Below are 109963 nucleotides of genomic sequence, written 5' to 3' on the forward strand. Positions count from 1 at the left end.
GTGGCTATTTCATGATCGTATCGAAATTTGTCATGTGCAAACGTGCGTTGGTGTCTTCAATAGTCTGAGCCAACATCGGCCGTGCTCCGCTTCGGGGGCCACCGGCGGGCTTGAATAAAGAGATCCCATGACGCTCCGGCAAACCAAGACCCATCGCTTCGTATGGCCAATGATGGCGACGGCGCTGGTCGTAAGCTGGAGTTCTGGTTTCGTCGGCATCCGCTATGCCAGCGAGAATGCCGATGTCATGCTGGTGCTGTTCTGGCGGACCTTGATGTCCGGATTGATCCTCTTGCCATTTGCTCTCTTGATCGGATCGCGCATAAACGCGCGTGCCTTGATCCAGCAGATGGTCTTCGGCGTGGCGACGATGTTCCTCTATTTGGGCGGCTTCGCGCTTGCCATCGGTCAGCGCGTGCCGACTGGCCTTGTCGCGCTGATTTCCGATCTTGTGCCTCTCGCCATTGCAGCCTTGTCGCAGCCGGTTCTGGGACACCGATTGACCGGGAGACAATGGATCGGAACGGCTCTCGGAGTGACGGGCGTTCTCATCGTCTCGCTGGACAACCTGACCCTCGGGACGGCCCCGGTCTGGGCATATGTGCTGACAGTTGCGTCCATGACGGTTTTGGCGCTGGCAACGGTGGTGCAGAAGCGGATGGGGACGATCAATATGCCCATCCATCAGAGCCTGTGCATTCAATGCTTGACGGCGGCGATCCTTTTCGCCGCTTGCGCCCAATGGAATGGCGGGCTGACGCCGCCCCTCGATGCCCGTTTCGGGTTCGGCATCGCTTGGCTGGTGCTGTTTTCGACCTTCTTCTGCTACGGCACGTATTATGCAAGCCTGCGCCTCTACACGGCCTCACAGGTCGGCAGTGTGATCTATCTCAGCCCGCCGGTAACGATGCTTTGGGGCTGGTCGATGTTCGGCGAGCCGCTTTCGACGGCGATGTTCCTTGGCCTTGCGGTGACACTGTTTGGTGTTTGGTACACGTCGTCGCGCTCACCGGCGAAGGACGAGGCAGGCTTGAGCCCAGTCAGCAGCATATCGGGCCGTTAGTCGATGACCGCTCGTGAAGGCGAATTCGACCTCATGGTTGACCGCCATCTACGCCAGCATTGGTTCAACCATGGACATCAAGGAGGTAACCCCATGAAGCTCACAGATTTCAAAGCCCTGACCTTCGACTGCTACGGCACCCTTATAGATTGGGAATCCGGCATGATCGACGGCCTGAAGCCGCTGACAGAAAGGGCTGCCCGCAGCTTGAGCCGCAACGAGATTCTCGAGGCGCACGCCCGGCACGAATCCAGTCAGCAGAAATGGACTCCGCAGAAACGCTACTGCGACCTTCTGCCGATCGTTTACAAGCGACTTGCGGAGGAGTGGGGTGTCGTCGTCACTCCTGAGGAATGCATGGCGTATGGCGAAAGCGTGAAGGATTGGCCGGCTTTTGCCGACTCCGCGCAAGCCTTGCAGTACCTCAAAAAGCACTACAAGCTGGTCATCCTCTCCAACGTCGACAACAAAAGCTTCTCGTTCAGCAACAAGAAGCTCGGCGTGGATTTCGACGCGATCTATACGGCGGAAGATATCGGCTCCTACAAGCCTTCCAACCGGAACTTCGACTATATGCTCGAAAAGCTCGGTACGATCGGGATCGAGAAGCGAAAGATCCTGCACACCGCGGAAAGCATGTTCCACGATCACGCTCCCGCCAACCGCTTCGGCCTGACATCGTGCTGGATCTATCGTCGGCATGCGGATCAGGGCTTCGGCGCCACGATGAACCCCGGCGACGTACCGACGGTGGATTTCCGCTTCGACAGCATGGCCGACCTGGTGAAGGCGCACGCTGACGAAATGCGAGTGGCTGACATCTGAGCCTATTGCGTGGCAGCACGCGCCGGCGGAACCACCAGCTGCGCCCGCGCGTCCTTGATCGAGGCGGCGTAGGTCACCAGCGGGCGTTTGACGCCGTGATTGATCAGAGTACGCCGTATCTGCGGAGAGGCGCCCGCTATGATGAAGCGGACCCCGGCGCGGCTCGCCTTGCGGGCCGCGCTTTCGATGACATTGGCCGCCGTCGAATCGAAAAGCGGCACGGCGGAACAGTCGAGGATGAAGTTGCGGCGCTGGTCGGCGATGCGGTCGAGCACGGTGCCGACGGTGGAGGCGGCGCCGAAGAAGAAGGCGCCCGAGATGCGGTAGACGACGGTGTCTGTGTCGCTCGCCTCGCTGGCATCATAGGCGCGGCCGCTGCTGTCGGCGACATCGTCCTGCACCAGCGGCACGTCCGCCTCGACCGCGATCGACTTGGCCATCCGGTCGATGAACAGGATCGAGCCCAGTGCGAAACCGACGACGATGCCTTCGGTCAGATCGCGGAAGACGACGATCAGGAAGGTCGCCAACAGCACCAGCGCGTCGCCGCGCGAAGCACGCAGCAGCGTGGCGAAGGCCTGTTTCTCGAACATGTTCCAGCAGACCACCGCCAGCACGCCGGCGAGGGCGGCGAGCGGGATGTAGCTGGCCAGCGGTGCCGCCACCAGCATGAAGACCAGCAGGAACAGCGAATGCAGCATGCCCGAGACCGGCCCATGCGCGCCGGCCCGCACATTGGTGGCGGTGCGGGCGATGGTGCCGGTGGCGCAGATGCCGCCGAACAGGGCCGAGGCGATGTTGGCGAAACCTTGCGCCACCAGTTCGCAATTGGAGCGGTGCCGCCGTCCGGTCATGCCGTCGGCGACGACGGCCGACAGCAGCGATTCGATAGCGCCGAGCAGGGCGAAGGCAATGGCGTCCGGCAGCACCGCGACCACCTTGCCCAGGCTGAGCGCCGGCAGTACCGGAAATGGCAGGCTGCGCGGAATGCCGCCATAGCGCGTGCCGATGGTTTCCGCCGGCAGTGCCAGCAGCGCCACCACCAGCGAGGCGAGCCCAACGGCGATCAGCATGCCCGGCCAGCCCGGCCGCCAGCGCTTCACCGCGACAATGGTGACGATGGTCAGCACCGCCACCAGCGTGGCCGAGATGTTCACCGTGCCGGCTGCCTGCCCGATCGCCATCAGTTTCGGCAGCAGCGGCCCGGGCTCCGGCCCCGCAAGCTTCAGCCCGAACAATTCGACGATCTGGCCGGAGAAGATGATGATCGCAATGCCGGCGGTGAAGCCGACCGTCACCGGATAGGGGATGAATTTGATGTAGGTGCCGAGCCTGAGATAGCCGATGGCGAGCAGGAAGAGGCCGGACATCATCGTTGCCAAGAGCAGCCCGTCGACACCTTCGCGCTGCACCGTTGCCGCCACCAGCACGATGAAGGCGCCGGCCGGCCCGCCGATCTGGAAGCGGCTGCCGCCGAGCGCCGATATGATGAAGCCGCCGACGATGGCGGTGAACAGGCCGCGCTCCGGCGTCACGCCCGAGGCAATCGCAATCGCCATCGACAGCGGCAACGCGACGATGGCGACGGTCAGGCCGGCCATGAAGTCGGCCTTGAACTGCGGCAGGTGGTAACCCTCGCGCCAGACCGTCACCAGCTTGGGCGTGAACAATTCGGCAAATGTCGGTTTTACCGACTTATGGGCCGATCTGTGGGCCGACTTATGAGCCGGTTGATGCACTGCCTGCCGGGCCTGATCCATGGACTGCCTTCCGAACCTGAAAGGCGGCGGGATCGTCGGCAGGACTGTCGGCGGTCGCCGTCGCGACTTATGCCGGCTCAGCCTTGGGATCTGGCGGCACGGCGGGCTTGAGGCGCACGCCCCTGCCGCCGCGCTCGCTGGCCTGGTTCTCGCCGATCAACTCCACCCCGGCCTCGTCGAGCGCCTGGATGACCTTCATCAGCGTATCGACCACGCCCCGGACCACGCCGTCGCTCGCTTCCATGCGCTGGATGGTTGGAAGCGAAACACCGGCACGCTCGGCAAGCGTCTTCTGATCGATGCCGGCCAGCGCCCTTGCGGCGCGCATCTGCGCGGCAGTGATCATCGGTCGGAACCCATGTCTGAGTCTGCTGAAATAACGTATAATACCATTATCATGATGTTTCAAGCATCAATATGAATGTTTGATACGTAAGCACCGTCGCCTGATTGTCCATTTTTCGATACTCAAGCTAGGGTGTTGTCCATCTGAGGCAGGGGTAACGCGGTTGAATATTTTCAAGGCTTTAATGACATCGGCATGCTTGCTGTCGATGGTTCTGTCTCTGGCAGGCTGTGGTGGACACCTCATCAACAGATTGATCTGAGCGCAAGCCCGAGGGGCGCGGTCAGGCGCCATCAGGCATCGTCGCTCACCACCTTGCGCCGCTGCAACACCCGCGCCACCAACCAGCATAGCATCGCCCAGGCGAAGCCCGCGCACCAGCCTGCCAGCACATCCGACGGCCAGTGGACGCCGAGATAGATGCGGCTGACGCCGACCAGCACCGTCGTCAGCACGGCGAGCGACAAAACGTAAATCTTGGTCGCCCGGCCATGCAGGAAGCGCGCCGCGAGCGAACCGAGCGTCAGATAGGTCACCGCCGACAGCATGGCGTGGCCGCTCGGGAAGGAAAGCGACGTCTCGCTGACCAGATGCGAGACGAGTTCGGGCCGCGGCCGCTCGACGCCGACCTTCAGCAGGCTCGACAGCACCTGGCCGCCGGCCACGGCGACGAAGATGAGCAGCGCGGTCCCGGGCCTGCGGATCAACATGAGATAGATGATCGTCGCCGTCGTGATCAGCACCAGCACGCTGGCACTGCCAAGGCTGGTGATGTCGCGCATCGCCCCTTCCAGCCATGGCGGCCCGATCGGAACGCCGGGCTGGCCCGCCTGGCGGAAAGCGAGCAGGATTTCGGTGTCGAAGGCGTGCGGCGTGGTGGCGCGCGCCACCTCCATCAGCTCCTCGAAACCCCACAGCCCGCCGGCGATGACCAGGCCGGCCAGCAGGACGGGGAATTCGATGCGGCTGAGCAGGGTGCTTGCAGTGTCTTTCATCGGGCCGGTGTCGCAGTCTTCATCTCGATCAACGCCCCTGCAGATAGGGCCCGAGCGTGATCAGCGCCACGGCGGCGATCGCCAGCACGATGCCGCTGGCCTGCAGCGCATTGACGCGCTCGCCGAAGAACACCAGCGCCACGACGTTGACCGAGACCAGCTGGATGACCGCCGAGAGGCTGAACGACACCGACATGCCGAATTCGCGGATCAGCCGCAGCATGATCAAATTGCCAAGCGAATAGAGCGCGAGCGTCAAGAGGATCTTGCCCAGGCTCGGTGCCAGTCCCCATTGCTTGGCGGCTGTCGCCGCCAAAAGGAAGATCACCGTCGAAAAGCCAAGCTGCAGCAGTCCCGAAAAACTCAACGTCCCGTTCCCCTCGAAGCGGCTCTCGCCGCGTGTGCCGCCGACCTTGTTTCCGAAGCGCGCCGAGACGTCAAGCGACCTCGTTCTAACGAGGGTCTTGGCAACGGCAAGACTGAGGCTCAATGTGCCGATGTCGCCCAGCTGTCGATGGAAGGGCGGTCAGGGGCTCATGTTTCGTATTCTGCAGAACTTGGCGCGGCGCTGGAGCGAACTGTCTCTTGCCCTGCAATTCGTCGTTGCCGGCGGCTTTGGCCTTCTGGCCGTCATGCTGGTGGTGGGCGCCTGGGTGACGACGCAGATCCGGGAAGGCATCATCCGCAATTCGGCCGCCACGACGGCGCTTTATGTCGACAGCGTGATTGCGCCGCTGCTGCCCGACCTGCGCAAGAGCGAGGAGCTCAGTGACTCCGTCAAGCAGGCGCTCGACGAGACGCTCGGCCAGGGCGCGCTCGGCAAGCGCCTGGTCTCGTTCAGGCTCTGGCGCCGCGACGGTACCGTGCTCTACGCGAAGGACGCGACCTTGATCGGCCACCGCTTCGATCTCACCGACAATCTGCGGTCCGCCTTCCAGGGCAACGTCACCGCCCAATTCGACACGTTCGACGGAGACGAAGTCAAGGAGCAGGCCGTCGGCATGCCGTTGCTGGAGATCTACAACCCCGTGCGCGAGCCCTGGTCCGGCGAGGTGGTGGCCGTCACCGAATTCTTCGAGATCGCCACCGATTTCAAAGCCACGCTGGCTTCCGCCCTGCTGTCGAGCTGGCTGATCGTGGCCGGCACCACCTTGACGGCTTTTCTGCTCTTGTCGGGCATCGTGCTGCGCGCCAGCCGCACCATCGACGACCAGCGCGGGGCGCTGCGCCGCCAGGTGTCGGAGCTGCAGGGCCTGGTGACGCAAAACAGCGCCTTGCGGCAGCGTGTGCAGCGGGCGTCCCGCCGCGCCACCGCGCTCAACGAAAGATATTTGCGCCGGATCGGCGCCGACCTTCATGACGGACCGGCGCAACTCGTCGCCCTGGCGGCGCTGCGCATGGACAGCCCGGTATTTTCCGGCGACGGCGATTGGGGCGAAAGCCGCTCGACCGAGGTCGCGATGATCCGCAAGACGCTGGAGGACGCGATGCGCGAAATACGCGGCATCTGCACCGGCCTCGTGCTGCCGCAGATCGAGACGGCCGCCGCAACGGAGATATTGCGGCTGGCCGTCGACGAACACCAGCGCCGGACGGGAACGTCGGTGACGCTCACGCTGCCCAGGCATTTGCCCGAACCCGGCGCCTCCGAGAAGATCAGCATCTATCGTTTCGTGCAGGAAGGACTGAACAATGCCTATCGCCACGGACTGGCCAAGGATCAGGCGGTGCGGGCCGGGATGAAGAATGGCAGGCTTTTTGTCGAAGTGTCGGATGGCGGGCCGGGCTTCGATCCGGCACGGGTCGAGGGGCTGGGGCTCGCCGGCCTCAGGGAGCGGGTCGAAAGCATTGGCGGCCAGTTCCAGACCTTGACCGGAGCGCAAGGCACGCGACTGGTGATCAGTCTTTCGGTCGAGGAGCAAGCATGATCGGTACCATTCGCATCGCTGTTGTCGACGACCATCCGCTCTTTCGCGAAGGCGTGACGCGCAGCCTGTCGGAGATCGGAGGCTTCGAGATCGTCGGCGAAGGTGCGACAGCGCAGGACGCCGAACGCATCGCCTCGACGGTGCAGCCCGACATTCTGCTGCTCGACATCTCCATGCCGGGCGGCGGCCTGGCCGCGGTTACAGGCATCCTTGCCGACCATCCCGCCCAGAAGATCGTCATGCTGACCGTTTCGGAGACCAATGCCGATGTAACCAGGGCCCTGAACGCAGGGGTGCACGGCTATATCCTCAAGGGTGTCGGATCGCGCGCGCTCGCCGACATCCTGCGCAACGTGGCGGCCGGCGAGAGCTATCTTTCGCCGACCCTGTCGGCGCGGCTGCTTTCCGATCTCCAGTCCCCGCACCCTGCCAACGGCGTGGCGGACCGGCTACGGCAACTGACCGAACGACAGACGGAAATCCTGCGGCTGGTGGCGGAAGGGCTCAGCAACAAGGAGGTTGCCTTGCGCCTGGAGCTGCAGGAAAAGACCGTCAAGCACCACATGACCGGGGTGCTGTCGAAACTCAATGTGCGAAACCGCACTGAAGCGGCTCTCGTGATGCGTGAGTTTCACGACCGAGACGGGAACCGCTCTTAGATTAGATCAGGATGACGCTTGGTTGATCGTCATCCTTATCTAGCTTCTTGTTGGAGCATGATCTTCGGACAAACGGAAACCGTTTGTCCGACAAAACCGGTTCCCACTTTTCGGGATCATGCTCTGGGCCATCGCGGAACCGCGAAGGCCGGACAAAGAGATCACCTCCGCCGGGGCGGCGGAGGCGACGTGTGAAGCTGGCCCGTTGCCTGTTGACCAGCCTCACATGGCCTTGAGACGGCTGACATCGGCCGGCGTGGCCCGGCGGTCGATGATCGTGCGACCCAGCGCATCCTGCATCCTGAAGCGGCCGTTCTCGATCTTTTCGGTGATGCCGTCGGGATGCGTGACCGTGATCTTGTTGCCGCTCACGTCGACCTTGTCGCCGGTCGTGACGTTGACATGGTTGGCGCCTTTGTCGCTCTGGCCCTTGCCGGATCCCGAGTCGCCGCCACCGCTATCTGTTCCGGAATTGCCGCCGTTTCCATTCCCGTTGCTGCTATTGCCGCCGCTGCTGTTACCGCCATTTCCGTTGTCGTTGTCGTTGCCGCTGTTACCGCCGTTTCCGCTGCTGCCACCGTTGCCGTTTCCATTCCCGCTGTTGCCGCCGCCATTGCCACCCTTGGCGGCCTGCGCGGTAACAGCGTCGATTCCGGGGGCGGAGCCGTGCAGGGAAATTCGATAGGGGACGATGGTCAGCGCCAGAACAGCCGCCGAAACGAGCGTCAGCCGGCGACAACCGGCCGTGATCGATCCGTGCATCCTGATCTCCGTCGATTGAGCCGGCGCGCCCACCCCAACGTTGCAACCAACAACTTCGCCGAAAGACGTAGTGACCGGAAGCGACCTCCGACCGTTGCGTTTGTCCTCCAGGACCTTTGCAAGCGCAAGGTTGGACCAAGGTCCGAGGTTGCGCGTGAACAAGCGGCCTCCCCTGGGCATTGGATCTTGTACCATGTCACGAAAATGTGATCGGCCTGGCGTAAGGGGTCGACAGGCAACAAGCTCCAGCCACTCCAAAGCCAGAGGCCCTTTATGACCGAACATCGTTTCCCCGACGCCCGATTCCGCACCAGCCTGCTCGAGGAAAACGAAGGACCGGCCATCAACCCCACCGACAACCGCACCATGGGCGAAATCATCGCCGCGCGGTTCTCGCGCCGGGGTTTCCTGAAGGGATCGCTCGCCGTCTCGGTGATCGCCGCCACCGTCAGCCCACTGGCTCTGATCGCAGCGGACGAGGCACGCGCCGCGGAAGGCTCCGCCTTCAAATTCCACGAGCTCCAGGCCGGCATCGACGACAGGCACCATGTCGCGCCGGGCTATGACGCCGACGTGCTGTTGCGCTGGGGCGATCCGCTGTTTGCCGATTCGCCGGAGTTCGACCCGACGAAGCAGTCGGCGCAGGCGCAAGCCAGGCAGTTCGGCTACAACAACGACTATGTCGGCTATATCCCGATCGACGGCTCTGCCGAGCACGGCCTGCTGGTGGTCAATCACGAATATACCAACCCGCATCTGATGTTCCCGGGCATTGTTTCGATCGTCGAGAAGGACGGGAAGAAGAAGGCCGAGGTCGCGCCGCTCTCGGAGGAGCAGATCGATATCGAAATGGCGGCGCATGGCGGCACCATCGTCGAGATGCGCAAGGCGGGCGGCAAGTGGCAAGTGGTGCGCGACGGCAAGCTCAACCGCCGCATCACCGCCACCACCGAAATGGCGCTGTCCGGTCCGGTTGCCGGCCATGACCGCGTCAAGACCAATGCCGATCCGTCCGGCACGAAGGTGTTCGGCACCATGAACAACTGCGCCGGCGGCGTCACGCCCTGGGGCACCTATGTCATGGCCGAGGAGAACATCCACGGCTATTTCTCCGGCGAACTGCCGGAAGGCCACAAGGAAGCCGCCAATTACAAGCGGCTCGGCATTCCCGAAGGCGCCTATGAATGGGGCGCGCATTACGACCGCTTCAATCTCGCCAGGGAGCCGAACGAGCCCAATCGCTTCGGCTGGATCGTCGAGGTCGACGTCAACGATCCGACCTCGACGCCGAGGAAGCGCACCGCCATGGGCCGCTTCAAGCATGAGGGCGCCGAATCGATCGTCGCCAGGGACGGCCGCGTCGTCTTCTATCTCGGCGACGACGAGCGCTTCGACTATGTTTACAAATTCGTCACCAAGGGCACTTTCAACGCCAACGACCATGCCGCCAACAAGGACCTGCTCGACGACGGCACGCTGCATGTCGCCAAATTCGCCGAGGACGGCACGGTCGACTGGCTGCCGATCGTCTTCGGCCAGGGGCCGCTGACGACGGAAAACGGCTTTGCTGGCCAGGCCGACGTCCTGATCGAGACGCGGCGCGCTGCCGATCTGCTCGGCGCCACCAAGATGGACCGGCCCGAGGACATCCAGCCCAATGGTGTCAACGGCAAGGTCTATGTCATGCTGACCAACAATTCAAAGCGCAAGGCCGACCAGGTCGATGCCGCCAACCCGCGCGCCGAAAATGCCTTCGGCCACATTGTCGAGATCACCGAGACCGACGGCGATTTCACGTCCACCAAGGGCAAATGGGAAGTGCTCCTGAAATGCGGTGATCCCTCGGTTGCCGATGTCGGCGCCACCTTCTCGACGGCGACGACGAGCAATGGCTGGTTCGGCATGCCCGACAATTGCGCGGTCGATTCGGCCGGGCGGCTCTGGGTCGCCACCGACGGCCAGGGACCGAAGGCCACCGGCCGCACCGACGGCCTATGGGCGGTCGATACGGAAGGGGCTGCACGGGCGACCTCAAAGCTGTTCTTCCGCGTGCCGATCGGCGCCGAAATGTGCGGCCCGTTGTTTGCACCCGACGACCAGACCGCTTTCGTCGCCGTCCAGCATCCGGGCGACGGCGGCGAGGATTGGGAAGGTTTTGGCCGCCCGTCCTACTATGAGTATCCGTCGACGCGCTGGCCGGATTTCAAGCCGGACATGCCGGTGCGGCCGTCGGTCGTCGCCATCACCAGGCAAGGCGGCGGCAAGATCGCGGTCTGATCTCGGGCGCCGGTTTGCAGCCTTTGGGAGGGGTTCGATTCCCGAACGCCCCTCATTCCGCATGAAACCTGTTCAAGCTCCGGGAAAGATTGGCAATTTACAGGTGGCGCCCTAACTCCTCCTTCAGGAGACCGCCATGTCGAAGTCCGTCTATGATCGTGGCCTGCTCAAGCCTGGCGACATCGCCAGGCTGCAGCGCGTCTTTGACGAAGCCTGCCTCAAGCGCGAAGCACACCCCGATTCGCCGGAAGCGCGCGAGATCGCCCTGACCCTGCTTGCGCTCCACAATGCCGGCATGGTCGACGAGGACATGCTGACGGACGCCGTCGGTTTTCGCCGGCTGGAGTCGAAATCGGCCTGAAGGTCAGGGCCTCCCAGCCGCTTATCCGGGACGTTGAACGACGGCCACGTTGATTGTGCTTCTCAGTCTGAAGCCGATGGTCTCGTAGAGCCTTATCGCTGCGGCATTGCTGGCATAAGCGTGGAGGTATGGCAGCTCGCCGCGTGCGAAAATCTGATTGGCCACAAACACGGACAACAGCCGGCCGAGGCCGCCGCCGCGGACATCCGGATGCGAGCAGACGCCGCTGAGCTCGCTGTAGCCAGGCTGTTTCATGCGCTCGCCGGCCATCGCCACCAGCCGGCCGCCGGCCTTCACGCCCCAGAAGTCGCCAAGGCTCAATGCTCCAGACGTGAATGGGCCGGGCTTGGTGAGCGACGCCAGGGCCACCATTTCCGCCACGTCGTCTTGTGTCAGGCGTTGCACCCGATCATCCGACACCACCTGTAACGGCGCCTCGGCAACCATCTGCACGGCGGCGGCGGTCGAGATTGCCGAGAGGCCGGCCGGAAGGGCAATGGGGTCGGCCTGAGCCATGATGACGCTGTCACCGGGGCCGACAAGCTCCGCGAAAGCCTGCAGGCTTTGGGCATCGTCCGCGGCGGTGGCGGCGAAGAGGGCAAATGACGGCGAATAGCGCCTGGCGAGCTCGCCACCTTGCGCGAGGGCTTGATGGCGCGTCGCCAGCGCGCTCCAGACGGGCCGGTCGAGGACATGTTTCATTGCGCGACACCCTTTTTCACACGGCGATCGAGTGGAGCGGCGGCGAGGCCGTCCTCGATAGTGGCGAGTTGATCGAGAAGCGGCCCCGAGAGGTCCCGGCACAGATCCGCGACGGCGCTCTCGATGCGCGGCCAGACGTCCCGCTTCGCCACGTCGACCAGGCGCTGGCCCTTGCCCGTCAGCGAGACCATCTTGCGGCGCTGGTCACCATCCGACTGGATGGCTTCGACCAGCCCCAACTCGGCCAGCAGCGACACGCTTCGCGTCACGCCTGGCTGGGTCAGCCCGAGCGATTGCGCCAGTTCGCCGACGGCCAAGGGCCCCAGCCTGTCGAGCGCGGCAAGCAGCGGGTATTGGCTCGATTGAAGCGGGACCTCCAGGCCGTCGAGCAGATGCTGCGCGTCGGCCTGCAATTGTTCGCCGATGCGCTTCAGCCTGCTGCCCAAGCAGAGATAGCCAAGAGACCGAATAACGTCTTCCATGATCAATCTGTCCCGCAATCCATAACATGTTATATAATACGGCAAGGAACGGGTCAAAGCCGTCTCCGATCAAATCAACGTGAGCCACCCGAGGGCCGAGAGGAGCCGGCGATCCGCCTGGCGATCGCCTTGCCCAATATGCCGGCATTGGCGAAGCAGCCGCGAATGCTCGGCCGCATGCCGGTGAACCACAGGCCGGGCAGTTTCGGATCGGCGTCGCCGCCGTTGAAGAGCGGGACGCCCTTGCTGTCGAGCACACCGAGACTGCCGACCATGCGCTCCAGCCCGGTGCGGTAGCCGGTTGCGGCAATGACGATATCGGGGTCGATCAGGCTGCCATTGGCCAGGATCACGCCGTCGCGGCTGAACTCGCGTATCGCCGGCACCACGGTGATCTTGCCCGATTTGATGGCGTCGACGGCGCCGTCGTCCGCGGCAATCGCGGTGTAGTCGGAGATCAGGCGGCTGGCGCCGCCCGACGGCGCGGGCGGCATGCCGAATTTGGTCAGATCGCCGAAAACCAGGCGCTGCGTCGCGGCGATCGCCGCATCGGCGACGCGCAGCGGCAAACGCGCCATGAGCGGCGAGAGCCGATGCACGGCGATCTTGCCGATCCGCTTGGGCAGAAGGGCGGGGCCATTGCGGGCCGACAGCCAGAGAGAAGCCGTATCCACGCCGGCCAGGTGATTGAGCGCGTCGAAGCCCGAATTGCCGGCGCCGACGACCAGCACCTTCTTGCCGGCATAGGACTTGGCGTCGCCGAAATCCGCCGAATGGATGATCCGGCCCGCGAAGGCCCCTACGCCCTTCCATTGCGGCGTGAACGGCTCCTTGTCGCGGCCTGTGGCGACGACGACATGACTCGCCAGGCGTGAGCCGGCACTGGTGCGCACGGCCCAGTGGTCGCCCCTGAACACGATGGTCTCGACGGCGACGCCAAACTCCACCGGCAGCCGGTTCGCCTCGCGGAAATCGTTCATATGGCGGATAACGACGCTCTTGGGCGGAAAGGCTGGCGTATCCCCGGGATAGGAAAGGCCGGGCAGTGCCGAGAGATCGCGATGGGTGTTGAGATGCAGTTGCTGGTGGCGCCGATGCCAGGGCTCGGCCAGCCGGCTCTCCTTTTCCAGGATCGCCGCCGGCACGCCGGCCTTGACCAAAGCCTGCGCGACGGCCAGTCCGGCAGCACCGGCGCCAATGACGATCACCGGCTCGATCGCCGCCACCTGCTCCACCATCGGTCTGGTCGTCGTATCAGCCATTCACTCTCAAAACCCATTCAACCGCCGCAGCATCCCCACAGGCTCGCAGGACGCTGTAACCGTTTGATCGCGCGCAAACCCATACAGCAGATCGGTGCCGATTGCCGAGGCCCTGCACCGGCCGCGGTTATGCTCCAGAGCATTGCGCCGCCAAGCGGAAACAACTCGCATCACGGAAATGCGGCCAAAACAACGACATGGAGCGGGATGCCCGCTTCTGTCTCAAACCTTGCAGCCCTATATGGCATATCGGCGGCATCGGCGATAATCAGGTCGCGGCAATGTGATTGATTCGAGCTCCGGGGGCTGGCGGATCTCGTTACCGATGCAGGAATTCGAAACCGCAACGATTTCGGCTTCCCGCGAAAAATCAGGACGCCGTGGCGCGTCTTGCGTGTCGAAAGGCACGTCGCGCCACAGACGGCACGCGGAATCTCGACCATGCCCTCCTTGCGGATCTATTTCGACAAAATCCTGGAGGGCGCCTCGCCCAAGGTCGAGCGCCAGGCACTGACGCATGTCGAACGGCTGGCGATTGTACGCCGCCATGGCGACTTCTCGCTCGCCTATTCCACCGCCGTACAGCACAAGCTTTCCTATTTTGGCGACGCCGACGGCTACATCGCCTTCGGCACCAAGATGAAGCATCATTTCGCGCTTGGCGACCCGGTGGCGGCGCCGGCCCGGCGGGCCGACTATATCAGGCGCTTCGTCAAGACCGCCGGCGACCCGTGGTTCGTGCAGATCGGCGAGGAGACCGCGCGCGTGCTGGCCGGGATCGGCTACAAGGTCAACCGGCTGGGCATCGACACCCGGCTCGTCCTGCCCGAGCATGATTTTTCCGGCAAGCGCAACGAGACCGTGCGCTATTCCGAGCGCTGGCTGCTGAAGAAAGGCTTTTCGTTCGAAGAAGACAGGCGGACGGTGTTCCTCGACGAAATCGCCCGGCTGTCCGAAAACTGGCGCGGCGACCGCATCGTCAAGCGCTGGGAGATGGGCTTCCTCAACCGCCCGTTCTACGATCAGCTCGGTACCAACATGCGCCGCTTCGTCCTGCATGGTCCTGATGGCGAGCTGATCGCCCTGCTCGATTTCGATCCGCTGTTTCGCGACGGCAAGGTCATCGGCTACACCACCGCCTTCAAGCGCAAGCATATCGATGCCTCGCCGCACGCCGAGATCGGGCTGACCAAATTCGCCGTCGACCGGTTTCGCGAAGAGGGCATAGAGGTGGTCACGCTTGGCCTGTCGCCGCTTGTCGACGTCGCCCCCAGCGGATTTGCCGAAAGCGACTTCTGGCGCAACGCTTTTCAGCGCGCCTACGATTCGCCCTGGATCAACCGCCGCCGGTTCAACCTGCAGGGCCAGGCGGCATTCAAGCGCCGTTTCCACGGTATGGAGGAGCCGGTCTATATCGCTTTCCGCGAGGGGACCTATATCGAGATGCTGGGCCTGCTGCGGTTGGTCAAGGCGATCTGAGGTTCTGGTTCCTCGCCCCCGCAAGGCGGGGGAGAGGTGGCCCGGCGAAGCCGGGACGGAGAGGGGGACGACCTTTGCGAAGCCAGAATCGGTGACAGACGAGGCGCAAGCAAGATAAAAAGCCATCAGCAGCCCCGGGCAGCTCCCGGTCGCTCCGAAGGCCCCTCTCCGTCCCGGCTTCGCCGGGCCACCTCTCCCCACTTCGTGGGGCGAGGAACCCAGGTTTGTGAAGCCGCGTCAGTTCCGCAGCCGGTAGCCGGTCTTGAAGATCCAGGCGACGATGGCGATGCAGACGGCCAGGAAGACCACGGTCATGCCGAGGCTGATGCCGACCGAGACGTCGGACTTGCCATAGAAGCTCCAGCGGAAACCGCTGATCAGGTAGACGACCGGGTTGAACAGCGTCACCGTGCGCCAGATGCCGGGCAGCATGTTGATCGAATAGAAGCTGCCGCCGAGGAAAGTCAGCGGCGTGATGATCAAGAGCGGCACCAGTTGCAGCTGTTCGAAGCTTTTCGCCCAGATGCCGATGATGAAGCCGAACAGGCTGAACGTCACCGCCGTCAGCACCAGGAAAGCGACCATCCAGAACGGATGCAGGATGGTGAGCGGCACGAACAGCGAGGCGGTGGCCAGAATGATCAGGCCGAGGATGATCGACTTGGTGGCGGCACCGCCGACATAGGCGATGACGATCTCCAGGTAGGAGACCGGCGCCGACAGCAATTCATAGATCGAGCCGACGAATTTCGGGAAGTAGATGGCGAAGGAAGCGTTGGAGATCGACTGCGTCAACAGCGACAGCATGATCAGCCCCGGCACGATGAAGGCGCCGTAGCTGATGCCGTCGATCTCGGTGATGCGCGAGCCGATGGCCGAGCCGAAGACGACGAAGTAGAGCGATGTCGAGATGACCGGCGAGACGATGCTCTGCAGCACGGTACGAAAGGCACGTGCCATTTCCATCCGGTAGATGGCCCATACTGCACGCAGGTTCATGCGTCTTTCCTCACCAGGTTGACGAAGATCTCCTCGAGCGAGCTGTTTTGCGTGTCGATGTCGCGGAACTGGATGCCTGATGCCTCGAGGTCGCGGATCAGCGAGGCGACGCCCGGCCGCTCGGCCTGGTTGTCATAGGTGTAGGTCAGCTGCCCGCCATCGGGCGACAGCTCCAGCGCATAGCGCGAAAAGGCTTCCGGAATGGCGGTCAACGGATTGCGCAGTTCCAGCACCAGCCGCTTGCGGCCGAGCTTGCGCATCAGTTCGGCCTTGTTCTCGACCAGGATGATTTCGCCGCGGTTGATGACGCCGACGCGATCGGCCATCGCCTCGGCCTCCTCGATATAGTGGGTGGTGAGGATGATGGTGACGCCATCCTCACGCAGCCGGCGCACCATCTCCCACATGTCCTGGCGCAGCTCGACGTCGACGCCGGCCGTCGGCTCGTCGAGGAACAAGATGCGCGGCTCATGCGACAGCGCCTTGGCGATCATCAGCCGTCGCTTCATGCCACCCGAAAGCGTGATCGCCTTGGCGTCCTTCTTGTCCCATAGCGAGAGATCGCGCAGCACCTTCTCGACAAAGCCATGATTAGCCGGCTTGCCGAACAGGCCGCGGCTGTAATTGACCGTCGCCCAGACGGTCTCGAAGGCGTCGATGGTCAGTTCCTGCGGCACCAGGCCGATCAGGCTGCGCGCGGCGCGGTAGTCCTTGTTGATGTCGTGGCCGTCGACGGTGACGGTGCCGGTCGAGCGGTTGACGATGCCGCAGACGATCGAAATCAGCGTCGTCTTGCCGGCGCCGTTGGGCCCAAGCAGCGCGAAGATCTCGCCGCGCTGGATGTCGAGGTTGACTTCCTTGAGCGCGGTGAAACCGGTGGCGTAGGTCTTGGAGACCCCGGAAATGGACAGAATGGAGGGCATGGCGGAAAACGGCTGCCTGAAAGAGGTCCCCTGATATAGGCCGAATGTCGGTGCGCGCAACCGGAAGTCAATGGTGCTGCTGACAGTTCTGGACAGCCAGTGCGGGGAGCGGCTCGAGATGTGCCGCATGAACCGGTAAAATTGTCCTGTGGCGTTCAGCCTCGCGGCAGGACGCCGCTTTGACCTGAACCGGCTTCGGGCCTATCCTTCGCGAGTATTGGAGCAATTCCAGGAAAAGTGTGAAGCGGTTTTCCCGGGAAAAGCGCATAGCGCTTTCCCTAGGAATTGCGTCAAAAGAAATAGTTAGCAGCCGGAGCCCGCCATGGACCCGCTCATATTGTCGCGCATCCAGTTCGGCGCGAATATTTCGTTTCATATTCTGTTTCCGACGATCACCATTGCACTTGGCTGGGTGCTGCTGTTCTTCAAGCTGCGCTACAACGCGACCAACGATTCCGCCTGGATGCGCGCCTATTTCACCTGGGTGAAGGTGTTCGCGCTGTCCTTCGCCATGGGCGTGGTGTCCGGCGTCACCATGAGCTTCCAGTTCGGCACCAACTGGCCGGGCTATATGGAAAAGGTTGGCAACATTGCCGGCCCACTGCTGGCCTACGAGATCCTCACCGCCTTCTTCCTCGAGGCGGCTTTCCTCGGCATCATGCTGTTCGGCTTCCGCCGTGTGTCCAACCGCGTCCATACGCTGGCGACGGTGCTGGTGGCCGGCGGCACCACGCTGTCCGCCTTCTGGATCATCGCGCTCAATTCCTGGATGCAGACGCCGGCCGGCTTCGAGATGATTGACGGCAAGGCGCATGCCGTCGACTGGTGGGCGATCGTTTTCAACCCGTCCATGCCCTACCGCCTCGTCCACATGCTGCTTGCCTCGGGGCTCACGGTGTCGTTCCTCATCGCCGGCCTGTCGGCGCTGCGTTATCTCAACGGCGACCGCTCGGAATCGATGTGGAAGGCGCTGCGCACCGGCGTCTTCACTGCCGCGATCCTGATCCCGATCCAGATTTTTGCCGGCGACCAGCACGGGCTGAACACGCTGGAGCACCAGCCGCAGAAGATCGCCGCCATGGAGGCCAACTGGAACACCGGCCCCAACGTGCCGCTGGTGCTGTTCGCGCTGCCCGACGAGGCGGCGAAGGAGAACAGGTTCGAGATCGCCATTCCCGACGGCGCCAGCCTGGTGCTGCGGCACTCGACCAGCGGCGTGGTGCCGGGGCTCAACGACTACCCCGGCAACCATCCGCCGGTCTTTCCGCTGTTCTGGAGTTTCCGCATCATGGTCGGCACCGGGCTTTTGATGCTCGCCGTCTCCTGGTCGGCAGCCTTCTTCCTCAAGCGCCGCCACAGCCTGCCGAAGCCGCTCGCCATGCTGATGGTGCCGATGGCGCTGTCGGGCTGGCTGGCGACGTTGGCCGGCTGGTACACGACCGAGATCGGCCGCCAGCCCTGGCTGGTGACAGGCGTGCTGAAAACCGCCGACGCCGTCGGGCCGGTGGCCGGCAGCCATGTCGCGCTGACACTCGCCATCTACCTCATTCTCTACGTGCTGCTGCTGATCGCCTATCTCGGCGTGCTGGTGCATCTGGCGCTGAAGGCGGCCAAGGATGGCGACACCTCACCACTGCCGGGGGTGATGAAGGCAGCCATGTCGCAGCCGGCGGCGGGGGAGTGAGGAATGGTCCGCGTAGCGGACGAAAAGCCAACGATTTGGCTTTTCGAATGACGAACGCCCGGAGCCATAGCGAAGGGCAGAGGGCCCAATGATAGGGATGATGTCTCAATGAGCTTCGACTGGCCAACTGCGCTCCCGCTCATCTTCGCCGGCCTGATGGGGCTCGCCATCTTGATCTATGTCATCCTCGACGGTTTCGACCTCGGCATCGGCATCCTGTTCGCCGCGGCCGAAGACGCCGAGCAAGATACGATGATCGCGGCGATCGGTCCGTTCTGGGATGCCAACGAGACCTGGCTGGTGCTGGCCGTCGGCCTGCTGCTGGTCGCCTTCCCGATGGCGCATGGCGTCATCCTGACCGCGCTCTACATTCCGGTGTTCGTGCTGCTGGTCGGGCTGATCCTGCGCGGCGTCGCCTTCGATTTCCGCGCCAAGGTGCCGAGCGGCAAGAAGCACCGCTGGAACCGCATTTTCTTCCTCGGTTCCGTCATCGCCTCGCTGGCGCAAGGCTATATGCTCGGCGTCTATGTGCTCGGCCTCGATGTCGGTTTCGGCGGCATGGCGTTCGGCGCGCTGGTGGCGTTCTGCCTGGCCGCGGCCTACGCCGCGATGGGCGCCGCCTGGGTGATCTACAAGACCGAAGGCGAATTGCAGAAGAAGGCGGTGCGCTGGCTGCGCACCGCACTGGTGCTGACCGCGCTCGGCATGGCGGCGGTGTCGCTGGCGACACCTTTCGCCAGCCCGCGCATTTTCGACAAATGGTTCGTCTGGCCGGAAATGCTCTATCTCTCGCCGCTGCCGATCCTGTCGGCGCTGCTGTTCCTGTGGCTGTGGCGGCAAACCTTCCATCTGCCGAAGCCCGACGACCGCCATTCGCTGATGCCGTTCCTGACGCTGGCCGGTATCTTCGTGCTCGGCTTTGCCGGTCTCGCCTGGTCGTTCTACCCGTTCGTGGTGCCCGATAAATTGACCATCTGGCAGGCAGCGTCCGCGACCGAAAGCCTGGCCATCATCCTGGCCGGAACCGTGGTCGTGCTGCCGGTCATCATCTTCTATTCCTTCTATGCCTATCGGGTGTTCGGCGGGAAGGCGACGGACCTGACCTATGACTGAGGGGTAGGTGGGAAGGGGCGTTGGGCGAAGAGGGTGGCGTATCCTACCGCTTCAGCTAATCGCCCAGGCATGCGGCGTCAACGCACGCGACGCGTAAAAACGTCGGGCGCTAAACACCCGCACCACAGAAGCGGTTGGGATTTATCCTTTGAGGAATCGGAATTTTGCCGTCAGTTTTCCTGTTTCGATCAACCCGTTTATGTCGCTCTGATTGATCTTTCCTGATGCAACCGCGTTGGCCATCCGATCGCAAAATACCTGCGGCAGTCGCTCTCTGGTAATGCCCATGTAAGCGGAGGCTTCAGCCTTAAATTTCTGGTTTGAGATCTCAACTTTCTTGATGCAGCCGGCTATTGCCGACGAACGGTCATTTTTGACGTCGTCCTGTATTGTGGAGCATCCGATTAACCCGAAGCAAATCCCGATCACCGGCAACAAACGGATACTCATCTATGTCTCCAATTCCAGGCTCGCGGCAAAATAAATCTAACGCCTGGGTACCATAAGTTCCAACATCGTCAAACGCCTCGCCGCCATCTTCGCGCTCAGCTTTGCCGGTCTTGCCTGGTCGTTCTACCCGTTCGTGGTCCCCGATAAATCGACCATCTGGCAAGCGGCGTCGGCGACCGAAAGCCTGGCCATCATCCTAGTCGGCACCGTGGTGGTGCTGCCGGTCATCATCTTCTATTCCTTCTATGCCTACCGGGTGTTCGGCGGGAAGGCGACGTATCTGACCTACGACTGAGTCGCCGCGGTTTCAGATCAACCCTGAATCGCGCGCGGCGGCGGCGGCCTCTCCACGCGAGACCGCATCCAGCTTGCCCAAAACCGCCGAGACGTGGTGGTCGACCGTCTTCGGCGAAATGGCGAGGTGATCTGCAATGCGCTTGTTGGACAGGCCGCGCTCGATCAGCTGCAGCACTTCCATCTGGCGCTGGGTGAGGCCGGCGCTGTTGGCGCGGGTGGTGCGGCGCGGCCCGCGGGCGATGTGAACGACGCCGTTCTGCCGCATGAGTTCACGCACATGGCTTGCAACCGGCCGGGCGCCGAGCGCCTCGAAAATCTCCAGCGCCTCCCGCTGCGCCGCCTCGTCGCCCTGGGCGAGCGCCAGGGCGCGTTCGTAAGGGGCGTCGAGGCCGGCCCAAAACGTGGCCGCCTCCCGCCAGTCACCGGCCAGCAGCATCCGGTAGGGCGCGGCCATGCCTGATGTGTCGCCCGGATCGATATCGGGTGCCAGCAGCTGCCGCCAGCCGGCCAGTTCGGCGAAGACCGCCCGCGTCGGCGACAGGCTTTCGGCAAGGCCGATCAGCCGCAGCGCCTCGTCCTTGTCTGCCTCGCCCAGCCAAGCCTGTTCGGCAATCACCGCGGCATAAGGCAACAGCCGCTGCAGCTCGGTTCCCTTTTGCAGAAACTGCTTCATCTCCGCCAGCAGCGGCTCGGCCGAGGGGTCGCCACGGCGGATCCTTAGCCGCGACAGCGCCACCAGGGCGGGATAGCGCACCAGGGCGGTCGCCCGATCGTTGGCAATCACATCCAGTGCCTCGGCAGCCGCCTCATCCCAGCATCCACGGCGCAGCAGCAACTGTGCCCTTACACCACGCATGTAATCGCGCCACGTCGCCAGATCGTTCTCGACGCAATAGTCGATACCGCGATCAAGGAAGGCTTGGGCCTGGCTGTAGCCCAGCTGGTTCATTTCACCGCAAGCACAATTGGTGAAGGCACGCGCGGCATGCTCCTGAAAATTCTGCTCAAGCGCGATTTCGAGGCTGCGGGCAAGATGCAGCCGGCTTGAGTCCAGGTCCAGCCACTGCTCGGCGGCGCCGACATTGTTGAGCGCATGGCAAACGACTTCCGGCCTGTTTAACCGTTCGGCGAGCTCGATCGCCTTGGCGCCCAGCGCCAAGGTCTCGTCCAGCCTTTCGGCCAGCATCGCCAGTTGAGAAAGGTTGGAATAGGCCATGGCAAGCTCGGCACTGGCCGGAACGGTCTCCAGCAACGCGACCGCCCTGGCGCCGAAGATGTCGGCGGCCTGTCGATCGCCCAGAAGATAGGCGAAACGTGACAGCCATCTGAGGCTGTCGCCTTCCTTCAGCGTATTGCCAAGCGCCTGTTGCAACACACGCGCCTGTTCTTGCGCCTTGATGGCCTCGTCGATGCGCGCAATCAAATGGCACTCGAAGGCATAGTGCTCGTAGAGGCCGGCGCGCTCTTCCTCAGGCAAGGTATCGGCCTGGCGCAAGGCCACCTCATAGTAGCCGGCGGCGTCGCGATGGGCGCCGACGCGGGAGGCCTCGCGGGCGGCGATGGGCGCGAGTTCGCGCACCGTCTCCAGATTGTGCGCCTCCACCGCGTGATGGACCAGCCGCGCGGTGGCGATGTCGCCCCTTTCGAGCAGCGCCGACAGCGCGCGCTGGTTGAATTCCCGCCGGTGGCTGGTGGTCAGCATCGTCTCGATGGCCCGGCGGGCAATCTCGTGGCGGAAGGCGTAGGCATCGCCGAGATCGTCGAGCAGGCCATTGGCGACGCATTCGGTCAGCTGGCCGGCGCTGGCCACGCCGCACAGGCCGGTCAAGGCCCAGGCGTCGGCGCGCCTGGGAAACACCGAGACGGCATCGAGCATCGCGCGGGCGCCGGCCGACAGGCGTTCGGCGCGCGCCAGCACCGCATCGCGCACGCTGGCCGGCAGCGCCGCTTCATTTTCGGCGCTCAACAGTTCGGTGACGAAAAAGGCGTTGCCGGCAGTCGCCCGGTAGATAGCATCGCCGTCACGGCCGGCGCCTGCGGCGAGTGACAGCACCGCCGCTTCGCTGAGCAGCGGCACGTCGATGCGCGCGACGCTGCCGGCCGGGATTTCACCCAGCGCCCGGCGCACGCGCATCTGGCCCTCGCTGCGGTCGGTGCGCGCCGTCAAAAGCAAAAGGATGTGGGTGTTGGCGATGCGCCGGCCGAGAAAGCGGACGAAGTCGAGCGTCGCGTCATCGGCCCAGTGCAGGTCCTCGATCACCAGCAGCGTCGCGCCCGTTCTCGCCTCGAAGACATCGAGCGCGTCGGAAAACAGCGGCAGCCGTTCTCCCCGGCGCGCGGCGACCGCCTGCGGCATTGCCCATTGCGCCTCGCGGGCGAGATCGTAGAGCGGCCCGAGCGGATCGGGAATCGACAGATCCTCGCAAGCGCTGCGGAAGATGCGCGCGCTCTGGCCGAACTCGCCGATGAAGGCCTCGACAAGCGCCGACTTGCCGGCCCCGGCCTCGCCCACCAACGCCGCGACGCGTCCGCGTCCGCGTCCGGCTTCCGCCAAAAGTTCGTCCAGTTGCGCCAGTTGCGCCTGCCGTTCCAGAAGCATCGTCATCGCTCAAATGGGGTCGGTTTCGCCGCTGCGCTGGACATCCGCCACGACTGTCCAAGGCGCTTGCCCTTAAGTGTGACCCTCCACACATTTCGGTGCCATTCTCCACATAACGACCCCAATATAGGGAATCTTCCCACAAAATATAGGGAAAGGTTCCGATGTGCGCCCTTTGCGAGCGTGATCAATGTCCAGCCGCGCTCAAATCGAGCGTGAACAACACAAAAGGGAAACCCGATATGCCTCGCTATGTGGTTGAACGCACATTTCCAAATGGCCTCAGCGTACCGATGAACGATGCCGGCGCCGATGGGCTGGGCGGCGTCATCATGCGCAACGCCGAAAAAGGCGTGACCTGGGTGCAGTCCTTCGTCTCGCCCGACAAGAAGCAGAGCTTCTGCATCTACGATGCGCCCTCGCCGGAAGCGATCCGCAGCACTGCCCAGAAAAACGCCCTGCCGGTCGACAAGATCACGGAGGTGCGGGTCCTTGACCCTTACTTTTATCGTTGATCCCGACAATGACCATCCAACTGCCCTTCGCGGCGATGGCAGCTTGCCTGATGAACCGTTCAACGAGGTGTTGGCGGCTTCGAGACCAGTCCGACGAGGCCCGTTACTGGGCCGGTTTTTCCGGGGGCTTGCCACGTTGCTGTTCGCACCATTGCGCAAGAGTCGGCGCCGGTTGCCTCCGCAGGACGATTATCTGAGACGCGACATCGGCCTGCCGGAGCTCGTGGAGCTGCCGCAATACTGGGACTTCACCCGGTCAAACCACTGATACGCGTAGCCATCCGACGCCGCGGCGGGAGCGGCTGCTCCCGCGCGCACCTTCAACAACGAGGAGAGAAAATGAACATCCATCTGTGGACCAAACACCTCATCAACCTGTCGATCCTGTCGATCGCGGCCACCGCGGCGAATGCCCATGATACGGGCACGCTGGATGAGAAAGTGCGGGCAGCCAACAGCCGTTTCGAGAACGTGGCGATGGCGACCGCCGAAGGCTATGCGCCGATCCCTTGCGCCAGCGGCATCACCGGCGGCGCCATGGGCATCCACTACGTCAACGCGGCCTACCTGAAAGACGATGCCGTCGATCTCGCGAAGCCGGAAGCGGTGATGTACGAGCCGATGGCCGACGGCACGCAGAAGCTGGTGGCGGTGGAGTACATCACATCGAAAGGCCCGGCTTCGCTCGAGGGGCAGCTGTTCAACTTCAACAGCGCGCCCAACCGTTATGGCCTCGGCCCGTTCTACGAGCTGCATGTCTGGGCCTGGAAGAAGAACCCTACCGGCACCTTCGCCGACATGAACCCTGACGTGTCGTGCGATGCAATGAAGGCCGGTGGCATGTAGCCGGCCTTCGCCCCGGGACCAACGGCATCCAGTGCCCATCCAGGCGGGGGCGGGCAGGATACGACTGGTCCCGGGGGTCACTCACCCCCGGGTGCCGCGAGAAAGATCAGTTCGAAGCGGAAAGCACCAGCACCGGCTTCTCGCTGTACAGCGCCGGGAACAGCAGCTTCAGGTTCGCCACCTTGGGCAGGTCGTTGTAGACGATGTAGGGATAGGTCGGGTTCAGCGTCAGAAAGTCCTGGTGGTAGTTCTCGGCCGGATAAAAGGTCTTGCCGGTCTCGATCGTGGTGACGATCGGCGCGGCATACAGCTTGGCCTTGTCGAGCTGGTCGATGTAGCTCTGCGCGATCTTCTTCTGCGCGTCGTTTTCGGCGAAGATCGTCGAGCGGTACTGGGTGCCGGAATCCGGTCCCTGGTAGTTGAGCTGCGTCGGATTGTGGGCGACCGAGAAATAGACGTGCAACAGCTGGCCATAGGTCACCTTCGACGGATCATAGGTGATCTCGACGGATTCGGCATGGCCGGTGCGGCCGGTGCCGACGGTCTCGTAGACGGCGTCATCCTTGGCGCCGCCGGTGTAGCCGGAGACGGCCTGGCTGACGCCCTTGACGTGCTGGAACACGCCCTGCACCCCCCAGAAGCAGCCGCCCGCGAAGATTGCCGTCTCGCTGCCCGGGGACGCCTTTTCGTCGAGCGCCGGCGGCGGGATCACCACCGCGTCTTCGGCTGAGCGCGCCGGGGTCTGCCAGAAGGCGGCCGCCGCCACCGCTGCAAAACCGAGCACGGCCAGCGCGCCGCGGGTAAAGAACGGCCGTGTCTTTTCGATACGGGTCATGTTCTGATCTCCTGTTGTTGTTCCAATATACACGATCCAAGCCGCCGAGAGGGTCTCACTTTGCCGTGCGGCGGCGGCTGTCGGCGGCGCTCCCCCTCATCCGGCCCTTCGGGCCACCTTCTCCCCGAGGGGAGAAGAGATTGACGCCGGCGCTGACAGTCTCCTCTCCCCCTCGGGGAGAGGTCAGCCGAGCGAAGCGGAGGCTGGGTGAGGGGCCGTGTAGCCTGGTTTACTGCGCCGGCTTCATCGCATCCGCCGGCTTCATGGCGTCCGTCGCAGGCTTCATCGCATTGGTCGTCATCGCGTCGGCGGGTTTCATCGCATCGGTCGCGGGCTTCATGGCATCCGCCGGCTTCATGGCATCTGTCGCCGGCTTCATGGCGTCGGTGGTCATCGCATTGGCGGGCTTCATCGCGTTGGTCGTGTCGTCGGCGCGGGCGCCGGCGACGAAAACGGCGGCCGAAAGCGCGAAGGCGAGCGCCGGCAGGGTCAGGTACTTGGTCATGAGAGTCTCCTTGGGTTTTGGCGCGCGGAAGCGGGCCGGGTGATGCGTTGCCGCGTTCCACGGCCCCGCGCGATAAAAGGATGATCAGTTGGTGGCGGCGGCCAGGATCGGTCCGCCGCCCGGCGATTGCACGAGCACGGCGGTGCTCAAGCCCCCGGACGCGGCGGGCAGCGCATAGGCGGTGGCGCCGCCGGTCCAGCTGCCGAGTTTTGTCAGCGCATGCACGACATTGGCGTGCGGCAGCGTGCGGCCGGTGTTTTCGCCGCGCGCCACCGGCACCTGCACGACGCCCTTGGCATAGCGCACCAGCCAGACATCGGCCTTGCCGCCCGGTGCGGCGCCGGCGCCGATCGCGACCTTGCCGTCGCCAAGCGACAGCGAGGGGCCGCCGGTCTTGGCCGTCGCCGCGATCAGATGCTCGATCTCGCCGGGGGCGGCGCCGACGACATCGGCATGGCCGTTGACCACCACTTGTGGCGTGAACGGCCCGTCATGGCCAAGCGGCGGCTCGTAGGAAACCTGGCGCTGGGTGAATTCCTGTTTTCCGAACGTGTCCTTCCAGCCGAGGTAATCCCAGTAGGTGACGTTGAAGGACAGTGCCAGCACGCCGGGCTGATCCTTGACCTTGATGAGGTTGGCGTTGGCCGGCGGGCAGGACGAGCAGCCCTGGCTGGTGAACAGCTCGACCACGCTGAGCGGCTGCGCGCCAGCGGCACCGAGCGAGGCGGCGAGCGCAAGGGTGCCCAGGCTGGACAATGCGATGAAGCTTCTGGCTGGTGATCTCGGCATCGGCTGGCTCCGTGTGGGACGGCGCTGAGATGCGCCGGTCATTCCCCCACTTCGCTGCCCATTGCCGCTTCGTTACAGCGCTCACCGGTTTGTGATCAGGCGCCATTACCACCAGGCTTATGCGAGCTGCCCAAAACGCCACAGTGAGGTGTAGTGCATGATCGGCCGCTCGAACGTTGCGCCTGCCGCGACAAATCGCTTGCCTGCATCCAGCATGGGCTGGAAGGTATCGAGTTGCCTGGCGTGCTCCAGCGTGTCCCAGACACTGGTGTTGATCAGCGACAGAGTCGCCTCGTCCGCGCCGGCGTAGAAGACGAGCAGCCCTGGCATGGCCTCGATGCCGGGCCGAAGATCTGCCTCGGCCTCCAGCATCATACTTCGCAACAACGCGAACTTCGTGGCATCGCAGCGCAAGATGGACACACGCAGCACGGGGTCCGGCATCGCGTTCTTCTCCAAGAGTTGACGTGCCGCACGCTAGGCCATGCCGACCCAGGCCGCCAACACCTTGCCCAATCAAGATTGAGTGCGCATTGAGGGTGCCTTTCCCTTCTCCCCTTGCGGGAGAAGGTGGATCGCCGCGTAGCGGCGAGACGGATGAGGGGTGCGTGACGGATCGCCGTCCTTGCCAAGCTGGAGCACCCCTCATCCGTCTCGCCGCTACGCGGCGATCCACCGCCCGGGGCGAGTCACTGGCCTCGCCCGCCCTTCAGGCCCCACAAGAGGAGAAGGTAAAGAGCAGGCCCCCTACTGTGTCAGCGCCGTCAGCGAGGGGCGCTGGTTGAAGTCGCATTTGCCGGTAACATTGTAGAAGAAGTCGGCGTTGCTGACATCGGCCGGCACCGCGTTGCCGCCGTCTTCCCAGGCCTGGTAACCCGTCGCGCCGCAAGGCACAGCGGAGAAGATGTCGACGATCTGGCCGGCCGCGACCTCGGGCATGACCGTTGCGCTCGTGCCGATGTAGAGCCGGTCCGAGGTGGTCGGGTCGTTCGACTTCAGCACGGTCGGATTGCCCGAGGGCACATCCATCTCCAGATAGAGCTGGCCCATCTGGCTGACATCGATGACCGCGCCGGGGCTGTTGGCCGGATACATGGTGTTGACACAGGTGGTGACATATTTCCTGTTGCCACTGGTTTGCGTGATCGCCCCGGTGGGCAGGTTGTTGAAGTTGCTCACCGTCGTGGTCGTGCAGACCTGCGACTGGACGAGGGTGTTGACGTTTGCGCCACCATTGTTGGTGATCGTATACACGTTGCTCGTGCCGTAGCCCTTGGGATCGCCAAAGCCGTTGTAGGCATAGTCGATCTCCATTAGCGGCTTGGCTGTGGTCGCGCCGAACTGCGTGCCATAAAGCTTCATGGTCTTGTTCCAGTAGCCGGAGACCTTGGTGACCTGGAAGGTGGCCTGCACCAGGGCCGGCGCCTTGTTGACGCCGGAGGTGACGGCGACCGGCACGGTGGCGATCCTGGCAATGGTCATGAAATCGGTCGGCATGGCATAGCTCGCCGAAGTCTGCGCGGTAACGGTGCCGTTGGCGGAGACGTTGAAGCTCACCAGCGTCGCCGTGCCCTCGCCATTGTTGGCGACAAAATTGTCCTGCAGCGCCTGCTGGCGGGCCGGCAGCGTTGTGGTCGTCGGCAGCGTGGTGATGGCCAGCGTCGCGGCATCCAGCGCTTCCTGCATGTTGGAGCGGGTCTGGACGGCATCGGTGTAGTCGACCGAGAAGCCGACGACGGTGATCAATGGCACCAGGCTCAGGAAGAACAGCGGCATCATGGAGCCGCTGCGCGAACGGGCAAACCCGCCTGCAAGTTTCAGCATTTTTCTACCCCCAAGAGATATTAGTGACAGCGCAGATACCACGCAGTCGGCAAATCAAGGTCTAATAGGATCGATCAAAGTTTATGCATCTGAGGTCACAAGGCCGGTATTCTCGATTTTTTGGCGCCGCTCACCGCTTTGTGATCGAAGGCGCCGCCCTTGCGCCGCAAGCCTTGCCGGGGCAGGCTGCCCCTGCTAAAGCGCGCGGATGAGCACGCCCCTCGACCATATCCGCAACTTCTCCATCGTCGCCCATATCGACCATGGCAAATCCACGCTTGCCGACCGGCTGATCCAGTCCACCGGCGGGCTGGAGCTGCGCGACATGAAGGAGCAGGTGCTGGACTCGATGGACATCGAGCGCGAACGCGGCATCACCATCAAGGCGCAGACGGTGCGGCTGAAATACCGCGCCAACAATGGCGAGGACTATATTCTCAACCTCATCGACACGCCCGGACATGTCGACTTCGCCTATGAAGTGTCGCGCTCGCTCGCTGCCTGCGAGGGTTCGCTGCTGGTGGTCGACGCCAGCCAGGGCGTCGAGGCGCAGACGCTGGCCAATGTCTACCAGGCGATCGACAACAACCACGAGATCGTCGTGGTGCTGAACAAGGTCGACCTGCCAGCCGCCGAGCCCGAGCGCATCCGCGAGCAGGTCGAGGAGGTGATCGGCATCGACGCCTCCAACGCCGTGCTGATCTCGGCCAAGACCGGGCTTGGCATTCCCGATGTGCTCGAAGCCATCGTCCACCAGTTGCCGCCGCCGCGCGAAGGCGATGCGACGGCACCGTTGAAGGCGATGCTGGTCGACAGCTGGTACGACGCCTATCTCGGCGTCATCGTGCTGGTGCGCATCATCGACGGCGTGCTGAAGAAGGGCCAGACCATCCGCATGATGGGCACCGGCGCCAAATATCTGGTCGAGCGCACCGGCGTGTTCACGCCCGCCCGCATCAATGTCGACGAGCTCGGCCCCGGCGAGTTCGGCTTCTTCACCGGCTCGATCAAGGAAGTGGCCGACACACGCGTCGGCGACACCATCACCGAGGACAAGCGCGCCACCGCGCATGCGCTGCCCGGCTTCAAGCCGGCGCAGCCGGTGGTGTTCTGCGGCCTGTTCCCGGTCGATGCCGCCGATTTCGAGGATCTGCGCGCCGCCGTCGGCAAATTGCGCCTCAACGACGCGTCCTTCTCCTATGAAATGGAAACCTCTGCGGCGCTCGGCTTCGGCTATCGCTGCGGCTTCCTTGGCTTGCTGCATCTGGAAATCATCCAGGAGCGGCTGGAGCGCGAGTTCAACCTCGACCTGATCGCCACGGCGCCGAGCGTCGTCTACCGGCTGCTCCTCAATGACGGCTCGGTGAAGGAACTGCACAACCCGGCCGACATGCCCGACGTGGTGAAGATCTCGGCGATCGAGGAGCCGTGGATCCGCGCCACGATCCTGACCCCCGACGACTATCTCGGCGGCATATTGAAGCTCTGCCAGGACCGGCGCGGCATCCAGGCCGACCTGTCCTATGTCGGCAAGCGCGCCATGCTGACCTATGATCTGCCGCTCAACGAAGTCGTCTTCGATTTCTATGACCGGCTGAAATCGATCTCCAAGGGCTATGCCTCGTTCGACTACCACCTGACGGACTATCGCGAAGGCGATTTGGTGAAAATGTCGATCCTGGTCAATGAGGAGCCGGTCGACGCGCTGTCGATGCTGGTGCACCGCACGGCGGCAGAAAAGCGCGGACGGCAGATGTGCGAGAAGCTGAAGGAGCTGATCCCGCATCACCTGTTCAAGATCCCGATCCAGGCCGCCATCGGCGGCAAGGTCATTGCGCGGGAAACCATCTCGGCGCTGCGCAAGGACGTGACCGCCAAATGCTACGGCGGCGACGTCTCGCGCAAACGCAAGCTGCTGGACAAGCAGAAAGAGGGCAAGAAGCGGATGCGGCAGTTCGGCAAGGTGGATATTCCGCAGGAGGCGTTTATCCAGGCGCTGAAGATGGGCGATTGAGACTGCTACTTTGTTAAACTGGCAAGTATGCCCTCTATCGACCACTTCTCCTCTTGGCCAACACGATTGGCATTTATAAATCGCTCTACAGGCGTCAATGCACCCAAATCACCAACTATCGCACTAAATTCACGCCAAAGCTGTCTCATCGAATCGAACGAGCTAATATGCATCAAGTCTGAGGGACTTGCCTTTCCGGAAATAGTTATTGATTGAGTGTATATTAGCAATCCGACTAGATCATATTTTGGGAATTCTTTCCTAATCCACTCAATGTGATTATGGCTTTGTCCGATGTCTTTTTTTTGAGATCTCGGAAGATTCCTGCTTATCGCTCTTAAGCTCTATTCCAATAATCTTCTTTGTTCTGTGGTCAATCCATATGCCGTCGGGACCGACGCCGTGATCAGTGCATGGTCGCCGCGCATCCAAGCCCAAGGCGCTGCCCAATTCCCGTATTCCTTCTTCCGCCTTCTTGTGATCATCCTGCTGAAAGGCCATCGCAACCGTCTCTGCTGCCTTTCCGATCCGCTTTACCAACATAGGCCTTTCAAGGGTCAGAAACTGTCGGAGACCCTCTTCCAAGAATGTGGTCTCATCCTGCAGATCCGACTCGAGACCTTCTGGTCTAGGTCTGCGAGGAAGCGGCAATCGGCCTCCAAGTTTTTTGCGGGCCTCATCAAACCAATCGTACATCGCATCGTCCTCACCGTTAGCGAGATGAGCGATACCGACCCAGAGCGAATACCAGCCGTGCAGCCTTGGGTTTATCTGCGAGATATCCGAGAAATCCCCATCAAACTCGTCAATGGCACCGGCAAAGTCGCTTTGCCAGAGCTTTAGTATGAATCTTGATTCCTTCTTTGCGTAAATATCATCTAACTTATTTTCCTTTTCTCTATCAGCGATCTTTTTATCATCAAGATTTTGATTATCTATATGAGCGCCGTAGAACGAAATCCAGTTCTCATCTCTATTTATAATCTGGTCGATCAAGGCGTCGACTTGTTCCAGATCAATATCCTTAATCTGTTCGTTGAATGATTCAGATAAACGGATTTGTTCCTGCAATATTCGGGGGAAGCTCGAAATATTTCGAGCGTTTCTTATCCAATTCTCAACCTCCCGATTGGGGATAATATATAGTCCAAAATCATTCTTGCCGCGATTTATTCGCCCAAAGAGCTGTGTGATCCGGCTTGCGACTGTGGAAAGAAAAGCCCTATCCAGGCGCAGCGTGTCGAAAGAGTAGCGCTCAAGCTGGGTAATGCCGACGGGTAATCCGTCCACCACCATTATTCTGCATTGATCGTCCGGGAGGTCTATGCCGTCGTATCGTCCCACAAGAATGAAAGCGCCACTATCTGCGGCACGGAATGCGTTCAGCCTAGCTGTAAAATCAGCGTCATTGGACGGTTGATCCACCACTGTCCGCCAGGACAACGCCCTTTTGTCACTTGGGACGGCGATCAGAACTTTGTGGCGCTGGCTAAGTTTTCGCACGTTGCCCGTGTCATTGGTGAACTTGGATATCGAACTGCCAAAAAGAAGAACTCTCTCGCCCCGGCCCGCGTCCACAGGCGGTTCAATCGGAATTGATGACCGGCCAAATGCTCGAATGACGTCAGCCTTCGACTGAATCGTCGCCGACAGAAACACTTTTGGTGTCGCATTATCTTCTAGAATATTCATATGCAGAGAAGGGAGAAATGGCGGAGTTATTTCAATACGTTCTCGCGAAATTGTTATGACACAAAACCCTAAACGCCCTTTTAAATAGTCAAGAGATAGTATGTTCGACGTGTCTTTGTCAGATATATTGCTTTTTAGTATCTCTTGTATTCGATTGGAATGCTTGAATACACCCACCGGTGGCGTAAGAGCAATTCCGCCGCTAGATTCGTTAACCGCCTGATCGAAGTTGTGAGCAATATTTAATTCGTCAAAAATGGTGCGAATTTCGGCCGCAAGGGAATGAAACAGCTCTGGATGATACGCCTTGTTTGCAACTATCGTGAATGCCTCCCGAACAAGCCGCTCTCCCACATGTGCGTCATCGAATATAATTGCCCCTGGGGCCTTCGCGCCTTTGAACTTTGTTCGCGCCGGCAATAGTGCTTGATATGTTGTTACACAAAATGACTTTCCTTGTTCAAATTTGTCATCGGAGAATGTACTCCCGTAGTACGTTGTTGGACTTATTCCAACAGAATTTGCTTCTTTTAAAGTCTGCCTGATAAGATCAATCGTGGGGCAGGCGTACAGTACATTTTGATATCCGCGATTGATGTAGCTTTGAGCTATTAATACGCCGACCAGCGTCTTTCCCGCGCCTGTGTACATTGATATAATGGTATTTTTATCGTAGTGCTTGGACCAATCATCGAGGGCAAGAGCCTGACCTTGCCAAAGTTCTTTTATTGAGGATTTCCCAGAGGGTCGACGGCTAAATATTTCTTTTGGATCGTGAGGTTTGTCGCCGGCACCCGGCTTCTTCAATCCTCCGAAGTCAAATTTTTCAACCATATTAGCCTCCCAAGAACTGGCGATAGCCTTACACGACTTTTCTTCGCAGTATAGTATATTGTTTTCCGGCTTATGTGCGAGGAACCCGGCTCAGGCTACCTGTTGCCAAACCCTTTTGATAACTACTTGGTACACTGACTAGGTATTTGTTTTCGTTGAATGTTCTGCCTTCCGCCTAGTCGCCACCCCCTCGACACCTTCCAGGTTTTCCGCTCTCACTCTAAGCACCATACTCACACCGCGCCGAAATCTATAATAGACTCCATAGTGACCTTTCTTTCGGCGCTCGGGCCTTCCACGATAGCGGCGATCTTCGGTTTTTTCGTGCGGAAGTGTGGCACCCGGCCTGTTGGGTCGGGGCTACTTTCGGAGCGCCCTTTCCCGAAGTATCCTTCGCCCTGCTTTGGGGAGACATCACATGCGCTCCACATCAGACATCGTCGCCTCTCTCGGCCTCGCCATCGGCGGCGCCTTCGGCCTGGCCGGCACCTTCGTCGCCAGCGCTCCGCTGCGCGAAACGCTCTGGACGATCGACGGCGCGGCGCTCGTGGTCGGCACCGCGCTGCTCACCATGAAATACCAGCGGCTGGGCAATGACTGCGTCGCCGCGGGCTTCCTGACTTTCCTGGCCGGCGAGAGCCTGCTGCTGGCCGGCAACGCGGCGGGGCTGGAGGCCAGCGTGCCCTCCTATGTCGGCGGCATTTCGCTTTGGGCGGCGGCACTGGTCATGGTCAGCGCACCGAAGGTTTTTGCGCTGTGGATGCGGCTCACCGCGCTCGTGGCCGCCGTGCTGTTTGTCGTCTCGGCTGGCATGATCCTCTGGGGCGCGCCCTTGCTGCCGACCTCGGCGCCGCTGCCCGCCGCCGGCTATCCGTTCCTGGTGCTGACGTTTGTTGGGTGGATCTGGACGCTGCTGAGGGATGGGCGATGAGGGCGACCGCCGAAATCCGCAGCAACACTTCAGGTGTTGGTGTGAGGTGGGACGGTATGGCGCTGGTTCCTCGCCCCACGAAGTGGGGAGAGGTGGCCCGGCGAAGCCGGGACGGAGAGGGGCCAGCGCGGCGTTTGGGAGGTTGTTCCCAGCATTTCTGATAGGCTTCCTGTCGTGTCAGCCAGACTCTATGCCTGATAGGGTTTTGGCTTTGCGTAGGGCGTCCCCCGCTCCGTCCCGGCTTCGCCGGGCCACCTCTCCCCACTCCGTGGGGGCGAGGAACCCAAGGACAACAAGCCGGCGCCTCATAGGAGACGTCGGCGTTGCCCTCACCTGCCTGCAATGAGGGGCGGCGCTGACTTCGGCGGTAGTCCACCCCGAGGCATGTCCGCCCGTATTGACATCAGGTGGACACCAGCGTCATTGGGCGTGGGCCATTGGGGGACTATCCGTGAAAAAGATCTATGCAAAGCCGACGCTGAACAGGCGCGAGAAGCTTTCGGCCGTGACGGCTGTGGCGTGTCCAGTGTCGGTCTGCCCGCACTAGAGCCTTCCAGGCTTCCACCCGTCGCTCTCCCGGCGATCACAGCAGGGTTTTGTACAAAACCGTACCAACGGCCCGGCTTGGTTGATCGTGCTCGCATCGCCGGCTACAAAAATCGGGCGGCGGACCTTTATCAGGTCGCCAGTGGCCGGCGCGGGACTCAGGCAATTGTCTTCACCGGCACGCGCGCCGGCCACTTCCCTGCCGCTGCATGCGCCCGGCCATCTCGCCGCGAACAATCCAGTTGACGAGGCCGCTGTCGACATGCGCCTTGTCCGTGAGTTCGCGCAGCAGGGCCTTGCAGTGGTCGGCCCATTGCGCCTCAGGGATGAGGTGTTCGGCAATGGATGTCTTGAACGCCCTGCGCAGCGCATGAAAAGTAAGCGGCGGCCCGGTGGGGTCTTCCATTGCATTGCTCCCGACAAGGGCGGGAGTACGCTGACACTCTCAAGCACCAGCGCCCATTGCGTGGCCAGCGACAGCGCAACCATGCGCCCTGTGGCGGCGGCGGTCCACCGCCTGGCGTCGCACGCTTTGCGTCGTACATGAAATGTTGGGGCTGGTGTGAGGGGGGCGGTAGGGCGCTGGTTCCTCGCCCCACGGAGTGGGGAGAGGTGGCCCGGCAAAGCCGGGACGGAGAGGGGCCAGCGCGGCGTTGGGAGGTAATTTCTCAAGGGTTGCTGTCGTGTCAGCCAGCTCATTCCTGATACGGTTTTGGCTTCGCGGAGGGCGTCCCCCGCTCCGTCCCGGCTTCGCCGGGCCACCTCTCCCCCACTTCCGTGGGGGCGAGGAACCTAAGAACGGCAGGGCTCACCCCTCCAACCAAACCTTCTCAAAATGCTGCTCCAGCGCCTGGTGCTGCTCACACCCCTCCACCCCTTTGCGATAGGTCCTGTACACCGAGCGCCAGTAGGGTTGGATGATGATGCCCGAGTCGCGCAGATTCTTCTCGATGCCGGCCATGATCTCCTTGCGGGCCTTGGCATCGGGGGTGGCGAGCGCCTTGTCGAGGAGGTCGTCGAACTCCTTGCTGGCGTAGGCGCTTTCGTTCCAGGCGGCACCCGATTTGTAGGCGAGCGCCAGCACCTGGACGCCGAGCGGACGGCCGAGCCATTCGGTGCAGGAGAAAGGATATTTGCTCCAGTCGTTCCAGAAGGTGGCGGCGGGCAGCACGGTGCGCTTGATCTTGAGGCCGGCCTCGCGCATCTGCGCGGCAATCGCGTCGCCCGTGCTCTTCTGCCATTCGACGTCGACCGAGATCAGCTCGTATTCATGGTCAGCCTTGCCGGAGACGGCGAGCAGTTTCTTCGCCTCCTCCACGTCGCGTTTGGCCGGGCCGATATCGGCATATTCGGGATGCATGGGGCCGACATGGTGGTTGTCGGCGGGCTTGCCCCTGCCGTCGAGGCCGAGCTTCAGCACGGCTGAATTGTCGACGGCGAGCTGGGCGGCGCGGCGCAGCTGGATGTCGTCATAGGGCGCGTTGCCGATATTGAAGCGGGCGACGATGGTGGAGCCGGTGGCGATCTCGGAATTTTTGAGCCCCATCTTGTCGGTCTGCGCGACGGCGTCGGAAGCGGTTTCGTGGTCGGTGTCGATCTCGCCAGATTCGAAGGCCGACAGCATGGCGTTGGGGTCGGAGCCGTAGTCGACCCATTTGATACCGTCGAGCCAGAACTCGCCCTTCCACCAGGGCTTGTCCTTGCGGCGCACTTCGGCGGTGGTCTCGGCGCCCCAGCTGACCAGCTCGCAGGGGCCGGTGGTGATGGCGAGCGCCTTCATGGGGTCGCCGTCGCCGTCATAGGAGCGGTGCATGATCAACGCGGGGTAGTCCGCCATGCCGGCGATCAGCGAAATGTCGGGTTTTGGCAAATTCAGCTTGATGGTGAAGTCGTCGACCTTCTCGATGCCGCCATCGACCACCTTCTTGGTGTCGGCATTGACCAGGGCGCCCATGCGCGCGGCGACCGAATTGCCGGCGACGCCGGCCTCGCACCAGCGGGTGAGGTTGTGGACGACATCGTCGGCGTTGAAGGTGTCGCCGTTCGACCAGGAAATGCCCTTGCGCACATGCAGCGTCAGGGTTTTGGCGTCGTCGCTCATCTCCCATTTTTCCAGGAGCCAGGGCTCGAACGAGAAATCGGTGTTCCAGCGCACCAGATATTCGTTGCAGTGGCGGGCGACATTGGACATTTCGACGCCGTCGAAGGTGCGCGGGTCCTTGAAACCCTTGACGTTCATGGCGACGCGCAAGGTGCCACCCTTCCTGGGCTCGGCGGCACGGGCCAGGGTCGCGGTCAGGCCGCCAAGCGCGAGCGCGCCGGCGGCGCTGACGCCGAGGCCGGCCATCAGGGCAAAATATTCGCGGCGGTTGATGCCACCCTTTTTGAAATCGTCGGCGACGGGCTTGGCTTGCGGGTGCAGTTTGCGGTCGGTCAGCATGAATTTCATCGTCGTTCCCTTTGTCGTTGGGCGTCCCGACGAATCGCCAACGCGGGGGCGGCTGCGACCGCCGGGACGCCTTTGCCTGAGGCGGCGATGATAGGGCTGGGTGACGTGAGGGAGTGTTCTGGAATCCGCAGGAGTTGTGCGGTGCTCCGCAGGGGGGTAGGCCGTGGCCTGTGGGGCAATCCAGCCCTGGTGGCTGCCGAGTTCCGCCCTCCTGGCCTGCGGCTTCGCGTTTCACCAGCGGCTTCCCCCACTCCGTCTCGGCTTCGCCGAGCCACCTCTCCCCCCTCCGGAGGGAGAGGAAAGACGCCAGGGTCGGTAAACTCGCGCCTTTCCTCTCCCCCGTCGATCGGGGGAGAGGTGGCGAGCGAAGCTCGACGGAGTGGGGGTCGACCCATGGCTCGACCGTTGTATTTCGATCGACCAGAACCCGGTTAAGGTGGCGCCTATGGGTGCTGTCCCACCAGCGTCGCGGGTCATCAAGGCAACAAAAAACCCGGCTCAAGGCCGGGTTTTTCGAGGCATTCTGTAGATAGTTCAGCTCACCTTGACCTTCGAGGCCGCGGCCTGGTCTTCGGCGATCTTCTGCTGGAACATCTGCGCGAAGTCGATTGGGTCGAGCATCAGCGGCGGGAAGCCGCCATTGCGGGTTGCCTCGGCGATGATCTGGCGGGCGAATGGGAACAGAAGCCGCGGGCATTCGATGAACAGGATCGGCAGCATGTGCTCCTGCGGGAAGCCCGAGATGGCGAAGACGCCGCCATAGACCAGCTCGACGTTGAACAGCACTTCCTGGTCGAAGGAGGCCTTGGCGTTCAGCGTCAGATTGACATCGAACTGCTTGTCGGAGAGCGGGTTGGCGTTGACATTGACGTTGATGGCGATGCCGGGGGCCTTGTCGCGGCCGCGCAGCGAGTTCGGCGCGCCGGGGCTTTCGAAGGACAGGTCCTTCACATACTGGGCGAGCACGTTGAGCGACGGCTGCGCCGCCGTGTTGCCGTTTCCGTTGGCCGCGCCGACCGGCGCGTCATCATTGCTGGCCATGAGCCTGATATCCTTTTCCCCTGGGCAGCGTTGCTGACCGAATTGAAATCGGGCGTTCGCTACCATGGCCGGCATGACAAGACAAGGTTTGCCGCCTTGGGGCTCGGGGGCAATCGCCATAGGCTGTGTTGGCTGCGGTTGGGTGTGGAGAGATCATCGTCGAGGTCGGCGCCGCCCCTCATCTGGCTGCCCGTCCCCCGCGGCCGTTGCGGAAGGGCGCCCTTCCTCTCCCCCGTCGATCGGGGGAGAGGTGTCGAGCGAAGCTCGACGGAGTGGGGGTCGACCCTTGGGCGCAAGGCGAGGCAATGCCTGCGCCTTGCGCCCTTTTCAATATCCGTTCGCGGTGCTTGCCAGGTGGTTCCCCCACTCCGTCTCGGCTTCGCCGAGCCACCTCTCCCCCCTCCGGAGGGAGAGGAAAGGAGCCTAGCTGGGGCGGCGCTGGCCTTTCAGAACAAATCAGAACACTGCAACCGCGTTCTCAGTCGTCCTTGAGACGCCGCCACGGCGAGTTGTGGTCCGGTCCGCGCTTGAAATCGTCCTCGCGCGAATAGTCGCCGTCGTCGAGGTCGATGACCTTGTCGCGCTGGCGGCCGCGAAAACCGCCGGCCGAGAAGTCGGTGGCGACGACGATGCGGCCCTTGAACCGGCGCCAGGCAAGGTCGCGCACCGGCGGCAGAAACAGCAGCAGGCCGATAATGTCCGTGATGAAGCCGGGGATGATCAACAGGATCGCGGCGACCACGATCATGGCGCCGTGGGCGAGATGGCGGCTGGGATCATGGCCGGCATCCATCTCGGCGCGCACCCGCGCCATGACGCCAAAACCCTGGTGCCTGAGCAGAAGCACGCCGGCGATGCTCGACGCCAGCACCAGGCCGACCGTCGCCAGCGCGCCGACCTCGCGGCCGACAATGACGAAACCGGCGATTTCCAGCAGCGGCAGTGCGAGAAGAAAGAGGGGAAGCAGCGAAATGCGCAAGTCCTGGCAACCTTTTCGGTCGTTTTGGTCGTTTCGATTGTTTTGTCCCGCTGGCGACCAATCGCCGCTGGCACGGAGGCTATTAGATAGGTATGCCTGCCTTTGATTTGAATGATTGCACCTTGCGTTCTATATGCTTTGAATGTTGAACGCTATGCGACCGCGGCTTGTTGGCTGGATGGTCCGGCCTCGAGGCAGGGATTGATTGGCGGAAGATATGGGATTCTTCGACTTCGGCACGATTTTCTTCCTGATCGCGGCGGTGGTGATCTTCTTCCAGCTGCGCAACGTGCTGGGCCGTCGGACCGGGAGCGAGCGGCCGCCCTTCGATCCCTATACGGCGGCGCGCACCGACAAGGACGCCACGCAGAAGCCCGAGAATGTCGTTTCGCTGCCGCGCAAGCGGCTGCCGGGCGAACCGGCGCCGGCCGACGCCTATACGGCGATCGACGCCTTCGCCAAACCCGACACCGATCTCAACAAGGGCCTGCGCACGATCAAGGACAATGATCCGTCCTTCGATCCGAAGGGTTTCGTCGACGGCGCCAAGATGGCCTATGAGATGATCGTCATGGCCTATGCCGACGGCGACCGCAAAACGCTGAAGAACCTGTTGTCGCGCGAGGTTTTCGACGGTTTCGTCGCCGCGATCGGCGAACGCGAGGCCAAGTCGGAAAAGATCCAGTCCTCCTTCGTCGGCATCGACAAGGCCGATATCGTCTCGGCCGAGATGAAGGGCGGCGAGGCGCATGTGACGCTGCGCATCATCAGCGAACTGATTTCGGCGACGCGCGACAAGGCCGGTGCCGTCATCGACGGCGATCCGGAAACCGTGGCCGAGGTCAAGGATGTCTGGACCTTCGCCCGCGATACGCGCTCGCGCGATCCGAACTGGAAGCTCGTCGCCACCGAAGAAGAAGACTGAGTCCGGAACAGGCGGGCTCCGGTGTCGCTGTCGCCTCTCCTTGTTGAAAGGTCCTTTGGCGACCTACCTGGCTGGGGCGACGACGACCATCTGCCGGCCTTCGAGGCTTTTCGCCGCTCCGCCTTCCATGTGCTGGTAAAACCCTATCGCAGCGGCGCGCTCGGCGTCGATTTCAGCGCCTTCGCGGAGGCTTACGCCGAAGCGCGCGCCGCCTCGCCGGTGAACCGCTCGGAGGCCCGCGCCTTCTTCGAACGCCATTTTGTCCCCATGCTGGTCCGCTCCGAAACCGGCGCCGGCCTCGTCACCGGCTTCTACGAGCCGCAAGTCCAGGCTTCGCCGGTGCGGACGGAGCGTTTTGCCGTGCCGCTGTTGTCGCGCCCGGCCGATCTCGTCGATGTCGACGACGCCAACCGGCCGCAAGGGATGGATTCTTATCTCGCCTTCGCGCGCCGGACAGCGGACGGACTGGCCGAATATCCTGACCGTGGCACGATCGAGCGCGGCGCGCTCAGGAGCCAAGGGCTGGAGATCGCCTGGCTGGCCGACAAGGTCGATGCCTTCTTCATCCATGTGCAAGGGGCGGCACGGCTCGCCATGACCGACGGCCGGCTTTGCCGCGTCACCTACGCCGCCAAATCCGGCCAGCGTTTCACCGGGCCGGGCAAGGTGCTGAGCGAGCTGGGTGAAATCCCGCTCGCCGAAGTGACGATGCAGTCGATCCGCGCCTGGTTCAAGGCGCATCCGGACCGCGTCGACGAGATCCTGTGGCAGAACCGCTCCTACATCTTCTTCCGCGAGGCCGACGTCGAGGACGCCGCGCTCGGCCCGATCGCCGCCGCCAAGGTGCCGCTGACGCCGGGCCGCTCGGTTGCAGTCGACCGGCTGCTGCACACATTCGGCACGCCGTTCCATATCGACGCGCCGACGCTGACCGCCTTCGACGCAAAACCGTTCCGACGGCTGATGATCGCGCAGGACACCGGCTCGGCCATCACCGGGCCGGCGCGGGGCGATCTGTTTGCCGGCTCGGGCGATGCCGCCGGCGAGATCGCCGGCGTGGTGCGCAACGCCGCCGATTTCTACGCGCTGGTGCCGCGCGCGCTGGCCGGGGGTGCCTGATGAGCAAGCGCCCGGACAGGCTCAGCGAGGACGACCGGGTGCTGTGGAACCTGGTGGCTCGCACGGCCAAGCCGCTCAAGGGCAGGATTTCGGTCGACATCCCCGACATGGCCATCGAGGCCAAGCCGACGACGACGCAGACGGCTCAGCCCGCCGCCAATGCGCCGGGTGCGGTGAAGCCGAAGGTGCAGCACGTCACACACCGGCTCGACGAACCGACGCTGGACAAATTGTCGAAGGGCCGGCTGCCGATCGAGGGCCGCGTCGACCTGCATGGCATGACGCAGGACGAGGCCTATTCGCTGCTGTTCTCGTTCCTGCACCGGGCGCATGCCGGCGGCATCCGCTATGTGCTGGTCATCACCGGCAAGGGATCGTCCTCCGGCGGCGACGGCGTGCTGCGGCGCGCCGTGCCCGCCTGGCTGTCGACGCCGGCGTTCCGGCCGCTGGTCTCCAGCCACGACCATGCCGCCCGCAACCATGGCGGCTCGGGCGCGCTCTATATCAGGCTGCGGCGGGTGCGCGCATGAGGGCTGTGAGGCCAGGCGCATGACGCCGTTCGGCGAGAAGCTGCGGGCGCTGCGAGCCGAGCGCGGCGTCAGCCAGAAGGACATGGCGGCGGCGATCGGCGTCAGCGCCGCCTATCTGTCGGCGCTCGAGCATGGCAGGCGCGGCGCGCCGACCTGGACGCTGATCCAGAAGATCATCGGCTATTTCAACATCATCTGGGACGATGCCGAGGAGTTGGCGCGGCTGGCCGAAGCCTCGCATCCACGCGTAAAACTCGACACGTCGGGCCTCAACCCCGCCGCCACCGAACTCGCCAATCTGCTGGCCGAGAACATCGAGAAACTGGACGAAGCGGAGCTGCGCCGCATCACCGCCTCGATCCGTGCCGCACTTGGCCGGCTGAAGTAACTGGTTTTGCCCGGATTTTGGGAGGGTTGAATATCCGCTCGCTGCAAGACAGTGCCCGCCGGCGGCAGCCAGCGGGCAGCTGTGGTGAAATCACGGCTTGCCGGTCGGGCCGCCATTGGGGTTGCCGCCGTTGGTGCCCGGGCGGCCATTGTCATTATGGTCGCGGCCACCATTGCCGCCGCCCAGGCAGTCCGATGCACCGGTAGTGCCGCAACAACGGCCGGCCCAAAGGTCATTGAGCGTGGTCTTGACGCAGCTCGTGTCGGTCTGACCAGCCAGAGCGGATCCGGCAAAAGCGGATACCGCGACGGCGGCGAGAAGGGTGTTACGCAGGAAAGCAGTCATTTGAAATCTCCATGGTTGGGTTTTCGTCATTCACGGCTGTGTGTCGCCGGGCGAACGGAAATGGTTCATGGAGGGATGCGAAATTTTCGGGGAATGCGCGAGATGCGCGGCTGGCCATGTTGGCGCCGCCCCTCATCCGCCCTTCGGGCACCCCGGCCCTTCGCTGTCGCTTCGGGCGTTCGTTGTTCGAAAAGCCAAGCAATTGGCTTTTCGTCCGCTGCGCGGACCACGCCTCACCCCCGTGAACGGGGAGAAGGCAACAGCCGCGCGGTTGGCGCTTGTACATCGATGATTGGCGAAAGCGGCGATGACGGCGTCTTTCTCCCCGTTTACGGGGAGAAATGCCCGGCAGGGCAATGAGGGGCAGCGCCAGCCTTTGCTATTTGCCTGGAATAACCGACAACAGGCGTAGCGAAAGGAGCGGCGCTCCTAAAGCCGCTACCGGTCCTATTCCACCGACCCCACCAGAACCTGCTGGCCGCCGCGGATGGAGACCCAGCGGCCGGTGTTGTCGATCGCCTGCCGCTTGAGGAAGCGGTAGCCGGTCTGGTCCCAGGCCTTGACCTTGTCGGTCAGATTGTCGAGCACGTAGTCGCCCTTGTCGGTGCGCACCGTCAGCACGGAATGGCCTTCGCCATCGGGCTTGCGCACCACGGTGATGAGCAGATCGGCAAGCGAGATGCCCATGTGGGACAGCCGGCGGCGCTTTTCCAGGACATAGTCCTCGCAATCGCCATAGCCGTTGTCGGGATAGGTCCAGACCTCGTCCTTGCCGTAGTTCTCCATGTCACTCATCGGCTTGACGGCGGCGTTGACCCTGGCGGTGACGTTGATCAGCTTGCGCATCAGCCCGTCGGTCATCCTGGCCGGTGCCAGATTGCTCGGACGGATCGAGCATTCGCCGGGGTGCAGCTTGCAGAAATCATAGTGGCCGATCGGCTGCGAGGTGATGCCCCCGGTCGCCATCGCTCCGGCAGCCAATGCCGGCCAGCTTCCCGTGGCTGCCAGACCGGCCGCAGCCACGCACAAACGCAGCCTTCTCGCCATTGTTGAGGAATTCATTGTCCCCGCTCACCCTGTTGTTAACGAAACGTTAAGGGCGATTGACAGTCCGTGTCAATTACGACGACAGGCTGATTGGCAGCATGGTTACCCGCGGGGAGGGCCAGCGTCACTTGTGCAACAGAAGCACAAGTGCGCCGATTTTTCAGATCTTGTCCCGGAATGGCCTATCGCTTGGCGGTGCGGACCAGCTTCGGCTTCACCGCGACGCGGTTCTGGCGGCCATAGCTGGTGATGAAGTCGACGATGCGCGGCACGATCTCGGAGCGGAAGCGCGAGCCGTTGAAGACGCCGTAATGGCCGACCGCCGGCTGCATGTAGTGGGCCTTCTTGTCGGCCGGAATGTTGACGCACAGATCCTGCGCCGCCTTGGTCTGGCCAAGGCCCGATATATCGTCGTTCTCGCCCTCGACCGTGAACAGAGCGACGTTGCGGATGGCTGATGTATCGATAAGGGTGCCGCGATGCGTCATCTCGCCCTTGGGCAGGGCATGGCGGACGAACACGGTGTCGACGGTCTGCAGGTAGAACTCCGCCGTCAGATCCATGACCGCCAGGTATTCATCATAGAAGTCGCGGTGTTTTTCGGCATTGTCGCCATCGTGCTTCACAAGGTGCATGAAGAAGTCCTTGTGGGCGATGATGTGGCGGTCGAGGTTCATGCTCATGAAGCCGGACAGCTGCAGGAAGCCGGGATAGACCTCGCGGCCGAAGCCCGGCACCGGCCAGGGCGCGTGCATGACGACATTGTCGCGGAACCAGTCGATGCCCTTCTCCTCGGCCAAAAGATTGACCGCGGTCGGGTTGCGGCGGGTGTCGATCGGGCCGCCCATCAGGGTCATGGTCGACGGCACGAAGGGGTCGCCCTTGGTCTCCATCAGCGCCACCGCCGCCAGAACCGGCACGGAAGGCTGGCACACCGCCATCACATGGGTGTCGGGCCCGAGCGCATGGAACATGTCGATGATGTAGTCGATATAGTCGTCGAGATCGAAGCTGCCGTCGGCCAGCGGCACCATGCGGGCATCGACCCAGTCGGTGATGTGGACATCGGCATAGGGCAGCATGGCTTCCACCGTGCCGCGCAGCAGCGTGGCATAGTGGCCCGACATCGGCGCCACGATCAGCAGCTTCGGATCCGGCTTGCGGCCGGCGGGCACCGCGCGCTCGAAGCGGACGAGGTTGCAGAACGGCTTCGACCAGACGGTCTTTTCGGTAACCTCGACGCTCTTCCAGTCGACGACGGTCTTGTCGAGGCCGAAGGCGGGCTTGCCATAGCGGCGCGTGGTGCGTTCGAACAGTTCGGCGCCCGCCGCAATCGAGCGGCCCCAGGGCGTGTGCGAAAACGGATTGAGCGGGTTGGCGCAGAACATCCGCACCGCGTCGGCATAGAGCCGGGCCGGCTGCAGCGCCGCATGGTTCATTTCATAGAGCTGGTAGAACATCGACAACCCCGCTGCTGCCTCGACCGAAGGGACGACGAGCAGCGCCGAGCCTCAAATGTCTCGCGGCGAGGTTAACAACTAATTGCTGCGATGCAATACGTCACGTGGCGTGATCAATCGTTCTTTCGTGCAAAGGCTTGCAAATCGGCCTGGAATGGCCGAGCCGGCTCAATGTGCAGTGCCGAAATGTGTAGGAAATATGTCCGGCCCTGGCGCCGGACGCCAGACCATGATCCCGAAAAGTGGTTCCGGTTTTCGGAAGAGATCATGGTCCAAGGAAAAGACTACATCAGACGCGCGCCACGCAGACAGCGGTCTGGCCGGAGCTGATGAAGCCAAGCTGTCCGGCGGCGCCCTTCGACAGATCGAGCATGCGACCCCTGATGAAAGGACCACGATCGTTAATGCGCACGATGACGCTGCGGCCGTTGTGCTGGTTGGTGACCCGCAATTTGGTGCCGAAAGGCAGAGTGCGGTGGGCGGCGGTCATCGCCGAAGGGTTCATGCGCTCGCCCGATGCGGTGCGCGAGTGCAGCGCGTACCAGGAAGCGCGGCCACACTGGCCGGCGGCGGCGGTTGCCGAAGTGGCGGAAGCGCCGACCATCAGGCCAGCAGCGATCGTTACCGCGACAAGCGCGGTCTGGTTTAGGTTCTTCATCTCTGAGGGGTGGCTCCGTTTTTGACAGACCCCAGCCGTTAGGTGCCGAATAAGGCAGGAAATGCGGCAAGCATCTGTCCGTTCCGTGGCGAGATCACACGTTTGGAGTCAGAGGGTAACAGTCTGTCAGGGATTTTCCGGCGATATCTGATCAATTCTCGATGATCTTCGGGCCGACATCGCAGATCGCTTTGACAAGATATCGGATTAATATCCAAGTAGAATCCGGCGTGATTGGACCTCTTCCTTTGGCTCTTTCATCACGCTCACGATGTCACAGACGATCGACTTGAAAAGCGAGATCTGACAATGAGACTGACCAAAAATCTGCTGGCCTTGATTGTGCTGGCCATCGGCGCGGTGTGGTCGCTGCAAGGCATCGGCGTGGTTGGCGGCAGCTTCATGACCGGCCAGTCGCAGTGGCTCTATATCGGCCTGGTCACCATGCTGCTCGGCCTGGCCGGGCTGGTGTGGGCGAACCGGTAGGGGTGAAAGGTCGCCCCCACTCCGTCGGGCCTAAGCAAGGTCGGCACCCTTCCTCTCCCTCCGGAGGGGGGAGAGGTGGCGCTGCGAAGCAGCGACGGAGTGGGGGAAGCCGCTCGTCAATCGCGCTGTCGCAAGACAGCCACAACCCAGCGAGCAAGAAAATCGTCACCCATGCTACCGGTCGATTCTGTTACCTATCTATCTGGTTCGGACAGAATGCCCTGCCCCGACAGGCCTAACCGAACAGCTGGTCCAGAATCGTGCCTTCGAGGCGGGCGAGCTCGGCGGAGCCGCGCCGGCGCGGCCGGGCCACCGGCACATCCAGGTCGAGCGCGATCCTGCCGGCGCTGATCACCACGACACGGTCGGCGAGCGCGACGGCCTCGGCGACATCATGGGTGACCAGCACGGCGGTGAATTTCTGGGCGAGCCAGATGCGTTCCAGCAATTGCTGCATCTCGATGCGGGTCAGCGCGTCGAGCGCGCCGAGCGGCTCGTCGAGCGCCAGGATCTGCGGGTGGCCGACCAGGGCGCGGGCCAGCGCGACGCGCTGCTTCTGACCGCCGGACAGCACCGAGGGCCATTCATCGGCGCGATCTGCGAGGCCGACCTCGCCCAGAATGTCGAGCGCGCGTTGCCTTGCGTCCGCGCCGGCGGCGATGCCGGTCAGCCCGACCTCGACATTTCTGACCACGCTGGCCCAGGGCAGCAGGCGCGGCTCCTGGAACATGAAGCGGGTGCGGCTGTGGCCTTCCTCCTCGGCGCCCAGCGTCAGCGATCCCGATGTCGGCCGGTCGAGCCCCGCCAGCAGCCTGAGCAAAGTGCTCTTGCCGCAGCCGCTCTTGCCGATGACGGCGACGAACTGCCCGGCCGGCACGTCAAGGTCGATGCCGTCGAGCACGGTCTTGTCGCCGAAGCGTTTTTCCACGCCCTTGAAGGCGAAGGCGCGGCGTCCTTCGACCGATATCGCCGGGCGCGCCGGCGCTGGCGCGGCGACGAAGGAACGGACGGAGGTCAGGCTGGCGGCTGGCATCGAAACCTCATCCGTTCTGGAAGGCGGGATGCCAGCCGAGCGACAGCCGCTCGAGCAGGCGGGCGAGGCTGTCGGCGAGCTTGCCGAGCAGCGCGTAGATCAGGATCGACAGCACGACGACATCGATCAGCAGGAATTCGCGCGCCTGCATGGCCATGTAGCCGAGGCCGGAGCTGGCCGAGATGGTTTCGGCGACGATCAACGTCAGCCACATGATGCCCAAGGCGTAGCGCAGGCCGACGAAGATCGCCGGCAGCGCGCCGGGCAGGATGACGCGGAAGAACAGCGCGCGGCGGTCCATGCCGTAGACGCGGCCCATCTCGACCAGCTGCGGATCGACGCTCTGGATGCCGAGCAGCGTGTTGACGTAGATCGGAAAGAACACGCCGAGCGCCACCAGGAACAGTTTGCTTCCTCGTCGATGCCGAACCACAGGATGACGAGCGGGATCAGCGCCAGATGCGGAATGTTGCGGATCATCTGCAGCGTGGTGTCGGTCAGGCCGCGGCTGAGCCGCGACAACCCGTTGGCGAGGCCGAGCGCGAAGCCGATCGAGCCGCCGACGGCGAAGCCGGCAAGCGCGCGCGCCGTCGAAACACCGATGTTGCGGATCAGTTCACCCGACAGCGTCAGCCGCCAGAAGGCCTCGGCGACGGCACTTGGCGCCGGCAGCACATTGGCCGGCATGACGCCCGCGCGGCTGGCAATCTCCCAGCCGGCGATCACCAGGACCGGCAGCACCCAGCCGATGGCGTTTGCGTGCAGGCGCGCGGAAAAGCTCATGACGAGGCCTGCAGGCGGGCGGCGCCGTGGAAGCCGACCGAGAATTCGTTGGCGATGGCTTCGTGCACCCGCTGCCGCCTGGTGCCGAGCCCGAGCTTCGGGAACAACAGCTCGGCGACGCGGTAGGCTTCCTCGAGATGCGGGTAGCCGGAGCCGATGATGGTATCGATGCCGATCGCCTGGTATTCGCGGATGCGCTCGGCGATCTGCTCCGGCGTGCCGACCAGCGCGGTGCCGGCGCCGCCACGCACCAGGCCGACGCCGGCCCACAGATTGGGCGAGACGACAAGCTTGTCGCGGCGGCCGCCATGCAGCTCGGCCATGCGGCGCTGACCGACCGAGTCCATCTGGTTGAGGAAGCGCGCCTGGGCATTTTCGATCTGGGCGTCGGTGACGTGGCTGATCAGCCGGTCGGCGGCGCGCCAGGCTTCCTCCTCGGTTTCGCGCACGATGAAATGCAGCCGGATGCCGAAGCGCAGTTTTCTGCCGCGCAGCGCTGCCTTCGCGCGCGCTGAAGCGAGCTTCTCGGCGACTTGGCGCGGCGGCTCACCCCAGGTCAAGTACATGTCGACGAGGTCGGCGGCGAGATCCTGCCCGGCGTCGGACGAGCCGCCGAAATAGAGCGGCGGCCGCTCCTGGCTTGGCAAAAGGTCGAGGCGGCCATTCTCGACGCGGTAATATTTGCCGTCGAAATTGACGCGCTCGCCGGACACCAGTGCCCGCCAGATGGTCAGGAATTCATGCGCCTGCGCATAGCGCTCGTCATGCGGCAGGAAGACGCCGTCGCCGGCAAGCTCGGTCGGATTGCCGCCGACCACGACATTGAGCAGCAGGCGGCCATTGCTCAGCCGGTCGAGTGCCGCAGTCTGGCGCGCGGCGAAGGTCGGCAGCGTCACGCCGGGCCGCAGTGCCACCAGGAATTTGAGTTTTTCGGTGAGCGTCGCGAGGCCCGTCGCGGTGATCCAGGAATCCTCGCAATTCTGCCCGGTCGGCAGCAGCACGCCGGGAAAACCGAGCCGGTCGACGGCCTGGGCGATCTCCTTGAAATAACCGAACTCCGGCGGCCGCTGCTGCTGTTCGGAACCGAGATAGGAACCGTCGCCATGCGTCGGGATGAACCAGAAGAAATCGAGTGGCGCGGTGCTGGCTGGCGTGGTCATGGTGGACTTCCTGGAGATGCAGGCACAAACGGCAACGGCGCCGGGCGGTCTCACCCGGCGCCGCGAGACAAAAGATCAATTGCCTGGCGCGATCCAAACCGCGTCGGAGATGCGGACCGCCTTCGGGATCAGGCCGAGCTTGAAGAAGCGGTCGGCGGTCGCCTGCTGGCTGGCGACGATCTCGTCGGTGATCGGAAAGATGCCGAATTTGCTGCGATTGGCGGCGATGATCTGGGCGTCGAGCGGCACGCCGGTGACCTCATGCAGCGCCTCGGCCACCTTGTCGCGGTTCTGGTCGGCCCATTTCACCGCCTCGCCAAGTGCGGCGACGGTCGTGGTGATGGTTTCAGGATGCGCCTTGGCGAAATCCTTGTTGGCGAGGAAATAGGTGTTGACCTTGAGCACCTCGCTGGAGCGGGCCAGGACGCGGGGCTGGTAACGCGTTTCGGCAATGGCGAAGAACGGATCCCAGACCGCCCAGGCATCGATCTGGTCGCTGGCGAAGGCGGCGGCGGCATCGGCGGGGCTGAGATAGATCGGCGTGATCTGATCGAACGGAACGCCGGCCTTCTCCAGCGCCGCCACAAGAAGATTGTGCGCGGAGGTGCCCTTGCCGACACCGACGCGCTTGCCCTTGAGGTCGGCAACCGATTGCACCGGCGAGGCCGGCTTGACGAAGATGGCCTCGCCGTCACCATTGGACGGCAGGGCCGCGACATAGACGATGTTGGCGCCGGCCGACTGGCCGAAGATCGGCGGCGCGTCGCCGGTCCAGCCGACGTCGATGGCGCCGACATTGAGCGCCTCGACCAGCGGCGGGCCGGCGGTGAACTCGACCCACTTCACGGTGACGCCCTTGCCCGTGAGTGCCTTCTCGATCACCTGCTGCTGCTTGGCGATCACCGGCAGGCTGGTCTTCTGATAGCCGATGCTGAGCTGCTTCAGCTCCTGCGCGGCGGCACCGAACGACAAGGCAACGGTCGCGGCCACAAGGCCGATGCCGAAAACGCGTCTCGTCAGATTGAACATGATCCCTCTCCTTCGCTGCGGATCGGCGCCGGGAAAATGTCCTCGCCGGTTGGAAGAGAGCTCAGGCTAGGTAGTTCTATAAAATTAGTAGAGGAATGATTTTGCGAGTTGCGCGCGACAGATGGAATTGATTTCTCCCTTTGGCGGGACAGCGCCCCCTCTGCCCTACCGGACAGAGGGGGGCGGGACAGAGCGCGACGCTCGTCGTGTTGGTGTGCCCCTCACTGCGACCAATACTGCCAGGCCCAGTAAAAACTCTCGTCGCGTGGCGGCAAGCGGTCGCGGCCGGCCTGGAATTGGACCGGCGCCGGCGAGCGCTGGCTGTCCTGCCTCGCCGCTTTGTCATCGGACGCAAGGCCCAGCAGCCAGGCACCAAAATGGGCAAACAGCACGGCGGTGGAATGGGTCATCGTCATTCTCCTGCGCTTGGTTTGATCACTCGCGTCCCGCCCACGGAACGAGCACGCGCTCGATCCGGCGGATGATGAATTCGAGCACGAAGGCGATGGCGGCGATCACCAGAATGCCCATGATCACCACGTCGGTGACCAGGAACTGGGCTGCCGACTGGATCATGAAGCCAAGCCCACGCGTCGCCGCGACCAGTTCGGCCGCGACCAATGTCGACCAGCCGGCGCCGAGCGCGATGCGCAGCCCGGTCAGGATCGAGGGCAACGCGCTGGGCAGGATGACATGGCGGACCACTTGGCGCTTCGTCGCGCCAAGCGAGCGCGCGGCGTTGATGCGCTCCTGCGAGACGCCACGAACGCCGGACGCGGTCGACAGCGCCACCGGCGCCAGCATGGCGATGGCGATCACCAGGATTTTTGACGGCTCGCCAATGCCGAACCAGATGATGACCAGCGGCAGATAAGCGAGCGGCGGGATCGGCCGCAGGAATTCCAGCAGCGGATCGAAGATGCCGCGGCCGACGGTGCTGATGCCGATGGCGAGACCCACCGGAACGCCGATGAGAAGGGCCGCGACCAGCGCCGCAAACACCCGGCCCAGGCTGGCGACGGCGTGCTGCAACAGCGTCGCGTCGACGAAGCCGTCACGCGCGACAACAAAGAATTTGTTCCAGACGGCGGCAGGCGAGGGCAGGAAGACCGGCGAGACGAGTTGCAGGCGAGCCGACAGCGCCCATACCGCCAGAACCACCAGAATGGTGACCGCACTGATCATGCGCGCCGAGACGCCTTTGCGCTTCGGGGTGGCCGGCGACCATGGCACTGACAGACCATCGACCTCGTCGATCTTCTGGCTCGGTCGCTCGGTATAAGACGTCACAGTCATGCCGCCTCTCCTTCGAAGATGGCGTCGGTCAGTTCGCCGCGCGCCGCGGCGAAGGCCGGATCGGCCTTGATGGCGCGGATGGGCTCGCCGGAGGCGTAGCGCCTGGAGAAACCTGGCTCGAAGGTGCGCACCACGCGGCCCGGGCCCGGCGCCAGCACGACAATGCGGGTGGCAAGCACCAGCGCCTCCTCGATGCCGTGGGTGACCATCAGCACGCCGGCATGGCTTGCCGTCCAGAGGTCGAGCAGCGTCGTCTGCATGCGTTCGCGCGTCAGCGCATCGAGCGCGCCGAGCGGCTCGTCGAGCAGCAGGAATTGAGGCTCTGCCGCGAGCGCGCGGGCGAGGCCGACGCGCTGGCGCATGCCGCCGGACAGCTCCCAGATGCGCTTGTCGCCGGCACGGTCAAGCTTCACCAGCGCCAGCAATTCGTCGGCGCGCCGCGCCCGCTCGGCCGGCCTGACACCGCGCAGGCGCAGCGCGAAGGCAACGTTTTCGCGCGCGGTCAGCCAGGGAAACAAGGCATCGTTCTGGAACACCACCGCCCGATCCGAACCGGGTGCGGTGATCGGCTGACCGTTGATCGTGGCACTGCCGCGCGACGGCGTAACAAGGCCGGCGGCGACATTGAGCAGCGAGGTCTTGCCGCAGCCGGAACGGCCGACAAGCACGACGAAATCATCCCCGGCAACGTCGATCGACACCCGCTCGACGGCCGGTGCCGGCTGGCCGTCATAATGGATCGAGATCTTGTCGAGCACGAGATGCGGCATGGGGCCTCTCAGAGGGAAATCCGACTGCCCCGGAACGGCTCCTCGTCAGCAGTTCCGGGGCAGGCAGCACGCGGCGTCAGGGAAGGAGATCCGCGCGTTCAGTTGGCGTCAGGCGCTCAGTTCGAGGCCAGCGCCTCGGTGACGTATTTCGATGTCACGTATTTCGAATAGTCCGGCAGCACGGCGTCGACCTTGCCCTGCTCCTTGAGGAAGGCGGAGGCCGCCGCAACCGCCTTGACCGTGCCGCCGCCGAGGAATTTGTCGGAGGCCTGCTCTTCGAGCGTCGGGAAGACATAGCCCTTCAACAGTTCCGGCACCTCTTCCAGCTTGGCGCCGGTGAGCTTGGCGATCTTGCCAGCCTGCGGCGACGACACCGACCAGGCGTCGGGCTTGGCGAGGTACTCGGCATAGGCGGCGCCCGTCACCTTGACGAAGTCCCGCACGGCTTCCGGATTCTTTTCGGCGAAGTCGGTGCGCACGATCCAAGCGTCGAAGGTCGGCGCGCCCCAGGCGGCGACCTGCGAGGAATCCAGCACCACCTTGCCCGTCGTCTTGATCTGGCCGAGCGCCGGATCCCAGACGTAAGCCGCATCGATGTCGCCGCGCGCGAAGGCGGCGGCGATTTCCGGCGGCCGCAGATTGAGAATCTCAACCGACTTCGGATCGACATTCTCGTGCTTGAGCGCTGCAAGCAGGCTGTAATGCGTCGTCGAGACGAAGGGCACGGCGACCTTCTTGCCGGCGAGGTCGGCGACCTTCTCGATGCCGGCGCCATTGCGGGCGACCAGCGCCTCGGACGGCCCGATCAGGCCGACGACGAAGATGGTCTGGATCGGCAGCTCACGGCTTGCCGCCGCCGCCAGCGGGCTCGAGCCGACATAGCCGATATCGACCGAGCCGGAAGCGACCGCGGCGATGACGTCGGCGCCGGAATCGAATTTGCGCCAGTCGATGGTGGCCTTGGTGGCCTTTTCATAGACGCCATCGGCTTGCGGCACTTTGGAAGGCTCGACCACGGTCTGGTAGCCGATGGTGATCTTCAGGTCCTCGGCCAAGGCCGGGCTGAGGAAGGCGGCGCCGGCAAGGGCGGCCGACGACAGAAGGAGAATGCGTCGCGAAATGGTGGACATCAAAGGGCTCCATGAAACAGTGAAAACCGGATTGCCCCATAATAGTCAGCTAATTCTATCGTTCTTGTAGAGTTAAATCCTTCCAAGGAAGGTGGCTTTGTTGGAAAAAAGCTGTCGGTGGCGGAGCACCCGAGCGCATAGGGCGGCTGCAGCCGCTGTCACCGCCCCGTGGCAAACCGAACAGGAATGGCGCTCCGCGGGGCCTTCCCGGCTTCGTCATCCTATGGCGGAGCAAGGAGCGAAGCGGCGCAGACCATAGGATCCATGCCGCGACATCAAAAATGCCTCGACGGTGCTGAAGGATGGCGACGGGACAAAGTTTCATTCCCCGCCGTTGCATTCTTCGGCGGTTGTCACGGAATGGATCCTCGGGTCTTCGCGACGGAGCTTCGCTCCTGCTCCGCCCGTGGATGACGAAGTTGGGAAGGCTCCGGCAACTCGACAACCGTCGGCACCCATCATCTACGAAACGACAATTTTCGCTTTTGCGATTATCACGCAAACCCATGCCTCAAACAGCTACGGAATTGACAACCCTTTCCGCGTGTTTGAGGGTAAGTATAGTATCCTTATCGACATGAGGGAATTGGAGGCAACGATGAGCGGGCACCCCAGCACCATGATCGCTCACGGCAAGCACCGGCTCCCGGCACCACGTGAGTGGCACGCGACGCGGCTGTCCTGCGGGAAACCATTTGTCGCCTTGTCGCCGTTGCAGTGCATTTCTGTGCTCTTAATGGCACAAAGGCCGGTTAAAATGGCTACAGCGGCTTGAAAACGAAGCAAATTCAACGTTTCTCGGCTTGTACATCATGTCACTAGAATTTATGTGTCATGGATGCTTGGGCGCGGCGGGGAGGCTCGCCAGGCGTTTCGCAACGGATGGCCTCGCGCCATCGCATGACAGAGAAACGTTCGGTCTATGCTCACCAAAAAAGGCAAGTACGGCCTCAAGGCGCTGGTCCACCTCGCGCACATGCCGGCCGGGCAGCTGGCTTTCGTCAACGACATCGCGACCGGCAACAACATCCCGAAGAAATTTCTCGACGCCATCCTGGGCGAGCTGCGCAATGCTGGTTTCGTCCAGAGCCGCAAGGGCAAGGATGGCGGCTACCGCCTGGCGCGGCCGGCCGACGAGATCAAGGTCGGCCATGTCGTGCGCGTCCTCGATGGGCCGCTGGCGCCAATTCCCTGCGCCAGCCGCACACAATATCAGCGCTGTGAAGACTGCAACGAGGCGACATGCCAAGTCCGACATCTGATGCTCGAGGTCCGGCAGGCGATCGCCGAGGTGCTCGACCAGCGCAGCCTCGCCGAAATGCGCGATATCGGCCTCGACGACCTTACGGTCGCGAGGGGCATCGACGATCTTCCCGTCACGGTGAAGGTCCAGGCCTGACGCCTCGCATTGCGCGGGGGCCTGCATGAGCGGGCGCGCCAATTCGATCATCCCCAGTTCCATCATCATTGTCGGCGGCGGCGCCAGCGGCGTCGTGATGGCCGCGCATCTCCTGAAATCGCCCAATCCGGATCTGCGCGTCACGCTGATCGAAAAGCGCCCGCATTTCGGCCAGGGCATCGCCTATTCGACGCTGCTGTCGGCGCATGTGCTGAATGTCAGTGCTGCCGGCATGAGTGCCTATGCCGACGATCCCGGCAATTTCTGGCGCTGGCTGCAGGGGCGTGGCCTGGTGGACCAGGAGCAGACGCCACAGACGCCTTTCTACGCGCCGCGCAGCATCTATGCCCGCTACCTCGGCGAGTTGCTCGACGAACTCGAGGCGCGCGAACAGCCGACCGGGCGGCTGCGCCTGATCCATGAAGAGAGCCGGTCGATCACGCCGACGGCGTCGGGCGTCGAAGTCGCGCTCGCCAACGGCACCAGCGTCGTCGCCCATCTGGCCATACTTGCCACCGGCCATGACGAACAGCCGGCGCAAGGCCATGCGGTCCGCATGGGCTCGGAGGCCGACACAACGCTCCATCCGGACAGCGCTGTCATGGTGCTGGGCACCGGCCTCAGCATGGTCGACGCGTTCCTGGCGCTGGAACAGCGCGGCCACAGGGGCAAGATCGTCGCCGTGTCCCGGCGTGGCCTGCTGCCGTCGCCGCACCGCAAGGGCAATCCGATCAAGCTCGATGTCGCCGACATTCCGCTCGGCACCCAGCTTTCCTATTTCGTCGGCTGGTTCCGCGACCTGATCCGCGAGAACCAGAAGGCCGGCATCGACTGGCGCGACGTCGTCGACGGATTGCGCCCCTTCAACCAGAAGATCTGGCAGAACTGGCCGGCTTCGGCCAAGCGCCGCTTCGTCGAACACACCAAGGCCTGGTGGGACATCCACCGCCATCGCATGGCGCCGGAAGTCTACGCCAAGGTGACGCAAGCCGTGCAATCCGGCCGCATCCGGCTTGTCGCCGGCCGCGTCGTCGGCATCACGCCGGGCGAGGCTTTGACCGTCGACGTCCAGTCGCGCCACAGCCAGCTTGTCGAGACTTTCGACGTCGCCCGCATCTATGATTGCTCGGGCATCGTGCGAGACATCTCGACCTCGTCGAACAGCGTGGTGCGCTCGCTGGTCGACCGCGGGCTCGCGCGGCCCGATCCGATGCGCATCGGCCTCGACGTGTCGGCCAATTGCGAGATCATCGCCGGCGACGGCACGGTCTCGCGAAAGATCCTCGCCGTCGGCCCGCTGACGCGCGGCACCTTCTTCGAGATCGACGCCATTCCCGACATCCGCGTCCAGTGCGCGCGGCTGAGCAAGCAGTTGCTGGGATAGGTGCCGGCAGCGTTCAGCCGCCCAGTGCCTCGCACACCAGGCGTGCGGTCTCGGCGCCGGAAAAATTCTGCTGGCCGGTGATCAGATTGCCGTCGCGTATGGCAAAGCCGCGCCACAGCCCGGCCTGGACATAATTGGCGCCGATTGCCTTCAACTCATCCTCGATGCGCCAGGGCATCAGATGCTTTCCGCGCTCGAGTGCGCCCATCTCCCAGGTGGCGTTGTCGGCGAAATCCTCCTCGGCATTGGCGAAACCGGTCACCGTCTTGCCGGCAACGAGAAGTGAGCCATCCGCGCGCCTGGCGTAACGCAGCAGCGCGGTGCCGTGGCAGAGCGCCGCCGCCACCTTGCCGGCTTCATGGAAGGCGACGAAGGTCTGTTGCAGGTCGGTCGCGCTCTCGTAGGTGAACATCGGCGCCTGGCCGCCGGCGACGACAATCGCGTCAAAGCTGTCGACATCGATCTCCGACACCGGTCGCGTGTTGTCGACCAGACTTGCCAGTTTCGGGCTCGACAGAAAGCCGAGCGAGATGAGGTCCGTCTCGGAATAGCCCGAGGGATCACGCGGGTCGCTCAGCGCGTCGGCCTCGCATCGGCCACCATCGGGCGAAAAGATCTCCACCGTGTAGCCGCGTTCGATGAAGGCGAACCACGGATGCGTCAGCTCGCTCCACCAGAAGCCGACCGGCCATCCGGTCGTGGTCGAGATAGCCGGATTGGCGATGACGATCGCGATGCGCTTCGGCCTCAGCGCATTGACCGGATTGGCATCCCTGACACTCATCTTTGCTCTCCCTTATGAAACTGTCGCCGACAAAGCCGGGCCCGGCAATCTGGCCAGATGGCGGGGTAAAATCCGCTTCCGTCGCCGCCGGGCCTTGCCTAGGATTGGGGCATGACACAACGCGGAAGACTCTATGGCTGCCCGGTCGAGTTCGCGCTCGACGCGCTCGGCGGCAAGTGGAAAACGGTGATCATCGCGCGGATCAAGCAAGGGCCGCTGCGCTATTCCGAGCTGCGCCGGCTGATCCCGTCGCTCTCCGACAAGATGCTGACGCAGCGGCTCGCCGATCTCGTCGAGATCGGCTTCGTCGGGCTCGAGACCTCGCCCGACGGCAAGGCACGTTACGCCTTGACCGAGCGCGGCCGCGATCTCGCCGCAGCGCTGCAGGCGCTCTACGACTGGGGCAGCGTGCATGGCCGCGCCGAGGGCGTGCGCTTCCGCACCGACATCGAAGCCGCCGCCTAGCAACTTCCGTTCCTCAGGCCGCGCCGGCAAGCGCACCGCAAAAGCCCGCGACATCGGTGACGACCGCCTCGCCGAGGAAACGCAGCGTCGCCATCGAGCGGTCGCGCGCTTCGCGGTTGCCGAAGCCGCAGGCATCCTCGATCACGACAGCCGTAAAGCCGTTGTCGGTCGCCTGGCGAACGGTCGGCTCGATGCCGATCTCCATGGCGATGCCAGCGAGCGCGACCGCGCGCACGCCGCAATCGCTGAGCGCAAAGCCAAGCGCCGTGGAATCGAAGGCCGACATGGTCAGCTTGTCGAACACGGCTTCATCAGGGCGGGGCGCCAGTTCAGGGACGATTCGCGTCGCTTCGGCGTCGCGCAAGAACCATGGCTCGACCATGTCGGGGCTGTCGCGCCGCTGCCAGGCCATGGCGGTGCGCAGCTGGGTGGCGCCCATCCATTTGCGCGGCAAGGAGAGATGGCGCGTGAACGCCACCCGCATGCCAGCCATTCGGGCGGCCTCGAGGACGATGCCGGTGCGCTCGACGATATCGGCCGCGCCGGCAACCTGGCGACAGATGCCGACCTGCATGTCATAGACCACCAGCGCCATGCGACTGACATCGCACCATTCCGCTGGGCTGGTCGGGATCTCGATACCTTCGCTCGACCGGATCATGCCGCGGTCCGGTCCCAGGGTTGGGCGATGTCGACGCTGGGATCGAACAGATATTCGAGCGGCAAGGGTGCCGGGTCGAAGGCGAGGAAATGCCATTCCAGCAGCTCGGCCTTCGACAACGGAAAGTCGTCGGTGTAGCGCCTGGCTTCCTCGACGCTGTCGAGTTCGAAGACGATGATGACGCCGCCGACATCGGCGCGCGCATAGTTTTCGCGCACGATGCCGGCCTTCCACAATCGCCAGACATTTGACACCTCGTCGCGCAGATAAGGCTTGAGGTCGTCGAGGGTGACGCCGGGCTTGAAGTTGTCATAGGCAATGATCTTCATCGGCTGTCTCCTCTTGGGATGTCAGGATCGCGCTTGTTTCGGCAGGCATCCCGTTCGGCTAGCATGTCGAAATTGGCGGCTTCAACGAACGAGATGGTTCGTTGAAACGGTCGGCCGATCGCCCTTTCGTGGCGTAACCGACGGAGGGAGACAAAATGACTATCGAGCGGCTGAACCCGAAGGGGATGCACAGCAACCCGGCCTATTCGCAAGGCGTGGCGCTGCCCGCCTCGGCACGCATCGTGCTGATCGGCGGCCAGAACGGTATCGATGCCGATGGCCAGATCGTCGGCAAGGGCGACATCGCGGCGCAGACCAAGCAGGCGCTCGCCAATCTGGCGATGGTGCTCGAAGCCGGCGGCGCCAGGCTGGACGACCTTGTCCGGCTGTCGATCTACATCGTCGGCGACGCTGATATCAGGCCGGCCTTCGGCGTCTGGATGGCGTTCTGGGCGGATCGCGGGCCGCCGCCGGTGGTGACAGGCATACGCGTGCTCGGCCTCGCCAATCCGGATTTCCTGATCGAGATCGAAGGCCAGGCGGCCATCGTGTAGCCTCCGACAGAGGCTCTTCCTTGGCCGTCGTGCCGGGCAAGCCGCCGCCGCTTGGAATTTCATTCCCCGTCTGGCCAGTTGATTGGCACGTTCTATCTTCTTTCCCGCGACAAACGGCTGGAAAAGAGGCTACGCTGCCGCTCTGCCGGCTCAATCAAAAGAAATAGAGCATGATGTCGTCCGAAAACCGCTTCACACTTTTCGGCATCATGCTCTAGGCGGTCGCTTGATCAGGGAGCTTCGATATGAGCGAGCACGGAAAAGCTGCGCCAGGCAGCACCCCCTCGGACGGCCAATCTTCGCGACTGCGTCCGCCTTATGCCTCGGTTCTCGACCTGATCGGCCAGACGCCGGTGGTCGAGCTGACCAAGTTCGACACCGGAAAATGCCGGCTGTTCATCAAGCTCGAGAGCCAGAATCCGGGCGGCTCGATCAAGGACCGAATCGCGCTGTCGATGATCGCCGCTGCCGAAAAGCAGGGCAAGCTCAAGCGTGGCGGCACGATCGTCGAGGCGACCGCGGGCAATACCGGCCTTGGGCTTGCGCAGGTCGGCATTCCCAAGGGCTATCGCATCGTGCTGGTCGTGCCCGACAAGATGTCGCGTGAAAAGATCCAGCATCTGCGCGCGCTGGGCGCCGAAGTGCGCATGACGCGTTCGGATGTCGGCAAGGGGCATCCCGAATATTACCAGGACATGGCCGAGAAGATCGCGGCGGAGGTGCCCGGCGCCTTCTATGCCAACCAGTTCGCCAACCCGGCCAACCCGCTGGCGCATGAGACGACGACCGGCCCGGAAATCTTTTCGCAGCTCAATGGCCACGTCGACGCGGTGGTGGTCGGCGTCGGCTCGGGCGGCACGCTGACCGGGCTTGGCCGCTACTTTGCCAAGGTGTCGCCGAAGACCGAAATGGTGCTGGCCGATCCGGTCGGCTCGGTGCTGGCGCCGCTGATCAAGACCGGCAAGATGGAAGAGGCGGGCAGCTGGACGGTGGAAGGCATCGGCGAGGATTTCGTGCCGCCCAATGCCGATCTGTCGCTGGTCAAGAAAGCTTATTCCATCACCGACAAGCAGAGCATGCTGGCGGTGCGCGATCTCCTGTCGCGCGAAGGCATTTTGGCCGGCTCGTCGTCGGGCACGCTGTTGTCGGCCGCCTTGCGCTACTGCCGCGAGCAGACGGTGGCCAAGCGCGTCGTCACCTTCGTCTGCGACAGCGGCAACAAGTACCTGTCAAAAGTGTTCGACGATTTCTGGCTGGCTGAGCAGGGCCTGGCCGAGCACGAGCAGCATGGCGACCTGCGCGACCTCGTGATGCGCTCGCACCGCACCGGCGACACCGTCTTTGTCGGACCGGACGAAAGCCTGCTCAACGCCTATGGCCGCATGCGCCGCTCGGATGTGTCGCAGCTGCCGGTGCTGGACAATGGCAAGCTCGTCGGCATCGTCGACGAAAGCGACATATTGGCCAAGGTCGACGGTCCTTATGACGGACGCTGGGAGCGCTTCAACGGCCCGGTGCGCACGGCGATGACCTCCAATCTGCACACGCTGCAGGCCAGCCAGACGCTGGATGCGCTTTTGCCGGTGTTCGACCGCAACGAGGTCGCCATCATCTTCGACGGCGACGAGTTCGTCGGCCTGATTACCCGCATCGACCTGATCAACCATCTGAGGCGCGCACGATGACCAAACATACCCCGCCAGCCGGCAAAAACCGCCTGGCCTTCTCGACGCGCACCATCCATGGCGGCCAGAGCCACGATCCGCTGACCGGTGCGGTGATGGTGCCGATCTATGCCACATCGACCTACGGCCAGCAGTCGCCCGGCGTGCACAAGGGGTTTGAGTACGCCCGCAGCCAGAACCCGACGCGTTTTGCCTTCGAGCGCGCCGTGGCCGATCTCGAAAGCGGCACGGCCGCATTCGCCTTCGCCTCCGGCCTGGCGGCGATCTCGACGGTGCTGGAACTGCTCGATAGCGGCGCGCATATCGTCGCCACCGACGACATCTATGGCGGCTCGTTCCGGCTGATGGAGCGGGTGCGCAAGCGCTCGGCGGGTCTCCAGGTCTCGTTCGTCGACTTCACCGGCCTTGCGGCGGTCGAGGCGGCGATCCGGCCGGAGACGAAACTCCTGTGGGTCGAGACGCCGACCAACCCGCTGCTGCGCATCGTCGATCTCGAAGGGGTCGCGGCTCTCGCCAAACGCAAGGGCATATTGTCGGTCGCCGACAACACCTTCTGCAGCCCCTATATCCAGCGGCCGCTGGAACTCGGCATAGACATCGTCGTCCATTCGACGACAAAGTATCTCAATGGCCATTCCGACATGGTCGGCGGCGTCGCTGTCGTCGGTGACAACAAGGAGCTGGCAGCCCAGCTCAAATTCCTGCAGAACGCCATCGGCGCCATATCGGGCCCGTTCGACAGTTTTCTTGCCTTGCGTGGGCTCAAGACTTTGGCGCTCAGGATGGAGCGGCATTCCGACAACGGGCTGAAAATCGCGCAGTGGCTGGAAGCCCGCAAGGATGTGCGCCGCGTCCTCTATCCCGGCCTCGCCAGCCATCCGCAGCATGCCATCGCCGTGCAGCAGATGCATGCCTTCGGCGGCATGATCTCTGCCGTGCTCGACCGCGACCTCGCCGGCACAAAACGCTTCCTCGAACGCACGCAATTGTTCACGCTGGCCGAAAGCCTGGGCGGGGTGGAGAGCCTGATCGAGCATCCCGCGCTGATGACGCATGGGTCCATTCCGGCGGAGAAGCGCGACGAGATCGGCATTTCGGATTCGCTGGTCAGGTTGTCGGCGGGGATCGAGGATGGCGATGATTTGATTGCGGATCTGGAGCAGGCGCTGGGGGGATAGCGAGCGCCCGCGATTAACTATCGAAGTCGGCGCCGCCCCTCATTGCCCTGCCGCGCATTTCTCCCCGTAAACGGGGCGAAAGAGGCTAACCGCTGCCGCCGGTGATTGGCGAAAGCGGCGATGACAGCGTCCCTCGCCCCGTTTACGGGGAGTTGAGGAGTGGTCCGCGTAGCGGACGAAAAGCCAACTGCTTGGCTTTTCGAACGACGAAGTGCCGGCAGGCAGGTGAGGGGCAGCGCTGGCGTTGGTGATAGGGCATCATCCCGATTGACCTCGCGCGCCATTCGCCCGAGATGTAGCGCCCATGGCCACGCGCGAACCCGAAAAGCCCACCGAACCCCTCACCTTCGCGGTGCTGGTCTTCCCCGGCTTTCCGATGATGGCGTTCAGCTCCGTCATCGAGCCGCTGCGCGCCGCGAATGTCCTGGCGAAGCGGCAGTGTTATCGCTGGATCATTGTCGGTGGCACGAGAGGGGCGGTCGAGGCCTCGAACGGCGTCGTCGTCCAGCCGGGTTTTTACGCGGAGGATGCGCCGAAGGTCGACCGCATCGTCGTCTGCTCGGGCGGCGATGCCGACCATCTCGTCGCCGAGGATGCCGCGAACTGGATCCGCCGCAGCCTGCGCAATGGCGCCCATATCGGCGCGGTGGCGGATGCGGCGTTCTTCCTGGCGCGCGCCGGCCTGCTTGACGGCCATGCCTGCACCTTGCACTGGACCAGTCAGGCCGCCTTCACCGAGGCCTTTCCCAACATCGAACTGCGGCGCGACCTCTATGTCATCGATCGCAAGCGTTTCACCTCGGCCGGCGGCGTCGGCAGCCTCGACATGATGCTGGAGATCATCACCCGGGACTATGGCGCCGAGCTTGCCGCCGGCGTCGCCGAATGGTTCGTGCACAGCCAGTTGCGGTCCAGCGTCGACCGCAAGCTGATGCCGCTGCGCCTGCGCACCGGAGTGCAGAACGAGCTGGTGCTGTCGGCCATCGCCATCATGGAGGATGCGGTGGAGGAGCGGCTCGGCATGGCCGAGCTGACCGCAAGGCTCGGCGTTTCCTCCGACAAGCTCGAACGCTCCTTCCGCTCCGAACTCGCCATCTCGCCCAATGGCTATTACCGGCGGCTCAGGCTCAAGCGCGCCGCCGATCTGCTGGCGCATTCGACATTGGCCGTGCGCGACGTGGCGCTGGCCTGCGGCTTTGCCTCGATGTCGAGCTTTGCCCGGGCCTTTCGCGAGGAGCACGGCCATCCGCCGAAACTGGCGAGACGGCATTAGGCCGGCGCTCTATGAGGGTAGACCTCCTCATCCGGCCGCTTCGCGGCCACCTTCTCCCCGAGGGGAGAAGAGGGAAGCGCCGGCGCTACAAGTCTCCTCTCCCCTCGGGGAGAGGTCAGCCGAGCGAAGCGGAGGCTGGGTGAGGGGGCGGCGCCATGCGTTGCAGGACTAGCGGCATACCGCACAACAAACGCGGTTTTCCGCACAATGCCTCGACCCCTCCTGCGCCATGCTCAACCCTCGCAACCCAAGGCCAGGCACCCATGAGCATCGTCGTATTCGACCCCGACAGCACCGAGGACGTCGACTTCAAAGACCGCATGCGCCACCCCGCGGCGGCCGATCCGGCGGGCGGCATGTGGCTGTCGGATACCGAGCCGTCCTTCATCGATGCCGATGCCTTGCGAAAAGGTCGACTGGCAAAACTGCGCGGCTGGATGCGCGAGGCCGGTTATGGCGGCGTGGTGCTGTTCGACCCCTACAACCAGCGCTACGCCACCGGCTCGCGCAACATGTTCGGCTATTTCCTGCGCAACTCGACCCGTTATTTCTTCATTCCGACTGAAGGGCCGATCGTGCTGTTCGAATATCCGCAGAGCTACCATGTCTCGATGGTGCTCGACACGATCGACGAGGCGCGTCCGTCCAAGCTGGTCTGGTCGTCGGTCTCCGGCCGCGACGACGAGACATCAGGTCCCTTCGCCGACGAGATCGTCGAACTTCTGAAGAAGCACGGCGGCGGCTCGATGAAGCTCGGGCTCGACCGTTGCAGCCATCTGCAGGCGCTGGCGCTGGAAAAGCGCGGCTGCGAGGTCAAGGATTGCCAGGGCGAAATCCTGGCCGTGCGTGCGGTCAAGACGCCCGAGGAAGTGAAATGCCTGCAGGTGTCGATGGCCGGCGCCGAGGCCGCCGTCTACGCGGTGCGCGAGGCGATCAAGCCCGGCGTCTCCGAAAACGATTTGTTCGCCATCATGTATGGCGAGGTCATCCGCCAGGGCGGTGAGTTCATCGAGACCCGGCTGCTGACATCAGGCCAGCGCACCAATCCCTGGTTCAACGAGGCCAGCGGCCGCAAGATCCGACCCGGCGAATTGCTGGCGCTCGATACCGATACGATCGGCTGCTACGGCTATTATTCGGATTTTTCCCGCACCTTCCGCTGCGGCCCGGGCAAGCCGACCCCGTACCAGAAATCGCTCTACCGCATGGCGCATGACCAGGTTCAGCACAACATTTCGATCGTCAAACCCGGCATGGCGTTTCGCGAGATCGCCGAGAAGGCGTGGACAATCCCGGACCGTTTCGTCGACCAGCGCTACACCTCGGTCATGCACGGCGTCGGCATGCATGGCGAGACGCCGTTCATCGCGCATGCCATGGATTACGAGACCTATGGCCGCGACGGCCATATCGTGCCAGGCATGGTGGTGAGCGTCGAAAGCTATATCGGCGAGAAAGGCGGCCGCGAGGGTGTCAAGCTGGAGGACGAGATCCTGATCACCGAGACAGGTACAGAGCTGCTGTCGCGCTTTCCTTATGAGGACGAGTTTCTGGAGAAGCAGGTTTGATGCCTACTGCCCGCCTCGATGACGTGACCTTCTTGGCTGGCGCGAACGCCCATCGCTTCGTCATCCTAGGGCGAAGCAAGGAGCGCAGCGACGCGGCGCAGACCCTAGGATCCATGCCGCGACCTCGGGGCGCCGCAACGGTACAAATTCTGCTCCGCTGCACCATTCGACCAGGGTCACGGCATGGATCCCTTGGGCTGCGGAGCAGCTCCAGGGGTCTCCGCGACGGAGCTTCGCTCCTGCTTCGCCCGTGGATGACGAAGTCGGGGAGGCGACGGCCAATCACCACCGTTTGCGCCAGCTTAATGACCGGAACGGCGTTGACCGCGAACGCAGGCCCATCCGCGTGAAAACCCCCATCTCCATCAAGCGCGGCACCGTGGCCGCGATCTTCATCGACCTGCAGGAAGAGCATCGGCAGGACCCACGCTATCTGGTCGAGGGCTTTGCCGGCATCCTCGCCAACGTCCAGCGCCTGCAGGCAGCGGCGCGTGCAAACCACGTACCGCTCCAGCACTGGGCCTATATCGTCGATCTCGACAAGCAGGACCGGCCCTTTCATCCGCTCGATGCCGACGGCAAGTCGGCCTTCTCCGACAAGAGCGATCCGCTGACCGAGATCTGCCATGAGGTGGCGCCGGCAAAGGGCGAGGCGCTGCTGATCAAGGCCGAGGCCAGCGCTTTCCGGTCGGGGCCGATCGCCGATCGGCTCAAGGCTTCCGGCATCGAATGGCTGGTCGTTGCCGGTGTCTGGACCGAGGCCTGCATCGACGCCAGCGTAAAAGACGCCGTGACAAAGGGCTTTCGCGTGCTTTTGGTCAAGGATGCCTGTGGCAGCGGCAGCGCGGCCATGCACCAGACCGGCATCCTCAATCTCGCCAACCGGCTCTATGGCGGCGCCGTCACCGACACGGACGGCGCCTGCCGGCTGCTGGCGGGTGAGACGGTCACCGCCTGGCAGGTCGAAGGCTCGGTGCCGCTGCGCTTCAGTTTCGACAACGCGGCCCAGCTTTACGCGGATCTATGACGACTGGGGGCACGACCAACCGCGGCAAATACGAAACACGGCTCGATCCGGCCCTGTGGGCGTATATAGACAGCGTCAACGCTTGGTATCCGCCTGAGATCATCGGCCTGCCGATCGACAAGCAGCGCGACGTCTATGACCGGATGTGCCGGGCCTTCCATCAGGGCCGCCCGGCTGGGGTCAAGGCCAGCGACGGCCTGGTCGCCGCCTCGGGCCACGGCATCCCGATCCGCCACTACCAGCTTGCCGGCAAGGCCGCGCGGGCCATGGTGCTCTATTTCCACGGCGGCGGTTTTATCCTCGGCGGGCTCGACAGCCATGACGACATCTGCGCCGAGATCTGCTCCGGCACCGGCTTCGACGTGTTGTCGGTCGACTACCGACTGGCGCCGGAGCATGTCCACCCCGCCGCCTTCGACGATGCGATGGCCGCCTTCGCGTGGGCGGTGGCCAGTGACCTGCCGCTGGTACTGTGCGGCGAAAGCGCCGGCGGCAATCTTGCGGCCGCGGTGGCGCAGGCGACGCGCCGGCATATCAGGACAGCGATCGGCCAGGTGCTGATCTATCCCGGCCTCGGCGGCGACGAGAGCGCGGGCTCCTATGTCGAGCATGCCGAGGCGCCGCTGCTGTCCGTCGGCGACATCGCTTTCTACTGCGACGTCCGCTCGACCAAGAAGCAATCGCCTGACGATCCGAGCTTTTCGCCCTTGCGCGACAGCGACTCTTGCGGCCTGCCGCCGACGGTGATCATCACGGCAGAATGCGACCCGCTGTCATCCGATGGCGAGACCTATCGCGACCGCATTGTTTCGGCCGGCGGCAAGGCGTGGTGGCACGAGGAAAAGCGCCTGGTACACAGTTTCCTGCGCGCCCGCACGACAGTGCCGGCTGCTGCAGAAGCTTTTGCGCGTATCATCACGGCGGTGGCGGTGCTGGGCCGGGGTGAGTGGCCGTATTTATGAGGACGTCGCGGCGCCTGCTTCAGACGAACTGGCCTTCAGCCAGAGCGCCTTTTCACCAAGCGTGGCGACCATGGCGGCATGTGCGGCGCGCTCCGCTTCAGTCAGGCGCGGCAGCAGCGGCCTCGGTCGCTCGGCAACAATAATTTCTATGTGCCTGATATTTTCGCCCTGCGCCGGCGCGGTGGCGCTGTCGAGGATGAGGGCGGCCTGCTTGCCGCCGATCAGCTCGATATAGACCTCGGCCAGCAATTCAGAATCGAGCAGGGCGCCGTGCTTGGTGCGTTTCGTGTTGTCGATGCCGTAGCGCCGGCAGAGCGCGTCGAGCGAATTGGGACCCATCGGGTGCTTGCGGCGCGCCAGCGCCAGCGTGTCGACGACAAGGCCGGGATCGATATTGGGATGGCCAAGCCGGCCGAATTCGACATTGAGGAAGCCGATGTCGAAGGTGGCGTTGTGGGCAACCAGCTTGGCACCGTCGGTGAAGTCGAGCCATTCCTGCGCAATCTCGGCAAAGGTCGGCTTGCCCGCGAGGTCCGCCGCGCTGATGCCGTGCACCGCCTGCGCCTCGGCATGGATCGCCCGGCCCTGCGGGTTGATATAGTGGTGGAAGGTTTTTCCGGTCGGGAAACGATTGACCAGCTCGACGCCGCCCAGCTCGATCACGCGGTCGTCGCGCGAATCGAGGCCTGTGGTTTCCGTGTCGAAGATGATCTCGCGCATCGAATCAGGTGCTCCAAGGAAGCAGAATCATACACCGGAACAAAATGGCAATGGGGAACGGCGTTGCCTAGCACAATCGCCACAGGTTTGCGCTGCCCCTCATCGCCCTGCCGGGCACTTCTCCCCGTATAGTGACGGGGAGAAGGACGCCTCCGCGATGGATTTCGCCAATCTCCAGCGTTGCAGAAAGGGTGCCGAGGTTGCGGCCAGCCCCTTCTCCCCGTCACTATACGGGGAGAAGATGCCGGCAGGCAGATGAGGGGCGGCGCTGACATCGACAGTTGGCCAGGCGAGCGCCAACTCTGAAACGATGTCAGGCCAGGCTCGCCTATGCGATCAGTTCCGCAATGATCGCATCGACCCGGGCCCGCGCGGCATCCAGCCCCTGGCCGGTATCGACGACAAAATCCGCCAGCCTGCGCTTCTCCTCGTCCGGCACCTGCTTGGCCAGGATCGCTGCCAGTTTCTCCTCGGTCATGCCCGGCCGCGCCAGCACGCGTTGGCGCTGGATTTCAGCCGGTGCGGTGACGACGACGACCTTGTCGACGCGGCCACGGCCGCCGGTTTCGAACAGCAGCGGAATGTCGAGCACGGCGATCGATTCACCTCCGGTACGATGCCTGGCCAGGAAGGCGTCGGCATCGGCGCGGACCAGTGGGTGGATGATGGCCTCCAGCCGCTTCAGCGCGGCGGCATCGCCAAGCACACGCGCGCTAAGCTTTGCGCGGTCGACCACGCCGGCAACGGTCGTTCCGGGAAAGGCGGCCTCGACCAAAGGTGCCGCCACGCCGGAATAGAGGCGATGCACCGCCTCGTCGGAATCATGGACCGGCACGCCGGCCTCGGCGAACATTTTTGCCGTCGTCGACTTGCCCATGCCGATCGATCCGGTGAGGCCGAGCACGATCATGGTTTCGGCACCAGATCGGCAACGATGATCGCGCGCAGTTCCGCCGTGACCTGCGGCCTGACGCCGAACCAATGTTCGAAGCCCGGCACGGCCTGGTTGAGCAGCATGCCGAGACCATCGACCGTCTTCAGCCCCCTGACGCGCGCGGCGGCGAGCAACGGTGTTTCGAGCGGCACATAAACAAGGTCGGTGACGATGGCATGGTCCGGCAGCAAGGCCGGATCGGCGGCAAGGCCTTCATTACCGATCATGCCGAGCGCCGTGGTGTTGACCAGCAGGCCGGCGTCGGCCAGCAGTTCGTTGGTTGCCGCCGTGCCATGCGCCGAGACGCCGGCGCCGAAACGATCGCGCAATTCCTGTGCCCGGGCAAGCGTGCGGTTGACGATGCGGATGTCTGCGACACCGCGTTGCTTCAGCGCCTGGATGACGGCGCGCGACGCGCCGCCGGCGCCGAGCACGACCGCCGGTCCCGTGCTCGCCCAGCCCGGCGCATGGTCGTCAAGATTGGCGGCAAAGCCGTGACCATCGGTGTTGCCGCCCCACAGGACACCGTCCTCGAACCACAGCGTGTTGACGGCGCCGATCTCTTCGGCCGCCTGGTCGCGGCGATCGGCCAACGCGAAGGCGGCCTCCTTGTGTGGAATGGTGACATTGCCGCCCTGGAAACCGTTTGCCTGCAATGTTCCGATGAATTCGCCAAAATCCTGCGGCGCCACATCGATGGCCTGGTAGCTGCCGTCGATGCCGTGTTTGGCCAGCCAGTAGCCGTGGATTTTTGGCGAGCGCGAATGCTTGATCGGGTGGCCTGACACAAAGGCCTTCTTGGTCGCCTCAGCCATCGATCGCTCCCAGCGTCCGCAGTTCCGCCAGCAGCGGCAAAAGCGGCAGGCCGACAATGGTGAAATGATCGCCTTCGATCTTCTCGAACAACTGGATGCCTTCGCCCTCGATCTGGTAGGCGCCGACGCTGGCCAGCGCCTTGGCGCCGACGCGAGCGAGATGCCGGCCGATGAGGCCAGGGTCGAGCTTGCGCATGGTCATCGAGGCGATGCCGACATGGCGCCACAACACCTTGCCGTCGCGGACGAGCACGGCGGCGCTGTTGAGCTGGTGGGTCTTGCCCGACAGCGCCAGGAGATGACGGCGCGCGCCTTCCATGTCGGCCGGCTTGTGGAACACTTCGTCGCCGAGCGACAAAGTCTGGTCGCAGCCGAGCACCAGCGCACCCGGCCGGCGCTCGCTCACTTCCGTGGCCTTGGCCTCGGCCAGTACCAAAGCGACATCCTCAGGCGAAACGCCACTGTGCTGCAACGGCGCCTCCAGCGCGCGCTCGTCGACATCGGCGGGGACGGCTTCGACGTCGATGCCGGCATTGACGAGCATCGCCTTGCGGAATGGACTGCCTGAGGCGAGGATGATTTTTTCGGTCATGGTTTGTGCGCCTGATGTAGGTTGATGATCCGGTTAGACCGAACCGGAGATGGCTCGAGCAAACTCTGGAACGCTGCGATCCTCGGTCACCGTAACGGCATGGATCCTAGGGTCTGCGCCGCGTCGCTTCGCTCCTTGCGCCCTAGCATGACGAAGGCACAGTGGGCTGACGCCAACTGCAAGCGTTGGAGATTGGCAGAAACGATCCTCCATTCGTCATCCTAGGGCGAAGCAGGAGCGAAGCTCCGTCGCGGAGACCCTAGGATCCATGCCGTGACCTTTCAAGCGACGCGGCGGTGGGTGTTGGCGACGCGCGGCGGCTCCAATTATCTGTTCTTTCCCCTCAGGGCAACGATCGCCGCCGCCGTTTCCTCGATCGAGCGGCGGCTGACATCGATCATCGGCCAGCCATGGCGCGTGCAGATCTGGCGGGCGTAGGCCAGCTCCTCGGTGATGGCGGCGCGGTCGACATAGTCTGATGCCTCGTAGGTACTGCTGTTGCCGAGGATGCGGTTTTGCCGGACATGCGATATGCGCTCGGCGGTGGCGATAAGGCCAACGATCAGCGGCTTCGAGGCACTGACCAGGCTTTCGGGAACCGGCACGCCAAGCACGATCGGGATGTTGGCGGTCTTGATGCCGCGGTTGGCGAGATAGATGCTGGTCGGCGTCTTCGACGTGCGCGAAATGCCGATCAGCACGACATCGGCATCGTCCATGTTGAGCGGCAACTGGCCGTCATCATGTTCCATGGTAAAGTTGAGGGCATCGATGCGGCGGAAATATTCGGCGTCGAGAACATGCTGGGCGCCGACGCGGCGGCCGGCCGGCGTGCCGAGATAGGACTGGAACACGGTCAGCACCGGTTCCAGCACCGACACGCAGGGCAGGCCCATGGTGGCGCAGCGCTCGTCGATGCCGCGCGCCAGCTTCTGGTCGACGACGGTATAGAGAATGATGCCCGGCTCCTCCTCTATGTCCTCGAACACCTTGGCCACCTGCTTTTCGGTGCGGATGAGCGGGTAGATGTGCTCGATGGCGCGTGCGTCCTTGTATTGCGCCGAAGCCGCCCGCCCGGCGGCGAGCAGCGTTTCGCCGGTCGCGTCGGAAATCAGGTGCAGGTGAAAGAAGCTCTGGGGTTTGTTCACAGGGGACACCTGGGGCTGTGGGCTTGTGTGGATAAAGCGGGACAGAAAGAGGGGCCGGTCGGCGGCGACTGTATCAGATGGCAGTTTGTCCACAATTCGCTGTGCTGTCAGCTTCGTCGGGCGGCTGGGGACAAGTCTGGGGACCGGTTTCTTTGCCCTGCCTCCGTCCACAGGGCCGACTTTTTCCGGAGCATCCTAAAGCTTTGACTCCAGTGACGGATTCCAAACTATCCCCAGAACCCTACATCCGGGAGAAAGAAGCGCGCGACAATATGCTTGCTGGTGTTTTTCGGGGCAAAGCGGGACAGGTGACAACCACCACAACCAACAGACTCTTAGAATCAGAAGAATCTTAGATATAAGAATCTTTAAGATTATAGGGAGGCTGGGAGAGGCGAGCGCTCGATGCCCAAAAACCGGATCATGCTGGACGTGCTCAAGGGCGAAGCGGTGTTTCCGCCTCCGCTCTGGATGATGCGCCAGGCCGGGCGTTATCTGCCGGAGTATCGGGAGACGCGCAGACGAGCTGGTTCGTTCCTCGACCTCTGCTACGATCCCGACCTTGCCGTCGAAGTGACGCTGCAGCCCATCGAGCGCTTCGGCTTCGATGCATCGATCCTGTTCTCCGATATCCTTGTCGTTCCGCATGCACTTGGCCGCGACGTTCGCTTCGAAGAGGGAAGAGGACCGCTTTTGACGCCGATCTCCGTGGCCGAGATTGCGGCTCTGGAGAGCGATGTGTTTCACGTGAATCTCGAACCGGTCTACGAGACGGTTCGCCGCCTGCGGGCAAAGCTACCTGATGAAACCACGCTGATCGGCTTCTGCGGCGCGCCGTGGACGGTGGCGACCTATATGATTGCCGGCCATGGCACGCCCGACCAGGCGCCGGCGCGGTTGTTTGCCTACCGCGAGCCGGAGGCGTTCCAACAGCTGTTGAAGGTGCTTGCCGACCATTCGGCTGCGTATTTGATCCGGCAGATCGAAGCTGGGGCCGATGTCGTACAGATTTTCGATTCCTGGTCCGGCGTGCTCGACGACGCGTCGTTCGACCAGTTTTGCGTTTGGCCGGTGGCCGAGATCGTCAGGCAGGTTCGCGCCGTCCATCCCGATGTTCCGATCATTGGTTTTCCCAAGGGTGCCGGCGCTCGCTACCGCACCTATCGCCAGAAGACCGGCGTGACGGGGCTGGGGATCGACTGGACGGTGCCGCTGGCAGCAGCGAAGGACTTGCAGCGCTCGGGTGCGGTCCAGGGCAATCTCGATCCCTTGCGGCTCGTGGCTGGCGGCAAGGCGCTATCGGATGGCGTCGAGGCGATCCTGAAAGCGCTTGGTGATGGACCGCTGATCTTCAATCTCGGCCATGGCATCACGCCGGAGACGCCGATCGCCCATGTCGAGGCGATGGTGAAACAGGTTCGGAGCGCGACACGCTGATGGCTCAGTCAAATAACACTGGCAACACGAACAGCACAGGCCAGGCGATGATGCGCATGACTATCGGGATCGGTGTCCTGATTGTGCTGACGGCGCTTTTGTTTTTCGCAGCACCCGACAGTTTCTATCCCTGGGCAAAGGCGATCCATATCCTGGCCGTCATTTCGTGGATGGCCGGCATGCTCTATCTGCCGCGCCTGTTCGTCTATCACGTCGATGCCGAGAAAGGCTCGGTGCAGTCGGAGACCTTCAAGGTGATGGAGCGGCGCCTGCTGCGCGGCATCATCAATCCAGCGATGATCGTCACCTGGGTGTTCGGCCTGTGGCTTGCCTGGAAAGTGTTTGGTTTCCACGGCGGGTGGCTGCACGCCAAGATAGGCCTGGTGCTTCTTTTGTCCGCCGTTCACGGTTATCTTGCCGGCGCGGTGCGCAAATTCGCCGAGGATCGCAATGAAAAGCCCGCGAGGCACTGGCGGATCGTCAATGAGATCCCCACATTAGTGATGATCGCAATCGTGATCTTGGTTGTCGTCAAGCCGTTCTGAGGCATTTGCGCCCCCCTCAAAACGCGGCTTGCTCTTTCATCCGACCGACGATAAAAGACGGGTCTTCCTTCCCGTCATGCGCCGCCCCTCATTGCTTTCGGCCGCGCCCGGCATTTGTCGCATCCCGTCGATATCCTCCCAAAGCTTACCCAGACTCCATCTATTCAAGGTCCGTCTATGCAAGAAATGAAACTCGCCGAGTTCAAGAACAAGAAACCCCCAGAGCTGATCGCTTATGCCGAATCGCTCGAGGTCGAGAATGCCAGCGTCATGCGCAAGCAGGAGCTGATGTTCGCGATCCTGAAGAAGCTGGCCGCCCAGGACGTCGAGATCATCGGCGACGGCGTGGTCGAAGTGCTTCAGGACGGTTTCGGCTTCCTGCGCTCGGCCAATGCCAACTATCTGCCAGGTCCCGACGACATCTACATCTCGCCGTCGCAGATCCGGCGCTTTTCGCTGAAGACCGGCGATACGGTCGAAGGGCCGATCCGCAGCCCGAAAGAGGGCGAGCGCTATTTCGCGCTGCTCAAGGTCAACACCATCAATTTCGACGATCCCGAAAAGATCCGTCACAAGATCCATTTCGACAATCTGACGCCGCTCTACCCGACCTCGCGGCTGAAGATGGAAATGGAGGTTCCGACCTCCAAGGATATCTCGCCAAGGGTCATCGACCTGGTGGCGCCGCTCGGCAAGGGCCAGCGCGCTTTGATCGTCGCGCAGCCGCGTACCGGCAAGACCGTTCTGCTGCAGAACATCGCCCATTCCATCACCACCAACCACCCCGAATGCTATCTGATCGTGCTTCTGATCGACGAGCGTCCGGAAGAAGTGACCGACATGCAGCGTTCGGTGAAGGGCGAGGTCGTCTCTTCGACCTTCGACGAACCGGCGGTGCGCCACGTCCAGGTCGCCGAAATGGTCATCGAGAAGGCAAAGCGCCTGGTCGAACATGGCCGGGACGTCGTCATCCTGCTCGATTCCATCACTCGCCTCGGCCGCGCCTACAACACCGTGGTGCCGTCATCCGGCAAGGTGCTGACCGGCGGTGTCGACGCCAACGCGCTGCAGCGGCCGAAGCGCTTCTTCGGTGCGGCGCGCAACATCGAGGAAGGCGGCTCGCTGACCATCATCGCCACCGCGCTGATCGATACCGGCAGCCGCATGGACGAAGTCATCTTCGAAGAGTTCAAGGGCACCGGCAATTCGGAAATCGTGCTCGACCGCAAGGTCGCCGACAAGCGCATCTATCCGGCCATGGACATCTTGAAGTCCGGCACCCGCAAGGAGGACCTGCTGGTTCCGCGCTCGGACCTGCAGAAGATCTTCGTGCTGCGCCGCATCCTGGCGCCGATGGGAACCACCGACGCAATCGAGTTCCTCATCGACAAGCTGAAGCAGACCAAGACCAATGGCGATTTCTTCGATTCGATGAACACGTAAGGGCCTTACCCTCCCCCTTGTGGGGAGGGTCGATCCGCGCAGCGGATCGGGGTGGGGGTCAGCACCGAGGCTGGCGATTTACCCCCACCCCGTCTCACGATCTCCGCTTGGCTACGATCGCGAGCCGACCCTCCCCACAAGGGGGAGGGTGAGGAGCTAGCGCCGCAACAGCCGCTCCAACTCCCCTGCATCCGTCACCACCGGCAAACAGACCTGCCCGGTACAAAGCCAGGCACCCACCTTGTCAGTCGGCGGTAGAATCCCGCCGGGCAGCAAGGGTCGATTCGCTTCCGAACCAATCGCGGCAATGATGTCGACGCGGCGCGGGTCGGGGCATCGATTCGCAACCGGAACGAGCGTTGGCTCTTCCATACTGTCGACGATGACCAGCTTCAGCGGCTCGATCGCCAGGGCGCAGGCATTGACGATGCCGGCCTGGCCATAGGCCTGGTGCGCCGCGCGGCCGGCCGCATGCTCGGCAATCTTCCACGCTCTCTCCTGAAGATCGAGATCGCCGGTAACGGAAGCGAGCCGCACCAGCGCTGCGATAGTCTGGCTGGTGGCTGACGAAATGGCCTCATCGACATCGCCCCTGATGCGGATCGGCACGTCGGTGCTGTCCGAAGCAGTCAAATAATAGCCTGTGCCCGTGACGTCGGCGTGCCAACGGTCGAGCTGTTCAATGAATTGCTTTGCCAGGTCGATATAGGTCCAATCGCCCGATGCCTCGAACAGCGAGATCGCCGCATTGGCCATGGCGGCGTAGTCAATCGACAAAGCCGGAAACAATTTCCTGACGCCGAGCATGGAATGCGGCAAGCGATTGTCGCGGCTGGCGGAGCTGATATGGGCAAAAGCCTTGGCCGCTGCCTCGATCCAGTCGGGCCGCCCCAGTGAACGGCCGGCCTCGGCAAGTGCCGCAATCATCAGGCCGTTCCAGTCGGTCAGGGTCTTTGCATCGAGGCCAGGCCTGACCCGCTCTTCTCGGGCAGCGAGAAGTCTGGCTTTGAGCGGGATCAGCCGGTCGCGATCGGCCACGCTTTGGGCTTGCTGGGCGCGGGTCTGGTGGACGACCGGCTTGCCTTCCCAGCCATGTGGGCTGGAGAGCATGAAGTATTTGAAAAACAAGGCAGAATCATCACCGAGGACGGCCTCGATTTCTTGCCTGCTCCAGGTGTAGAACAGCCCCTCCTCGCCATCGCTGTCGGCGTCGAGGCTGGCGGCGAAGGCACCGCCGTCGACGCGCATTTCACGCAGCAGCCAGTCGACCGTCTCTTCGATTCGTACCCGGAACAAATCATTGCCGCTCGCCGAAAAAGCCCAGTTGCAGAAGCGGATCAGCTCCGCATTGTCGTAGAGCATCTTTTCGAAATGCGGCACCAGCCATTCGGCATCGGTCGAATAGCGGCTGAGCCCGCCGCCAATGTGGTCATAGATGCCGCCGCTCAGCATCTGTTCGAGGCTGACGAGCACGTCGTCGCGATGGGAAGCGTTGCCGTCGCGCAGCCAGGACAGCCAGAGCGTGAGCATGAACGGCGCGTTGGGGAATTTCGGTGCGCCGCGCAGGCCGCCAAGGTCGCGGTCGATCATGCCGTCGATGCGGCCGGCGAGGTCGGACAGCGTGCCGCGATCAAGAACCGTCTTGGCATGTATGCCGGAGAGACGCGCCTCGACATGCGAGGTCAGGCCGTCGGCGCTCTGATGCAGGCTGGCCCGCTTCTCGCGCCAGGCCTTGTCGACTGCTTCCATCACCTGGATGAAACCCGGGCGGCCATAGCGCGGCTCACGCGGAAAATAGGTGCCGCCCCAGAATGGCTTGCCGTCCGGCGTCAGGAACATGGTCAGCGGCCAGCCGCCTTGCTCGCCCATCGAGGAGAGGGCGGCCATATAGATCTGGTCGATGTCCGGGCGCTCCTCGCGGTCGACCTTGATATTGACGAACAGACGGTTCATGACGGCGGCGACGCCGTCATTCTCGAAGCTTTCATGCGCCATGACATGGCACCAGTGGCAGGCGGCATAGCCGACGGAGAGCAGGATCGGGCGATCGAGCGTCTTTGCTTCTTCCAGGGAAGCCGGCGACCAGGCCCGCCAATGGACGGGATTGCCGCTGTGCTGCTGCAGATAGGGGCTGGCTTCGTCGGCAAGCAGGTTTTGCGCGGGCAGCGTCACGATGGGCAAACTCGGTCTGGGTTGTTTTGAAGGCGCGAAGCTAGGGCGGTTCGACAGAGCGGGCAAATGATTTCAGGCGATTCGATCGTTGCGCTGTCGAGCGGCCGGCTTCCGGCCGGGGTCGCGGTGCTGCGTATTTCCGGTTCGCAGACTCGATTCGTAGTCGAAACGATCGCCGGAGGCATGGTTAAGGAGCGGGTGGCGGTTCTGCGCAAGTTCCGGGCACCGGATGGAACCGTGCTGGACAGCGGTCTGGTTGTCTTCTTCCTTGGTCCAGCCAGCTTCACTGGCGAGGATGTCGCCGAATTCCATGTCCATGGCGGACGCGCCGTGGTGGCCAGGATGCTGGAGATCATCAGCGGTTTTGACGGCGTCAGGCACGCAGAGCCCGGCGAATTCACCCGGCGCGCCTTTCTCAATGGCAAACTCGACCTGGTCGAGACGGAGGCGCTGGCGGACCTGGTCAACGCGGAGACCGAGGCGCAGCGCCGCTTCGCCATTCGGAATGCCGAAGGCGTCCAGAGTGATCTCTATATGAGTTGGCGCCGCCGGCTGATCCATGCACGGGCCATGATCGAGGCGGAGATAGACTTTGCCGATGAGGACGATGTGCCCGGTTCCGTTTCGGATTCGGTTTGGTCTGATATCAGGGCGATGATCGGCGAGATCGATCACCACATTGCCGGATTTCATGCTGCCGAGATCATCCGTGACGGCTTCGACGTCGTTATTCTCGGCGCGCCCAATGCCGGCAAGTCGAGTCTGTTCAACGCCTTGGCGCGGCGCGATGCCGCTATTGTAACGGATGAGCCCGGCACGACGCGGGACCTGCTCGAGGTGACGCTGGATCTGGGTGGATTCCGCGTCAGGCTGACGGACACGGCCGGTTTGCGCGACGCGCCGGGCAAGGTCGAGGCGATCGGTATCGAGAAGGCCAGGGCCAAGGCCGATCGCGCCGATCTCCTGCTGCTGTTGGAAGACATTCTGGCTCCCAGGGACATCGGTCCGTTGCCGGATACGGCAGCTCGGCTGCGGGTTGGCACCAAGCTCGATCTGTTGGATGGGCAGGCCGCCCGGGATGTGACCGCTCGATATGACCTCGTCATTTCAGTTGTAAACGGAACTGGTGTGGAGGCGCTGCTTGCCGAGATCGGTCAGCGCGCGGCAGATGCGGCCGGCGATATTGGCGATGTTCTGCCTTCGCGCCTGCGCCATGTCGAGTTGCTCAACGATGCGAATCGCCACCTGCTTCGAGCGATCGATGGCGACGCCACTGGCCAGGAACTGCGCGCCGAGGAGTTACGACTGGCGGCGGATCGCCTGGGCCGGATCGTCGGCGCCATCGATGTCGAGGATATGCTGGATGTGATTTTCGGGCAGTTCTGCATCGGCAAATGATTCACGTGAAACAATGACTTGGTCGAACATGAGCCTGGTCTCGGTGGCGGGGATGCATTTTGCGGGAACGCCCGTTTCTTCGTCATCCACGGGCGGAGCAAGGAGCGCAGCGACGCAGCGCAGACCCGAGGATCCATGCCGGGACTCCAAAGCGTTGCCACGATATAGAATTCTGCTCCGCTGCACCCATCGGTGAGGTCGCGGCATGGATCCTGGGGTCTCCGCGACGCCGCTCCCGCTCCTTGCTCCGCCCGTGGATGATGAAGTTGGGCTACGTCGGCAATCCCTAGCCGTGACTCACGTGAAACAATCGCGCCGATGACTCACGTGAAACACTGCTGAACGCGGCCTTCAGCTGTTTCACGTGAAACTTGCAGCGAAGTTTTCTTGACAGCTTGGCCCCGCGGGGACATGTGTCCCTCAATCTTTTGAGTCCAGGAAATTTGAAATGACCGATCACTATGATGTGGTTGTGGTGGGCGGCGGCCATGCGGGTTGCGAGGCGGCCAGTGCGGCCGCGCGCGCCGGCGCCAAAACCGCACTGGTGACGCTGCGCTTCGATACGATCGGCGTGATGTCGTGCAATCCGGCGATCGGCGGGCTTGGCAAGGGCCATCTGGTTCGCGAGATCGACGCCATGGACGGTCTGATGGGCCGCGTGGCCGATACAGCCGGCATTCAGTTCCGCCTGCTCAATCGCCGCAAGGGTCCAGCGGTGCGCGGACCGCGCACGCAGGCCGACAGAAAGCTCTATCGCCTGGCCATGCAGGAAGCGATTCGGCAGCAGAACGATCTCGACGTCGTCGAGGCCGAGGTTCTGGATTTCGAGATCAGCGACGGACGCATCGCCGCCGTTCTGCTGGCGGACGGCCGCAAGCTAGCCTGCGGCGCCGTGGTTTTGACGACCGGAACCTTCCTGCGCGGGCTCATTCATATTGGCGAGAAGAAGATTGTCGCCGGCCGCATGAACGAGCAGGCGAGCCTTGGCCTGTCGGCGACGATGGACCGTGCGGGCTTCAGGCTCGGGCGGCTGAAGACGGGCACGCCGCCGCGGCTGGATGGAAAGACCATCGACTGGGCTTCGCTGGAAAGCCAGGCCGCGGACGAAGATCCAGTACCGTTCTCGCTGATGACGGAGCGCATCGAGACGCCGCAGATCGAGTGCGGCATCACGCGCACGACGTCAGCCACGCATGAGCTGATCCGCGCCAATCTCGGCCGCTCCGCCATGTATTCCGGCTCGATCGAAGGTGTCGGGCCGCGCTATTGTCCGTCGATCGAGGACAAGATCGTCAAGTTCGGTGATCGGGACGGCCACCAGATCTTTCTCGAGCCGGAAGGCCTCGACGACGATACCGTCTATCCCAATGGGATCTCGACCTCGCTGCCCGAGGACGTACAACTCGACATTCTGAAAACCATCCCAGGGCTGGAGCGCGCGGTCATGCTGCAGCCTGGCTATGCCATTGAGTACGACCATGTCGATCCACGCGAGCTGCATCAGACGCTTGAGACGAAGCGCGTCGGCGGCCTCTTTCTCGCCGGGCAGATCAACGGCACGACCGGCTATGAGGAGGCCGCGGGCCAGGGACTGCTTGCCGGCCTCAACGCGGCGCGGCGGGCGGCAGGCGAGGAACAGATCGTGCTCAGCCGCACCGAAGCCTATATCGGCGTGATGGTCGATGATTTGACCAGCCGCGGCATCAGCGAACCCTACCGCATGTTCACCTCGCGGGCCGAATTCCGGCTGTCGCTGCGCGCCGACAATGCGGATGAACGGCTGACGCCTCTGGCGGAGAGGCTTGGGATCGCTTCTGCGCAACGGATGCAGCGCTACGGCGATGTCATGCAACGGCTCGACGCGGCGCGTGAACTAGCGAAGTCGCTTGCGATGACCCCGAATGAAGCGGCACGGCACGGGCTGGAGATCAACCGCGATGGCGTGCGCCGGTCCGGCTATGAGTTGCTGGCCTATCCCGATGTCGACGTCGCCTGGCTGGCGAGGATCGAGCCGAGATTTGGCGCCATCGATGGCAAGACAGCGGAGCGGCTCGAAACGGAGGCGAAATATTCGGTCTACCTCGATCGCCAGAAGACGGATGTCGCGCAGATACGTCATGAGGAGAGCCGGTTGATTCCCGAGACGGTCGATTTTGCTGGCGTGCCCGGCCTGTCCAATGAGTTGAAGCAGAAGATGCAGGCGCGGCGGCCGCGTTCCATCGCGGACGCCCAGCGCATGGAAGGCATGACGCCGGCGGCGCTGGCTATCATTGTCGCGCATGTTCGTCACCATGAAGTCGCGCAGAGGGACGTTGCGTGAGTTCTGTCTCCTGGACGAGCCTGCAGGACGCGGCCGGCCCGGTTTCACGTGAAACATTCGATCGCCTGGTGGCGTTCGAAGAGATGTTCCAGAAATGGAACCGCAGCATCAATCTCGTGGCGCAGTCGACAGCGGGCGATGTCTGGCAGCGCCACATATTGGACAGCGCGCAGCTTGCGCGCATAGAGCCCATTGCCACGCGTTGGGTCGACATCGGTTCGGGTGGCGGATTTCCGGGTCTTGTGATGGCCTTTCTGCTGGGCGAGCGCGATGGCGCCAGCATCGACCTGGTCGAGAGCAATCGAAAAAAGGCCTCGTTCCTGCAGACCGTCATTGGCCAGTTCAACTTGCCGGCGCGGGTCGTGGCGCGCCGTATTGAAGACAGCCATGCGCTTGTTTCTGCGCCGCAAATCGTCACGGCGCGGGCTCTCGCCTCGCTTTCGACCTTGCTCGATCTGTCAGCGCCCTGGCTGACGTCAGGCGCGCGCGGTCTGTTCCACAAAGGCCGGGATTATCGCGCGGAAGTGCAAGAAAGCGTTAACCGATGGGGCTTCGATCTGGTAGAACATCCCAGTGTGACCGACCCCCATGGCGTCATCCTCGAACTGTCTGACCTGCGACCTGTCTGAGCTTCGACTGGTCGGACTATTTGGCGACCCTAAAATGAATTTCTGGCATAGATCCATGATGAAGAACGGCCCCCGAATCATCACCGTCGCCAACCAGAAGGGCGGCGTCGGCAAGACGACCACCGCCATCAATCTGGCCACCGCTTTGGCCGCCATCGGCGAAAAGGTGCTGATCGTCGATCTCGATCCCCAAGGCAATGCCAGCACCGGCCTCGGCATCGACCGCAAGGATCGGACGGTTTCTTCCTACGATGTGCTGACCGGCGAACTCGAGCTCGAAGCCGCGGCCATTCCGACCGCCGTGCCCGGCCTCTCGATCGTACCGTCGACGCTTGATCTACTCGGCATCGAAATGGAGATCGCCTCGGCGCCTGACCGGGTGCTCAAACTGCGCAACGCGCTGCGCGCCGCAACCGAGCGCGGGGCGCCGTTTAATTATGTGCTGATCGATTGCCCGCCTTCGCTCAACCTTCTGACTTTGAATTCGATGGCAGCAGCGGATTCTGTTCTTGTGCCGCTGCAATGCGAGTTCTTCGCGCTCGAAGGCCTCAGCCAATTGCTGGAGACCGTCGAGCAGGTGCGCCGCTCGATCAATCCGGACCTTATTATCCAGGGCATCGTGCTGACCATGTATGACGGCCGCAACAACCTCGCCAACCAGGTGGTGCAGGATGTACGGGCGCATATGGGCGACAAGGTCTACGAAACTATCATTCCGCGCAATGTGCGGGTGTCCGAGGCGCCGTCTTACGGCAAGCCGGCGATCCTTTACGATTTGAAGTGCTCGGGCAGCCAGGCTTACCTGCAGCTGGCCTCGGAAGTGATCCGCCGCGAGCGCAAATTGCGCGCCGCTTGATTAGGCCGGATGCATAATTAACAGCCGATTCGATACCGAAACGATCTAAACACCTGGAATAAAAATGAGCGAAGACCTTTCGAGAAAAAGACTGGGCCGTGGGCTGGCCGCACTGATCGGCGAGATCGATCGCCCGGCCGCACCGGAAAAGCCCGGCATGAGCGCCGACGGCAAGGTGCCGATCGAGTTCCTCAGCCCCAATCCGAAAAATCCGCGCCGGCATTTTGGCGACGCCGAACTGACGGACCTCGCTCAGTCGATCCGCGAGCATGGCGTGGTGCAGCCGGTGGTGGCGCGGCCGTCGCCGACGCAGGCCGGCCGCTACGAGATCATCGCCGGCGAGCGGCGCTGGCGGGCGGCGCAGCGCGCCGGGCTGACAGAGATCCCGGTCATCATCCGAGAGGTCAACGACCGCACGGCGCTCGAGCTGGCGATCATCGAGAACGTCCAGCGCACCGACCTCAACGCGGTCGAGGAAGCGCTAGGCTACCAGCAGCTGATCGACGAGCACGGCTACACCCAGGCCGATCTCGGCAACGTCATTGGTAAGAGCCGCAGCCATGTCGCCAACACGCTCAGGCTGCTGAAGCTGCCGGACGTGATCCGCGACATGCTGGTCGATGGCGCGCTGTCGGCCGGTCACGCCCGCACGCTGGTGACGGCCGAGGATCCGGCCGGCCTTGCCAAGCGCATCGTCGAAGAGGGCCTTTCGGTGCGCCAGGCCGAAGCGCTGGCGCAAATGCCGGCCGGTCCCACGCCTGCCAAGCCGAAGCAGCCGCAAGCCGCGCCGGAAAAGGACACCGACACGCTGGCGCTGGAAAAGCTGATGACCGATACGCTCGGCATGATCGTGGCCATCGACCACAAGGGCAAGGGCGGCGAGCTGCGGGTGTCCTATCGGTCGCTGGAGCAGCTGGATGAGCTATGCCGGAGATTGAAGCAGGAGCGGTAGTTAGCCGGCGAATAATATCAAGCGGAAGCTTGATTTGGCGCAGAGAAAACGAGGGCTGGCTGTTGGGTCAGCCCTTTCTTTTTGTGGCGCTGATGTTTGGGAACGGCGTCGGAGCTGCCGATCTCCCCACGAGGGGGCAGATCGGCCAATCGCCTACCCCAGCCCCACCCCTGGCGCCCGCGGCTTGACAGTGCCGGGCAACGGCGTAACCTATATTAGATATGGCTTAAATTAATTGCCCTAGCGTGCCGGTCAGTCGCGGCGGGGGCTGTTTGCCATTCCAACAATAGTCGTGAAATGGCACCGCCTCGCCAAAGCGACATGCCGATGCGCCTGACGCAAGTGGGAGGTGCAAATGGCAGTCCGTTGGCAATTGTCCGGAAGTTACTTCGAAAATTGTAGCTGCGATGTCGTATGTCCTTGCCTGCTGTCCACCAACGCGCAGCTGACATCGAAGCCGACGAGAGGCGTTTGCGACGTCGGTTTGGTTTTTCATATCGATACGGGCAATTACGGCGACGTTCGATTGGATGGGCTCAGTGTCGCGATGGTTGCTCACACGCCGGGTCCGATGGCAAACGGCAATTGGACGGCCGCCGCCTATATCGACGAACGGGCCGATGACAGGCAAACAGAGGCGCTAGGCGCCATCTTCACCGGCGCCGCGGGCGGCCCCATGGCGGTGCTGGCACCCATGATCGGCACGAACCTCGGCGCCAAGAAGGTGCCGATAGACTATCGGATAGACGGCAAGAAGCGGTCGGCGGAGATTGCGGGCGTCATGCACATGGCGGTCGAGCCGCTGCCGACAATGCGCGAGGACGGGCAGATGTGGGCCGCCACCGGCCATCCTGTCAATCCCGACTGGCTCGCCCTGGCGATGGGGGCGGAAGGCAGTACATTCAGCGACCATGGCATGAGCTGGGACAATTCCCGCCGAAACGGACATTACGCCCCGATCAATTGGTCCGGCCAGCAGTAGCCGCAGGCCGCATAGCACGGAACGTACCCGTCCATGGCGCCGACGTTGCAGCGATATGTCATTCTCGCGCTGCTGATCGCGATCGCCGCGGCGGCGTGGACCCTGCTTATCCGGCAGCAGATGGGCATGGACGCGGACATGCGTATGGACTCACTCACCATGGGCATGAAGGCGCCGCTGTTTCTTGCCGTCTGGATGATCATGATGATTGCCATGATGTTTCCGACGGCAGCGCCGATGATCCTGACGTTTCACCAGGTCCAGGCCGGCAAACAGGGCCGGGGCGAGACCTTTGTCTCGAGCTGGGTGTTCGTGGCCGGGTACATGCTGGTTTGGGGCGTGATGGGCGCTATCGCCTTTGCCGGTGCGGCGGGTGCGGAGATGCTTGCCGGGCATGTGGGATTGTCGACGGCGACGGCCGCGCGTATCGGCGGCGCGCTGCTGATGATTGCGGGCGCCTATCAACTCTCGCCACTGAAAGATCTGTGCCTGGCTAAATGCCGCACGCCGATTGGCTTCATCCTGACCTCATGGCGCGATGGTTACTGGGGCGCGGTTCGCATGGGCCTGGAGCATGGACTTTTTTGCCTGGGCTGTTGCTGGCTTTTGTTTCTCGCCCTCTTTCCTCTCGGCATCATGAACGTCGCCGCAATGGCCGTGGTCACCGTGCTGATCTTTGCGGAAAAGACCCTCCCGTCAGGAGATGGGATCGCAAAGGTGTTGGGTGTCGCTCTGCTGCTTTATGGCGCGGCGGTGCTGGTCTTTCCACAGGCGCTGCCAACCTTCCAGCCGGTGGGCGCCATGATGATGAATTGACCAATGGAGGCCGCGCTCGGCGCCGAAAAGGGGAGGATCGCTCTCCTACCTCTGCCCCAGCCGCGCGCTTTCCACCGCGATCCCCAGCAAGGCCTGCCGTGCCAGCGCGACCGAAAGGTCCGGCCGCCGACGCGTCTGCAGCACGGCGGTCTGCAGACGGGTCAGCGCGCGGCTGAGCGCGTCGCTGCTCCAGCGCTCCAGCGCCTTCTCCACCAGCTTGCGCCTTGAGAAGAAAACCGGTGGCCGCGCGGCGGCAACCACCGAAGCGGCGTTGCGGCCGGCAGAGTCCATCTGGCCACGCATGATCTGGATTTGCTGCAATTGGCGCATCGCCGAGGACAGAACGAGGAAGGGCGGGCCGCCGGACTGGCAGTGGCGGGTGAAGGCGGTGTCGAAGTCGCCGATCTTGCCTTCGAGCAGCGCGTCGACGGCGTCGTCGAACGAGGCGCCGGACACGTCGCCCGACATCGCTCTCACCTCGTCGAGCCCGATCTCCTTCTGGCCGTGGGCGTAGAGGATGAGCTTTTCGATTTCGCCGCGCGAGGCCAGCCGGTCGCCGCCGAGATTGCGGCGCAGCGCCTGTCTGGCCTCCAGCGTCATCGACATGCCGGCCTTGCGCAACTCGTCGTCGATGACCGTGTCGATGTCGCGGGCTTCATCGGAGTAACAGGGCAGCGCCATGGCGTTGTCGGCGCCCTCGACCACGGCGCGCAACCCGACGCCCTTTTTGAGATCGCCGGCCTCGATCAGAATGATGGCATCGCGCGCGGGTTCCGCTGTCAGCGCCTTGACGTCCTCGGCCAGCGCCTTCTGGCCTGTGGCGTTGCGCACCCACAGCAGCCGCCGATCGGAAAACATCGGTACGGTGCGGGCCTCGTCGAGCAGGCGGCCCTCGTCGCGGTCGACTTCCGAGCCCTCGAGCCGGACCACCGAGAACGGATCGTCGAGCGGCAGGCCGGTCTTTTCGGCAAAGGCTTTTGCGCGCTCGGACACAAGCCCGCGATCAGGGCCATAAAGCAGGACGATCGAGATGCGCGGGTCAGGCCGCGCGAGCCAGGAATCGACCTCGAAAGCTTTCTTCTGTGCCATGAGGGGTGGGTTAGCACGGCAAGGGGACGAGGTGAACGGCTTCGATCGACGGGAGGGGAGAAACGCGGGTTTGCCGCCCTTGGCGTGTCCAGTCGATAGATAGGTGACACTTTGAACCGGATACATGGGTAACAGTTCTCCCCTATGCGTCCGCCGCAGCGCCAAGCCGATTGGTTGGCGTGGCGCTGCGAAGCAGCGACGGAGTGGGGGAAGGCGGTTCTCAAATGCGCCGCCGCTGGCAATTCGCCACAGGGCCTCAATCAGGGCGAGGTATCGCCCCGGCTTGAAGTGACAACGGCCGAACCAGGTCGACCCCCACTCCGTCTCGGCTTCGCCGAGCCACCTCTCCCCCGATCGACGGGGGAGAGGAAAGGCGCGAGTTTGCCGGCCTCCACCAAACCGCTTGGCGCAGTGGCGAACACATAGGGGAGAACTGTTACCTATCTATCCGGTTCAAACTGTTACCCATCTATCGGCTGGACAAGGCGCGGGCTCGCCGACCTTGGCGCCCTTCCTCTCCCTCCGGAGGGGGGAGAGGTGGCGCTGCGAAGCAGCGACGGAGTGGGGGAAGCCGGCCCTCAAATGCGCTGCTGCTGACAACTCGCCACAGAGCCTCGATCAAGCCGAGGCATTGCCTAGCTTGAAATAACAAAGCCCAAGCCATCGACCCCCACTCCGTCGAGCTTCGCTCGACACCTCTCCCCCGATCGACGGGGGAGAGGAAAGGCGCGATGGTCTGCCGCCCAATCACCTTATCTGGCCGGAAATCCCGCCCAATCTTGCGCCAAATTGCGCGCCGCACTGAAACATCGACAAGAAATTTCGCGCACATATCTACATCTTGTACTCGGGAGGCTGGATCGGCCGGCGCGGCCGGTCCGATGTGTGCGCCTTGCCCGACGAATTCGCACTGGTCTGGCGGCACGGATGTGCAAATATCCTCGGGCCAGGCAACATTGGAGGACAAAGGTCATGGCCGATGCTGGGATGTTGCGGTTTCACGTTCCGGAGCCGGAAGTGCGGCCGGGCGGCACGCCTGACTTTTCCAATGTGACCATCGCCGAGGCCGGCTCGGTGCCGCGTCCCGACATCGATGTCGATCCGCGCACCATCCGCGACATGGCGTTTTCGATCATCCGTGTGCTGAACCGCAACGGCGAAGCGGTCGGGCCGTGGGCCGGGTTGCTTTCCAGCCATGAACTGCTGGAGGGCCTGCGCCATATGATGACACTCAGAACCTTCGATGCCCGCATGCAGATGGCGCAGCGACAGGGCAAGACATCCTTCTACATGCAGCATCTCGGCGAGGAGGCGGTAAGCTGCGCCTTCCGCAAGGCGCTTGCGCCGGGCGACATGAATTTTCCGACCTATCGGCAGGCCGGCCTGCTCATCGCCGACGGCTATCCGATGGTGACGATGATGAACCAGATCTATTCCAACGAGGCCGACCCGCTGAAAGGCCGGCAGCTGCCGATCATGTATTCGTCGAAGGAGCACGGCTTCTTCTCGATCTCCGGCAATCTGGCGACGCAATATATCCAGGCGGTCGGCTGGGCGATGGCCTCGGCGATCTCGAACGATTCCAAGATCGCGGCGGCCTGGATCGGCGACGGCTCAACGGCGGAATCCGACTTCCATTCGGCGCTGGTGTTCGCCTCCACCTACAAGGCGCCGGTCGTGCTCAATGTCGTCAACAACCAGTGGGCGATCTCGACCTTTCAGGGCATTGCGCGTGGCGGCTCCGGCACCTTTGCCGCGCGGGGCCTCGGCTTCGGCATTCCCTCGCTGCGGGTCGACGGCAATGACTATCTCGCCGTCCACGCTGTCGCCAAATGGGCGGCGGAGCGTGCGCGCAGCAACCTTGGGCCGACGCTGGTCGAATATGTCACCTATCGCGCCGGCGCCCATTCGAGCTCGGACGATCCCTCCGCCTACCGGCCAAAGACCGAATCCGATGCCTGGCCGCTCGGCGACCCGATCGTGCGGCTGAAGAACCATTTGATCGGGCTCGGCGTCTGGTCGGATGAGCGGCACGCGCAGGCTGAGGCCGAAATCCTCGACACGGTGATCGCGGCGCAGAAGGAGGCGGAAAGCCACGGCACGCTGCATGCCGGCGGCAAGCCGTCGACGCGCGACATGTTCGAAGGCCTATACGCCGAGATGCCGCCGCATCTCAGACGCCAGCGCCAGCAGGCGGGAGTCTGAGCCATGCCAAGACGGACCATGATCGAGGCCATTCGTGATGCCATGGATGTGTCGATGGGACGTGACGACAAAGTCGTCGTGTTCGGCGAGGATGTCGGCTTCTTCGGCGGCGTCTTCCGCGTCACCCATGGCTTGCAGGCCAAATACGGCAAGAGCCGCTGTTTCGATGCGCCGATCAATGAATCCGGCATTGTCGGGTCGGCCATCGGCATGGCGGCCTATGGCTTGAAGCCCTGCGTGGAAATTCAGTTTGCCGACTACATGTACCCTGCCTACGACCAGCTGACCCAGGAGGCGGCGCGGCTGCGCTACCGCTCGAACGGCGATTTCACCTGCCCGATCGTTGTGCGCATGCCAACCGGCGGCGGCATTTTTGGCGGCCAGACACACAGCCAGAGTCCGGAAGCGTTGTTCACCCACGTCTCCGGTCTGAAGACCGTCGTGCCATCCAACCCGCATGATGCCAAGGGACTTTTGATCGCGGCGATCGAGGATCCTGACCCGGTGATCTTTCTCGAGCCAAAACGCCTCTACAACGGACCGTTCGACGGCCATCACGACCGGCCGGTGACGCCCTGGTCGAAGCATGAGCTCGGCGAAGTCGCCGACGGTCATTACACCGTGCCGCTCGGCAAGGCGGCGATCCGCCGGGCAGGTTCGGCGGTCACCGTGCTCGCCTATGGCACCATGGTCTATGTCGCGCAGGCGGCGGCCGAGGAAACCGGCATCGATGCCGAGATCATTGATCTCAGGACACTGCTGCCGCTCGACCTCGACGCCATCGTCGCTTCGGTCAAGAAGACCGGGCGCTGCGTCATCGTGCATGAGGCGACGCTGACCTCCGGCTTCGGCGCCGAGCTGTCGGCGCTGGTGCAGGAAAACTGTTTTTATCATCTGGAAGCGCCGGTGGCGCGGGTCGCCGGCTGGGACACGCCCTATCCGCATGCGCAGGAGTGGGACTATTTCCCGGGGCCCGCGCGGGTCGGCCGCGCGCTCATCGAAACCATGGAGGCCTGACATGGGCGAGCACATCATCAAGCTGCCCGATGTCGGCGAGGGCGTCGCCGAGGCCGAGCTCGTCGAATGGCACGTCAAGATCGGCGACATCGTGCGCGAGGACACCGTGCTCGCCGCCGTCATGACCGACAAGGCGACGGTCGAGATTCCGTCACCCGTCGATGGCGAGATCCTGTGGCTGGGCGCCGAGATCGGCGACACGGTGGCAATCGGCTCGCCGATCGTGCGGCTGAAAGTGGCGGGCGAGGGCAATGTGAAGCCGCAGGGCGGCGCCAAGGCCGAGGTGGTGGTCGAACCTCCGGCCAAGCTTCCGACGCCGAAACCCGAGACTGCCGCGCCGGCCGCGAAGTCCCCGGCAAAAGCCAGCGTTGCGGACGTGAAACCCGCCCCCGGCGTTTTGAAAAGCACCGGGCGGACATCCGTCTCCGGCGCGCCGCGCCCGGAAGGCGAAAAACCGCTGGCGTCGCCGGCCGTGCGCTTGCGGGCGAAAGAGGCGGGCATCGATCTGAGACAAGTTGCCGGAAGCGGCCCGGCCGGCCGCATCGGTCATGAGGATATCGAGGCGTTCCTGGCGCGCGGGCCGCAGGTGGCCAAGGCATCGGGCCTCGCCCGCAACGATGCGGTCGAGGACATCAAGGTGGTGGGCTTGCGGCGCAAGATCGCCGAGAAGATGACGCTGTCCAAATCGCGCATCCCTCACATCACCTATGTCGAGGAGATCGACGTCACCGCGCTGGAAGAGCTGCGCGCCGCGCTCAACAAGGAGAAGCGGGCGGACAGGCCGAAGCTGACGCTGCTGCCGTTCCTGATGCGGGCCATGGTCAAGGCGATCGCGGACCAGCCCCAGCTCAATTCGCTGTTCGACGACGAGGCCGGCATCATCCACCAGCATGGCGGCATCCATATCGGCATCGCCGCGCAGACGCCGTCGGGGCTGGTGGTGCCTGTCGTCAAGCATGCCGAGGCGCGCGACATCTGGGATTGCGGCGCCGAGGTCAACAGGTTGGCCGAGGCGGCCAAATCCGGCACGGCGACACGCGACGAGTTGTCCGGCTCGACCATCACCATCACTTCGCTCGGCGCCATGGGCGGTGTTGCGACGACGCCGGTCATCAACCATCCGGAAGTGGCAATCATCGGCGTCAACAAGATGATGGTACGGCCGGTGTGGGACGGCACGCAGTTCATCCCGCGCAAGATGATGAACCTGTCGTCGAGCTTCGACCATCGGGTGATCGATGGTTGGGACGCGGCGGTGTTCGTGCAGCGGATCAAGACGCTGCTGGAAACGCCGGCGCTGATCTTTGTGGATTGAGGTGATGAGAACGGTCGCAAAGTCCCCCTCACCCGGATTGCCAACCGAATTGCGAAGGCAATTCGGGGCAATCCGACCTCTCCCCGAGGGGAGAGGAGATTGTCGACGCCGGCGCCAGTCTCTTCTCCCCAGCGGGGAGAAGGTGGCCGCGAAGCGGCCGGATGAGGGGGCCTTCACCAAAAAGAGCGTGCCAAGATGAAAGAAATCTCCTGCAAGCTGCTCGTCATCGGCGCCGGTCCGGGCGGCTATATCTCAGCCATCCGCGCCGGCCAGCTCGGCGTCGATACGGTGATCGTCGAAGCCGGCAAGCCTGGCGGCACCTGCCTCAATGTCGGCTGCATTCCGTCCAAGGCGCTGATCCATGCGGCGGAAGAGTTCGAGAAGGTCGCGCATATGGCCGGCGGCAAGAGCCCGCTCGGCATTTCGGTTTCGGCACCCGTGCTCGACCTCGGCAAAACCGTCGCCTGGAAGGACGGCATTGTCAGCCGGCTCAACAGCGGCGTCGCCGGCCTGTTGAAGAAGGCCGGCGTGAAGACCGTGCATGGCTGGGCGACGTTCCGTGACGGCAAGACCGTCGAGGTCGAGACCGAGACGGGAAGCCAGGTGATCCGTGCCGAAACGATTGTCATCGCCGCCGGCTCGGCGCCGGTCGAACTGTCTTTTCTTCCCTTTGGCGGGCCTGTCATATCGTCCACGGACGCGCTGGCGCTGAGCGAAGTGCCGAAGAAGCTTGCTGTCGTTGGTGGCGGCTATATCGGGCTGGAACTCGGCATGGCCTTCGCCAAGATGGGCGCTCAGGTGACCGTGGTCGAGGCCTTGCCGCGCGTGCTGGCGCAGTATGATGCCGAGCTGACCCGCCCCGTGGTCAAGCGGCTCGGGGCACTCGGCATCGAGGTCATTCTCGGTGCCAAGGCCAAGGGCCTGTCGACCAAGGGTGACGCGCTGCTGGTCGAGACAGCGGACGGCAAGAGTGCCAGGGTTTCCGCCGACAAGATCCTGGTGACGGTCGGCCGCAAGCCGGTGACGGAAGGCTGGGGGCTCGACCAGATCGACCTCGACATGTCAGGCAAATTCATCCGCATCGACGACCAATGCCGCACCTCGATGCGCGGCATTTTCGCCATTGGCGATGTCACCGGCGAGCCGATGCTGGCGCATCGCGCCATGGCGCAAGGCGAAATGGTCGCCGAGATCGTCGCCGGTCACAAGCGCAGCTGGGACAAGCGCTCAATCCCCGCTGTCTGCTTCACCGATCCGGAGCTGGTGACGGCCGGGTTGTCGCCGGAAGAGGCCAAGGCTCAGGGCGAGATCAAAATCGGGCTGTTCCCGTTCGCCGCCAATGGGCGGGCGATGACGAGGCTCGGCGAGGAGGGGTTCGTTCGCGTCGTTGCCCGCGCCGACAACCATCTGGTGCTCGGCATCCAGGCGGTCGGGCAAGGCGTGTCGGAACTGTCGGCGGCGTTCGGGCTGGCGCTGGAAATGGGCGCGCGGCTGGAGGATATCGCCGGCACCATCCATGCCCACCCGACGCAGGGCGAGGGTTTCCAGGAGGCGGCGCTGAAGGCGCTCGGGCACGCGCTGCATATTTGAGGGCCAGGCTGTCCAGCCGATAGATGGGTAACACTTTGAACCGGATACATGGGTAACACTTCTCCCTCTATGCGTCCGCCGCAGCGCCAAGCGGATTGGATGGCGCGGCGCTGCGGCGGGCACGCGGCCTAGGAAGGGCGCGAGTTCGCCGACCCAAGCTCCCTTCCTCTCCCTCCGGAGGGGGGAGAGGTGGCGCTGCGAAGCAGCGACGGAGTGGGGGAAGGCGGTGCTCAAACGCGCCGCCGCTGGCAACGCACCACAGGGCCTCGATCACGGCGCGGCATCGCCCCGGCTTGAAGTAACCACGCCCGAGCCAGGTCGACCCCCACTCCGTCTCGGCTTCGCCGAGCCACCTCTCCCCCGATCGACGGGGGAGAGGAAAGGCGCGAACCTATCCCCAGGCTCCTAACTCGCCAGCCGGCTAACCATCTCATGCTGGGCATAGGCGCGGCCGAAGCGGTTGGCGAGGAAGGCGTCGAGCGCGATGTCTTCCTGCTTGACGAAGCCGGTCGCCGGCAGGCTGCCGTCGGCCAGCATGTCGAGCACGGCGCAGATGCCGGACGCGGTGGTGATCTGGATGGCGCTGCGCAGCTGGTTGCCAACGCGCTGCGAATAGATCTTGTTGGCGTAGGTTTCCTGCAGCAGGCGGCCGTTGCGGCGGCCGGACACGGTGACGAAGACGATGACCACGTCCTGCAGCGTCGCCGGCAGGGCGCTCTCGAAGATGTCCTTCAGCACGTCGCGGCGGTGGCGCAGGCCAAGGTCGTTGAGCAGCGCCTTCATGATCGCGGCGTGGCCGGGATAGCGGATGGTGCGGTAGTTCAGCGTGCGCACCTTGCCCTTCAGCGTCTCGGCCAGCGTGCCCAGGCCACCCGAGGTGTTGAAGGCCTCATAAGTGACGCCGTCGAGCGAGAACTCCTCGCGCTCTTCCAGCGGCGGCACTTCAATCAGCTCGCCCTCGACGATCGCCTCGCAAGGCTCGCAATATTCGTTGATGACGCCGTCGGTGCTCCAGGTCAGATTGTAGTTCAGCGCATTGGACGGGTATTGCGGCAGCGCGCCGACGCGCATGCGCACGCTTTCCAGCGTGTCGAAGCGGCTGGCGAGATCGTTGGCGACGATCGAGATGAAGCCTGGTGCCAGCCCGCATTGCGGGATGAAGGCACTCTTGCCCGAACGCGCCAATTCCTTGACGCGCCGGGTCGAGACGACATCCTCGGTCAGGTCGAGATAGTGCACGCCGGCGCTGGCCGCTGCTTCGGCGATGCGCGTGGTGAGGTGAAAGGGGGCGGCGCTGAGCACGGCAAACTTACCGGCGAGCGCTGCCTCAAGGGTGCCGACTGCGGCGATGTCGAGTTCGAGCGTCTCGACGCCGGCAGGCACTTCGGCCGCGGCAAGCTGCGCCGCCGAGCGGTCGACGAGGGTAACGTGGTAATCGCCCGTTGCAGCGAGCATCCCGGCGATGGTCGAGCCGATCTTGCCGGCGCCGACGATAACGATGTTGTTCATGGTCAAATACCCCTGCCAAATTCCAATTGACGGGAATCATCGCAGCTTGCCTGTCGAAAGGAAGCGTGAAATCTGGCAGAGTGAACCCTATCTTTAGCTGATCTGCCGAGAGGATTCGTCGAAATGCTCAGTGAAGCCGAACAAGCGCTGCTTTCCCTGTTGCGTTCCAACGCCCGCGCCTCGACGGCCGAGCTGGCACGGCAGCTCGGCGTGTCGCGCACGACGGTGCAGAGCCGGATCGAGCGGCTGGAACAGCGCGGCATCATATCAGGCTATGGCGTCAAGCTCTCCGCGGACTATGAGCAGGGGCTGGTCAAGGCACATGTGCTGCTTACCGTCACGCCGAAGCTTGCCGACAAGGTGGTGCGCGCCCTGCAGGCGCTGCCCCCCGTGCGGACGCTGCACTCCGTCAGCGGCAATTTCGACATGATCGTCATCGTCGACGCGCCGTCGATCCGCGACCTTGACGCGCTGCTCGACCAGATCGGCGCCATGGATGGAGTCGAGCGGACCTCGTCGTCGATCATCCTGTCGACGCGGATCGACCGCTGAGTGTCGGGCCGGCTGTGCGGGGCCGGGTCGTCCGTGAACAATTCACCCTTACTGATTTGTAAGAACCCGGCAAGGCGGCAGTATGATTGACGAGGCAGTGTCACGCCTGAACCGCTGCGGCTAAGACCGTCCCAAGCCGAAAGCCTGTCGTGTTCCGAGAGGTGGCTTTGTCCGTACCGCGCAATATTCCCGTCCGGGCTGGTCGGTGGATCTGGATCACGACCGGCATCGCGTTGCCGGCCATTGCCTTGCTGCTGATCGTCATGTCCGGAAACGAGCCGATGCCAGACTACGGCTCCCATCTGTTCTGGTTCTGGTAGCGCCCAGATGCAGTACGACGAGACCTGGCGAGGTGCCGGGGCTGCCACATGGCCCACATCCAGCGCGGCGCGCTCCTTTCCGACGCATCCCGTTTCCCAGATGGCGCTTCTCGTCGTTGGGTTCCTGATCTTCAGGATAGGGCTTGCGTCGGTCATCCCACTTTCGATTGACGAGGCCTACGCGGTCGTGGTGTCGCGTAGCCATTCGCTTTCCTATTTCGATCATCCTCCGATCGGCTTCGCGCTCGCCCGGTTCATGGCGGATGTTTCCGGCTGCGAATGCCGGCTTGTGCTGAGGCTTCCCTATGTGTTGCTCGGCTCTGCGTCGGCGTTGCTGCTGTTTGCGCTGACCCGATACGCCTATGGCGTCGTTGCCGCATTCTGGGCCGTGGCCTGGTATACGGTTGCCCCGTTCTTTCTTATCTCCGCTGGCCATTTCGTCGTTCCCGACGGACCGCTTGATTTCTTTCTGCTGGCCGCCGCCTGCCTGGCCGCGCCGATGCTTCTCGGCGCTGAACCGCGTTTTGCGTTCCTGCGCTGGTGCGCGGCCGGCGTGGCGCTCGGGCTGGCGCTGATGTCGAAATATCAGGCCGGTCTGTTCTGCATCTCGGCGCCGCTGGTCCTGCTGTTGACGAAACCCGGCCGAGCCCAGCTTCGGACTGCAGGGCCATGGGTGGCCGGGGCCATCGCGGCACTTGGTCTGCTGCCGGTCGTAATATGGAACATGGATCATGGCTGGATTTCGCTGGCATTCCAGTCCGGGCGGGGTACGGCCAATGACGGCCATCTCCTGCATCCCGGCAACCTAGTCGTCATGTTGCTCGGCCAGGCGCTGTATGTTTGGCCGCCGATCTGGGCGGTCGCCATGGCGTGCCTGTGGCGAGGCGCCTGGGGCGGCACGGCAACAGATCGCCTCTTCGTGCTGCTTTCGGCGGTACCTGTCGTGTTCTTCGACCTGATCGCCCTGTTCAGTGCCCACTCGCTGCCGCACTGGTCGATGAGTGGCTTCCTGTTTGCCTTTCCGCTCGTCGGTCAATGGTGCGGCGCATTTTCATTGCGCAGGCCAAGACTGCTCGTGGTGTCCATCGTCGTCGCCGCTACCGTCGTTCCACTTCTGGCCACTGGGTTTGCGGTGCAGGCGACAACCGGCGCGTTGACCAGGCCCTTTTTCCCGAGGGCGCCGAAGTTCGACGTCAACTGGCAGCTCGTCGATTGGTCGGCGCTGACGGACAGCAAGGTTGCCGACGAGATCAGGCGCGCCAACGGATATGTCGTTGCCTCGAACTGGATGCAGGCGGCCAAGCTGTCCTACGAACTTGGCCCGGACATTCCGATCGAGGTGCTTCCTGGAGACCCGCGCCATTTCCAGTTCATGGACAACAGCCGTCTCGCCAGCCAAACCACCGGCTTTTTCATCGCCGCCATGAATTTCCGCGACGACGAGGCCGCTCAGGAAAAAGCCTATCGCGACAATCTCGGCGGCCTGTTTGTCGTCGTCGGCGACGCCCGGCGCATAACGCAACGGATCTCCGGATTTCCGGTCTTCGACATGCTGATCCTGCCGGTGACGCGCGTGGGGCAGCCGCAGGCCAATGTCCAGCCTGCACAAGCCGGGGGACAGCAATGAGCCAGGCGGCCTCCCAGCACGGCGCCGTGGCGTTGGCAACGGACAGCGCGTTTCCCGCCATCACCGGGCATGGCGGCGCGGAATTGACCATCGTCGTTCCAACGCTGAACGAGCGGGCCAATATCGGCCTGCTGGTGGCCCGGCTGCGGCAATCGCTTGCCAACATCGAATGGGAAGTGGTCTTTGTCGACGATGATTCGAAGGACGGCACGATCCTGGCGGTCCGCGACATTGCCGCCGCCGATCACCGTGTTCGCGGCATCAGGCGCATCGCCCGCCGCGGCCTTGCCGGCGCCTGCCTCGAAGGCATCCTGTCGAGCTCGGCGCCGATCGTTGCCGTGATGGACGGAGACCTGCAGCACGACGAAACACGCCTGTCCGCCATGTTCGAGATCCTGCAACGCGGCGAGGCCGACCTGGTGATTGCCAGCCGGTACGGGGACGACGGCAGTGCCCAAGGCGGATTTAGCAGGCTGCGGTCGAGGGTCAGCCGGCTGGCGACGCGTCTTGCGCGCCTGCTTTTGAGAACGCCGGTCGATGATCCGATGAGCGGGTTCTTCATGCTGCGCAGGGAAATCGTCGACGTGGTGGCGCCCCGGCTGTCGCGGCAAGGTTTCAAGATCCTGCTCGACATTGTCGCGTCTTCGCCAACCGCCATCAGGATCAGGGAAATCCCCTACGTGTTTGGCCCGCGCCTGCACGGACAGAGCAAGCTCGACTCCTTGGTCGCACTTGAATATGCCGGCCTGCTGGTCGCGAAAATGTCGGGAGACCTGATCTCGACGCGCTTCCTCGCCTTCGGCCTGGTCGGATCCGCCGGCGTTGTCGTCCATCTCTCGGTCCTGCATGCATTGCTGCCGCACGGGCTGTCGTTTGCCGTCGCCCAGACAGCTGCCATGTTCACGGCGATGGCCTTCAACTACACGCTGAACAACGCCTTCACTTATCGCGACCAGCGCCGGCGCGGTTGGCGATTTTTGACCGGGTTGCTGATGTTCGCGGCGCTGTGCAGCTTTGGTGTCGTGGCAGGTGTCGGCGTGTCGACGCTTCTGTACAGCGGTCACTCACGCTGGTGGGTCGCCGGCCTTGCCGGCGCTGTCGTCGGCTCGGCGTGGAACTACATCACCAATTCCGCCATCACTTGGCGCCGCCAGTAGGAGAGACCGACCGCGCATGTATGAATTCGACGCCGCGATCACCGCCTGGATAAACACGTGGGCCGGACACGCTCCGACCATCGATCCCGTGATGATCGGGATCTCGACGGCAGGCGTGCCGCTGCTGGTGCTGGCAGTCCTGGCGCAGTGGTGGGTACCGCGCGCCGATCCGGCCGTCCGTCACGTCCTGATAGCGGCCGGCCTTTCGTTCCTTATCGGGCTTGGCATCAACCAGCTGATCCTGCTGTTCGTGCAACGAGCCCGCCCTTACGAAGCGCATGTCACGCACCTGATCATCGACAGGACCGTCGATTTCTCGTTTCCGTCCGATCATTCGACGGCAAGTTTTGCCATCGCGGCCGCCTTCCTTGTCCACGGCCTGTCCCGGCGCGGGGTGTGCTTCCTGGCGGCCGCGTTGCTGGTTGGGCTGTCGCGCGTCTATCTCGGAACCCATTATGTCAGCGATGTTCTCGGTGGTGCCGTGACCGGCTTTCTGGCGGCGGCGCTGGTTCGCCTCGCGTACCGGGAAAACACCCGGCTCGATCGCCTGATCACCGGAATACTTTGAAGACGCCGAACCCACCGACAGCGGTCGAGATCGCTGCCGGCGGGCCTCGGCCTTATGCGCGTTTCCTGGAATTGCTCCAGGTGGCGGCTATTTAGCCGGCTGGATGCTCGATGCCGCCAGCTTGCCGGCCTTGGTCGAATAGGTCACGACCACCTTCTCACCAACCTTCAGCGTCTCGGCTTCGATACCTTCCGGCAAGACGAAGGTCTTGCCGTCGGAAAGCGTGATCGAGTCGCCCTTCTTGTCAATGCTGGCAATGGTGCCGGTGGCCGCCTTGGCGAAAGCACCGGTCGAGGATAGGACGGCGAGTGCCATTGCGGCTGCGATAGCTGACTTCTTCATGGTCTTTTTCCCGTTTCACTTGGTTGTGGAGCCGCTGGCTATCGGCCTGGAGCGGCTCCGGTATCCGGGCCGTTTGGCCGCCGGATCTGTCTCTTTGTCTTGACGCGACTCCTCAGGGAAAGCGCTACGCGCTTTTCCTGGAATTGCTCCAGCAAGAGACAAAACGAGCCTAGGCCGTGGAGTTGTCGATGGGCTGGCCGCAAGTTTACAAATAGGTAAATCGACGTCTGGCCTCACAAGTCGCGCAGCTGTTCCGCTGCCTGTCCCGCCGATGGCCTGGCGGACCAAACGGCGGCCGCCACCGAAGCGGCGACGAGACCGAGCATGACTGCCAGGTAAAGCCAGGGGATCGACAGTGCTTCGGGTGGCGGATCGAAAACGCCGGTCAACAGCTTGACCAGCATCCATGCCGTCAGCAGGCCCGAAAGCAGGCCGAACGTCATGCCGCCAACGAGGATCAGCAGACCTTCGCTCCAGAGGAAAGCCGCGAGCTGGCGCGGTTTGGCGCCGATCGCGGCGAGGATGGCGAAAGGCCGGCGACGCTCGAAGAACCCCAGGGCCAGCATCAGCCCGGCGGCGGCCGCGGCCATGACGACCGCGAAGCCCAGCTCGATTGTCGTCAATCCGCCGAGATCGACCGCGGTCAGGCTCGAGCCGATGAGACGTGCCGCCTGGCCGATATCGGCCACCTTCAGTGACGGATCGGAAGTCAGCGCCGACGAAACCTGCCGGGCCAATGCGGCAGGATCGGCCCTGGCCCGCATGAGCACGTATTCGGACGCATCGGAGCCGGTCATGCGGGCCACATAGGCCGAGTTGGCGACGAGGAAGGAATCCTTTGGCGCGGTCGGAAATTCGCGGGCGACGCCGATGAACTTGAAGGCCACGGGATGATACTGGTGATCCCTGGCATCGATAAGCCGCAGGTTGATCGTATCGCCCTGCTGGAGCTGGAAATCCTGTACGGTCTCTTCCGACACCAGGACGCCGTCCGGCGTCGCGGCGAGCAGGGCGAGCGTGCCGGCCGCGCTGGCGCCACTGAAATAGGCATCGGAAAGACCGGTGGCGCGCCCGATGCGGCCGGGATCGATGCCGTAGAGGTCCTGCAGGTCCGCGCCGACATAGGCGAAGCGATGTTGCATCGGCTCGGCCGCCGCCGTTTCGGGCAGTGAGGCCAGAGCCGCAAGGTGGGCTCCGGCCGGTCTGTCCATCGTGCCGAAGACAGTGACATCGGAGCCGTTCGTCAGCTCGGCGTCAATGCGCGCCTGGGCATTGTAGGTGGTGTTGAAGATGGCGGTCGACGTGGCGAAAGAGATGGCCAGCGCGGTCATCGCAATGCCGATCGTCAGCCGCCCCGCTTGCCGCGACAGGGCGGCCGATACAACGGGCGCCAGCGGTCCCGATGCCGGGGCAATAATCATTCGCAGGACCGCGCCATTGCGCGCGATGATCGCGGTCGACAGCCTGATCGTCAGCAATGCCATGCCCAGCCAGAACAAGGCCGGCGCGATGAATGCCTTGTAGTCCACCGATGTCGCCGCCACGCCTTCGGGCGCAAGCACGATCTGGTATCCGGTGCTCGCCGATTGCCAGAAGAACAATCCCGCCGCCGCAAGCAGCAGGATGTCCAGCCACAAGCGCTGCCAGAGCGGCGCGCTCGGCCGGCTCACGGTGCGCCGCGCCGCGGTCACGGTCGCCCAGCGCGCGTCCCGCCAGGCTGGGTAGAGAAAGGCGATGAACCCGACCAGCAGCCCGAAGATGGCGACAAGAAGCAGCGTCGGTCCGTCGACGCCAAGCGCGGCCTCGAGGCCCGGAGCGAGGATGGCAAGCAGCGATGCCGCGGCCATGCCGATCGCGGTGCCTCCGATGGCGGCGACGGCGGCTTCCGTGGCTGACAGGAACAGGATGGCTTTGACCGTCGCGCCGCGGACGCGAAGCAGCGCCTGTTCCGTGCGCCGGCGTGCCGCACCGGACGCGGTGACGGCAAAGGTAAGCGCAACCGCCAGCGCGACGCCCGGCAGCCCGAGAAACAGGAACAGGACAGAGGCGTACAGCGCATCCTCGCGGACCGCCCCGAGGCGTGACCCGAGATTGTCGGCCACCAGGGCCTGACCGGCGACCCGCGCCTCAAGATTGTGCTGGGCGGCGGTGACAAAACTATAGGCGGTGACGGGATCCGGCGGCAGCGCTTCGTGGGCAAGCCGCACATGCAATTGCAGCCGGGTGGTGTCGGGGCGCGCCTTCTGCTGCGGATCGAACAATTGCCGCCAGGCTTCCTGCGGCAGGATGAGGACATTGTCGGGCGGTGCCTGCGGTGCGGCCTGGGGCGGCAGGCCGACAGCCTGGAACAGGGCGTCGGCGTCCGGGAGGTCGACCACGCCGGCAATCCTGATCTCCGCCGGCGGCAGGCCCACCCGCTGGATCGAGACAGCGTCGCCGGGACCGACATGGAGGTTGGCGGCTGTCTGCTGGGCAATCAGCGCGCCGTCGAGGGTGCCGGAAAGCGAGCGGATTTCCGCCGGGAAATCGCTGGAATACCGGCTGTCGAAAGCAACGGCCTGGCCTGGCCCCGTGGTCTGGGTCGTGCCGGCGGTTTGAGCCTCGAAACCGGCGACATCGGCATAGCGGACCTGATGCACGGCCTTGACCGGAGCAGCTTCGCTCAGCGCCTTGCCGACGAGGTCCGGATCGGCACCGGAAATCACTTGCACCTGCCAGTCGATTGGAACCGCCGACCCTGCGCGGGCGGTCATCGATGCCCCGGCGTTGGCGAGGAAGAGCGCCATCGCGGCGAGCAGAGCGACCGTCAGCGCGATGCCGGCGGCCGCACCAGCCACGCGCAGGAAACGGCGGGCAAGCACACCACGAATCCACAACAGGGTGATCATGCGGCAGCCGCCCCTGGCCGATGCCGGGTGGTGAGCCGGCCGTGATCCATCGCCCAGCGCGTCGCCATGCGGTTGGCCACGGCTTCGTCATGTGTGGCAACGACCAGGGCGATGTCGGTGCCTTCCAGGCGGTCGAACACGGCGTCGAAGAAGCGCAGCGCCGTTCGGCTGTCCAGCTGCCCGGTCGGCTCATCGGCAAGTACAAGCTTCGGACCCATAACCAGAGCGCGCGCCATGGCAATACGCTGGGCCTGGCCGCCGGACAGTTCCTCCGGCAGCTTGTTGCCGAGTTCGCCGAGACCGAACGATTGCAGAAGTGATGCCCCGATGTCGTTGGCGCCGACATTCTCGCCGGCCAGCAGCATGGGCAGGCCGACATTCTGGACAGCGGTGAGGGCAGGAAACAGGCTGGGCGACTGGAATACGAAGCCGATCTGGCGCGGCCTCAGAGTCTCGAATGAACCGAGCCCGGGCCATTCGACGCTACCCGCCGTCGGCCGGTCGAGGCCGCCAAGAATATGCAGCAGTGTCGTCTTGCCGCTACCCGAAGGTCCGACGAGAGCGATGCGCGCGCCCGACGCGATCTCACAGTCGACATCGCGCAGCACGCTGATCCGGCCGGCGTTGCCATCCCGGAAGTCTCGCCCGAGGCCTTTTGCGACGACGAGCGTTTCAGCCACGGGCGATCCTCCCATCCTTCAGCCTGATGATGCGATCGGCCCTCTGCGCCAGCACCTTGCTGTGGGTGGCCAGCAGCGTTGCCAGTCCGGCGTCGCGCCTCGCCTCGAAATGAGCGATCAGCCGGGATTCGGTCTCGCTATCAACCTCCGCGGTCGGCTCGTCGGCAATCAGGATCGGCGGATCGGCGGCCAGCGCCACGGCAAGGCCGGCGCGCGCGGTCTCGCCGCCGGACAGCTCGGTCGGAAAAGCGCGGGCGCGATGCGAAAGGCCGACACTTTCCAGCAGGCTGGCCATTCGCCGGTCGTCCGGCTTGTTCGCCAGCAGCATCTGCATTCGAAGGTTCTGCTCGACGTTCAGGTGACCGAACAGGTTTCCCGACTGCAGCAGAATGCCGAAGCTGGCGGCGCGAACGCGCGTGCGATGCGCTTCCGGTCGCCGCGTCAGCCGGACGCCGGCCACCTCGACATAGCCGCCATCCGGTTCATCGAGGCCGGTCACGCAGGCCAGCAAGGTGGATTTGCCGCTGCCGGATGGCCCGACCAGGGCGACGATCTCGCCGGCGGCGACATGGAAACTGACGCCTCGCAAGGCGGCTGTCTCGTCGTCACCGATATGGAAAAAGCGATAGATCTCATGCGCGTCCAACGCGTGCATCTCATTTCCACCGGAACGAGCTGGACATCAGTTGCCATTGATCGACATTGTCGGCGCCCTTGGGTGCATAAAGTTCGAGCGCGACGAGCTTGCCGTCCTTGAAATAGAGGTAGCGTTCGTTTTCGAGGCGAACCTGCCGGTTGGTTACCGCGTTCGGCTCGGAGTTCGAGGTGTAGACGATGCGGATCGCGGTGCCGGCCGGCAGCTTGACCTGCTTGACCGCGCTGACCTGCACGGCGCGTCCGATGGCCTTGAGCTTGGCGACATAGTCCGCCTTGGCGCTGTCGACGGTCGGCGCGGCATCCGCCTTGGAAACCGAGACCACGACGCCGTCCAGCTTGTCGACGAAGCTGGCGCCGTCGGCACGGTCCGACCGTGCCCAGCCCTCCGGCACCTTCAGGGTGAACCCTTCCGGCGAGGTATAGTCGATGAACACCTGCGAATCGGGAATGTCGCCCGGAGGGTTCTTTTCCGGTTGCACAGGTTTCTCGGCGGCCGAGGCCGGCAAACTGCCAAGCACCGGAACCATGACAGCTGTCGTGCCCAGGCACGCCGCGACGGCGAGAACGGGTAAGACGCCGATGATTTTCCGAAAGTGGGTTTTCATTTTCCGCGGCCTTTCAATGGAAGGTTAGGTCCATTCAGTATGCCGCCGCAAGCTTACGGGCGGGTCGCCAACCTCATACGCTTTTGTAAGCTATTGGCGCTTTGGTGCGCTTTTGGCTCGGGCCTTCGGCGACTATGACGCCGGCGATCTTACCAGCGGAAAGCTCACCACCACGGCGAGGCCGGGCTGACAATCGTCAAGCGCGATGGATGCCCCGTGCAGATCGGCAATGGCCCTGACAAGGCTGAGGCCAAGGCCGTTGCCCGGCGTGGAGCGGCTGTGATCCAGCCGGTAGAGCCGCTGAAACACCCGTTCGCGCTCGTCCGGAGGAATGCCAGGTCCGTTGTCGGCGACGCTGGCGAGGACACGCTCGCCCCGACGCGTCACCGACAGTTTGATGGTCGTGCCGGGCGGGCAATGGCGCAGCGCATTCTCGACCAGATTGGCGAACATCTGCGTCAACAGTTCCCGGTCGCCGTGGATCCGGTCCGCCGTTTCGTTCAGTTGGGCGGGTGACAGCACCTTTCCGTCGTCCTCGGCAACGTCGGTGTAGATCTCGGCAATGATTTGCAGGATCTCGTCGAGGTCGAGATCGGTAAAGCGTGCCTTGCGCGCACCGGCCTCGATCTGCGCGATCCGCAACAGCGCATCGAAGGTCTCGTTGATCTGATAGCCCTCGGCACGCGCATCGGCCAGATCGTCGGAGACGTCCTGATCCCCCGCGGCCTTGTCGGCGGCGCCTTCCAGGATCATCTGCAGGCGATTGAGCGGCGTTTTCAGGTCGTGTGCGATGTTGGCGCTGACCTGTTTCATGCCGTCGACCAGCGCCGACAGGCGGTCGAGCGCCGCATTGACCCGGCTGGAGACGACATCGATGTCGTCGCCATTGCCGGTCAGCGGAATGCGGGTATCCAGCCGTCCATGCGAGACATCAACCATGGTGGCAGCGATGCCGTCGAGGCGGCGCTGGACGCGGGAGGCGAGCAGGGCGCCGCCGGCGATCGCCAGCCCGGTGATGATCAGCGTTCCCCAGCCGAAGCTCATCAGCACCACCTTTTCCAGCTCTTCTGTCTCGGAAAGGCTGAAAGCGATCGTGAGGTTGTTGCCGCCGATCGAGCCGGAAAAGGCTCTATACGCTGAGCCCGAAGGCACACCGGGCATTTCGGCATCGAACATCGAGAAGCCGTCGGGAAGCCCGGCCGCGGTGAAGTTGCCGGCCAGATGCTTTCCCGCAGCGTCGGTCAATGAAAAGAGCTGTTCCTTCTTGGGGCTGAGCTGCGAATGGCTTTCGACCGTGGAAACCAGATCCTCGATATCGCTCTCGGTATAGGTCGCCGTTACGATCGAGTAGGTTTCCCTAATGGTTTCGTCCAGCCGCTCGGCAAGATCGGCGCTCATCATCCGGTAGACGATGGCACCCGAAAGCACGAAGGCCAGCACGAACAGGAAGGCGAACGTCAAGGCGAGCCGGAATGGCGTGCTGCGCAGCAGGGGCGTCCATGTTGCGATCATGACGCAAGCGGTGCGTGCAGGCTGTAGCCGGTGTTGCGGACGGTGTGGATGAGCTGGGTTTCGAACGGCTTGTCGATCTTGGCCCGCAGCCGGCTGATATGGGTCTCGACGACGCTGGTCTTGGGATCGAAATGAAAGTCCCAGACGCGCTCCAGAAGCATGGTGCGGGTGATCACCCGGCCTTCGCCGCGCATCAGCACCTCCAGCAGGCTGAATTCCCTGGGCTGCAGGTCGATCGGCTGACCCTGCCGCGTAACGCGCCGCATGATGAGGTCCATCTCGAGGTCGCCGACCCGCAGGACGGTCTTCTGCTCCAGCGCCGCCGGCCGGCGGCCAAGCGCGTTTATACGGGCGAGAAGCTCCGAAAAGGCAAAGGGCTTGACCAGGTAGTCGTCGCCGCCGGCTTCCAGTCCCTCGACGCGGTCGTCGACGCCGCCGACGGAGGTGAGAAAGATGACCGGCGTCCGCACGCCTGCCGCACGGACCGCCTTGACCATCGACAGGCCGTCGAGGCCCGGGATCATGCGATCGGCTATGATCACGTCATAGCCGCCACTGGTCGCCGCGAAAAGCGCGTCATGTCCGTTGCGCAGGAGGTCGCAGACATGGCCTGCCTCGGTCAATCCCCTGACGATGTAGTCGGCGGTCCTTTGGTCGTCCTCGACGAGAAGAAGTCGCATGGGTGTTCCGGTTGATTGCCGATATCGGGGATAGGCTATCACCGGCAGGGGTCCATTCCTAGGATGGCACAAACCTTCGTCATCCCAGGGCGGAGCAGGAGCGAAGCTCCGTCGCGGAGACCCTGGGATCCATGCCGCGACCTTGGCCGAAGAGTGCAGCGGAGCAGAATTCTGCACCGCAGCATCGCTTTGACGTCACGGCATGGATCCTCGAGTCTGCGCCGCGTCGCTACGCTCCTTGCTCCGCCCGCGGATGACGAAGCCAAGGTTCTAGTCTGATTCCAGCAGGATCTCGTCAGCCTCGCCGGCCGTTCTCTTCAGCGTCATGTAGAGAACCAGGGCGACGATGCAGCCGAGGAAGATCATGCTGGTGAAGGTGGTGCCGAAACCGAGGCCGCCATATTCGACCGGCTGCGACAGCAGATCGCCGAAGGAGGCGCCGAGCGGCCGCGTCAGGATATAGGCCAGCCAGAAGGCCAGGATGGCGTCCAGATTGACGAGATAATAGGCGAGCGCGATAAGCGCGATCACGCCGCCGAACATGAGGCCCGACGTGAGATAGCCCATGTCGAAGCTCTCGGCGACAAGATCGCCGGCGGCGGTGCCGAGCGAGAAGGTGAAGAGGATCGCCAGCCAGTAGAAAATCTCGCGCCTGGTCGTGAAGATGGTGTGGATGGAAAGCGTCCGCTCGCTGGCGTACCAGAGCGCGAAGGTCGCCGCGAGCGCTACCGAGAAGGCTATCGTCGTGGTCTGCAGGCGCACGCCGAAATTGTCGACGAGGTTGTCGGTGATCAGCGTACCGACGACGCTGATCAGCACCACCGCCAGCCAGTAGGCCCACGGCACGTAGCGCTTCTGCGCGAACTGCAGGACAAGCGCAACGACCAGGACGCCGGTCATGATCAGCGAGGTGACGGTCAGGCCAAGCCCGAGGTTGACGGCGAGATAATCGGCCGCCGTTTCGCCCATGGTCACCGCCATCAGCTTGATCAGCCAGAAATCGACGGTGACATCCGGGACCCTGTTCTGGTCAGAGGCGGCGGGTTGCTTGTTGGTTGAGAGCATGGGCTGAAGTCCTGAGGTTGATGGTTGCGGCGGGATGAAGGCGTATCGCGAGGGATTGATGCGATCCGCCCTCTATTCATGCATGTCATGTCTCAATCGCTGCACACCCTCGGGTAGGGCCCGAGGGTGCTTTGGACGGCATGGATTACTTGCCCATGACTTTCATGGCCTGGGCGAAGAAGTCGTTGGCGCGCTTGTCGTCATCCGCATTGCAGCGTTCGATGCCCTTGGTTTCCAGCTCCGAGACCTTGTTCTTGTCGGCGTCGTTGAGCTTGGCTGTCGCTTCAGCGGCTCGAAGGGCCTTCAAACTGTCCTCACAAGCGGGGGCCGCATAAACGGTGGAAATCGAGGCCGAGACAGCGAGGGTGCCCACTGCGACGGCAAGTGCAAATCTTCTCATGAAACCGTTCCCTATCTGATGCCGGTGGTCAGGCCGCCGGAATTGAAGCCGACCCCTAATTGGCGGGCCGGCATCCGAACGATAGGGAAGCGACTTCACTCCAGCCTGTCCCGCGGCATACAATTTCGTAAGAATGGGCGTAGGCCGCACAAAAGGCCTTTACGAACCTCTTGCGCTGCGCTGATAGAAGCCACGGCCTTGTATCCGCCATCAATGGCGTGCCCCAGTGCCCGAACCTGCAATCCGTGCGCCAGGAAAACACGAATGACCTACGCTTCCCTCAAGCCGGTTTCGAAGGCGTTCGTCCAACGCAAGCGGCTGATCTTCGTGCGGGTGGCGGCGGTGCTGGCGGTGCTGCTCCTGTTCCTCACCAAGCCGGCGCTTGCCGAGGGCTCGGACGGGCATGAAGCGCTCGAATTCTTCGGCTTCTGCCTGGTGCTCGCCTGCGTTGCCGGCCGGCTCTGGAGCATCCTCTATGTCGGTGGCAAGAAGAATGAGGAGCTGGTTTCGACGGGACCGTTTTCGATGAGCCAGAACCCGCTCTATTTCTTCTCGACGGTCGGCGCGGTCGGCATCGGTCTGCTCTATGGCTCGCTGGTGGCGGCTGCCGTCCTTGGCGTTGCCAGCTTTCTCATCTTCCGCGTCACGGCGCGCAAGGAAGCCGAATATCTCCTGGGCAAGTTCGGCCCGGCCTATACCGCCTATATCCAGGCGACGCCGCGATTCTGGCCGAACCCGCTGCTCTACCGCGACAATGACGAGCTGCAGTTCTCGACGCGGGCGCTCAAGCGCACCTTCTTCGACGGGCTCTATTTCCTCGCCATCTTCCCGGCCATCGAGCTGATCGAGTATTTCCGGCAGACGGGCCTGCTGTTCCCGGCCTTCATCACGCTCTACTGATCAGCCGGCTAATCGGCGCAGGGGACGTCATGCCATGCGCTGGAAGTCTGCCGGCGCCATGATGTGCTCACCATCTCGCATGACCGGTTTCCGACGCAACGGCGCGATCTTTGCCTCGGAGCCGGTCTATGGCATCGTGCCGGACATGATCACCTGCGCCAAGCGGCTGACATCGCGCTATGTGCCGCTGGGCGTGGTGTGTCGGTCTCTGACCGCCACTGCCGACGGATCGCGCAGAAGACGAGGGCCGGCCGGTTTCGAACGGAGATGACCCCATGCCAGCTTCGCTGCTGACCAGCAGGGCCCGTGTGACAGTCTTCACAGCCGAAGATGCATCCGTCTGGGCGGGCCTGATGGCGGCGGTGCCGGCTGAGATGGCGATTGTCTGGCCGCCCTGCAAAAAATCGCCGGCGTCACCGGCGTGGCGCAATACCGCGACGGTCGCCCGAGGCGATCTTGATCGGCCAGCGCCGGCCGGCGGCGGCGATGATGCGCATCGCTTTGTCCTGGTCCGCTGCCGGCTTCATCGCGGCCGACGGCCCGCGCCTGCTGGAGGCGCTGGAGAAGGAGGCGCTTGCGCAAGATGTGCTCTGCCTGCGCGCCGACGAGGACACGGTGCTGCGCATCGGCGGCCAGTGGGAGAGCCGGGACGGGTTTCTGCAGCGCTGGATCGGCATCGAGCCGACCCGCCTGCAGGAGCGGCTACCGCCATCCTGGCCACAGACGGCGGGCTTCACCTGCGGGCCGTCGGCGCTGGCCATGGCGATGGCCGGCCTCGACCCGGCCTTGCTGCCGGACCGGGCGCTGGAGGTCGAGCTCTGGCGTGAAGCCACCACCATCATCGGCCCGAGCGGCCCGGGCGGCTGCGACCCCTATGGGCTGGCGCTGGCGGCGCACCGGCGCGGGCTGCGGACCGAAGTGTTCATGAGCAGTGCCGAGCCGATCTTCCTCGATCGCGCCGCCTCGGAGGAAAGGCGCGGCCTGATGAGCTTCGTGCAGGCCGGTTTCAAGCGCGCGGTCGAAGCCGCGTCAGTGCCGATCGAGACGCGCGCCTTTGCCATCGAAGAGATCGCCCGGGCACTCGATCGCGGCTTCTCGGCGCTGGTGCTGATCGATCAGGCACCGATGATGGGCTACACCTGCCCGCATTGGGTGCTCGTCCACGGCCATGGCGGTGGGGTCTATTTCATCAACGACCCGTGGATCGAGCCCGACCGTCTCGAACAGAAGATGGATGTTGTCGACCTTCCGGTGATGGCGGCGGAGCTCGACCAGATGGCCTGGTATGGCAATCCGGCCTACAGGGCCGCGGTGCTGGTTGGGCGATAACGTTCGGGGGATTAGCGACGGCTTCCCACCGCTTCGTCATCCATGGGCGGAGCAAGGAGCGCAGCGACGCAGCGCAGACCCCAGGATCCATGCCGGGACTCCAACGCGCCGCCACGGTGCAGAATCCTGCTCCGCTGCACTCCACGGCTGAGGTCGCGGCATGGATCCTCGGGTCTCCGCGACGCCGCTATGCGGCTGCTCCGCCCGTGGATGACGAAGTCGGGAGGGCCTCAGCCAATCCCGAACGTCCATGATAAGCCGACGAACGAACGACGGAATCCCGCTAGCACAGCCTTCAACCCATCCCTACTATGGCGCACCTAGCCTCCCAGCGGATACGGCATATAACCGACGAAGCCGGCAATCTTCCAGCTGCCTTCGACCTTCCTGCAGAAATACAGCGTCTGCCATTTCAGCCGGTCGACGCTGCCATCCGCCTTGGCAACTGTGCCGTCGAACTTCTTGTGCAGCACGGCGCGGTCGCCGTCGACATCGATGTCGCGCAGATTGGTGACGCGAAAAATCGCCTCGCGCAGCGGCTCGGCGAATTTGGTCGCCGCCGTCTCCCTGGCCTGGCGCAGCCATTCGTCGCGATAGATTTCCAGCCGGGGGAATTGCAGCCGCCAGGCGTCGGCATTGGCGAGAAAATGCGCATGCATGCCGAAGAAGCTTTCAGCGATGAAATCGTTCTCGACCATCGACCAGTCCTGGCCGATGAAGGCGTCGATGTCGCGGCGCACCAGCATCTCCCACAGCGCGTGGCGGTCGGCGTCGCCGGAAGGAAACGGATTCTTGTCGAAGGTCATTCTCGGTCTCTCCGGTCTTGCACAGGCATCGGTTCGTGGCGGCTTGAAAGCCGTCCGGCAGGCGCGCACGATGCAAGCGCTCTTGTAATAAAGCAACACGAATTTCGAAGAATGTTGCTTTCCAACAAAGGCCCTATCGGGACCGCTCCGATCGCGGTAAATCTGCGCCGAAGCGGGCCCTGCCCGTGTGATCAGAGGAGGCATGCCTTGCCCAAGCAGACTTTTGGAACATCCCATGTGCCGCTGTCGCCCGCGGTGCGGGCCGGCGACTTTGTCTATGTCTCGGGCCAGGTTCCGTTCGGCAGCGACGGCATCGTGGTCAAGGGCGGCATCACGGAACAGACCGAACAGGTGCTTGCCAATGTGAAGGCGGCGCTGGCATTGGCCGGCTGCACATTGGACGATGTGGTGAAGACCACGGTGTGGCTGGAGGACGCGCGCGACTTCGGCGGCTTCAACGCCGTATACGCGAGGCACTTCCCGAAGAACCCGCCGGCCCGCACCACGGTCGAATCGCGGCTGATGATCGACATCAAGATCGAGGTTGAGGCGGTCGCGTACAGGCCGGTCTGACAAGCGATAACGAAGCGGAGGTTCCCCCATGCAATTCGACCTCCTGCTGAAGGGCGGACGGCTGATCGATCCGGCGTCCGGCATCGACGCGCAGCGCGATGTCGCCATCGCCAATGGCCGCGTCGCAGCGGTCGACGCCGATATCCCCGTGACCAGCGCCGCCAAAATTGTCGACGCGACGGGCTGCATCGTCGCGCCCGGCCTCGTCGACCTGCACAGTCACGTCTATTGGGGCGGCACCTCGCTCGGCGTCGATGCCGACCGGCTGGCGGCCAAAAGCGGCACCACCACCTTCATCGATGCGGGCAGTGCGGGCGCCGGCAATTTCCTCGGCTTCCGCCGCCATGTCATGGAGCGCTCGAAGGTGCGCATCCTGGCCTATGTCAACATTTCCTTTGCCGGCATTTTCGGCTTTTCGCAGACGGTGTCGGTCGGCGAGTGCAGCGATCTCCGGCTCTGCGAACCGCGCGAGGTGGTTGCCGCCGCGCGCGAACATGCCGATGTCGTCGTCGGCGTGAAAGTCCGCTCCGGCAAGCATGCCGGCAGCACCAGCGGCATCGCGCCGGTCGATCTGGCGCTCGAAGCGGCCGACAAAGCCGGCCTGCCGCTGATGGCGCATATTGA

Annotated in this window: 107 protein-coding genes and 2 pseudogenes (1 of these 109 only partly in view); 54 read left to right on the plus strand and 55 right to left on the minus strand. The window is 63.5% G+C overall.

The window, feature by feature from the left end; all coding sequences use genetic code 11:
* The first annotated feature begins 127 nt into the window (after positions 1–127).
* Entirely contained in the window at positions 128–1063 is a 936-nt protein-coding gene (locus DBIPINDM_RS17240) for a DMT family transporter (RefSeq protein ID WP_258588363.1), read from the plus strand.
* Between the two features lie 93 nt (positions 1064–1156).
* The gene (locus DBIPINDM_RS17245) at positions 1157–1888 is read left to right on the plus strand and encodes a haloacid dehalogenase type II (protein ID WP_258588364.1); all 732 of its coding nucleotides are present in this window, start codon (positions 1157–1159) and stop codon (positions 1886–1888) included.
* A gap of 2 nt (positions 1889–1890) precedes the next feature.
* On the opposite strand, the gene DBIPINDM_RS17250 is transcribed toward DBIPINDM_RS17245, so the two are convergent.
* The 4 genes from DBIPINDM_RS17250 to DBIPINDM_RS17265 form a co-directional block, all read right to left on the minus strand.
* Entirely contained in the window at positions 1891–3648 is a 1758-nt protein-coding gene (locus tag DBIPINDM_RS17250; protein WP_258588365.1) for a SulP family inorganic anion transporter, read from the minus strand.
* Between the two features lie 67 nt (positions 3649–3715).
* Positions 3716–3994 carry a helix-turn-helix domain-containing protein gene (locus tag DBIPINDM_RS17255; protein ID WP_013528670.1) on the minus strand — a complete coding sequence of 93 codons (279 nt, stop codon included), beginning with the start codon at positions 3992–3994 and terminating at the stop codon, positions 3716–3718.
* Positions 3995–4287: 293 nt separating this feature from the next.
* The gene (locus DBIPINDM_RS17260; RefSeq protein ID WP_258588366.1) at positions 4288–4989 is read right to left on the minus strand and encodes a phosphatase PAP2 family protein; all 702 of its coding nucleotides are present in this window, start codon (positions 4987–4989) and stop codon (positions 4288–4290) included.
* Positions 4990–5017: 28 nt separating this feature from the next.
* A complete protein-coding gene (locus DBIPINDM_RS17265; protein ID WP_027054900.1) occupies positions 5018–5356 on the minus strand; it encodes a hypothetical protein in 339 nt (112 codons plus the stop codon).
* Between the two features lie 169 nt (positions 5357–5525).
* Between DBIPINDM_RS17265 and DBIPINDM_RS17270 the strand changes: the two genes are divergently transcribed.
* Both DBIPINDM_RS17270 and DBIPINDM_RS17275 read left to right on the plus strand, forming a co-directional pair.
* Entirely contained in the window at positions 5526–6917 is a 1392-nt protein-coding gene (locus tag DBIPINDM_RS17270; RefSeq protein ID WP_258588367.1) for a sensor histidine kinase, read from the plus strand.
* Positions 6914–7576, plus strand: a complete 663-nt coding sequence (locus DBIPINDM_RS17275) for a response regulator (RefSeq protein WP_258588368.1) — start codon at positions 6914–6916, stop codon at positions 7574–7576. Before DBIPINDM_RS17270 ends, DBIPINDM_RS17275 begins: the two co-directional genes overlap by 4 nt.
* A gap of 222 nt (positions 7577–7798) precedes the next feature.
* Here the strand turns inward: DBIPINDM_RS17275 and DBIPINDM_RS17280 are convergent, their stop codons facing one another.
* Positions 7799–8338 (minus strand): hypothetical protein, encoded by a 540-nt coding sequence (locus DBIPINDM_RS17280; protein WP_258588369.1) that lies wholly within the window; start codon positions 8336–8338, stop codon positions 7799–7801.
* Positions 8339–8611: 273 nt separating this feature from the next.
* Here DBIPINDM_RS17280 and DBIPINDM_RS17285 point away from each other — a divergent pair, with 273 nt between their 5' ends.
* Positions 8612–10615, plus strand: coding sequence for a PhoX family protein (locus tag DBIPINDM_RS17285; RefSeq protein ID WP_258588370.1), 2004 nt, complete (start codon positions 8612–8614; stop codon positions 10613–10615).
* A gap of 136 nt (positions 10616–10751) precedes the next feature.
* On the plus strand, positions 10752–10976 hold the full coding sequence (locus DBIPINDM_RS17290) for a hypothetical protein (RefSeq protein ID WP_258588371.1): 225 nt from the start codon (positions 10752–10754) through the stop codon (positions 10974–10976).
* Between the two features lie 21 nt (positions 10977–10997).
* Here DBIPINDM_RS17290 and DBIPINDM_RS17295 read toward each other — a convergent pair whose 3' ends face one another.
* The 3 genes from DBIPINDM_RS17295 to DBIPINDM_RS17305 all read right to left on the minus strand — a co-directional run bounded on the left by DBIPINDM_RS17295 (position 10998) and on the right by DBIPINDM_RS17305 (position 13422).
* A complete protein-coding gene (locus DBIPINDM_RS17295; protein WP_258588372.1) occupies positions 10998–11678 on the minus strand; it encodes a GNAT family N-acetyltransferase in 681 nt (226 codons plus the stop codon).
* Entirely contained in the window at positions 11675–12160 is a 486-nt protein-coding gene (locus DBIPINDM_RS17300) for a MarR family winged helix-turn-helix transcriptional regulator (RefSeq protein WP_258588373.1), read from the minus strand. The genes DBIPINDM_RS17295 and DBIPINDM_RS17300 overlap by 4 nt, the downstream gene beginning before the upstream one ends.
* 74 nt (positions 12161–12234) lie before the next feature.
* Entirely contained in the window at positions 12235–13422 is a 1188-nt protein-coding gene (locus DBIPINDM_RS17305) for a flavin-containing monooxygenase (RefSeq protein ID WP_258588374.1), read from the minus strand.
* Positions 13423–13863: 441 nt separating this feature from the next.
* Between DBIPINDM_RS17305 and DBIPINDM_RS17310 the strand changes: the two genes are divergently transcribed.
* On the plus strand, positions 13864–14901 hold the full coding sequence (locus tag DBIPINDM_RS17310) for a phosphatidylglycerol lysyltransferase domain-containing protein (protein WP_258588375.1): 1038 nt from the start codon (positions 13864–13866) through the stop codon (positions 14899–14901).
* Positions 14902–15138: 237 nt separating this feature from the next.
* On the opposite strand, the gene DBIPINDM_RS17315 is transcribed toward DBIPINDM_RS17310, so the two are convergent.
* Together DBIPINDM_RS17315 and DBIPINDM_RS17320 are read right to left on the minus strand one after the other, a co-directional pair.
* Complete coding sequence (locus DBIPINDM_RS17315) at positions 15139–15900, minus strand: ABC transporter permease (RefSeq protein ID WP_183464480.1); 762 nt, start codon at positions 15898–15900, stop codon at positions 15139–15141.
* Positions 15897–16823 (minus strand): ABC transporter ATP-binding protein, encoded by a 927-nt coding sequence (locus DBIPINDM_RS17320; RefSeq protein WP_258588376.1) that lies wholly within the window; start codon positions 16821–16823, stop codon positions 15897–15899. Before DBIPINDM_RS17320 ends, DBIPINDM_RS17315 begins: the two co-directional genes overlap by 4 nt.
* 322 nt (positions 16824–17145) lie before the next feature.
* On the opposite strand from DBIPINDM_RS17320, the gene DBIPINDM_RS17325 reads away from it, so the two are divergent.
* Both DBIPINDM_RS17325 and DBIPINDM_RS17330 read left to right on the plus strand, forming a co-directional pair.
* On the plus strand, positions 17146–18507 hold the full coding sequence (locus tag DBIPINDM_RS17325) for a cytochrome ubiquinol oxidase subunit I (protein WP_258588377.1): 1362 nt from the start codon (positions 17146–17148) through the stop codon (positions 18505–18507).
* A 108-nt stretch (positions 18508–18615) separates the two neighbouring features.
* The gene (locus DBIPINDM_RS17330) at positions 18616–19620 is read left to right on the plus strand and encodes a cytochrome d ubiquinol oxidase subunit II (RefSeq protein ID WP_258588378.1); all 1005 of its coding nucleotides are present in this window, start codon (positions 18616–18618) and stop codon (positions 19618–19620) included.
* Between the two features lie 141 nt (positions 19621–19761).
* Here DBIPINDM_RS17330 and DBIPINDM_RS17335 read toward each other — a convergent pair whose 3' ends face one another.
* Positions 19762–20070: a hypothetical protein gene (locus DBIPINDM_RS17335; protein ID WP_258588379.1), complete on the minus strand. Its 309-nt coding sequence runs from the start codon at positions 20068–20070 to the stop codon at positions 19762–19764.
* Between the two features lie 76 nt (positions 20071–20146).
* Here DBIPINDM_RS17335 and DBIPINDM_RS17340 point away from each other — a divergent pair.
* Positions 20147–20365, plus strand: a pseudogene (locus DBIPINDM_RS17340) (cytochrome d ubiquinol oxidase subunit II); the annotation flags it as partial.
* 12 nt (positions 20366–20377) lie between these two features.
* Here the strand turns inward: DBIPINDM_RS17340 and DBIPINDM_RS17345 are convergent.
* Positions 20378–22972, minus strand: a complete 2595-nt coding sequence (locus DBIPINDM_RS17345) for an ATP-binding protein (RefSeq protein ID WP_416361762.1) — start codon at positions 22970–22972, stop codon at positions 20378–20380.
* 236 nt (positions 22973–23208) lie between these two features.
* Here DBIPINDM_RS17345 and DBIPINDM_RS17350 point away from each other — a divergent pair, with 236 nt between their 5' ends.
* The 3 genes from DBIPINDM_RS17350 (at position 23209) to DBIPINDM_RS17360 (ending at position 24327) form a co-directional block, all read left to right on the plus strand.
* Positions 23209–23481, plus strand: coding sequence for a DUF4242 domain-containing protein (locus DBIPINDM_RS17350; protein WP_258588381.1), 273 nt, complete (start codon positions 23209–23211; stop codon positions 23479–23481).
* A complete protein-coding gene (locus tag DBIPINDM_RS17355) occupies positions 23459–23749 on the plus strand; it encodes a hypothetical protein (RefSeq protein WP_258588382.1) in 291 nt (96 codons plus the stop codon). Before DBIPINDM_RS17350 ends, DBIPINDM_RS17355 begins: the two co-directional genes overlap by 23 nt.
* Before the next feature lie 71 nt (positions 23750–23820).
* Positions 23821–24327 (plus strand): hypothetical protein, encoded by a 507-nt coding sequence (locus tag DBIPINDM_RS17360; protein WP_258588383.1) that lies wholly within the window; start codon positions 23821–23823, stop codon positions 24325–24327.
* A gap of 106 nt (positions 24328–24433) precedes the next feature.
* On the opposite strand, the gene msrA is transcribed toward DBIPINDM_RS17360, so the two are convergent.
* The 5 genes from msrA to DBIPINDM_RS17385 all read right to left on the minus strand — a co-directional run bounded on the left by msrA (position 24434) and on the right by DBIPINDM_RS17385 (position 28280).
* Positions 24434–25162, minus strand: a complete 729-nt coding sequence (msrA, locus tag DBIPINDM_RS17365; RefSeq protein ID WP_258588384.1) for a peptide-methionine (S)-S-oxide reductase MsrA — start codon at positions 25160–25162, stop codon at positions 24434–24436.
* Positions 25163–25391: 229 nt separating this feature from the next.
* Positions 25392–25667, minus strand: coding sequence for a hypothetical protein (locus tag DBIPINDM_RS17370; protein WP_258588385.1), 276 nt, complete (start codon positions 25665–25667; stop codon positions 25392–25394).
* Between the two features lie 84 nt (positions 25668–25751).
* Complete coding sequence (locus DBIPINDM_RS17375) at positions 25752–26456, minus strand: DUF1223 domain-containing protein (RefSeq protein WP_258588386.1); 705 nt, start codon at positions 26454–26456, stop codon at positions 25752–25754.
* A 117-nt stretch (positions 26457–26573) separates the two neighbouring features.
* Positions 26574–26900 carry a hypothetical protein gene (locus tag DBIPINDM_RS17380; RefSeq protein WP_258588387.1) on the minus strand — a complete coding sequence of 109 codons (327 nt, stop codon included), beginning with the start codon at positions 26898–26900 and terminating at the stop codon, positions 26574–26576.
* A gap of 303 nt (positions 26901–27203) precedes the next feature.
* Complete coding sequence (locus DBIPINDM_RS17385; protein ID WP_258588388.1) at positions 27204–28280, minus strand: TadE/TadG family type IV pilus assembly protein; 1077 nt, start codon at positions 28278–28280, stop codon at positions 27204–27206.
* 208 nt (positions 28281–28488) lie between these two features.
* Here DBIPINDM_RS17385 and lepA point away from each other — a divergent pair, with 208 nt between their 5' ends.
* Positions 28489–30294 carry a translation elongation factor 4 gene (gene lepA / locus DBIPINDM_RS17390; RefSeq protein ID WP_095202822.1) on the plus strand — a complete coding sequence of 602 codons (1806 nt, stop codon included), beginning with the start codon at positions 28489–28491 and terminating at the stop codon, positions 30292–30294.
* A 279-nt stretch (positions 30295–30573) separates the two neighbouring features.
* Here the strand turns inward: lepA and DBIPINDM_RS17395 are convergent, their stop codons facing one another.
* Positions 30574–32820: a DEAD/DEAH box helicase family protein gene (locus DBIPINDM_RS17395; RefSeq protein WP_258588389.1), complete on the minus strand. Its 2247-nt coding sequence runs from the start codon at positions 32818–32820 to the stop codon at positions 30574–30576.
* 418 nt (positions 32821–33238) lie between these two features.
* Between DBIPINDM_RS17395 and DBIPINDM_RS17400 the strand changes: the two genes are divergently transcribed.
* Positions 33239–33751, plus strand: a complete 513-nt coding sequence (locus DBIPINDM_RS17400; RefSeq protein WP_258588390.1) for a hypothetical protein — start codon at positions 33239–33241, stop codon at positions 33749–33751.
* Between the two features lie 718 nt (positions 33752–34469).
* On the opposite strand, the gene DBIPINDM_RS17405 is transcribed toward DBIPINDM_RS17400, so the two are convergent.
* The 4 genes from DBIPINDM_RS17405 to DBIPINDM_RS17420 form a co-directional block, all read right to left on the minus strand.
* Complete coding sequence (locus DBIPINDM_RS17405; RefSeq protein ID WP_258588391.1) at positions 34470–34703, minus strand: hypothetical protein; 234 nt, start codon at positions 34701–34703, stop codon at positions 34470–34472.
* A 402-nt stretch (positions 34704–35105) separates the two neighbouring features.
* On the minus strand, positions 35106–36746 hold the full coding sequence (locus tag DBIPINDM_RS17410) for an ABC transporter substrate-binding protein (RefSeq protein WP_258588392.1): 1641 nt from the start codon (positions 36744–36746) through the stop codon (positions 35106–35108).
* A 534-nt stretch (positions 36747–37280) separates the two neighbouring features.
* Entirely contained in the window at positions 37281–37787 is a 507-nt protein-coding gene (secB, locus tag DBIPINDM_RS17415) for a protein-export chaperone SecB (protein ID WP_258588393.1), read from the minus strand.
* 478 nt (positions 37788–38265) lie between these two features.
* Complete coding sequence (locus tag DBIPINDM_RS17420; RefSeq protein WP_027041086.1) at positions 38266–38766, minus strand: FxsA family protein; 501 nt, start codon at positions 38764–38766, stop codon at positions 38266–38268.
* Between the two features lie 217 nt (positions 38767–38983).
* Here DBIPINDM_RS17420 and DBIPINDM_RS17425 point away from each other — a divergent pair, with 217 nt between their 5' ends.
* Genes DBIPINDM_RS17425 through DBIPINDM_RS17440 form a run of 4 tightly spaced genes read left to right on the plus strand, consistent with a single transcriptional unit; the run spans position 38984 to position 41728 of the window.
* Positions 38984–39691, plus strand: coding sequence for a Tim44/TimA family putative adaptor protein (locus DBIPINDM_RS17425; protein ID WP_258588394.1), 708 nt, complete (start codon positions 38984–38986; stop codon positions 39689–39691).
* A 21-nt stretch (positions 39692–39712) separates the two neighbouring features.
* A complete protein-coding gene (locus tag DBIPINDM_RS17430; protein WP_258588395.1) occupies positions 39713–40810 on the plus strand; it encodes a murein transglycosylase A in 1098 nt (365 codons plus the stop codon).
* Complete coding sequence (locus DBIPINDM_RS17435) at positions 40810–41340, plus strand: Smr/MutS family protein (RefSeq protein WP_258588396.1); 531 nt, start codon at positions 40810–40812, stop codon at positions 41338–41340. Before DBIPINDM_RS17430 ends, DBIPINDM_RS17435 begins: the two co-directional genes overlap by 1 nt.
* A 19-nt stretch (positions 41341–41359) precedes the next feature.
* Complete coding sequence (locus DBIPINDM_RS17440) at positions 41360–41728, plus strand: helix-turn-helix domain-containing protein (protein ID WP_258588397.1); 369 nt, start codon at positions 41360–41362, stop codon at positions 41726–41728.
* Between the two features lie 90 nt (positions 41729–41818).
* Here DBIPINDM_RS17440 and DBIPINDM_RS17445 read toward each other — a convergent pair whose 3' ends face one another.
* The 4 genes from DBIPINDM_RS17445 to DBIPINDM_RS17460 form a co-directional block, all read right to left on the minus strand.
* Positions 41819–42073, minus strand: coding sequence for a hypothetical protein (locus tag DBIPINDM_RS17445; RefSeq protein WP_258588398.1), 255 nt, complete (start codon positions 42071–42073; stop codon positions 41819–41821).
* Positions 42074–42520: 447 nt separating this feature from the next.
* Complete coding sequence (locus DBIPINDM_RS17450; RefSeq protein WP_258588399.1) at positions 42521–43135, minus strand: transglutaminase-like cysteine peptidase; 615 nt, start codon at positions 43133–43135, stop codon at positions 42521–42523.
* 167 nt (positions 43136–43302) lie between these two features.
* Positions 43303–44580, minus strand: a complete 1278-nt coding sequence (locus tag DBIPINDM_RS17455; RefSeq protein ID WP_258588400.1) for a polyhydroxyalkanoate depolymerase — start codon at positions 44578–44580, stop codon at positions 43303–43305.
* 289 nt (positions 44581–44869) lie between these two features.
* Positions 44870–45238 carry a septal ring lytic transglycosylase RlpA family protein gene (locus DBIPINDM_RS17460; RefSeq protein ID WP_258588401.1) on the minus strand — a complete coding sequence of 123 codons (369 nt, stop codon included), beginning with the start codon at positions 45236–45238 and terminating at the stop codon, positions 44870–44872.
* Positions 45239–45547: 309 nt separating this feature from the next.
* Here DBIPINDM_RS17460 and DBIPINDM_RS17465 point away from each other — a divergent pair, with 309 nt between their 5' ends.
* Entirely contained in the window at positions 45548–45724 is a 177-nt protein-coding gene (locus DBIPINDM_RS17465) for a hypothetical protein (protein ID WP_258588402.1), read from the plus strand.
* Positions 45725–45959: 235 nt separating this feature from the next.
* Here DBIPINDM_RS17465 and DBIPINDM_RS17470 read toward each other — a convergent pair whose 3' ends face one another.
* The 8 genes and pseudogenes from DBIPINDM_RS17470 to tauA all read right to left on the minus strand — a co-directional run bounded on the left by DBIPINDM_RS17470 (position 45960) and on the right by tauA (position 52925).
* Positions 45960–46757 carry an ATP-binding cassette domain-containing protein gene (locus DBIPINDM_RS17470; protein WP_258588403.1) on the minus strand — a complete coding sequence of 266 codons (798 nt, stop codon included), beginning with the start codon at positions 46755–46757 and terminating at the stop codon, positions 45960–45962.
* Positions 46758–46764: 7 nt separating this feature from the next.
* Positions 46765–47540: pseudogene (locus DBIPINDM_RS17475) on the minus strand (ABC transporter permease subunit).
* A complete protein-coding gene (gene ssuD, locus DBIPINDM_RS17480; protein ID WP_258588404.1) occupies positions 47537–48700 on the minus strand; it encodes an FMNH2-dependent alkanesulfonate monooxygenase in 1164 nt (387 codons plus the stop codon). The pseudogene DBIPINDM_RS17475 and the gene ssuD overlap by 4 nt, the downstream one beginning before the upstream one ends.
* 75 nt (positions 48701–48775) lie before the next feature.
* On the minus strand, positions 48776–49729 hold the full coding sequence (locus DBIPINDM_RS17485; RefSeq protein WP_258588405.1) for a sulfonate ABC transporter substrate-binding protein: 954 nt from the start codon (positions 49727–49729) through the stop codon (positions 48776–48778).
* 221 nt (positions 49730–49950) lie between these two features.
* Positions 49951–50139, minus strand: coding sequence for a hypothetical protein (locus DBIPINDM_RS17490; protein WP_258588406.1), 189 nt, complete (start codon positions 50137–50139; stop codon positions 49951–49953).
* Positions 50140–50164: 25 nt separating this feature from the next.
* Positions 50165–51025 (minus strand): ABC transporter permease subunit, encoded by an 861-nt coding sequence (locus DBIPINDM_RS17495; protein ID WP_258588407.1) that lies wholly within the window; start codon positions 51023–51025, stop codon positions 50165–50167.
* Positions 51022–51795 (minus strand): taurine ABC transporter ATP-binding protein, encoded by a 774-nt coding sequence (locus DBIPINDM_RS17500; protein ID WP_258588408.1) that lies wholly within the window; start codon positions 51793–51795, stop codon positions 51022–51024. Before DBIPINDM_RS17500 ends, DBIPINDM_RS17495 begins: the two co-directional genes overlap by 4 nt.
* 116 nt (positions 51796–51911) lie before the next feature.
* A complete protein-coding gene (tauA, locus tag DBIPINDM_RS17505) occupies positions 51912–52925 on the minus strand; it encodes a taurine ABC transporter substrate-binding protein (protein WP_258588409.1) in 1014 nt (337 codons plus the stop codon).
* A 922-nt stretch (positions 52926–53847) separates the two neighbouring features.
* Between tauA and DBIPINDM_RS17510 the strand changes: the two genes are divergently transcribed.
* A complete protein-coding gene (locus DBIPINDM_RS17510) occupies positions 53848–54324 on the plus strand; it encodes an RrF2 family transcriptional regulator (protein ID WP_258588410.1) in 477 nt (158 codons plus the stop codon).
* A 25-nt stretch (positions 54325–54349) separates the two neighbouring features.
* Positions 54350–55708 carry an FAD/NAD(P)-binding protein gene (locus DBIPINDM_RS17515; protein ID WP_258588411.1) on the plus strand — a complete coding sequence of 453 codons (1359 nt, stop codon included), beginning with the start codon at positions 54350–54352 and terminating at the stop codon, positions 55706–55708.
* A gap of 13 nt (positions 55709–55721) precedes the next feature.
* On the opposite strand, the gene DBIPINDM_RS17520 is transcribed toward DBIPINDM_RS17515, so the two are convergent.
* A complete protein-coding gene (locus DBIPINDM_RS17520; RefSeq protein WP_258588412.1) occupies positions 55722–56492 on the minus strand; it encodes a type 1 glutamine amidotransferase domain-containing protein in 771 nt (256 codons plus the stop codon).
* A 111-nt stretch (positions 56493–56603) separates the two neighbouring features.
* Here DBIPINDM_RS17520 and DBIPINDM_RS17525 point away from each other — a divergent pair, with 111 nt between their 5' ends.
* Positions 56604–56957 carry a winged helix-turn-helix transcriptional regulator gene (locus tag DBIPINDM_RS17525; RefSeq protein WP_258588413.1) on the plus strand — a complete coding sequence of 118 codons (354 nt, stop codon included), beginning with the start codon at positions 56604–56606 and terminating at the stop codon, positions 56955–56957.
* Positions 56958–56970: 13 nt separating this feature from the next.
* Here the strand turns inward: DBIPINDM_RS17525 and DBIPINDM_RS17530 are convergent, their stop codons facing one another.
* A complete protein-coding gene (locus DBIPINDM_RS17530) occupies positions 56971–57618 on the minus strand; it encodes a cysteine hydrolase (RefSeq protein WP_258588414.1) in 648 nt (215 codons plus the stop codon).
* On the minus strand, positions 57615–57947 hold the full coding sequence (locus DBIPINDM_RS17535) for a hypothetical protein (protein ID WP_258588415.1): 333 nt from the start codon (positions 57945–57947) through the stop codon (positions 57615–57617). The genes DBIPINDM_RS17530 and DBIPINDM_RS17535 overlap by 4 nt, the downstream gene beginning before the upstream one ends.
* A gap of 155 nt (positions 57948–58102) precedes the next feature.
* Here DBIPINDM_RS17535 and DBIPINDM_RS17540 point away from each other — a divergent pair, with 155 nt between their 5' ends.
* From DBIPINDM_RS17540 to DBIPINDM_RS17570, 7 genes are all read left to right on the plus strand, one after another.
* Positions 58103–58501, plus strand: a complete 399-nt coding sequence (locus DBIPINDM_RS17540) for a RidA family protein (RefSeq protein WP_258588416.1) — start codon at positions 58103–58105, stop codon at positions 58499–58501.
* 245 nt (positions 58502–58746) lie between these two features.
* Positions 58747–60186, plus strand: a complete 1440-nt coding sequence (locus DBIPINDM_RS17545; protein ID WP_258588417.1) for a pyridoxal-phosphate dependent enzyme — start codon at positions 58747–58749, stop codon at positions 60184–60186.
* On the plus strand, positions 60183–61364 hold the full coding sequence (locus tag DBIPINDM_RS17550; protein WP_258588418.1) for a trans-sulfuration enzyme family protein: 1182 nt from the start codon (positions 60183–60185) through the stop codon (positions 61362–61364). The genes DBIPINDM_RS17545 and DBIPINDM_RS17550 overlap by 4 nt, the downstream gene beginning before the upstream one ends.
* Before the next feature lie 304 nt (positions 61365–61668).
* The gene (locus DBIPINDM_RS17555) at positions 61669–62637 is read left to right on the plus strand and encodes a GlxA family transcriptional regulator (RefSeq protein WP_258588419.1); all 969 of its coding nucleotides are present in this window, start codon (positions 61669–61671) and stop codon (positions 62635–62637) included.
* 263 nt (positions 62638–62900) lie between these two features.
* On the plus strand, positions 62901–64205 hold the full coding sequence (locus tag DBIPINDM_RS17560; RefSeq protein ID WP_258588420.1) for a M24 family metallopeptidase: 1305 nt from the start codon (positions 62901–62903) through the stop codon (positions 64203–64205).
* 346 nt (positions 64206–64551) lie between these two features.
* Positions 64552–65232 (plus strand): isochorismatase family protein, encoded by a 681-nt coding sequence (locus DBIPINDM_RS17565; RefSeq protein WP_258588421.1) that lies wholly within the window; start codon positions 64552–64554, stop codon positions 65230–65232.
* Positions 65229–66194, plus strand: a complete 966-nt coding sequence (locus DBIPINDM_RS17570; RefSeq protein ID WP_258588422.1) for an alpha/beta hydrolase — start codon at positions 65229–65231, stop codon at positions 66192–66194. The genes DBIPINDM_RS17565 and DBIPINDM_RS17570 overlap by 4 nt, the downstream gene beginning before the upstream one ends.
* Here DBIPINDM_RS17570 and dnaQ read toward each other — a convergent pair.
* The 5 genes from dnaQ to DBIPINDM_RS17595 form a co-directional block, all read right to left on the minus strand.
* Positions 66189–66914 carry a DNA polymerase III subunit epsilon gene (gene dnaQ / locus DBIPINDM_RS17575; protein WP_258588423.1) on the minus strand — a complete coding sequence of 242 codons (726 nt, stop codon included), beginning with the start codon at positions 66912–66914 and terminating at the stop codon, positions 66189–66191. The genes DBIPINDM_RS17570 and dnaQ overlap by 6 nt on opposite strands.
* A 328-nt stretch (positions 66915–67242) precedes the next feature.
* Positions 67243–67824 (minus strand): dephospho-CoA kinase, encoded by a 582-nt coding sequence (gene coaE, locus DBIPINDM_RS17580; protein WP_258588424.1) that lies wholly within the window; start codon positions 67822–67824, stop codon positions 67243–67245.
* Positions 67821–68663: a shikimate dehydrogenase gene (locus tag DBIPINDM_RS17585; protein ID WP_258588425.1), complete on the minus strand. Its 843-nt coding sequence runs from the start codon at positions 68661–68663 to the stop codon at positions 67821–67823. Before DBIPINDM_RS17585 ends, coaE begins: the two co-directional genes overlap by 4 nt.
* Entirely contained in the window at positions 68656–69255 is a 600-nt protein-coding gene (locus DBIPINDM_RS17590) for a Maf-like protein (RefSeq protein WP_258588426.1), read from the minus strand. Before DBIPINDM_RS17590 ends, DBIPINDM_RS17585 begins: the two co-directional genes overlap by 8 nt.
* A gap of 326 nt (positions 69256–69581) precedes the next feature.
* Positions 69582–70403, minus strand: a complete 822-nt coding sequence (locus tag DBIPINDM_RS17595; RefSeq protein WP_258588427.1) for a pyruvate, water dikinase regulatory protein — start codon at positions 70401–70403, stop codon at positions 69582–69584.
* 405 nt (positions 70404–70808) lie between these two features.
* On the opposite strand from DBIPINDM_RS17595, the gene hemE reads away from it, so the two are divergent.
* The 3 genes from hemE (at position 70809) to rho (ending at position 73828) form a co-directional block, all read left to right on the plus strand.
* Positions 70809–71840 carry a uroporphyrinogen decarboxylase gene (gene hemE / locus DBIPINDM_RS17600; RefSeq protein WP_258588428.1) on the plus strand — a complete coding sequence of 344 codons (1032 nt, stop codon included), beginning with the start codon at positions 70809–70811 and terminating at the stop codon, positions 71838–71840.
* 56 nt (positions 71841–71896) lie between these two features.
* Positions 71897–72385 carry a protoporphyrinogen oxidase HemJ gene (gene hemJ, locus DBIPINDM_RS17605; protein WP_416361763.1) on the plus strand — a complete coding sequence of 163 codons (489 nt, stop codon included), beginning with the start codon at positions 71897–71899 and terminating at the stop codon, positions 72383–72385.
* A 177-nt stretch (positions 72386–72562) separates the two neighbouring features.
* Positions 72563–73828: a transcription termination factor Rho gene (rho, locus tag DBIPINDM_RS17610; RefSeq protein WP_258588430.1), complete on the plus strand. Its 1266-nt coding sequence runs from the start codon at positions 72563–72565 to the stop codon at positions 73826–73828.
* Positions 73829–73984: 156 nt separating this feature from the next.
* Here the strand turns inward: rho and DBIPINDM_RS17615 are convergent, their stop codons facing one another.
* Positions 73985–76000: a thioredoxin domain-containing protein gene (locus DBIPINDM_RS17615; RefSeq protein WP_258588431.1), complete on the minus strand. Its 2016-nt coding sequence runs from the start codon at positions 75998–76000 to the stop codon at positions 73985–73987.
* A 66-nt stretch (positions 76001–76066) separates the two neighbouring features.
* On the opposite strand from DBIPINDM_RS17615, the gene mnmE reads away from it, so the two are divergent.
* From mnmE to DBIPINDM_RS17650, 7 genes are all read left to right on the plus strand, one after another.
* Positions 76067–77398 (plus strand): tRNA uridine-5-carboxymethylaminomethyl(34) synthesis GTPase MnmE, encoded by a 1332-nt coding sequence (gene mnmE / locus DBIPINDM_RS17620; protein WP_258588432.1) that lies wholly within the window; start codon positions 76067–76069, stop codon positions 77396–77398.
* A 448-nt stretch (positions 77399–77846) separates the two neighbouring features.
* Positions 77847–79718, plus strand: coding sequence for a tRNA uridine-5-carboxymethylaminomethyl(34) synthesis enzyme MnmG (mnmG, locus tag DBIPINDM_RS17625; protein ID WP_258588433.1), 1872 nt, complete (start codon positions 77847–77849; stop codon positions 79716–79718).
* The gene (gene rsmG, locus DBIPINDM_RS17630; RefSeq protein WP_258588434.1) at positions 79715–80347 is read left to right on the plus strand and encodes a 16S rRNA (guanine(527)-N(7))-methyltransferase RsmG; all 633 of its coding nucleotides are present in this window, start codon (positions 79715–79717) and stop codon (positions 80345–80347) included. Before mnmG ends, rsmG begins: the two co-directional genes overlap by 4 nt.
* Before the next feature lie 55 nt (positions 80348–80402).
* A complete protein-coding gene (locus DBIPINDM_RS17635; RefSeq protein WP_258588435.1) occupies positions 80403–81203 on the plus strand; it encodes a ParA family protein in 801 nt (266 codons plus the stop codon).
* Between the two features lie 64 nt (positions 81204–81267).
* On the plus strand, positions 81268–82155 hold the full coding sequence (locus tag DBIPINDM_RS17640) for a ParB/RepB/Spo0J family partition protein (RefSeq protein ID WP_095789017.1): 888 nt from the start codon (positions 81268–81270) through the stop codon (positions 82153–82155).
* 355 nt (positions 82156–82510) lie between these two features.
* Positions 82511–83137 (plus strand): DUF1326 domain-containing protein, encoded by a 627-nt coding sequence (locus DBIPINDM_RS17645; protein WP_258588436.1) that lies wholly within the window; start codon positions 82511–82513, stop codon positions 83135–83137.
* A gap of 33 nt (positions 83138–83170) precedes the next feature.
* On the plus strand, positions 83171–83953 hold the full coding sequence (locus tag DBIPINDM_RS17650; RefSeq protein WP_258588437.1) for a DUF2182 domain-containing protein: 783 nt from the start codon (positions 83171–83173) through the stop codon (positions 83951–83953).
* 45 nt (positions 83954–83998) lie between these two features.
* On the opposite strand, the gene holA is transcribed toward DBIPINDM_RS17650, so the two are convergent.
* Positions 83999–85042 (minus strand): DNA polymerase III subunit delta, encoded by a 1044-nt coding sequence (gene holA, locus DBIPINDM_RS17655; RefSeq protein ID WP_258588438.1) that lies wholly within the window; start codon positions 85040–85042, stop codon positions 83999–84001.
* Between the two features lie 972 nt (positions 85043–86014).
* On the opposite strand from holA, the gene DBIPINDM_RS17660 reads away from it, so the two are divergent.
* From DBIPINDM_RS17660 to lpdA, 4 genes are all read left to right on the plus strand, one after another.
* A complete protein-coding gene (locus tag DBIPINDM_RS17660) occupies positions 86015–87247 on the plus strand; it encodes a 3-methyl-2-oxobutanoate dehydrogenase (2-methylpropanoyl-transferring) subunit alpha (protein ID WP_258588439.1) in 1233 nt (410 codons plus the stop codon).
* 3 nt (positions 87248–87250) lie between these two features.
* Positions 87251–88264 (plus strand): alpha-ketoacid dehydrogenase subunit beta, encoded by a 1014-nt coding sequence (locus DBIPINDM_RS17665; RefSeq protein WP_258588440.1) that lies wholly within the window; start codon positions 87251–87253, stop codon positions 88262–88264.
* A gap of 1 nt (position 88265) precedes the next feature.
* Positions 88266–89579, plus strand: coding sequence for a dihydrolipoamide acetyltransferase family protein (locus tag DBIPINDM_RS17670; RefSeq protein WP_258588441.1), 1314 nt, complete (start codon positions 88266–88268; stop codon positions 89577–89579).
* Positions 89580–89774: 195 nt separating this feature from the next.
* A complete protein-coding gene (gene lpdA / locus DBIPINDM_RS17675) occupies positions 89775–91169 on the plus strand; it encodes a dihydrolipoyl dehydrogenase (RefSeq protein ID WP_258588442.1) in 1395 nt (464 codons plus the stop codon).
* A 405-nt stretch (positions 91170–91574) separates the two neighbouring features.
* Here the strand turns inward: lpdA and DBIPINDM_RS17680 are convergent, their stop codons facing one another.
* Positions 91575–92678, minus strand: a complete 1104-nt coding sequence (locus DBIPINDM_RS17680; RefSeq protein ID WP_258588443.1) for a saccharopine dehydrogenase family protein — start codon at positions 92676–92678, stop codon at positions 91575–91577.
* A gap of 123 nt (positions 92679–92801) precedes the next feature.
* Here DBIPINDM_RS17680 and DBIPINDM_RS17685 point away from each other — a divergent pair, with 123 nt between their 5' ends.
* The 5 genes from DBIPINDM_RS17685 (at position 92802) to DBIPINDM_RS17705 (ending at position 96902) form a co-directional block, all read left to right on the plus strand.
* Positions 92802–93230, plus strand: a complete 429-nt coding sequence (locus DBIPINDM_RS17685) for an Lrp/AsnC family transcriptional regulator (RefSeq protein ID WP_183464419.1) — start codon at positions 92802–92804, stop codon at positions 93228–93230.
* A gap of 167 nt (positions 93231–93397) precedes the next feature.
* A complete protein-coding gene (locus DBIPINDM_RS17690) occupies positions 93398–93550 on the plus strand; it encodes a hypothetical protein (protein ID WP_258588444.1) in 153 nt (50 codons plus the stop codon).
* A gap of 7 nt (positions 93551–93557) precedes the next feature.
* Positions 93558–95177 carry an ArnT family glycosyltransferase gene (locus DBIPINDM_RS17695; protein WP_258588445.1) on the plus strand — a complete coding sequence of 540 codons (1620 nt, stop codon included), beginning with the start codon at positions 93558–93560 and terminating at the stop codon, positions 95175–95177.
* On the plus strand, positions 95174–96334 hold the full coding sequence (locus DBIPINDM_RS17700; RefSeq protein ID WP_258588446.1) for a glycosyltransferase: 1161 nt from the start codon (positions 95174–95176) through the stop codon (positions 96332–96334). Before DBIPINDM_RS17695 ends, DBIPINDM_RS17700 begins: the two co-directional genes overlap by 4 nt.
* 16 nt (positions 96335–96350) lie before the next feature.
* Positions 96351–96902 (plus strand): phosphatase PAP2 family protein, encoded by a 552-nt coding sequence (locus tag DBIPINDM_RS17705; protein ID WP_258588447.1) that lies wholly within the window; start codon positions 96351–96353, stop codon positions 96900–96902.
* A gap of 87 nt (positions 96903–96989) precedes the next feature.
* On the opposite strand, the gene DBIPINDM_RS17710 is transcribed toward DBIPINDM_RS17705, so the two are convergent.
* The 9 genes from DBIPINDM_RS17710 to DBIPINDM_RS17750 form a co-directional block, all read right to left on the minus strand.
* Positions 96990–97244 (minus strand): DUF1344 domain-containing protein, encoded by a 255-nt coding sequence (locus DBIPINDM_RS17710; RefSeq protein WP_258588448.1) that lies wholly within the window; start codon positions 97242–97244, stop codon positions 96990–96992.
* 233 nt (positions 97245–97477) lie between these two features.
* The gene (locus DBIPINDM_RS17715) at positions 97478–100132 is read right to left on the minus strand and encodes an ABC transporter permease (RefSeq protein WP_258588449.1); all 2655 of its coding nucleotides are present in this window, start codon (positions 100130–100132) and stop codon (positions 97478–97480) included.
* Positions 100129–100812, minus strand: a complete 684-nt coding sequence (locus tag DBIPINDM_RS17720) for an ABC transporter ATP-binding protein (protein ID WP_258588450.1) — start codon at positions 100810–100812, stop codon at positions 100129–100131. The genes DBIPINDM_RS17715 and DBIPINDM_RS17720 overlap by 4 nt, the downstream gene beginning before the upstream one ends.
* Entirely contained in the window at positions 100805–101467 is a 663-nt protein-coding gene (locus tag DBIPINDM_RS17725) for an ABC transporter ATP-binding protein (RefSeq protein ID WP_258588451.1), read from the minus strand. The genes DBIPINDM_RS17720 and DBIPINDM_RS17725 overlap by 8 nt, the downstream gene beginning before the upstream one ends.
* A 1-nt stretch (position 101468) precedes the next feature.
* On the minus strand, positions 101469–102074 hold the full coding sequence (locus DBIPINDM_RS17730; RefSeq protein ID WP_258588452.1) for a hypothetical protein: 606 nt from the start codon (positions 102072–102074) through the stop codon (positions 101469–101471).
* Positions 102075–102206: 132 nt separating this feature from the next.
* On the minus strand, positions 102207–103586 hold the full coding sequence (locus DBIPINDM_RS17735; protein WP_258588453.1) for a sensor histidine kinase: 1380 nt from the start codon (positions 103584–103586) through the stop codon (positions 102207–102209).
* Positions 103583–104266, minus strand: coding sequence for a winged helix-turn-helix domain-containing protein (locus DBIPINDM_RS17740; RefSeq protein ID WP_258588454.1), 684 nt, complete (start codon positions 104264–104266; stop codon positions 103583–103585). The genes DBIPINDM_RS17735 and DBIPINDM_RS17740 overlap by 4 nt, the downstream gene beginning before the upstream one ends.
* Positions 104267–104536: 270 nt before the next feature.
* Complete coding sequence (locus tag DBIPINDM_RS17745; RefSeq protein WP_258588455.1) at positions 104537–105331, minus strand: hypothetical protein; 795 nt, start codon at positions 105329–105331, stop codon at positions 104537–104539.
* A gap of 145 nt (positions 105332–105476) precedes the next feature.
* A complete protein-coding gene (locus tag DBIPINDM_RS17750) occupies positions 105477–105731 on the minus strand; it encodes a hypothetical protein (protein ID WP_258588456.1) in 255 nt (84 codons plus the stop codon).
* Positions 105732–105995: 264 nt separating this feature from the next.
* Here DBIPINDM_RS17750 and DBIPINDM_RS17755 point away from each other — a divergent pair, with 264 nt between their 5' ends.
* The 3 genes from DBIPINDM_RS17755 to DBIPINDM_RS17765 all read left to right on the plus strand — a co-directional run bounded on the left by DBIPINDM_RS17755 (position 105996) and on the right by DBIPINDM_RS17765 (position 107960).
* Positions 105996–106631, plus strand: coding sequence for a methyltransferase family protein (locus DBIPINDM_RS17755; protein WP_258588457.1), 636 nt, complete (start codon positions 105996–105998; stop codon positions 106629–106631).
* A gap of 34 nt (positions 106632–106665) precedes the next feature.
* On the plus strand, positions 106666–106902 hold the full coding sequence (locus DBIPINDM_RS17760; protein ID WP_258588458.1) for a hypothetical protein: 237 nt from the start codon (positions 106666–106668) through the stop codon (positions 106900–106902).
* A 185-nt stretch (positions 106903–107087) separates the two neighbouring features.
* Entirely contained in the window at positions 107088–107960 is an 873-nt protein-coding gene (locus DBIPINDM_RS17765; protein ID WP_258588459.1) for a peptidase C39 family protein, read from the plus strand.
* A 320-nt stretch (positions 107961–108280) separates the two neighbouring features.
* On the opposite strand, the gene DBIPINDM_RS17770 is transcribed toward DBIPINDM_RS17765, so the two are convergent.
* Complete coding sequence (locus DBIPINDM_RS17770) at positions 108281–108766, minus strand: hypothetical protein (RefSeq protein ID WP_258588460.1); 486 nt, start codon at positions 108764–108766, stop codon at positions 108281–108283.
* 207 nt (positions 108767–108973) lie between these two features.
* Here DBIPINDM_RS17770 and DBIPINDM_RS17775 point away from each other — a divergent pair, with 207 nt between their 5' ends.
* Entirely contained in the window at positions 108974–109339 is a 366-nt protein-coding gene (locus DBIPINDM_RS17775) for a RidA family protein (protein WP_258588461.1), read from the plus strand.
* Between the two features lie 28 nt (positions 109340–109367).
* Positions 109368–109963: the 5' portion of an amidohydrolase/deacetylase family metallohydrolase gene (locus DBIPINDM_RS17780; protein ID WP_258588462.1), read on the plus strand. It continues 640 nt past the right edge of the window; 596 of the gene's 1236 nt are visible here — the first part of the coding sequence; it begins with the start codon at positions 109368–109370; its stop codon lies off the right edge, out of view.

Source organism: Mesorhizobium sp. AR02, assembly GCF_024746835.1.
In the GTDB taxonomy this organism is placed as follows: domain Bacteria; phylum Pseudomonadota; class Alphaproteobacteria; order Rhizobiales; family Rhizobiaceae; genus Mesorhizobium.

What these genes read in the sequence shown, in the direction of transcription:
- DBIPINDM_RS17345 (WP_416361762.1), bottom strand. Translation starts at nt 22,972, where the DNA reads ATGACGATGCTTCTGGAACGGCAGGCGCAACTGGCGCAACTGGACGAA.
- DBIPINDM_RS17555 (WP_258588419.1), top strand. Translation starts at nt 61,669, where the DNA reads ATGGCCACGCGCGAACCCGAAAAGCCCACCGAACCCCTCACCTTCGCG.
- DBIPINDM_RS17730 (WP_258588452.1), bottom strand. Translation starts at nt 102,074, where the DNA reads ATGAAAACCCACTTTCGGAAAATCATCGGCGTCTTACCCGTTCTCGCC.
- DBIPINDM_RS17460 (WP_258588401.1), bottom strand. Translation starts at nt 45,238, where the DNA reads ATGAAGAACCTAAACCAGACCGCGCTTGTCGCGGTAACGATCGCTGCT.
- dnaQ (WP_258588423.1), bottom strand. Translation starts at nt 66,914, where the DNA reads ATGCGCGAGATCATCTTCGACACGGAAACCACAGGCCTCGATTCGCGC.
- DBIPINDM_RS17255 (WP_013528670.1), bottom strand. Translation starts at nt 3,994, where the DNA reads ATGATCACTGCCGCGCAGATGCGCGCCGCAAGGGCGCTGGCCGGCATC.
- DBIPINDM_RS17500 (WP_258588408.1), bottom strand. Translation starts at nt 51,795, where the DNA reads ATGCCGCATCTCGTGCTCGACAAGATCTCGATCCATTATGACGGCCAG.
- DBIPINDM_RS17435 (WP_258588396.1), top strand. Translation starts at nt 40,810, where the DNA reads ATGAGCAAGCGCCCGGACAGGCTCAGCGAGGACGACCGGGTGCTGTGG.
- DBIPINDM_RS17485 (WP_258588405.1), bottom strand. Translation starts at nt 49,729, where the DNA reads ATGTTCAATCTGACGAGACGCGTTTTCGGCATCGGCCTTGTGGCCGCG.
- coaE (WP_258588424.1), bottom strand. Translation starts at nt 67,824, where the DNA reads ATGATCGTGCTCGGCCTCACCGGATCGATCGGCATGGGCAAGTCGACG.
- DBIPINDM_RS17275 (WP_258588368.1), top strand. Translation starts at nt 6,914, where the DNA reads ATGATCGGTACCATTCGCATCGCTGTTGTCGACGACCATCCGCTCTTT.
- DBIPINDM_RS17280 (WP_258588369.1), bottom strand. Translation starts at nt 8,338, where the DNA reads ATGCACGGATCGATCACGGCCGGTTGTCGCCGGCTGACGCTCGTTTCG.
- DBIPINDM_RS17350 (WP_258588381.1), top strand. Translation starts at nt 23,209, where the DNA reads ATGCCTCGCTATGTGGTTGAACGCACATTTCCAAATGGCCTCAGCGTA.
- lpdA (WP_258588442.1), top strand. Translation starts at nt 89,775, where the DNA reads ATGAAAGAAATCTCCTGCAAGCTGCTCGTCATCGGCGCCGGTCCGGGC.
- ssuD (WP_258588404.1), bottom strand. Translation starts at nt 48,700, where the DNA reads ATGACCACGCCAGCCAGCACCGCGCCACTCGATTTCTTCTGGTTCATC.
- DBIPINDM_RS17495 (WP_258588407.1), bottom strand. Translation starts at nt 51,025, where the DNA reads ATGACTGTGACGTCTTATACCGAGCGACCGAGCCAGAAGATCGACGAG.
- DBIPINDM_RS17425 (WP_258588394.1), top strand. Translation starts at nt 38,984, where the DNA reads ATGGGATTCTTCGACTTCGGCACGATTTTCTTCCTGATCGCGGCGGTG.
- DBIPINDM_RS17320 (WP_258588376.1), bottom strand. Translation starts at nt 16,823, where the DNA reads ATGCCCTCCATTCTGTCCATTTCCGGGGTCTCCAAGACCTACGCCACC.
- DBIPINDM_RS17470 (WP_258588403.1), bottom strand. Translation starts at nt 46,757, where the DNA reads ATGCCAGCCGCCAGCCTGACCTCCGTCCGTTCCTTCGTCGCCGCGCCA.
- DBIPINDM_RS17385 (WP_258588388.1), bottom strand. Translation starts at nt 28,280, where the DNA reads ATGCTGAAACTTGCAGGCGGGTTTGCCCGTTCGCGCAGCGGCTCCATG.
- DBIPINDM_RS17240 (WP_258588363.1), top strand. Translation starts at nt 128, where the DNA reads ATGACGCTCCGGCAAACCAAGACCCATCGCTTCGTATGGCCAATGATG.
- DBIPINDM_RS17670 (WP_258588441.1), top strand. Translation starts at nt 88,266, where the DNA reads ATGGGCGAGCACATCATCAAGCTGCCCGATGTCGGCGAGGGCGTCGCC.
- DBIPINDM_RS17325 (WP_258588377.1), top strand. Translation starts at nt 17,146, where the DNA reads ATGGACCCGCTCATATTGTCGCGCATCCAGTTCGGCGCGAATATTTCG.
- DBIPINDM_RS17635 (WP_258588435.1), top strand. Translation starts at nt 80,403, where the DNA reads ATGATGAAGAACGGCCCCCGAATCATCACCGTCGCCAACCAGAAGGGC.
- DBIPINDM_RS17370 (WP_258588385.1), bottom strand. Translation starts at nt 25,667, where the DNA reads ATGACCAAGTACCTGACCCTGCCGGCGCTCGCCTTCGCGCTTTCGGCC.
- DBIPINDM_RS17585 (WP_258588425.1), bottom strand. Translation starts at nt 68,663, where the DNA reads ATGGCTGAGGCGACCAAGAAGGCCTTTGTGTCAGGCCACCCGATCAAG.
- DBIPINDM_RS17700 (WP_258588446.1), top strand. Translation starts at nt 95,174, where the DNA reads ATGAGCCAGGCGGCCTCCCAGCACGGCGCCGTGGCGTTGGCAACGGAC.
- DBIPINDM_RS17380 (WP_258588387.1), bottom strand. Translation starts at nt 26,900, where the DNA reads ATGCCGGACCCCGTGCTGCGTGTGTCCATCTTGCGCTGCGATGCCACG.
- DBIPINDM_RS17745 (WP_258588455.1), bottom strand. Translation starts at nt 105,331, where the DNA reads ATGCTCTCAACCAACAAGCAACCCGCCGCCTCTGACCAGAACAGGGTC.
- DBIPINDM_RS17695 (WP_258588445.1), top strand. Translation starts at nt 93,558, where the DNA reads ATGCAGTACGACGAGACCTGGCGAGGTGCCGGGGCTGCCACATGGCCC.
- msrA (WP_258588384.1), bottom strand. Translation starts at nt 25,162, where the DNA reads ATGACCCGTATCGAAAAGACACGGCCGTTCTTTACCCGCGGCGCGCTG.
- DBIPINDM_RS17300 (WP_258588373.1), bottom strand. Translation starts at nt 12,160, where the DNA reads ATGGAAGACGTTATTCGGTCTCTTGGCTATCTCTGCTTGGGCAGCAGG.
- DBIPINDM_RS17540 (WP_258588416.1), top strand. Translation starts at nt 58,103, where the DNA reads ATGACTATCGAGCGGCTGAACCCGAAGGGGATGCACAGCAACCCGGCC.
- DBIPINDM_RS17260 (WP_258588366.1), bottom strand. Translation starts at nt 4,989, where the DNA reads ATGAAAGACACTGCAAGCACCCTGCTCAGCCGCATCGAATTCCCCGTC.
- DBIPINDM_RS17705 (WP_258588447.1), top strand. Translation starts at nt 96,351, where the DNA reads ATGTATGAATTCGACGCCGCGATCACCGCCTGGATAAACACGTGGGCC.
- DBIPINDM_RS17760 (WP_258588458.1), top strand. Translation starts at nt 106,666, where the DNA reads ATGCGCTGGAAGTCTGCCGGCGCCATGATGTGCTCACCATCTCGCATG.
- DBIPINDM_RS17770 (WP_258588460.1), bottom strand. Translation starts at nt 108,766, where the DNA reads ATGACCTTCGACAAGAATCCGTTTCCTTCCGGCGACGCCGACCGCCAC.
- DBIPINDM_RS17450 (WP_258588399.1), bottom strand. Translation starts at nt 43,135, where the DNA reads ATGAATTCCTCAACAATGGCGAGAAGGCTGCGTTTGTGCGTGGCTGCG.
- DBIPINDM_RS17735 (WP_258588453.1), bottom strand. Translation starts at nt 103,586, where the DNA reads ATGATCGCAACATGGACGCCCCTGCTGCGCAGCACGCCATTCCGGCTC.
- DBIPINDM_RS17335 (WP_258588379.1), bottom strand. Translation starts at nt 20,070, where the DNA reads ATGAGTATCCGTTTGTTGCCGGTGATCGGGATTTGCTTCGGGTTAATC.
- lepA (WP_095202822.1), top strand. Translation starts at nt 28,489, where the DNA reads ATGAGCACGCCCCTCGACCATATCCGCAACTTCTCCATCGTCGCCCAT.
- hemJ (WP_416361763.1), top strand. Translation starts at nt 71,897, where the DNA reads ATGACTATCGGGATCGGTGTCCTGATTGTGCTGACGGCGCTTTTGTTT.
- DBIPINDM_RS17755 (WP_258588457.1), top strand. Translation starts at nt 105,996, where the DNA reads ATGACCTACGCTTCCCTCAAGCCGGTTTCGAAGGCGTTCGTCCAACGC.
- DBIPINDM_RS17410 (WP_258588392.1), bottom strand. Translation starts at nt 36,746, where the DNA reads ATGAAATTCATGCTGACCGACCGCAAACTGCACCCGCAAGCCAAGCCC.
- DBIPINDM_RS17545 (WP_258588417.1), top strand. Translation starts at nt 58,747, where the DNA reads ATGAGCGAGCACGGAAAAGCTGCGCCAGGCAGCACCCCCTCGGACGGC.
- DBIPINDM_RS17290 (WP_258588371.1), top strand. Translation starts at nt 10,752, where the DNA reads ATGTCGAAGTCCGTCTATGATCGTGGCCTGCTCAAGCCTGGCGACATC.
- DBIPINDM_RS17640 (WP_095789017.1), top strand. Translation starts at nt 81,268, where the DNA reads ATGAGCGAAGACCTTTCGAGAAAAAGACTGGGCCGTGGGCTGGCCGCA.
- DBIPINDM_RS17465 (WP_258588402.1), top strand. Translation starts at nt 45,548, where the DNA reads ATGAGACTGACCAAAAATCTGCTGGCCTTGATTGTGCTGGCCATCGGC.
- DBIPINDM_RS17715 (WP_258588449.1), bottom strand. Translation starts at nt 100,132, where the DNA reads ATGATCACCCTGTTGTGGATTCGTGGTGTGCTTGCCCGCCGTTTCCTG.
- DBIPINDM_RS17570 (WP_258588422.1), top strand. Translation starts at nt 65,229, where the DNA reads ATGACGACTGGGGGCACGACCAACCGCGGCAAATACGAAACACGGCTC.
- DBIPINDM_RS17455 (WP_258588400.1), bottom strand. Translation starts at nt 44,580, where the DNA reads ATGTTCTACCAGCTCTATGAAATGAACCATGCGGCGCTGCAGCCGGCC.
- DBIPINDM_RS17520 (WP_258588412.1), bottom strand. Translation starts at nt 56,492, where the DNA reads ATGAGTGTCAGGGATGCCAATCCGGTCAATGCGCTGAGGCCGAAGCGC.
- DBIPINDM_RS17515 (WP_258588411.1), top strand. Translation starts at nt 54,350, where the DNA reads ATGAGCGGGCGCGCCAATTCGATCATCCCCAGTTCCATCATCATTGTC.
- DBIPINDM_RS17560 (WP_258588420.1), top strand. Translation starts at nt 62,901, where the DNA reads ATGAGCATCGTCGTATTCGACCCCGACAGCACCGAGGACGTCGACTTC.
- DBIPINDM_RS17270 (WP_258588367.1), top strand. Translation starts at nt 5,526, where the DNA reads ATGTTTCGTATTCTGCAGAACTTGGCGCGGCGCTGGAGCGAACTGTCT.
- DBIPINDM_RS17295 (WP_258588372.1), bottom strand. Translation starts at nt 11,678, where the DNA reads ATGAAACATGTCCTCGACCGGCCCGTCTGGAGCGCGCTGGCGACGCGC.
- DBIPINDM_RS17405 (WP_258588391.1), bottom strand. Translation starts at nt 34,703, where the DNA reads ATGGAAGACCCCACCGGGCCGCCGCTTACTTTTCATGCGCTGCGCAGG.
- secB (WP_258588393.1), bottom strand. Translation starts at nt 37,787, where the DNA reads ATGGCCAGCAATGATGACGCGCCGGTCGGCGCGGCCAACGGAAACGGC.
- DBIPINDM_RS17305 (WP_258588374.1), bottom strand. Translation starts at nt 13,422, where the DNA reads ATGGCTGATACGACGACCAGACCGATGGTGGAGCAGGTGGCGGCGATC.
- DBIPINDM_RS17400 (WP_258588390.1), top strand. Translation starts at nt 33,239, where the DNA reads ATGCGCTCCACATCAGACATCGTCGCCTCTCTCGGCCTCGCCATCGGC.
- DBIPINDM_RS17445 (WP_258588398.1), bottom strand. Translation starts at nt 42,073, where the DNA reads ATGACTGCTTTCCTGCGTAACACCCTTCTCGCCGCCGTCGCGGTATCC.
- rho (WP_258588430.1), top strand. Translation starts at nt 72,563, where the DNA reads ATGCAAGAAATGAAACTCGCCGAGTTCAAGAACAAGAAACCCCCAGAG.
- DBIPINDM_RS17535 (WP_258588415.1), bottom strand. Translation starts at nt 57,947, where the DNA reads ATGAAGATCATTGCCTATGACAACTTCAAGCCCGGCGTCACCCTCGAC.
- tauA (WP_258588409.1), bottom strand. Translation starts at nt 52,925, where the DNA reads ATGTCCACCATTTCGCGACGCATTCTCCTTCTGTCGTCGGCCGCCCTT.
- DBIPINDM_RS17710 (WP_258588448.1), bottom strand. Translation starts at nt 97,244, where the DNA reads ATGAAGAAGTCAGCTATCGCAGCCGCAATGGCACTCGCCGTCCTATCC.
- DBIPINDM_RS17665 (WP_258588440.1), top strand. Translation starts at nt 87,251, where the DNA reads ATGCCAAGACGGACCATGATCGAGGCCATTCGTGATGCCATGGATGTG.
- DBIPINDM_RS17590 (WP_258588426.1), bottom strand. Translation starts at nt 69,255, where the DNA reads ATGACCGAAAAAATCATCCTCGCCTCAGGCAGTCCATTCCGCAAGGCG.
- DBIPINDM_RS17490 (WP_258588406.1), bottom strand. Translation starts at nt 50,139, where the DNA reads ATGACCCATTCCACCGCCGTGCTGTTTGCCCATTTTGGTGCCTGGCTG.
- DBIPINDM_RS17740 (WP_258588454.1), bottom strand. Translation starts at nt 104,266, where the DNA reads ATGCGACTTCTTCTCGTCGAGGACGACCAAAGGACCGCCGACTACATC.
- mnmG (WP_258588433.1), top strand. Translation starts at nt 77,847, where the DNA reads ATGACCGATCACTATGATGTGGTTGTGGTGGGCGGCGGCCATGCGGGT.
- DBIPINDM_RS17310 (WP_258588375.1), top strand. Translation starts at nt 13,864, where the DNA reads ATGCCCTCCTTGCGGATCTATTTCGACAAAATCCTGGAGGGCGCCTCG.
- DBIPINDM_RS17360 (WP_258588383.1), top strand. Translation starts at nt 23,821, where the DNA reads ATGAACATCCATCTGTGGACCAAACACCTCATCAACCTGTCGATCCTG.
- DBIPINDM_RS17285 (WP_258588370.1), top strand. Translation starts at nt 8,612, where the DNA reads ATGACCGAACATCGTTTCCCCGACGCCCGATTCCGCACCAGCCTGCTC.
- DBIPINDM_RS17685 (WP_183464419.1), top strand. Translation starts at nt 92,802, where the DNA reads ATGCTCAGTGAAGCCGAACAAGCGCTGCTTTCCCTGTTGCGTTCCAAC.
- hemE (WP_258588428.1), top strand. Translation starts at nt 70,809, where the DNA reads ATGCCCAAAAACCGGATCATGCTGGACGTGCTCAAGGGCGAAGCGGTG.
- DBIPINDM_RS17440 (WP_258588397.1), top strand. Translation starts at nt 41,360, where the DNA reads ATGACGCCGTTCGGCGAGAAGCTGCGGGCGCTGCGAGCCGAGCGCGGC.
- DBIPINDM_RS17750 (WP_258588456.1), bottom strand. Translation starts at nt 105,731, where the DNA reads ATGAGAAGATTTGCACTTGCCGTCGCAGTGGGCACCCTCGCTGTCTCG.
- DBIPINDM_RS17680 (WP_258588443.1), bottom strand. Translation starts at nt 92,678, where the DNA reads ATGAACAACATCGTTATCGTCGGCGCCGGCAAGATCGGCTCGACCATC.
- DBIPINDM_RS17330 (WP_258588378.1), top strand. Translation starts at nt 18,616, where the DNA reads ATGAGCTTCGACTGGCCAACTGCGCTCCCGCTCATCTTCGCCGGCCTG.
- DBIPINDM_RS17245 (WP_258588364.1), top strand. Translation starts at nt 1,157, where the DNA reads ATGAAGCTCACAGATTTCAAAGCCCTGACCTTCGACTGCTACGGCACC.
- holA (WP_258588438.1), bottom strand. Translation starts at nt 85,042, where the DNA reads ATGGCACAGAAGAAAGCTTTCGAGGTCGATTCCTGGCTCGCGCGGCCT.
- DBIPINDM_RS17725 (WP_258588451.1), bottom strand. Translation starts at nt 101,467, where the DNA reads ATGCACGCGTTGGACGCGCATGAGATCTATCGCTTTTTCCATATCGGT.
- DBIPINDM_RS17660 (WP_258588439.1), top strand. Translation starts at nt 86,015, where the DNA reads ATGGCCGATGCTGGGATGTTGCGGTTTCACGTTCCGGAGCCGGAAGTG.
- DBIPINDM_RS17650 (WP_258588437.1), top strand. Translation starts at nt 83,171, where the DNA reads ATGGCGCCGACGTTGCAGCGATATGTCATTCTCGCGCTGCTGATCGCG.
- DBIPINDM_RS17395 (WP_258588389.1), bottom strand. Translation starts at nt 32,820, where the DNA reads ATGGTTGAAAAATTTGACTTCGGAGGATTGAAGAAGCCGGGTGCCGGC.
- DBIPINDM_RS17250 (WP_258588365.1), bottom strand. Translation starts at nt 3,648, where the DNA reads ATGGATCAGGCCCGGCAGGCAGTGCATCAACCGGCTCATAAGTCGGCC.
- DBIPINDM_RS17530 (WP_258588414.1), bottom strand. Translation starts at nt 57,618, where the DNA reads ATGATCCGGTCGAGCGAAGGTATCGAGATCCCGACCAGCCCAGCGGAA.
- DBIPINDM_RS17315 (WP_183464480.1), bottom strand. Translation starts at nt 15,900, where the DNA reads ATGAACCTGCGTGCAGTATGGGCCATCTACCGGATGGAAATGGCACGT.
- DBIPINDM_RS17645 (WP_258588436.1), top strand. Translation starts at nt 82,511, where the DNA reads ATGGCAGTCCGTTGGCAATTGTCCGGAAGTTACTTCGAAAATTGTAGC.
- DBIPINDM_RS17525 (WP_258588413.1), top strand. Translation starts at nt 56,604, where the DNA reads ATGACACAACGCGGAAGACTCTATGGCTGCCCGGTCGAGTTCGCGCTC.
- DBIPINDM_RS17375 (WP_258588386.1), bottom strand. Translation starts at nt 26,456, where the DNA reads ATGCCGAGATCACCAGCCAGAAGCTTCATCGCATTGTCCAGCCTGGGC.
- DBIPINDM_RS17510 (WP_258588410.1), top strand. Translation starts at nt 53,848, where the DNA reads ATGCTCACCAAAAAAGGCAAGTACGGCCTCAAGGCGCTGGTCCACCTC.
- DBIPINDM_RS17550 (WP_258588418.1), top strand. Translation starts at nt 60,183, where the DNA reads ATGACCAAACATACCCCGCCAGCCGGCAAAAACCGCCTGGCCTTCTCG.
- mnmE (WP_258588432.1), top strand. Translation starts at nt 76,067, where the DNA reads ATGATTTCAGGCGATTCGATCGTTGCGCTGTCGAGCGGCCGGCTTCCG.